General features: G+C 65.6%; 99 protein-coding genes (1 of these 99 only partly in view). 57 read left to right on the forward strand and 42 right to left on the reverse strand.

Going from position 1 to position 113919, the window contains the following annotated elements; genetic code table 11:
* Positions 1–155: 155 nt before the first annotated feature.
* Positions 156–701 (reverse strand): TIGR00645 family protein, encoded by a 546-nt coding sequence (locus ASD87_RS06360; protein ID WP_056318843.1) that lies wholly within the window; start codon positions 699–701, stop codon positions 156–158.
* 258 nt (positions 702–959) lie between these two features.
* On the opposite strand from ASD87_RS06360, the gene ASD87_RS06365 reads away from it, so the two are divergent.
* The 5 genes from ASD87_RS06365 (at position 960) to lon (ending at position 7958) form a co-directional block, all read left to right on the forward strand.
* Positions 960–1715: a M48 family metallopeptidase gene (locus tag ASD87_RS06365; protein ID WP_056318844.1), complete on the forward strand. Its 756-nt coding sequence runs from the start codon at positions 960–962 to the stop codon at positions 1713–1715.
* Positions 1716–1879: 164 nt separating this feature from the next.
* Positions 1880–3190 carry a trigger factor gene (tig, locus tag ASD87_RS06370; protein ID WP_056318847.1) on the forward strand — a complete coding sequence of 437 codons (1311 nt, stop codon included), beginning with the start codon at positions 1880–1882 and terminating at the stop codon, positions 3188–3190.
* Positions 3191–3194: 4 nt separating this feature from the next.
* Complete coding sequence (gene clpP, locus ASD87_RS06375; RefSeq protein WP_056318852.1) at positions 3195–3848, forward strand: ATP-dependent Clp endopeptidase proteolytic subunit ClpP; 654 nt, start codon at positions 3195–3197, stop codon at positions 3846–3848.
* Between the two features lie 102 nt (positions 3849–3950).
* Entirely contained in the window at positions 3951–5249 is a 1299-nt protein-coding gene (clpX, locus tag ASD87_RS06380; protein ID WP_056318854.1) for an ATP-dependent Clp protease ATP-binding subunit ClpX, read from the forward strand.
* Positions 5250–5507: 258 nt separating this feature from the next.
* The gene (lon, locus tag ASD87_RS06385; protein WP_056318855.1) at positions 5508–7958 is read left to right on the forward strand and encodes an endopeptidase La; all 2451 of its coding nucleotides are present in this window, start codon (positions 5508–5510) and stop codon (positions 7956–7958) included.
* Positions 7959–8142: 184 nt separating this feature from the next.
* On the opposite strand, the gene lexA is transcribed toward lon, so the two are convergent.
* On the reverse strand, positions 8143–8793 hold the full coding sequence (gene lexA / locus ASD87_RS06390) for a transcriptional repressor LexA (RefSeq protein ID WP_056318858.1): 651 nt from the start codon (positions 8791–8793) through the stop codon (positions 8143–8145).
* Between the two features lie 146 nt (positions 8794–8939).
* Positions 8940–10139 carry an amino acid aminotransferase gene (locus ASD87_RS06395; protein ID WP_056318860.1) on the reverse strand — a complete coding sequence of 400 codons (1200 nt, stop codon included), beginning with the start codon at positions 10137–10139 and terminating at the stop codon, positions 8940–8942.
* Positions 10140–10214: 75 nt separating this feature from the next.
* Here ASD87_RS06395 and uvrB point away from each other — a divergent pair, with 75 nt between their 5' ends.
* The 11 genes from uvrB to ASD87_RS06450 all read left to right on the forward strand — a co-directional run bounded on the left by uvrB (position 10215) and on the right by ASD87_RS06450 (position 19799).
* Positions 10215–12281, forward strand: coding sequence for an excinuclease ABC subunit UvrB (uvrB, locus tag ASD87_RS06400; RefSeq protein ID WP_056318862.1), 2067 nt, complete (start codon positions 10215–10217; stop codon positions 12279–12281).
* A gap of 251 nt (positions 12282–12532) precedes the next feature.
* Entirely contained in the window at positions 12533–13024 is a 492-nt protein-coding gene (locus tag ASD87_RS06405) for a low molecular weight protein-tyrosine-phosphatase (RefSeq protein WP_006386176.1), read from the forward strand.
* Positions 13025–13216: 192 nt separating this feature from the next.
* A complete protein-coding gene (gene iscR, locus ASD87_RS06410) occupies positions 13217–13756 on the forward strand; it encodes a Fe-S cluster assembly transcriptional regulator IscR (protein ID WP_056318865.1) in 540 nt (179 codons plus the stop codon).
* Positions 13757–13777: 21 nt separating this feature from the next.
* A complete protein-coding gene (locus tag ASD87_RS06415) occupies positions 13778–14989 on the forward strand; it encodes an IscS subfamily cysteine desulfurase (RefSeq protein WP_056318868.1) in 1212 nt (403 codons plus the stop codon).
* Between the two features lie 33 nt (positions 14990–15022).
* Complete coding sequence (iscU, locus tag ASD87_RS06420; protein WP_056318871.1) at positions 15023–15427, forward strand: Fe-S cluster assembly scaffold IscU; 405 nt, start codon at positions 15023–15025, stop codon at positions 15425–15427.
* Positions 15428–15429: 2 nt separating this feature from the next.
* Positions 15430–15753, forward strand: coding sequence for an iron-sulfur cluster assembly protein IscA (gene iscA / locus ASD87_RS06425; RefSeq protein WP_056318874.1), 324 nt, complete (start codon positions 15430–15432; stop codon positions 15751–15753).
* A gap of 3 nt (positions 15754–15756) precedes the next feature.
* Positions 15757–16269 (forward strand): Fe-S protein assembly co-chaperone HscB, encoded by a 513-nt coding sequence (hscB, locus tag ASD87_RS06430; protein WP_056318876.1) that lies wholly within the window; start codon positions 15757–15759, stop codon positions 16267–16269.
* A gap of 71 nt (positions 16270–16340) precedes the next feature.
* Positions 16341–18203 (forward strand): Fe-S protein assembly chaperone HscA, encoded by a 1863-nt coding sequence (gene hscA / locus ASD87_RS06435; protein ID WP_056318879.1) that lies wholly within the window; start codon positions 16341–16343, stop codon positions 18201–18203.
* 9 nt (positions 18204–18212) lie between these two features.
* On the forward strand, positions 18213–18554 hold the full coding sequence (gene fdx / locus ASD87_RS06440) for an ISC system 2Fe-2S type ferredoxin (protein ID WP_056318881.1): 342 nt from the start codon (positions 18213–18215) through the stop codon (positions 18552–18554).
* Complete coding sequence (gene iscX, locus ASD87_RS06445; RefSeq protein WP_056318884.1) at positions 18554–18748, forward strand: Fe-S cluster assembly protein IscX; 195 nt, start codon at positions 18554–18556, stop codon at positions 18746–18748. Before fdx ends, iscX begins: the two co-directional genes overlap by 1 nt.
* Before the next feature lie 166 nt (positions 18749–18914).
* The gene (locus tag ASD87_RS06450; RefSeq protein WP_056318885.1) at positions 18915–19799 is read left to right on the forward strand and encodes a methylglyoxal synthase; all 885 of its coding nucleotides are present in this window, start codon (positions 18915–18917) and stop codon (positions 19797–19799) included.
* 3 nt (positions 19800–19802) lie between these two features.
* Here the strand turns inward: ASD87_RS06450 and ASD87_RS06455 are convergent, their stop codons facing one another.
* Positions 19803–20744: a LysR family transcriptional regulator gene (locus tag ASD87_RS06455; RefSeq protein WP_056318888.1), complete on the reverse strand. Its 942-nt coding sequence runs from the start codon at positions 20742–20744 to the stop codon at positions 19803–19805.
* 126 nt (positions 20745–20870) lie between these two features.
* Here ASD87_RS06455 and ASD87_RS06460 point away from each other — a divergent pair, with 126 nt between their 5' ends.
* From ASD87_RS06460 to ASD87_RS06470, 3 genes are read left to right on the forward strand one after another with little or no spacing between them, the layout of a single operon-like run.
* Positions 20871–21845, forward strand: a complete 975-nt coding sequence (locus tag ASD87_RS06460) for a tripartite tricarboxylate transporter substrate binding protein (RefSeq protein WP_056318892.1) — start codon at positions 20871–20873, stop codon at positions 21843–21845.
* 20 nt (positions 21846–21865) lie between these two features.
* Positions 21866–23077, forward strand: coding sequence for a CaiB/BaiF CoA-transferase family protein (locus tag ASD87_RS06465; RefSeq protein WP_056319220.1), 1212 nt, complete (start codon positions 21866–21868; stop codon positions 23075–23077).
* A complete protein-coding gene (locus ASD87_RS06470; RefSeq protein WP_056318895.1) occupies positions 23074–23859 on the forward strand; it encodes an enoyl-CoA hydratase/isomerase family protein in 786 nt (261 codons plus the stop codon). Before ASD87_RS06465 ends, ASD87_RS06470 begins: the two co-directional genes overlap by 4 nt.
* A 2-nt stretch (positions 23860–23861) precedes the next feature.
* Here the strand turns inward: ASD87_RS06470 and ASD87_RS06475 are convergent, their stop codons facing one another.
* The gene (locus ASD87_RS06475) at positions 23862–24665 is read right to left on the reverse strand and encodes an enoyl-CoA hydratase/isomerase family protein (protein ID WP_056318897.1); all 804 of its coding nucleotides are present in this window, start codon (positions 24663–24665) and stop codon (positions 23862–23864) included.
* Positions 24666–24918: 253 nt separating this feature from the next.
* Here ASD87_RS06475 and ASD87_RS06480 point away from each other — a divergent pair, with 253 nt between their 5' ends.
* From ASD87_RS06480 to ASD87_RS06515, 8 genes are read left to right on the forward strand one after another with little or no spacing between them, the layout of a single operon-like run.
* On the forward strand, positions 24919–25743 hold the full coding sequence (locus ASD87_RS06480; protein ID WP_056318900.1) for an ABC transporter ATP-binding protein: 825 nt from the start codon (positions 24919–24921) through the stop codon (positions 25741–25743).
* A complete protein-coding gene (locus ASD87_RS06485; RefSeq protein ID WP_056318903.1) occupies positions 25743–26621 on the forward strand; it encodes a branched-chain amino acid ABC transporter permease in 879 nt (292 codons plus the stop codon). Before ASD87_RS06480 ends, ASD87_RS06485 begins: the two co-directional genes overlap by 1 nt.
* A gap of 3 nt (positions 26622–26624) precedes the next feature.
* Positions 26625–27662, forward strand: coding sequence for a branched-chain amino acid ABC transporter permease (locus ASD87_RS06490; RefSeq protein WP_056318906.1), 1038 nt, complete (start codon positions 26625–26627; stop codon positions 27660–27662).
* Positions 27663–27714: 52 nt separating this feature from the next.
* Entirely contained in the window at positions 27715–28896 is a 1182-nt protein-coding gene (locus ASD87_RS06495; protein WP_056318909.1) for an ABC transporter substrate-binding protein, read from the forward strand.
* A 52-nt stretch (positions 28897–28948) separates the two neighbouring features.
* Positions 28949–29770, forward strand: a complete 822-nt coding sequence (locus tag ASD87_RS06500) for an ABC transporter ATP-binding protein (RefSeq protein ID WP_056318911.1) — start codon at positions 28949–28951, stop codon at positions 29768–29770.
* Positions 29767–31611, forward strand: a complete 1845-nt coding sequence (locus ASD87_RS06505; RefSeq protein ID WP_056318913.1) for a long-chain fatty acid--CoA ligase — start codon at positions 29767–29769, stop codon at positions 31609–31611. The genes ASD87_RS06500 and ASD87_RS06505 overlap by 4 nt, the downstream gene beginning before the upstream one ends.
* Complete coding sequence (locus tag ASD87_RS06510) at positions 31608–32762, forward strand: thiolase family protein (RefSeq protein ID WP_056318916.1); 1155 nt, start codon at positions 31608–31610, stop codon at positions 32760–32762. The genes ASD87_RS06505 and ASD87_RS06510 overlap by 4 nt, the downstream gene beginning before the upstream one ends.
* A 5-nt stretch (positions 32763–32767) precedes the next feature.
* Positions 32768–33418: a TetR/AcrR family transcriptional regulator gene (locus tag ASD87_RS06515; protein WP_056318918.1), complete on the forward strand. Its 651-nt coding sequence runs from the start codon at positions 32768–32770 to the stop codon at positions 33416–33418.
* Here ASD87_RS06515 and ASD87_RS06520 read toward each other — a convergent pair.
* The 4 genes from ASD87_RS06520 to prfB all read right to left on the reverse strand — a co-directional run bounded on the left by ASD87_RS06520 (position 33402) and on the right by prfB (position 37175).
* A complete protein-coding gene (locus ASD87_RS06520) occupies positions 33402–33722 on the reverse strand; it encodes a hypothetical protein (RefSeq protein WP_056318920.1) in 321 nt (106 codons plus the stop codon). The two genes, ASD87_RS06515 and ASD87_RS06520, sit on opposite strands and share 17 nt — an antisense overlap.
* A gap of 15 nt (positions 33723–33737) precedes the next feature.
* Entirely contained in the window at positions 33738–35261 is a 1524-nt protein-coding gene (lysS, locus tag ASD87_RS06525) for a lysine--tRNA ligase (RefSeq protein WP_056318923.1), read from the reverse strand.
* A gap of 10 nt (positions 35262–35271) precedes the next feature.
* On the reverse strand, positions 35272–36027 hold the full coding sequence (locus ASD87_RS06530) for an SDR family oxidoreductase (protein WP_056318924.1): 756 nt from the start codon (positions 36025–36027) through the stop codon (positions 35272–35274).
* A 43-nt stretch (positions 36028–36070) separates the two neighbouring features.
* Positions 36071–37175 (reverse strand): peptide chain release factor 2 gene (prfB, locus tag ASD87_RS06535; RefSeq protein ID WP_108696343.1). Its coding sequence is split into 2 segments (ribosomal slippage): positions 36071–37093 and positions 37095–37175, totalling 1104 coding nucleotides; the frame shifts between segments, so codons are not numbered across the junction.
* 255 nt (positions 37176–37430) lie between these two features.
* On the opposite strand from prfB, the gene ASD87_RS06540 reads away from it, so the two are divergent.
* Positions 37431–38741 (forward strand): MFS transporter, encoded by a 1311-nt coding sequence (locus ASD87_RS06540; protein WP_056318927.1) that lies wholly within the window; start codon positions 37431–37433, stop codon positions 38739–38741.
* 62 nt (positions 38742–38803) lie between these two features.
* Here ASD87_RS06540 and recJ read toward each other — a convergent pair whose 3' ends face one another.
* Positions 38804–40504, reverse strand: coding sequence for a single-stranded-DNA-specific exonuclease RecJ (gene recJ, locus ASD87_RS06545; RefSeq protein ID WP_056318931.1), 1701 nt, complete (start codon positions 40502–40504; stop codon positions 38804–38806).
* Positions 40486–41436 (reverse strand): hypothetical protein, encoded by a 951-nt coding sequence (locus tag ASD87_RS06550; RefSeq protein ID WP_056318933.1) that lies wholly within the window; start codon positions 41434–41436, stop codon positions 40486–40488. Before ASD87_RS06550 ends, recJ begins: the two co-directional genes overlap by 19 nt.
* A gap of 130 nt (positions 41437–41566) precedes the next feature.
* Here ASD87_RS06550 and ASD87_RS06555 point away from each other — a divergent pair, with 130 nt between their 5' ends.
* The 3 genes from ASD87_RS06555 to ASD87_RS06565 all read left to right on the forward strand — a co-directional run bounded on the left by ASD87_RS06555 (position 41567) and on the right by ASD87_RS06565 (position 44452).
* Complete coding sequence (locus tag ASD87_RS06555) at positions 41567–42847, forward strand: lipoprotein-releasing ABC transporter permease subunit (RefSeq protein ID WP_056318935.1); 1281 nt, start codon at positions 41567–41569, stop codon at positions 42845–42847.
* A complete protein-coding gene (locus ASD87_RS06560; protein WP_056318936.1) occupies positions 42840–43553 on the forward strand; it encodes an ABC transporter ATP-binding protein in 714 nt (237 codons plus the stop codon). The genes ASD87_RS06555 and ASD87_RS06560 overlap by 8 nt, the downstream gene beginning before the upstream one ends.
* An 80-nt stretch (positions 43554–43633) precedes the next feature.
* Complete coding sequence (locus ASD87_RS06565) at positions 43634–44452, forward strand: TatD family hydrolase (RefSeq protein ID WP_056318939.1); 819 nt, start codon at positions 43634–43636, stop codon at positions 44450–44452.
* Between the two features lie 37 nt (positions 44453–44489).
* Here the strand turns inward: ASD87_RS06565 and ASD87_RS06570 are convergent, their stop codons facing one another.
* Entirely contained in the window at positions 44490–45893 is a 1404-nt protein-coding gene (locus tag ASD87_RS06570; protein ID WP_056318943.1) for an ATP-binding protein, read from the reverse strand.
* Positions 45893–46606 (reverse strand): response regulator transcription factor, encoded by a 714-nt coding sequence (locus ASD87_RS06575; protein WP_056318945.1) that lies wholly within the window; start codon positions 46604–46606, stop codon positions 45893–45895. The genes ASD87_RS06570 and ASD87_RS06575 overlap by 1 nt, the downstream gene beginning before the upstream one ends.
* A 211-nt stretch (positions 46607–46817) precedes the next feature.
* On the opposite strand from ASD87_RS06575, the gene ASD87_RS06580 reads away from it, so the two are divergent.
* The 5 genes from ASD87_RS06580 (at position 46818) to ASD87_RS06600 (ending at position 52584) form a co-directional block, all read left to right on the forward strand.
* Positions 46818–48839: a ligand-gated channel protein gene (locus ASD87_RS06580; protein WP_056318948.1), complete on the forward strand. Its 2022-nt coding sequence runs from the start codon at positions 46818–46820 to the stop codon at positions 48837–48839.
* Between the two features lie 42 nt (positions 48840–48881).
* Positions 48882–49832, forward strand: coding sequence for a siderophore ABC transporter substrate-binding protein (locus ASD87_RS06585; protein WP_082586212.1), 951 nt, complete (start codon positions 48882–48884; stop codon positions 49830–49832).
* 28 nt (positions 49833–49860) lie between these two features.
* Positions 49861–50853 carry an ABC transporter permease gene (locus ASD87_RS06590; protein WP_056318951.1) on the forward strand — a complete coding sequence of 331 codons (993 nt, stop codon included), beginning with the start codon at positions 49861–49863 and terminating at the stop codon, positions 50851–50853.
* A gap of 91 nt (positions 50854–50944) precedes the next feature.
* The gene (locus tag ASD87_RS06595) at positions 50945–51829 is read left to right on the forward strand and encodes an iron chelate uptake ABC transporter family permease subunit (RefSeq protein WP_056319228.1); all 885 of its coding nucleotides are present in this window, start codon (positions 50945–50947) and stop codon (positions 51827–51829) included.
* Entirely contained in the window at positions 51826–52584 is a 759-nt protein-coding gene (locus ASD87_RS06600; RefSeq protein WP_056318953.1) for an ABC transporter ATP-binding protein, read from the forward strand. The genes ASD87_RS06595 and ASD87_RS06600 overlap by 4 nt, the downstream gene beginning before the upstream one ends.
* A 13-nt stretch (positions 52585–52597) precedes the next feature.
* Here ASD87_RS06600 and ASD87_RS06605 read toward each other — a convergent pair whose 3' ends face one another.
* From ASD87_RS06605 to ASD87_RS06615, 3 genes are all read right to left on the reverse strand, one after another.
* Positions 52598–54718 carry a 5'-nucleotidase C-terminal domain-containing protein gene (locus ASD87_RS06605; protein ID WP_056318956.1) on the reverse strand — a complete coding sequence of 707 codons (2121 nt, stop codon included), beginning with the start codon at positions 54716–54718 and terminating at the stop codon, positions 52598–52600.
* A 74-nt stretch (positions 54719–54792) separates the two neighbouring features.
* On the reverse strand, positions 54793–55608 hold the full coding sequence (gene thiM / locus ASD87_RS06610) for a hydroxyethylthiazole kinase (RefSeq protein WP_056318960.1): 816 nt from the start codon (positions 55606–55608) through the stop codon (positions 54793–54795).
* A 128-nt stretch (positions 55609–55736) separates the two neighbouring features.
* The gene (locus tag ASD87_RS06615) at positions 55737–56216 is read right to left on the reverse strand and encodes a DUF2846 domain-containing protein (RefSeq protein WP_235512634.1); all 480 of its coding nucleotides are present in this window, start codon (positions 56214–56216) and stop codon (positions 55737–55739) included.
* A 249-nt stretch (positions 56217–56465) separates the two neighbouring features.
* On the opposite strand from ASD87_RS06615, the gene ASD87_RS06620 reads away from it, so the two are divergent.
* Entirely contained in the window at positions 56466–57101 is a 636-nt protein-coding gene (locus tag ASD87_RS06620) for a glycoside hydrolase family 19 protein (protein WP_056318966.1), read from the forward strand.
* An 84-nt stretch (positions 57102–57185) separates the two neighbouring features.
* On the opposite strand, the gene ASD87_RS06625 is transcribed toward ASD87_RS06620, so the two are convergent.
* The 5 genes from ASD87_RS06625 to ASD87_RS06645 all read right to left on the reverse strand — a co-directional run bounded on the left by ASD87_RS06625 (position 57186) and on the right by ASD87_RS06645 (position 62169).
* A complete protein-coding gene (locus ASD87_RS06625) occupies positions 57186–57635 on the reverse strand; it encodes a PA2169 family four-helix-bundle protein (protein WP_056318969.1) in 450 nt (149 codons plus the stop codon).
* 119 nt (positions 57636–57754) lie between these two features.
* Positions 57755–59044, reverse strand: a complete 1290-nt coding sequence (locus ASD87_RS06630; RefSeq protein ID WP_056318972.1) for a M28 family peptidase — start codon at positions 59042–59044, stop codon at positions 57755–57757.
* A gap of 46 nt (positions 59045–59090) precedes the next feature.
* Complete coding sequence (locus tag ASD87_RS06635; protein ID WP_056318974.1) at positions 59091–60068, reverse strand: tripartite tricarboxylate transporter substrate binding protein; 978 nt, start codon at positions 60066–60068, stop codon at positions 59091–59093.
* Positions 60069–60206: 138 nt separating this feature from the next.
* Complete coding sequence (locus ASD87_RS06640; RefSeq protein WP_056318978.1) at positions 60207–61130, reverse strand: LysR substrate-binding domain-containing protein; 924 nt, start codon at positions 61128–61130, stop codon at positions 60207–60209.
* 94 nt (positions 61131–61224) lie between these two features.
* Complete coding sequence (locus ASD87_RS06645; RefSeq protein ID WP_056318979.1) at positions 61225–62169, reverse strand: AraC family transcriptional regulator; 945 nt, start codon at positions 62167–62169, stop codon at positions 61225–61227.
* Positions 62170–62297: 128 nt separating this feature from the next.
* Here ASD87_RS06645 and ASD87_RS06650 point away from each other — a divergent pair, with 128 nt between their 5' ends.
* Positions 62298–62828 (forward strand): carboxymuconolactone decarboxylase family protein, encoded by a 531-nt coding sequence (locus tag ASD87_RS06650; RefSeq protein WP_056318980.1) that lies wholly within the window; start codon positions 62298–62300, stop codon positions 62826–62828.
* 49 nt (positions 62829–62877) lie between these two features.
* Here ASD87_RS06650 and ASD87_RS06655 read toward each other — a convergent pair whose 3' ends face one another.
* Complete coding sequence (locus tag ASD87_RS06655) at positions 62878–63837, reverse strand: GlxA family transcriptional regulator (protein ID WP_367646669.1); 960 nt, start codon at positions 63835–63837, stop codon at positions 62878–62880.
* A gap of 227 nt (positions 63838–64064) precedes the next feature.
* On the opposite strand from ASD87_RS06655, the gene ASD87_RS06660 reads away from it, so the two are divergent.
* From ASD87_RS06660 to ASD87_RS06670, 3 genes are all read left to right on the forward strand, one after another.
* Positions 64065–64850 carry an SDR family oxidoreductase gene (locus ASD87_RS06660; protein WP_056318983.1) on the forward strand — a complete coding sequence of 262 codons (786 nt, stop codon included), beginning with the start codon at positions 64065–64067 and terminating at the stop codon, positions 64848–64850.
* 51 nt (positions 64851–64901) lie between these two features.
* On the forward strand, positions 64902–65666 hold the full coding sequence (locus ASD87_RS06665; protein WP_056318986.1) for an SDR family oxidoreductase: 765 nt from the start codon (positions 64902–64904) through the stop codon (positions 65664–65666).
* Positions 65667–65932: 266 nt separating this feature from the next.
* Positions 65933–68314, forward strand: a complete 2382-nt coding sequence (locus ASD87_RS06670) for a DNA internalization-related competence protein ComEC/Rec2 (protein WP_082586215.1) — start codon at positions 65933–65935, stop codon at positions 68312–68314.
* 34 nt (positions 68315–68348) lie between these two features.
* On the opposite strand, the gene ASD87_RS06675 is transcribed toward ASD87_RS06670, so the two are convergent.
* From ASD87_RS06675 to ASD87_RS06695, 5 genes are all read right to left on the reverse strand, one after another.
* Complete coding sequence (locus ASD87_RS06675) at positions 68349–69728, reverse strand: four-carbon acid sugar kinase family protein (protein WP_056318994.1); 1380 nt, start codon at positions 69726–69728, stop codon at positions 68349–68351.
* The gene (locus tag ASD87_RS06680; RefSeq protein WP_056318996.1) at positions 69725–71002 is read right to left on the reverse strand and encodes a ribulose-bisphosphate carboxylase large subunit family protein; all 1278 of its coding nucleotides are present in this window, start codon (positions 71000–71002) and stop codon (positions 69725–69727) included. The genes ASD87_RS06675 and ASD87_RS06680 overlap by 4 nt, the downstream gene beginning before the upstream one ends.
* A 25-nt stretch (positions 71003–71027) precedes the next feature.
* Positions 71028–71567, reverse strand: a complete 540-nt coding sequence (locus tag ASD87_RS06685) for a VOC family protein (protein WP_056318999.1) — start codon at positions 71565–71567, stop codon at positions 71028–71030.
* Between the two features lie 67 nt (positions 71568–71634).
* On the reverse strand, positions 71635–73515 hold the full coding sequence (locus ASD87_RS06690) for a TRAP transporter large permease subunit (RefSeq protein ID WP_056319000.1): 1881 nt from the start codon (positions 73513–73515) through the stop codon (positions 71635–71637).
* A gap of 11 nt (positions 73516–73526) precedes the next feature.
* The gene (locus tag ASD87_RS06695; protein WP_056319004.1) at positions 73527–74549 is read right to left on the reverse strand and encodes a TRAP transporter substrate-binding protein; all 1023 of its coding nucleotides are present in this window, start codon (positions 74547–74549) and stop codon (positions 73527–73529) included.
* A gap of 112 nt (positions 74550–74661) precedes the next feature.
* On the opposite strand from ASD87_RS06695, the gene ASD87_RS06700 reads away from it, so the two are divergent.
* Positions 74662–75723 carry a LacI family DNA-binding transcriptional regulator gene (locus ASD87_RS06700; RefSeq protein ID WP_056319007.1) on the forward strand — a complete coding sequence of 354 codons (1062 nt, stop codon included), beginning with the start codon at positions 74662–74664 and terminating at the stop codon, positions 75721–75723.
* Positions 75724–76061: 338 nt separating this feature from the next.
* On the opposite strand, the gene ASD87_RS06705 is transcribed toward ASD87_RS06700, so the two are convergent.
* The gene (locus tag ASD87_RS06705) at positions 76062–76910 is read right to left on the reverse strand and encodes a class I SAM-dependent methyltransferase (protein WP_056319008.1); all 849 of its coding nucleotides are present in this window, start codon (positions 76908–76910) and stop codon (positions 76062–76064) included.
* A 161-nt stretch (positions 76911–77071) separates the two neighbouring features.
* Here ASD87_RS06705 and ASD87_RS06710 point away from each other — a divergent pair, with 161 nt between their 5' ends.
* The 5 genes from ASD87_RS06710 (at position 77072) to ASD87_RS06730 (ending at position 84073) form a co-directional block, all read left to right on the forward strand.
* On the forward strand, positions 77072–79162 hold the full coding sequence (locus tag ASD87_RS06710; protein WP_235512635.1) for a transcriptional regulator: 2091 nt from the start codon (positions 77072–77074) through the stop codon (positions 79160–79162).
* Positions 79163–79277: 115 nt separating this feature from the next.
* Entirely contained in the window at positions 79278–79733 is a 456-nt protein-coding gene (locus ASD87_RS06715) for a MarR family winged helix-turn-helix transcriptional regulator (protein WP_056319013.1), read from the forward strand.
* Positions 79734–79812: 79 nt separating this feature from the next.
* A complete protein-coding gene (locus ASD87_RS06720; protein WP_056319016.1) occupies positions 79813–81321 on the forward strand; it encodes an efflux transporter outer membrane subunit in 1509 nt (502 codons plus the stop codon).
* A 44-nt stretch (positions 81322–81365) separates the two neighbouring features.
* Positions 81366–82535, forward strand: coding sequence for an efflux RND transporter periplasmic adaptor subunit (locus ASD87_RS06725; protein WP_056319019.1), 1170 nt, complete (start codon positions 81366–81368; stop codon positions 82533–82535).
* Positions 82536–82546: 11 nt separating this feature from the next.
* Positions 82547–84073: an MFS transporter gene (locus tag ASD87_RS06730; RefSeq protein WP_056319022.1), complete on the forward strand. Its 1527-nt coding sequence runs from the start codon at positions 82547–82549 to the stop codon at positions 84071–84073.
* 54 nt (positions 84074–84127) lie between these two features.
* Here ASD87_RS06730 and ASD87_RS06735 read toward each other — a convergent pair whose 3' ends face one another.
* From ASD87_RS06735 to ASD87_RS06765, 8 genes are all read right to left on the reverse strand, one after another.
* Positions 84128–85390, reverse strand: coding sequence for a nitrate- and nitrite sensing domain-containing protein (locus tag ASD87_RS06735; RefSeq protein WP_056319025.1), 1263 nt, complete (start codon positions 85388–85390; stop codon positions 84128–84130).
* Between the two features lie 44 nt (positions 85391–85434).
* Positions 85435–86211 (reverse strand): uroporphyrinogen-III C-methyltransferase, encoded by a 777-nt coding sequence (cobA, locus tag ASD87_RS06740; RefSeq protein ID WP_056319027.1) that lies wholly within the window; start codon positions 86209–86211, stop codon positions 85435–85437.
* Between the two features lie 12 nt (positions 86212–86223).
* Positions 86224–87969: a bifunctional protein-serine/threonine kinase/phosphatase gene (locus ASD87_RS06745; RefSeq protein ID WP_056319030.1), complete on the reverse strand. Its 1746-nt coding sequence runs from the start codon at positions 87967–87969 to the stop codon at positions 86224–86226.
* Between the two features lie 12 nt (positions 87970–87981).
* Entirely contained in the window at positions 87982–88794 is an 813-nt protein-coding gene (locus ASD87_RS06750) for a formate/nitrite transporter family protein (RefSeq protein WP_056319032.1), read from the reverse strand.
* Between the two features lie 66 nt (positions 88795–88860).
* Positions 88861–89211: a nitrite reductase small subunit NirD gene (nirD, locus tag ASD87_RS06755; protein ID WP_056319035.1), complete on the reverse strand. Its 351-nt coding sequence runs from the start codon at positions 89209–89211 to the stop codon at positions 88861–88863.
* The gene (gene nirB, locus ASD87_RS06760; RefSeq protein ID WP_056319038.1) at positions 89211–91772 is read right to left on the reverse strand and encodes a nitrite reductase large subunit NirB; all 2562 of its coding nucleotides are present in this window, start codon (positions 91770–91772) and stop codon (positions 89211–89213) included. The genes nirD and nirB overlap by 1 nt, the downstream gene beginning before the upstream one ends.
* A 125-nt stretch (positions 91773–91897) precedes the next feature.
* On the reverse strand, positions 91898–92029 hold the full coding sequence (locus ASD87_RS27485) for a hypothetical protein (RefSeq protein WP_255357245.1): 132 nt from the start codon (positions 92027–92029) through the stop codon (positions 91898–91900).
* A gap of 103 nt (positions 92030–92132) precedes the next feature.
* A complete protein-coding gene (locus ASD87_RS06765) occupies positions 92133–93008 on the reverse strand; it encodes a LysR family transcriptional regulator (RefSeq protein WP_056319041.1) in 876 nt (291 codons plus the stop codon).
* 221 nt (positions 93009–93229) lie between these two features.
* Here ASD87_RS06765 and ASD87_RS06770 point away from each other — a divergent pair, with 221 nt between their 5' ends.
* Positions 93230–94846, forward strand: a complete 1617-nt coding sequence (locus ASD87_RS06770; RefSeq protein ID WP_056319044.1) for a GMC family oxidoreductase — start codon at positions 93230–93232, stop codon at positions 94844–94846.
* 69 nt (positions 94847–94915) lie between these two features.
* Here ASD87_RS06770 and cfa read toward each other — a convergent pair whose 3' ends face one another.
* On the reverse strand, positions 94916–96109 hold the full coding sequence (gene cfa / locus ASD87_RS06775; RefSeq protein ID WP_174245446.1) for a cyclopropane fatty acyl phospholipid synthase: 1194 nt from the start codon (positions 96107–96109) through the stop codon (positions 94916–94918).
* Positions 96110–96461: 352 nt separating this feature from the next.
* Here cfa and ASD87_RS06780 point away from each other — a divergent pair, with 352 nt between their 5' ends.
* From ASD87_RS06780 to greB, 3 genes are all read left to right on the forward strand, one after another.
* Positions 96462–97328, forward strand: a complete 867-nt coding sequence (locus tag ASD87_RS06780; RefSeq protein WP_235512640.1) for an alpha/beta fold hydrolase — start codon at positions 96462–96464, stop codon at positions 97326–97328.
* Between the two features lie 69 nt (positions 97329–97397).
* On the forward strand, positions 97398–98243 hold the full coding sequence (locus ASD87_RS06785; protein ID WP_056319050.1) for a 3',5'-nucleoside bisphosphate phosphatase: 846 nt from the start codon (positions 97398–97400) through the stop codon (positions 98241–98243).
* A 68-nt stretch (positions 98244–98311) separates the two neighbouring features.
* Entirely contained in the window at positions 98312–98863 is a 552-nt protein-coding gene (gene greB, locus ASD87_RS06790; protein WP_056319052.1) for a transcription elongation factor GreB, read from the forward strand.
* Between the two features lie 141 nt (positions 98864–99004).
* On the opposite strand, the gene ASD87_RS06795 is transcribed toward greB, so the two are convergent.
* The 3 genes from ASD87_RS06795 to ASD87_RS06805 form a co-directional block, all read right to left on the reverse strand.
* Positions 99005–100033 carry a DctP family TRAP transporter solute-binding subunit gene (locus ASD87_RS06795; RefSeq protein ID WP_056319053.1) on the reverse strand — a complete coding sequence of 343 codons (1029 nt, stop codon included), beginning with the start codon at positions 100031–100033 and terminating at the stop codon, positions 99005–99007.
* Between the two features lie 84 nt (positions 100034–100117).
* Positions 100118–101416, reverse strand: coding sequence for a TRAP transporter large permease (locus tag ASD87_RS06800; protein ID WP_056319056.1), 1299 nt, complete (start codon positions 101414–101416; stop codon positions 100118–100120).
* Positions 101413–101955 carry a TRAP transporter small permease gene (locus ASD87_RS06805; protein WP_056319059.1) on the reverse strand — a complete coding sequence of 181 codons (543 nt, stop codon included), beginning with the start codon at positions 101953–101955 and terminating at the stop codon, positions 101413–101415. Before ASD87_RS06805 ends, ASD87_RS06800 begins: the two co-directional genes overlap by 4 nt.
* A gap of 361 nt (positions 101956–102316) precedes the next feature.
* On the opposite strand from ASD87_RS06805, the gene purL reads away from it, so the two are divergent.
* Together purL and ASD87_RS06815 are read left to right on the forward strand one after the other, a co-directional pair.
* Positions 102317–106366, forward strand: coding sequence for a phosphoribosylformylglycinamidine synthase (gene purL, locus ASD87_RS06810; RefSeq protein WP_056319234.1), 4050 nt, complete (start codon positions 102317–102319; stop codon positions 106364–106366).
* A 191-nt stretch (positions 106367–106557) separates the two neighbouring features.
* Positions 106558–108189 carry a methyl-accepting chemotaxis protein gene (locus ASD87_RS06815; RefSeq protein WP_056319062.1) on the forward strand — a complete coding sequence of 544 codons (1632 nt, stop codon included), beginning with the start codon at positions 106558–106560 and terminating at the stop codon, positions 108187–108189.
* A gap of 109 nt (positions 108190–108298) precedes the next feature.
* On the opposite strand, the gene ASD87_RS06820 is transcribed toward ASD87_RS06815, so the two are convergent.
* Both ASD87_RS06820 and ASD87_RS06825 read right to left on the reverse strand, forming a co-directional pair.
* Positions 108299–109282: a tripartite tricarboxylate transporter substrate binding protein gene (locus ASD87_RS06820; protein ID WP_056319064.1), complete on the reverse strand. Its 984-nt coding sequence runs from the start codon at positions 109280–109282 to the stop codon at positions 108299–108301.
* A 19-nt stretch (positions 109283–109301) separates the two neighbouring features.
* The gene (locus tag ASD87_RS06825) at positions 109302–110258 is read right to left on the reverse strand and encodes an alpha/beta fold hydrolase (RefSeq protein ID WP_056319067.1); all 957 of its coding nucleotides are present in this window, start codon (positions 110256–110258) and stop codon (positions 109302–109304) included.
* Between the two features lie 164 nt (positions 110259–110422).
* Here ASD87_RS06825 and ASD87_RS06830 point away from each other — a divergent pair, with 164 nt between their 5' ends.
* The 4 genes from ASD87_RS06830 to ASD87_RS06845 form a co-directional block, all read left to right on the forward strand.
* On the forward strand, positions 110423–111340 hold the full coding sequence (locus ASD87_RS06830) for a LysR family transcriptional regulator (protein WP_056319070.1): 918 nt from the start codon (positions 110423–110425) through the stop codon (positions 111338–111340).
* A gap of 82 nt (positions 111341–111422) precedes the next feature.
* Entirely contained in the window at positions 111423–112895 is a 1473-nt protein-coding gene (locus tag ASD87_RS06835) for a M20 family metallopeptidase (protein ID WP_056319073.1), read from the forward strand.
* A 69-nt stretch (positions 112896–112964) separates the two neighbouring features.
* Positions 112965–113522 carry a DUF1415 domain-containing protein gene (locus ASD87_RS06840; protein ID WP_056319076.1) on the forward strand — a complete coding sequence of 186 codons (558 nt, stop codon included), beginning with the start codon at positions 112965–112967 and terminating at the stop codon, positions 113520–113522.
* Positions 113523–113710: 188 nt separating this feature from the next.
* Positions 113711–113919, forward strand: the start of a protein-coding gene (locus ASD87_RS06845; RefSeq protein ID WP_056319078.1) for a tripartite tricarboxylate transporter substrate binding protein. 781 nt of this gene lie beyond the right edge of the window; only the first 209 of its 990 coding nucleotides appear in the window; the start codon lies at positions 113711–113713; the stop codon falls past the right edge of the window.

The following is a 113919-nucleotide window of genomic DNA, read 5'->3' on the forward strand; positions in this document are numbered from 1 at the left end:
AGCCAGACTGTAGTCCCGCTGGGTTCGCTTGATCCTTGATTCCAATTGACTCTCCTTTTTTCTCTCAAAAAGGTGTCAACCAATTCCAGGACGGGTCACTATCCATAAAAAAACCCCCACGTTTGTCGCGTGGGGGCTTTTTTTTGCGCGGACGCTCAGTGCTTGGCGTTGCTGCCGGTCGAGAGCTTGTCCACCAGTGCGATCCCCAGCGCCGAAAGAATGAAGATGGCGTGGATGATGGTCTGCCACATCACGCCGGCTTCGGTGAAGCGCGCATTCGGCGTGCCGATCGTGCCTGCTTCGATGAAGGTGCGCAGCAGGTGGATCGAGGAGATGCCGATGATGGCCATGGCCAGCTTCACTTTCAGCACGCTGGCGTTGACGTGGCTCAGCCATTCCGGTTGGTCGGGATGGTTCTGAAGGCGCAGGCGCGACACGAACGTCTCGTAGCCGCCAACGATCACCATCACCAGCAGGTTGGAGATCATGACCACGTCGATCAGGCCCAGCACGATCAGCATGATCTCCATTTCGCCGAAGCTGGTGGCGTGGGTGACGAGGTGCCACAGTTCCTTGAGGAACAGCATGACGTATACGCCCTGCGCGACGATAAGCCCCAGGTAAAGCGGAAGCTGCAGCCAGCGCGAACTGAAGATGAGACTGGGCAACAGCCCGAGGCGGGGAGGGGGATTCGGGATCATGATGGGTGCGAGCCGTTGTGGTTTTGCGAAAAAATGCGCGGCGGCAATTCTATCAACGCCATGAGACAGCGGACATCTCTTTCAACCGGCGGCTTGCCGCTGACCGGATGCTTAGCATGGCGTCCTTCGAAGCGCTCGGCTTTTTGGTAAGCGAAATTCGCATTTGCGAAACTCTGTGCCGAAATACGTCGAAAGCTGGAGGCGTATATAGAATTGCCGCCTCGTTTGCATAGAACAAGTCAATAGGAGTTTGTTCCCATGAAGATCCGCTACACCGTCGCCGCGTTGGCCATTGCGCTCGCCCCTTACTCGGCCGCACATGCGTTGGATATCGGTGGGCTCGTCGGCGCCGGCGCCAAGGTCGTCCAGGCGGCCACGCTGAGCGATGCCGAGATCAAGACCCTGTCGGACAAGGCATGCGCACAGAGCGATTCGCAGGAAAAGATCGCCGCGCCGGGCAGCAAATACGACGCTCGTCTGCAGAAGATCGCCAAGTCGCTGGGCAGCACGGTCAATGGCCAGAAAGCCAGCTACAAGGTCTATGTCACCAAGGACGTGAACGCCTGGGCAATGGCCAACGGCTGCATCCGCGTCTATAGCGGCCTCATGGACATGATGACGGACGACGAAGTGATGGGCGTGGTCGGCCACGAAATCGGTCACGTGGCGCTGGGCCACACCAAGAAGGCAATGCAGACCGCCTACACGGTGTCGGCTGCGCGTGACGCGGCTGGCGCGGCGGGCGGCGCGACCGTCTCCCAGCTGAGCTCCTCGCAACTGGGCGACCTGACCGAGAAGTTCATCAATGCGCAGTTCTCGCAATCGCAGGAAAGCGCGGCGGACGATTATTCGTTCGACCTGCTGCAGTCCAAGAAGCAGAATACGCGTGGCCTTGTGACCGCGTTCCAGAAGCTGGCCGAGCTGGATGGCGGCAAGAGCGATATGATGAGCTCCCACCCGTCCTCGACCAAGCGCGCGCAGCACATCGAAGACCGCATCGCCAAGGCCAAGTAACCTCTGAGCCAGGCGTCGATCCTCGCTTTCTGGGCGATAAACGGGGCGCGAGCATCCGGGCAAATCCGGGGCTCGCGCCCCTTTGCGTCAGGGTTCCGGAAGTTTCCGGTAAAATGCCGCGTTTATCCGCCCGTAATCTCATCTCTCGGAAAATAGGTCTTTTAATGCAGCCTGTGGTTGAAACCCTCTCCGGCCTGGAGCGCCGTGTTGATCTGGCCGTCTCGGTGGCCGACGTCGAAAAGGAAGTCCAGGCGCAATTGAAGCGCGTGGCTCGGACCGCCAAGGTCCCCGGCTTCCGTCCGGGCAAGGCGCCGCTCGCCATGCTCGAGCGCAGCCATGGTCCCAGCATCCGCTACGACGTGATCAATAGCCAAGTTGGCCGTGCCTTTGAACAAGCCATCGACGGCGCCAAGCTGCGCGTCGCCGGCGCCCCGAACCTCGAGCCCAAGACGGAAGGCGTTTCCGACGACACGCTGGCGTTCACCGCCACGTTCGAGGTCTACCCGGAAGTCGCCGTGCCGGACCTGTCCGCCTTGGCCGTCACCCGTTACGAAACCGCCGTCACCGACGCTGAAGTTCAGCAGACGCTGGACGTGCTGCGCAAGCAACGCGCCACGTTCGAAGCCCGTGAAGGCCGCGCCAGCGCCGACGGCGATCGCGTGACGCTGGACTTTGCCGGCACCATCGACGGCGTGCCGTTCGAAGGCGGCAAAGCCGAAGACTTCCCGTTCGTGCTCGGCCAAGGCCGCATGCTGCCGGAATTCGAAGAAGCCGCGCGTGGCCTGAAGGCTGGCGAAACCAAGGTTTTCCAGCTCAAGTTCCCCGATGACTACCAAGGCGTGGAAGTTGCCGGCAAGACCGCCGAATTCACCATCACCATCAAGGAAGTGGCTGAAGGCGTCCTGCCCGAACTGAACAGCGAATTCGCCAAGTCGCTCGGCCAAGCCGAAGGCGACGTCGAAAAGCTCAAGGCCGACATCCGCAGCAACATCGAGCGCGAAGTGAAGGTCCGTTCGCAAGGCCGCACCAAGTCCAGCGTCATGGACGCCCTGGTCGAAGCCGGCAAGTTCGACGTGCCGAAGGCCCTGGTCGACAACGACGTGCAAGGCCGTATCTCTGCTGCCCGCGAAGAACTGAAGCAGCGCGGCGTGCCCAATGCCGAATCCGTGCCGATCCCGGCCGAAGCCTTCTCGACCGAATCCGAGCGCCGTGTCCGCCTGGGCCTGCTGGTCTCCGAACTGGTCAAGCAAGCTCAGCTGCAAGCCAAGCCGGAACAGGTCCGCGCGCGCATCGAAGAATTCGCCCAGAACTACGAACAACCCGCCCAGGTTGTCAGCTATTACCTGGCAGACCGCCAGCGTCGTGCTGAAATCGAGGCTATCGTGCTGGAAGACAACGTCGTCGCGCACGTGTTGGAAAAGGCCAAGGTCACCGACGAAAAGGTGCCTTTCGATCAGTTGATGGGGATGGCGTAACACTATGCAGAGATTCACCGATTTCTATGCGGCAATGAATGGCGGGTCTTCGGTGACCCCCACCGGCCTGGGCTACATTCCCATGGTGATCGAGCAGTCGGGGCGCGGCGAGCGCGCCTACGACATCTATTCGCGTCTGCTCCGCGAACGGCTCATTTTCCTGGTGGGGCCGGTGAACGACGCCACGGCCAACCTGGTCGTGGCTCAGTTGCTGTTCCTGGAATCGGAGAATCCTGACAAGGACATTTCCCTGTACATCAACTCGCCTGGCGGGTCGGTGTACGCGGGAATGGCCATTTTTGACACCATGCAGTTCGTCAAGCCGGACGTGTCCACCCTGTGCACCGGCCTTGCGGCCAGCATGGGCGCGTTCCTCTTGGCGGCTGGCAAGAAGGGCAAGCGTTTCACCCTGCCCAACTCGCGCATCATGATCCACCAGCCCTCGGGCGGCGCCCAAGGGCAGGCCTCCGACATCCAGATCCAGGCTCGCGAAATCCTGGACCTGCGCGAGCGCTTGAACCGCATCCTGGCCCACAACACTGGGCAGAGCATGGAGCGCATCGAGCTGGATACGGAACGTGACAACTTCATGTCGGCCGAAGATGCGGTATCGTATGGACTGGTGGACAAGGTCATGGCCTCCCGGTCCGAAGGCTGACTTCCCGGTTGATCCAGACCCGCTGCCATCATGTTTGAGTAAGCGCATGCGCTAGGCCATGTACCCGGCCTGGCGCATCTTTACCTGAGATACGAAAGAAATATGCCTGAAAAAAAGGGATCGGCAGACGCTAAGGTGCTGCATTGCTCGTTTTGCAATAAAAGCCAGCACGAAGTCCGCAAGCTGATCGCGGGTCCGTCGGTATTCATCTGCGATGAATGCATCGACTTGTGCAACGACATCATCCGCGAAGAAGCGCAGGCAACCGCGCGCGCGGCGATTCGTTCCGAGCTGCCCACTCCGGCTGAAATCAAGACTTTCCTCGACCAGTACGTTATTGGGCAAACGTCGCCCAAGCGCATGCTGGCCGTGGCCGTCTACAACCACTACAAGCGCATTCGCCACGGCGAGATCAAGGGCGACGAAGTCGAGCTCTCCAAGAGCAACATCATGCTGATCGGGCCCACCGGCTCCGGCAAGACGCTCCTGGCCCAGACGCTGGCTCGCATGCTGAACGTGCCTTTCGTCATGGCCGACGCCACCACGCTGACCGAAGCGGGCTACGTGGGTGAAGACGTCGAAAACATCATTCAGAAGTTGCTGCAGAACTGCAACTATGAAGTCGAAAAGGCCCAGCGCGCCATCATCTACATCGACGAGATCGACAAGATCTCGCGCAAGTCCGACAACCCGTCCATCACGCGCGACGTGTCGGGCGAGGGCGTGCAACAGGCCCTGCTCAAGCTGATCGAAGGCACGGTGGCGTCGGTTCCCCCGCAGGGCGGCCGCAAGCATCCGAACCAGGACTTCGTCCAGGTCGACACCACCAACATCCTGTTCATCGTCGGCGGGGCCTTCGACGGGCTGGAAAAGGTCATCCGTGACCGTACTGAAAAGTCGGGTATCGGCTTTTCGGCGTCGGTACGTGCCAAGTCTGAACGCGGCGTGGGCGAACTCTTCTCCGAAGTGGAGCCCGAAGACCTCATCAAGTTCGGTCTCATTCCCGAACTGGTCGGTCGTCTGCCCGTGGTCGCGACGCTGGACGAGCTGGACGAAGCCGCACTGGTCCAGATCCTGACCGAACCCAAGAACGCCTTGCTCAAGCAGTTCCAAAAGCTGTTCGCCATGGAAGGCGCCGAGCTCGACGTGCGCCCGGCTGCGCTCAAGGCCATCGCCCGCAAGGCGCTGCGCCGCAAGACGGGGGCCCGCGGCCTGCGTTCCATCATCGAACAGGCACTGCTCGACACCATGTATGACCTGCCTTCCCAGGGCAACGTCAAGCGCGTGGTCCTCGACGAAAACGCCATCGAAGGCGAGGGCAAGCCCCTGCTGATCTACGCGGATGAAAATGCCGCGCCAGAGAAGCCGGAGCGCGGAGAAGTCCGCGACGCCGCCGCCTGATATTTCAAAAAAGCCCGTTCTCGTAACGGGTTTTTTTACCTAGGGCGCGCCTACATCCCCGATCGCACTTTTCAGCCGCCCGTCATGGCCGCATACTGAAGGCGGTTCCAGGGCCTTTTTGGGGCCTTTTGGTGATCCAGGCGGCCGAGATCTTGAATTTTCGGCTATTGTTCCCATAACAGACGTAATTGACGAGTTTGCTCGGGTATTACCCGGGTGCCCCGTCCCCATACGCCGAGTCATACCGAGGAACCTCATATGTCTGCCAGCCAGACCCTGCCTTCCGACCCGATCGACCTTCCCCTGCTGCCGCTGCGCGATGTCGTAGTGTTCCCGCACATGGTCATCCCGCTGTTCGTCGGCCGACCGCGCTCCATCCGCGCGCTCGAGGTCGCGATGGAAGCGGGCAAAAGCATCATGCTGGTGGCCCAAAAGTCCGCCGGCAAAGATGACCCCACGCCTGAAGACGTCTACGAGATCGGCTGCGTCGCCGGCATCCTGCAGATGCTCAAGCTGCCTGACGGCACCGTAAAGGTGCTGGTCGAGGGTACGCAGCGCGCCCGCATCAACTCCATCGAAGACGCCGATTCGCACTTCACCTGCCAGGTGTCGCCAATCGAACCGGACGCCATGCAGGGCTCCGAAACCGAAGCCTTGCGCCGCGCCATCGTTGCGCAGTTCGAGCAATACGTAAAACTCAACAAGAAGATCCCGCCCGAGATCCTCACCTCGCTGGCTGGCATCGACGATGCTGGCCGCCTGGCTGACACGATCGCCGCGCATCTTCCCCTGAAGCTCGAGCAGAAGCAGAAGATGCTCGAGATCACGGGCACCTCCGAGCGCCTCGAAGGTCTGCTCACGCAACTCGAAACCGAAATCGACATCCTCCAGGTCGAGAAGCGGATTCGCGGCCGCGTGAAGAAGCAGATGGAAAAGAGCCAGCGCGACTACTACCTGAATGAGCAGGTCAAGGCCATTCAGAAAGAGCTGGGCGAAGGCGAAGAGGGCGCGGACATCGAAGAGCTTGAAAAGAAGATCATCGCTGCCCACATGCCCAAAGAGGCGCGCAAGAAGGCCGATGCCGAGCTCAAGAAGCTCAAGCTCATGTCGCCCATGTCGGCCGAAGCCACGGTGGTGCGCAACTACATCGATACGCTCATCAATCTCCCCTGGAGAAAGAAGAGCAAGATCAACAACTCGATCAGCAACGCCGAAACGGTGCTGGACAACGACCACTACGGTCTCGAAAAGGTCAAGGAACGGATCCTCGAGTATCTTGCCGTGCAACAGCGCGTGGACAAGGTGAAGGCGCCGATCCTGTGCCTGGTCGGCCCTCCGGGCGTCGGCAAGACCTCGCTGGGTCAGTCGATCGCCAAGGCCACGAACCGCAAGTTCGTGCGCATGGCCCTGGGCGGCGTCCGTGACGAGGCCGAGATCCGCGGCCACCGCCGTACGTATATCGGTTCCATGCCCGGCAAGATCGTGCAGAACATGTCGAAGGTCGGCGTGCGCAATCCCCTGTTCCTGCTTGATGAAATCGACAAGCTGGGCATGGATTTCCGCGGCGATCCCTCGTCGGCCTTGCTCGAAGTGCTGGATCCGGAACAGAACCATACGTTCCAGGACCACTACATCGAGGTCGATTTCGATCTGTCGGACGTCATGTTCGTGGCGACCAGCAACACGCTGAACATTCCGCCGGCGCTGCTGGACCGCATGGAAGTGATCCGCCTGTCGGGTTACACCGAGGAAGAAAAGATCCACATTGCCCGCGACCATCTGCTGCCCAAGCTGATGAAGAACAACGGCGTGAAGGATACCGAGCTGACCGTGGACGACAGCGCGCTGCGCGATATCGTGCGCTACTACACCCGCGAAGCCGGTGTCCGTGCACTCGAACGCGAAGTCGGCAAGATCTGCCGCAAGGTCATCAAGCAATTGCTGACCCAAAGCGATCGCGCCAAGGCCGAGGGCAAGACGCCGGAGGTCAAGGCGGTCAACGTCACGGCCGACAACCTCAGCGACTACCTGGGCGTGCGCCGCTACGCGTTCGGCATGGCCGAAAAGGAAAACCAGATCGGCCAGGTGACCGGCCTGGCGTGGACAGAAGTCGGCGGCGACCTGCTGACGATCGAAGTCGCGGACATGCCCGGCAAGGGCGTCATCCAGCGCACGGGCTCGCTCGGCGATGTGATGAAAGAGTCGGTCGAGGCGGCGCGCACGGTTGTGCGTTCGCGGGCTCGCCGTCTGGGCTTTGCCGATAGCGTCTTCGAAAAGCACGATATGCACGTGCACGTGCCGGAAGGCGCGACGCCCAAGGACGGTCCGTCCGCGGGTATTGCGATCACCACCGCCATGGTCTCGGCGCTGTCGCGCATCCCGGTGCGCGCCGACGTCGCCATGACGGGCGAGATCACGCTGCGTGGTGAAGTCCTGCCGATCGGCGGCCTGAAGGAAAAGCTGCTGGCGGCCCACCGCGGCGGTATCAAGACGGTTCTGATCCCGGAAGAAAACGTCAAGGACTTGGCGGAAATCCCGGATAACGTCAAGAACCACCTTGAGATCGTGCCGGTCCGCTGGATCGACAAGGTGCTGGAACTGGCCTTGGAGCGTCTGCCGGAGCCCCTGGCCGAGGAAGAAGCCGTAAAGGAGCCGTTGGTTGCCAAACCTGCGGAACCTGGCTCGACCGACCCGGTGATGAAGCACTGATGGCGTCCTGAACGCCGGGGCGCCCTCGAAAGAGGGTGCCCGAAGCCGAAAGGCGTCACCAGGCCTTGTTGACGCCCGAAAGCAAAAAACCCCGCTCTCATGAGCGGGGTTTTCTTTTTGGTGGGCTTGCCTGCCAGTTTGGCCGGGTGGGGTGGGGGGGGGGCGCCCGCCAGAGGACTGCAGCCTAGTGCAGCGGTTGAGTGCGGATGAGACCCACCGCAATGCCTTCCAGCGCAAATTCCTGATCGGCGTTAACCACGATCGTCTCGAAGTCGGGGTTTTCAGGCAGCAGTTCGATATGGCCGTTCTGGCGTTGGAGGCGCTTGACCGTGACGTCGTCGCCCAGACGGGCCACCACGATTTGGCCATTGCGCGCTTCAGACGCCTTCTTGACGGCCAGCAGATCGCCTTCGAGGATGCCCGCGTCGCGCATGCTCATGCCGCGCACCTTGAGCAGGTAGTCGGGGGCTTGGGCGAAAAGGCTGGGATCCACGCCAACTTCGCGCTCGACGTGCTCGGCTGCAAGGATGGGGCTGCCAGCTGCCACGCGGCCGACCAGTGGCAGGAGAAGCTGGGCGAGGGCGGGGATGGGAAGCGACGATTGCACCGGCGCGGCGGCAGCATCTTTGAGCCGGATGCCGCGTGAGGCACCAGCCGTGAGTTCGATGGCCCCCTTGCGTGCCAAAGCCTTGAGGTGGTCTTCTGCGGCGTTGGGAGAGCGAAAACCCAAGGCCTGGGCAATTTCGGCGCGGGTCGGCGGAAAGCCGGTGCGCGCGACCGTTTGCCTGATGAGGTCCAGGATTTGTTGTTGGCGATCCGTGAGTTTGCTGGCCATGGCGATGATCCGGTGTGAGCGGACTGTACATATATACAGCGCCATTCTGGGGGACGTAGCGCAAAAAAGCAAGCGGGGCACGATGCCAACAAAAACGGGACCCGAAGGTCCCGTTTTGACTGCTGACGGCGTACCGCCGACGTGATTCACAGCACGGCTGCGATGCCGGCTGCCACCTTGTCGATGTTGCCGCTGTTCAGCGCGGCCACGCAGATGCGGCCGCTGGACACGGCGTAGACGCCGTGTTCTTCGCGCAGGCGGTCCACTTGGGCGGCGGACAGGCCCGAGTACGAGAACATGCCGCGTTGCTTGAGCACGAAGCTGAAGTCCTGCTTGCCGCCGTGTTCCTTGATCTTGTCGACCAGTTGAGCACGCATCAGGCGGATGCGATCACGCATGCCGGCCAGTTCTTCTTCCCACAGGGCAAACAGCTCGGGCGTGTTCAGCACCGTCGAGACGACCGTGCCGCCGTGCGTGGGCGGGTTGGAGTAGTTGGTGCGGATGACGCGCTTGAGCTGGCTCAGCACGCGCGTGGCTTCGTCCTTGCTGCCGGCGACAACGGTCAGCGCGCCGACGCGCTCGCCGTACAGCGAGAACGACTTCGAGAACGATGAGCTGATGAACATGGTCATGTCCATGTCGGCGAACAGGCGCACGACTGCAGCGTCTTCCTTGAGGCCGTCGCCGAACCCTTGGTAGGCGATGTCCAGGAACGGGACCAGGTTGTTTTCCTTCACGACGGCGGCGATCTGCTTCCACTGGTCGGCGGTGGGGTCAGCGCCGGTGGGGTTGTGGCAGCATGCGTGCAGCACGACGATGGTCTTGGCGGGCGCGGCCTTCAGGTCGGCCAGCATGGCTTCGAAGTTCAGGCCACGGGTGGCGGCGTCGTAGTAGGCGTACGTGCCGACTTCAAAGCCGGCGCGTTCGAACAGCGCGCGGTGGTTTTCCCAGCTGGGATCGCTGATCAGCACCTTCGAGCCCGGCAACAGCTGGCGCAGGAAGTCGGCGCCGATCTTCAGGGCGCCGGTGCCGCCCAGGGCTTGCGTGGTCAGCACGCGGCCGGCGGCGGCCAGCGCGGAGTCCTTGCCCAGGAGCAGGGCCTGCGCACCGGCGTTATAGCCGGCAATGCCTTCGATCGGCAGATAACCGCGGGCGGCAGCGGCTTCGATGCGGGCGGTTTCGGCCTTGCGCACTGCGCCCAGGAGCGGGATCCGTCCCTGATCATCGTAATACACGCCCACGCCCAGGTTCACTTTACCGGGGCGGGTATCCGCGTTGTATTGTTCGTTCAGACCAAGAATGGGGTCGCGCGGCGCGAGCTCGACGGAATCGAAAAGGGTGCTCATGGGACTCTGATGAGGTGGGTGGACGCAGTACGAGGTGCTGTGGATAATGGGGGGTTTACCCTGGAACAGTCTAGCATGCCTAAGAGCGCAATAGACCCAAGCGCGGGGGCTCCCGCCGCAGGTCCGGGATTCGTCGATTTCCCTGACAGCCCGTTTCATCTCTACCAACCCTATCCGCCGGCGGGAGACCAGCCCACGGCCATCGCAGGGCTGACCCAGGGTGTCGAAGACGGCCTCATGTACCAGACGCTTTTGGGGGTGACCGGGTCGGGCAAGACGTACACCATGGCCAACGTCATTGCTCGCATGGGCCGTCCGGCGCTGGTGCTTGCGCCCAACAAGACGCTGGCCGCGCAGCTCTACGCCGAAATGCGCGAGTTCTTCCCGAAGAACGCGGTCGAGTACTTCGTTTCTTACTACGACTACTATCAGCCCGAGGCCTACGTGCCGACGCGCGACCTGTTCATTGAGAAGGATTCGTCCATCAACGAACACATTGAGCAGATGCGGCTGTCGGCCACCAAGAGCCTGCTAGAGCGCCGCGACACGATCATCGTGGGCACCGTGTCCTGCATCTACGGTATCGGTAACCCCGGCGACTATCACGCGATGGTGCTGATCCTGCGTGCGGGGGACCAGATCGCCCGGCGCGAGATCCTCGCGCGCCTGGTCGCCATGCAGTACACCCGCAACGACGCGGAGTTCACGCGCGGGGTGTTTCGCGTGCGGGGCGAAACCATCGATATCTTCCCGGCGGAAAGCGCCGAGCTCGCGTTGCGCGTGACGCTGTTCGACGACGAAATCGAAAGTCTGGAATTGTTTGACCCGCTGACTGGCCGTATCCGCCAGAAACTGCCGCGCTTCACTGTCTATCCCGGTTCGCACTATGTGACGCCGCGCGACACCGTGCTGCGCGCCATCGAAACCATCAAGGAAGAACTGCGCGAACGCGTCAAGCGCTTCGTTGACGACGGCCATCTGGTCGAGGCGCAGCGTCTCGAGCAGCGTACCCGCTTCGATCTGGAGATGCTGCAGGAGCTGGGATTCTGCAAGGGCATCGAGAACTACTCGCGCCATCTGTCCGGCGCCGCGCCGGGCGAGCCGCCGCCGACCCTGATCGACTACCTGCCGTCCGACGCGCTGATGTTCATCGACGAAAGCCACGTGACCATCGGCCAGCTTAGCGCCATGTATCGCGGAGACCGGTCGCGCAAGGAGACGTTGGTGCAGTACGGTTTTCGTCTGCCGTCCGCGTTGGACAACCGCCCGCTCAAGCTCGAAGAGTTCGAAGCGCGGATGCGCCAATGCGTGTTCGTTTCGGCAACGCCGGCCGCGTACGAACAAGAACATGCGGACAACGTCGTGGAGCAGGTGGTGCGCCCCACGGGGCTGGTCGATCCGCTCGTGCAGGTGCTGCCCGCCCGCACGCAGGTTGACGATCTGCTCGGGCAGATCAAGGCGCGTGTCACGCAAGGAGATCGCGTGCTGGTCACGACGCTCACCAAGCGCATGGCCGAAGACCTGACCGACTTTCTGAGCGAGCATGGCGTGAAGGTGCGCTACCTGCACTCGGACATTGATACGGTCGAGCGTGTCGAGATCCTGCGCGACTTGCGCCTGGGCACGTTCGACGTGCTGGTGGGCATCAACCTGCTGCGCGAAGGGCTGGACATTCCCGAAGTGTCGCTCGTCGCCATTCTGGACGCCGACAAGGAAGGCTTCCTGCGTTCGGAGCGCAGCCTGATCCAGACCATCGGCCGCGCGGCGCGCAACCTCAATGGTCACGCGATCCTCTATGCCGACCGGATCACGGACTCGATGAAGCGCGCCATGGATGAAACCGCCCGCCGGCGCGCCAAACAGCTGCAATTCAACCTCGACAACGGCATCACCGCTCGCGGTGTGCAGAAGGCCGTGCGCGAGTTGATCGACGGCATCGTGGCGCCCGCCCAGCATGACACGCTGGAGGCCGCAGTGCCCGCCGAACTGCTGAAGGACGAAAAGGCGCTGGCCCGCGAGATCAAGCGCCTGGAAAAGCTGATGATGGACCACGCGCGCAACCTCGAATTCGAGCAGGCGGCCGCGGCTCGGGATTCGCTCAATGCGCTCAAGCAGCGGGTGCTGCTCGACGGGGCGGTGTAGCGGGCTATGGATGTTTCAATTCATGTCTGCACGCTTACTGTTTCCTGAATGGCTGCAAAAAGTGGTGCGTTGCAATCATGGTGTAACCATTCGGGAATTTTGCGGGGTTTACATCTCAGTGGTTACCTGAATATAAGCTTGCAAGCCCATGATTTTGTTGTGGTTATGCCGGCCCCTGATTTGCGCTGCGTCAATTGCGCGGGCGCAAAAAAAGCTTGCCTTATCTCGGGTTTTCCCGCACACTTGCTTCCATGATGACCAAGGTACTTTTCGTTTGCATGGGCAATATCTGTCGCTCGCCGAGCGCAGAGGGCGTGTTTCGCCATTTGGTGAATGACGCGGGTTTGGGCGATGTCGTTCGCATCGACTCCGCGGGTACGCACGCGTTTCACATTGGCGAGGCGCCTGATGCCCGGGCGCAGGCTGCAGCTCGCAAGCGCGGCTACGAGATCACTCACTGCGAGGCGCGTCAGGTCACCGCGGAAGACTTCCGTGACTTCGATCTGATCCTCGCCATGGACTGGGACAATCTGTCCGCCATGCAGCAGCAATGCCCCAAGGCATACCAGCACAAGCTGATGCTGTTGATGCGCTTCGCCAATGAATTCGAAGAAGCCACCGTGCCCGATCCTTACTACGGCGGCGCCGACGGCTTCGGCAAGGTTCTGGATTACCTGGAAGATGCCTGTCAGGGCGTCCTCGAATTGGTCCGCAAGCGCGCTACCCAGTACCAGGCTGCCTGATTGCATGGTCGTGGATCCGCTCGCAGAGCGGCTCTTCAGGTATAAGGCAGTGAAAAACCGCGCAGATGCGCGGTTTTTTGTAGCCCGGAGCCATACCAAATTAGTCGGGAATAGGCTATACTTGAGCCAATTACTCGGGTATTGACCGCTGGATTCGCTGGCGGCCACTGCCGGAATCACAGGGAATTCACCATGCGGCTAACTACCAAAGGGCGTTTCGCCGTGACTGCCATGATCGACCTGGCTATGCGGCAGCATAGCGGTCCGGTCACTCTTGCGGCCATCAGCCAGCGTCAGAACATTTCGCTTTCGTATCTTGAACAGCTTTTCGGCAAGCTCCGCCGTCACGAGCTCGTGGACAGTGTCCGCGGCCCGGGCGGCGGTTATTCGCTTGCGCGTCTGGCGCGCAACGTGACGGTCGCGGACATCATCTTCGCCGTCGACGAACCGCTGGATGCGACCAGCTGTGGTGGCAAGCGGGACTGTACGAGCGGCAACGACGGCAAGCCGGGCAAGTGCATGACGCACGAACTCTGGGCGACGTTGAATCGCAAGATGGTGGATTACCTGGATTCGGTGTCCCTGCAGGATCTCGTTGATCAGCAGCGTGTGCGCCAACTGCAGGAAGCCACCAATCAAGCGCAGGCCTGCGCAGTGCGTGTGAACCGGGTGGGAGGCGCTACCGCCGCCAACGCCCCGACCACGACTGTGGCTGCCAACGCCACCGTATAAGAAGCATCAGGAGTTGTAGAAATGACCACCCGTCCGATCTATCTGGATTATTCGGCCACGACGCCTGTCGACCCCCGTGTCGTCGACGCCATGGTGCCCTGGCTGTACGAGAACTTTGGCAACCCGGCCTCGCGCAGCCACGCGTTTGGTTGGGAATCCGAAGAGGCCGTCGAACGCGCCCGCGAAGAAGTCGCCAAGCTGGTCAATGCCGACCCGCGCGAAATCGTCTGGACCTCCGGCGCCACCGAATCCGACAACCTGGCCATCAAGGGCGCTGCCAATTTCTACGCCGAACGCGGCAAGCACATCATCACGGTCAAGACCGAGCACAAGGCTGTGCTCGACACCTGTCGTGAACTGGAACGCCAAGGTTTCGAAGTCACGTACCTGAACGTCAAGGACAATGGCCTGATCGACCTGGATGTCTTCAAGGCTGCGCTGCGTCCCGACACCGTGCTGGTGTCGGTGATGATGGTGAACAACGAAATCGGCGTGATCCAGGACGTGGAAACGCTGGGCGAAATCTGCCGCGAAAAGGGCATCATCTTCCATGTGGACGCCGCTCAGGCGACCGGCAAGGTGGAAATCGATCTGCAAAAGCTGAAGGTCGACCTGATGTCGTTCTCGGCCCACAAGACTTACGGCCCGAAGGGCATCGGTGCGCTGTATGTGCGCCGCAAGCCGCGTATCCGCATCGAAGCGCAGATGCACGGCGGTGGCCATGAGCGCGGTTTCCGCTCGGGCACGCTGGCCACGCATCAGATCGTCGGCATGGGCGAAGCGTTCCGTCTGGCCCGCGAAGAAATGGGCACCGAGAACGAGCGCATCCGCATGCTGCGCGACCGCCTCTGGAAGGGGTTGTCCGAAATCGAAGAGGTCTACCTCAACGGCGACATGGACCAGCGCGTGCCGCACAACCTGAACGTCAGCTTCAATTACGTCGAAGGCGAGTCCCTGATCATGGCGATCAAGGAACTGGCAGTGTCCAGCGGTTCGGCTTGCACGTCCGCCAGCCTGGAGCCCTCGTACGTGCTGCGCGCCCTGGGCCGCAACGATGAGTTGGCGCACAGCTCGATCCGCTTCACGCTGGGTCGATTCACGACCGAAAAGGAAGTGGACTTTGCGGTCGAACTGATCAAGAGCCGGGTTGGCAAGCTGCGCGATATGTCGCCGCTGTGGGAAATGGCCAAGGAAGGCATCGACTTGAACACCGTGCAGTGGGCCGCGCACTAAGCGCCCGCGCCTCGAAATACGTGGAGAATTAACATGTCTTACAGCACCAAAGTTCTGGATCACTACGAAAATCCCCGCAACGTCGGTTCGTTCGACAAGTCGGACGAGTCGGTGGGTACCGGCATGGTCGGCGCGCCGGCCTGTGGCGACGTCATGAAGCTGCAGATCAAGGTGAACGAAGCCGGCGTGATCGAAGACGCGCGCTTCAAGACCTACGGCTGTGGCTCGGCCATCGCTTCCAGCTCGCTCGTGACCGAGTGGGTCAAGGGCAAGACGCTGGATCAAGCGATGAGCATCCGCAACACGCAGATCGCCGAAGAGCTGGCCCTGCCGCCGGTGAAGGTGCACTGTTCCATCCTGGCCGAAGACGCGATCAAGGCCGCGGTGCAGAACTACAAAGAAAAGCATTCGGCCACTGCCGAAGCTGTGGCGGGCTGATCATGTCCGTTACCCTGACCCAACAGGCTGCCACCCATATCGGCCGCTACTTGCAGAAGCGCGGAAAGGGTATCGGCTTGCGGCTCGGCGTTAGGACGACGGGCTGTTCCGGCATGGCCTACAAGTTGGAGTATGTCGACGAGGTCGAGGCGGAAGATGTCGTCTTCGAGAGTTTTGGCGTGAAGGTCTTCATTGACCCCAAGAGCCTTTCTTATCTCGATGGCACGGAGCTGGACTACGCCCGCGAGGGCCTGAACGAAGGCTTCAAGTTCCGCAACCCCAACGAGAAGGCGACCTGCGGCTGCGGCGAGTCGTTCACGGTGTAAGTCTTGGCTGGTGACGATCACTTCAGCCTGTTTGGCTTGCCGGCACAATTCGACCTGGACGGCCAGGCGCTTGAACACGCCTGGCGCAGCGTCGCCGCGAAGGTTCACCCCGACCGGTTCGCGACGGCCAGCCCTGCCGAGCGCCGCGTGGCGATGCAGTGGGCCGCCCGCGCCAACGAGGCATATCGCGAATTGAAGGATCCGCTGCTGCGGGCGCGCTACCTGTGCGAGCAGGCGGGCGTGGATCTTCAGACGGAAAGCAACACGTCCATGGACGCGGCCTTTCTGATGCAGCAGATGACCTGGCGCGAGATGCTGGACGATGCGCGCGATGACGCCGGCGTGCTGGACACGCTGCAAGCCGAGCTGGAAGCGGCGCGCGCCGAGATGCGAGCCACGCTGACGCGCCTCCTGGATGAGGAACGCGATTACGCGGCTGCCGGGCGCAAGGTGCGGGAATGGATGTTCGTGGAAAAGCTGGCGCAGGAGCTGGCCAACGTGCAGCCCGCGGGATAGCCAACGGCGCGCTGGGGCGTGCCCGACACGGGCGCCTGCACGGCGCGGCCAACTGACCAGAAAAAAGAATCATGGCCTTATTGCAGATATCCGAGCCCGGCGAATCGCCCGCGCCGCACCAGCGCAAGCTGGCGGTCGGGATTGACCTGGGCACCACCAATTCGCTGGTTGCTGCCGTGCGCAGCAGCGTTGCCGAAGTGCTGCCCGACGCGCAAGGCCATGCCTTGCTGCCGTCGGCAGTGCGTTATTTTCCCGGCGGCAAGGTCACGACCGGCCGTGAGCCCCTGGCCCAGCAAGCCGAGGATCCGCTGAACACGGTCGTGTCCGTGAAGCGTTTCATGGGCCGGTCGCTGGAAGAGGCGCGCGCGACGCGTGCGCCGTATGAATTCGTGGATGCCCCCGGCATGGTGCGAATCCGCACGGCGCAGGGCGATCTGAGCCCGGTCGAGGTGTCCGCGCAGATCCTGGCGGTGCTGCGCCAGCGCGCCGAAGACGTGCTCGGCGACGAACTGGTGGGTGCGGTCATTACCGTGCCCGCGTATTTTGATGACGCACAGCGCCAGGCCACGCGCGACGCCGCGCGCTTGGCGGGCCTGAACGTTCTGCGCCTCTTGAATGAGCCGACCGCGGCCGCGATTGCCTACGGCCTGGACAATGCTGCCGAGGGTGTTTACGCGGTTTATGACCTGGGCGGCGGCACATTCGATATCTCCATCCTGCGCCTGACGCAGGGTGTGTTTGAGGTGATCTCCACGGGCGGCGATACGGCGCTTGGCGGCGACGATTTCGATGTCCTGATCGCGGACCACGCCGTGGCGAAGCTGGGCTTGGGCGAGCTGTCGCCCGCCGAGCGCCGGGGCCTGCTGATGGCCGCGCGCGCCGCGCGTGAAACGCTGTCGGATTCCGACGTGACGACCTTGCAGCTGACGCTGTCGGGCGGACGCGATGTCGCGCTGACGCTGACCCGTGAAGAATTCGAAGCCCTGGCCCAGCCGCTGATCGAGCGCACGCTGGACACGGCGCGCCGCGCGCTGCGCGATGCTGCGCTCAAGCCCGCCGACGTGCGCGGCGTGGTGATGGTGGGCGGCGCCACGCGCATGCCCGTCGTGCGCGCTGCCGTGGCCAAGGTGTTTGGCACGGAGCCGCTGACCGATCTGGATCCCGACCAAGTGGTGGCACTGGGTGCCGCGCTGCAGGCCAATCTGCTGGCGGGCAACCGCGCGCCGGGCGAGGACTGGCTGCTGCTGGATGTGATCCCGCTGTCGCTGGGTCTGGAAACGATGGGCGGCCTGGTCGAACGCATCATCCCGCGCAACAGCACCATTCCGGTCGCGCGCGCGCAGGAATTCACGACCTTCAAGGATGGCCAGACGGCCATGAGCATCCACGTGGTGCAGGGCGAGCGCGACCTGGTGTCGGATTCCCGTTCGTTGGCGCGCTTTGAACTGCGAGGCATTCCGCCCATGGTGGCCGGCGCGGCGCGTATCCGTGTGACCTTCCAGGTGGACGCGGACGGCCTGCTGAGCGTCACTGCGCGCGAGCAAAGCCAGGGCGTCGAGGCGATGGTGTCGGTCAAACCGTCGTACGGCTTGTCCGATGACGAGATCGCCAAGATGCTGGCCGACAGCGTGGCGCAGGCCGACACCGATGCGAAGGCGCGCATGTTGCGCGAGCAGCAGGTGGATGCGCGTCAGCTGGTGGAATCGGTGCAGGCCGCGCTGGCCGTCGACGGCGACCTGCTGGACCCGGACGAACGCAAGCGCGTGGATGAATGCCTGCAAGGGGCCATCGCTGCGCAGCAGGCGCAGGACGTGGACACCGTGACGCAAGCCGTGCAGGCCCTGTCGGCCGCGACGGATGAGTTCGCCGCACGCCGCATGGACCGCAGTATCCGCGCCGCGCTTGCCGGCCGCAAACTTGACGAAATCGCCTGATAAGAAGTTATGCCGAAACTGACTGTATTGCCTCATCCCGACTACTGTCCCGAAGGCGCGGTGATCGAAGACGCGCCCAAGGGTGTGTCGATTTGCCGTGTGCTGCTGGATAACCACATCGATATCGAGCACGCGTGCGAATTGTCGTGCGCCTGCACGACCTGTCATGTGGTGGTCAAGCAAGGGTATTCGTCGCTGGAAGACGCAACGGACGACGAGGAAGACCTGCTGGACAAGGCCTGGGGCCTGACCCCGACCTCGCGGCTGTCGTGCCAGGCGCTGGTAAGCGACGCCGACCTGACGGTCGAGATTCCGAAGTACACGATCAATCACGCCAAAGAGGGCCATTGATGAAGTGGACCGACACCTACGAGATTGCCGCCGCGCTGTACGACGCGCATCCTGACGTCGACCCCAAGGCGCTGCGCTTCACGCAGCTGCGCGACTGGGTCATGGCATTGCCGGGCTTTTCCGACGATCCCGCGCACTGCGGCGAGAAGATCCTGGAGGCCATCCAGATGGCCTGGATCGACGAAGCCGACTGAACGTGATTTGCCTAGAACGCTCCCTTTCCGGGAGCGTTTTTTTTGGGCGTGGCCGCGCCGTGCCGTTGGCCGGCGATGGTCTGCCGCCGTGTTTGACATGCCGGCGTCGCGCAGGCCACGGTATCATCGGGGATCCGTTTGTTGTCCTTTCCAGCCGAGTCTACCGATGCCCGCTGCCCAACTGCGTTTTGGCCTGGCCGCCAATCGTTTGCACCACGAAACCCCCGATGCCGCCTTGTTCACCTGGCTGCGTTCGTGCTCGTCCACCATCCGCGAGCTGGGCGTGCAGTTGCACACGGTGGGGCGCACCCATGATGCGATCGTGCGCGAGGGCATGCTGCAGGGTTACTCCGGCCTGATCCGCTACCCGTACGGCCGCGAGGGCGGTCTGATGAAACTGGTGGCGCGCGTGACCGAAGGCCGCGATGGCCAGGCGCCGTTCGACGGCGCGATCTACCTGATCGATCCCGTGGATCCGTCCTCGATTTTTCCGGAAGCGCTTGCGCTCAAGCGGCAGTGCATCACGCATGGCCGGCCTTTCATTTCGACTCTGGCCGGCGCCATCGAATGGATGGAGGTCGAACGCATCCATGCGGGTCTGGCGCCGGACGCGTCCGTGTCGCGCCATTTCAATTTCTCGGGCCAGACGCTGGCGATGATCGCCCACGATGCGCTCAAGGACGAAATGGTGGCCTTTGCCAGCGAGCACTTCGATGTGCTGTCCCGGTTTGCGCGGCGCGTGGCCACGGGCACGACGGGCGGCCGCCTGAACGAGCTGGCCTGGTCGCGCGGCTGGCCCAAGGATACGCCGTGGGTTCACCGTTACCTCAGCGGCCCGCTGGGCGGCGATGCGCAGATTGCCGAATTGGTGCTGGAGCACCAATGCCAGCGCGTCATCTTCTTCGAAGACCCCCACGTCGCGCGCCAGCACGAGGCCGACATCCAGTTGCTGGAACGCGCGGTGCGCGTGGTGACCGAGTCCGCCACCTGCGCCACGTCTCCCACCGTCGCGCGCCGCTGGGCGCAAGCCGTCGAAAAGCGCGGCATCTGACCGCTACGCGCGCGTCGCGGCCGGGCCAGCGCCGGTGATGATGCGAGCGACGCGGTCCGCGACGGCCGCTGCCGCCATCGACAGCGGCAAGACATCCGAACGGCACAGAAAGACCGGGCGCGTCAGCCTGGGCTTGGCGATCCGGCGCAGCACGACCAGGCCGCGCGCGGCTTCCTGGCGGACGGCCTCGTAGGACAGGATCGTACTGGCAACGCCGGCCTGCGCCAGCTCGATGAGCTGCGGAATGGCGTTGGCCTCGGCAATGATGCGAAATTGCACCTGTTCGCGCTGCTGGTATTGGTCGAGCAGCCGGCGCAGGCTATGCGGATTGCCTGGCAACACCAGCGGCAGCGCCGACAACGCGCGCAGGGTGATGGACGGTAGCCCAGCGAGGTCCGATGCCGCGCGCTTGCTGGGCTTTGCCGCGGGCGGCGACACCACCACCAGCTCTTCGTCGATCAGATGCTGAAATCGAAGGTCGACCGACGCCTCGTCGCTGAACGTGAGCCCCAGGTCGGCGTGCCCCGAGCTGACAAAGCCGGGAATGTAGCCGGTGCTGGATTCAATGATCTTCAGATAGACGCCCGGCCACTGGGCGAGGGAAAAGCGCAGGAGCGGCACGGTCAGCAGCTTGGCCATCGACATCGACATTGCCAGCGATACCGTTCCGCGCGGGGCGTTGATGTCTTCGCGCACGTCCGCGCGCGCCGCGTCGATGCGGCCAAGGATCTCGCGCGCATGCGCCAGCAGCCGTGAACCAGCGGCGGTGGGTGTGACGCCACGCGCGCTGCGATGCAGCAGCACCACGCCCAGATCTTCCTCGAGGTTGCGGATCTGCAGGCTGAGCGCCGGTTGGGCCACGTGCAGCGCGGCGGCCGCACGGCTGATCGAACCCGTTGAAACCACGGCGACAAAGCACTGCATCGCACGGATGGACATGGACATGAGATGGCTCCGGACGGTGCGGGCCATCACTTTTTTATTATGGCCTGCATATTTAAACGGTATTTCTAATATATCAATCCGCTTTCCATAATGAGCGTCATCCAAGAAAAAATCACAGGAGACAACATGATGCTCAACAAACTATTCGCTGCCTGCCTCGCTTCGGCGGCGCTGTCGGCCCCCGCGTTTGCGGATGCCTGGCCCGCCAAGCCCATCACGCTGGTCGTGCCGTTTTCCGCGGGCGGGCCGACCGATTTCATCGCACGCCTGGTGGCCGAGCCGCTGGCACGCGAGCTGGGGCAGCAGGTCATCGTGCAGAACAAGCCGGGCGCGAGCGGAAACGTGGGCTATCAAAGCGTGCTCAATGGCCCGGCCGACGGCTACACGCTCATGCACAACACGGTGGCCATGCAGGCCATCAATCCGTTGATGTATCCCAGCGCAAAGATGCACCCGGCCAAGGATTTCGTGCCCGTTGGCACGACGGGCGCCATGCCGAACCTGCTGGTCGTCAACCCCGAGCGCACGCCCGTCAAGACGCTGGCTGAACTGGTGGAGCGCGGGCGCAGCGCACCGCAGGGCTTGAGCTACGCCACGTTTGGCCCGGGCAGCTCGCCGCACGTGTATGGCGCCTCGCTGCAGAAGCTGGCCAATTTTCAGGCCGTGGGCGTGGCTTACAAGGGCAGCGCCAACGCCGTGACGGACGTGATCGGCGGTCAGGTCGACTTTCTGTTCGACAGCATGTCCACCAGCATCGGCCAGGTGCAAGGCGGCCGGCTCAAGGCGTTGGCGATCACGTCGGCGGCGCGTTCGCCGCTGTTGCCGGACGTGCCGACGCTGAAGGAGGCAGGCTATCCCGCCCTGGATCTGAAATTCTGGTTCGCGCTGCAGACGCCCGCCGGCACGCCGGATGACGTGGTGCAGAAACTGCGGGCCGCGGTCGCGAAGGTGGTGGCCAGCGACACTTACCGCCAGGCCATGCAGGAGCGGGGCGCGGAGGCCTTTCAGGTGGCGCCGGTCAAGCTGGACGAGTTCTTCAAGCAGGAAACCGCGCAATGGACGCAGGCGGCGAAGACGATCGGGTTGAAGGCGGAGCAGTGAACATGGAAGGCGGGCATCGCATGACCCCACTGAAGAACATCACGGTCCTGGATCTGAGCAAGGTGCTGGCAGGCCCGTTGTGCGGGCAGTATCTGGGCGAACTGGGCGCGCGCGTGATCAAGGTCGAGCCGGTGGGCACCGGCGACGACACGCGCGCGTGGCTGCCGCAGGAGGCCGGTGAGTCCGCGACGTTCCTGGCGGTCAATCACAACAAGCGCAGTCTCGCGGTGGACCTGAAGACCGAAGCGGGGCGGGCGGTGGTCCATCGCCTGGCCGGCCAGGCCGATGTTGTGCTGCAGGGGTTTGGCGGCAAGACCGCGGCGCGCCTGGGCGTCGATTACGAGACGCTGAGCCGCCTCAATCCGCGTCTCGTGTACTGCGAGATCTCGGGCTACGGCCGTGAAGGGCCGATGGGCGACGAGCCGGGCTACGACGTCATGCTGCAGGCCTTCAGCGGCATGATCAGCACGATGGGCGAGCCGGATGGCAATTTTGCGCGCGCCAGCTTTTCGCCGGTGGATCTGGGCACGGGTTCGTTTGCGCTGAGCGGCATTCTGGCGGCGCTGCTCGAGCGCGGGCAGACGGGCAAGGGGCAATACCTGGATGTGTCGCTGCTGGATACGTCGCTGGGGCTGATGTCTTACATGGCGCAGAATTATTGGCGCACGGGGAAAGTGCCGCGCCGGATGGGCACGGGCCATCCGGCGATGTGTCCGTACCAGGCGTTTCGTGCGTCCGATGGCGACCTTATGCTGGGTGTGGGCAATGACGCGCAGTGGCAGCGCTTCTGTGCGGCGGCGGGGTTGCAGGAATATGTGAACGATCCGGCGTTTGCGACCAATGCCGAGCGAGTCCGCAACTTTGACGCGACCGTCGCCCTGGTGCAGTCGCGCATCGAAACGCGGTCGGTGGCGCAATGGCTGGCGTTGCTCAAACCAAAGGGAATCGCGTGTTCGGCGATCCATACGCTGGACCAGGCGTTGGCGCATCCGCAGGTCGCGGCGCGCGAACTGATCGCGACGACCGAGCATCCGGCGCTTGGCGAAGTGCGCAATATAGGCCTGCCCGTGCGTTTTGGGCGGCAGCCGCGCAAGGCCGCGCGGCCCGCGCCGATGTTGGGCGAGCACAGCCGTGAAATCCTGGCGGAGCTGGGCTTTGAGGCAAGCGAGATTGCCGCGATGCTGGTTAGTGGCAGCGTGCAGCAGCACCCCTTCGATAAAGGAACGACATGAATCCGGTGCGTTACGAAGTCCGCGATGGCATCGCCGAAATCCATCTATGCCATGCGCCCGTCAACGCGCTGGACGTGGGTGTGCTGGACGCGCTGATTGGTGCGCTGGAAAAGGCGAATGCGGATGCGGGCGTGCGGGCGGTGCTGCTGGCCAGCAGCCTGCCCGGGCGATTCTGCGCCGGGCTGGACATGAAGCAGTTGCTGCAAAGCACGCCCGCGCGTGTGCGGGAGTTGCTGACCCGGCTCTACATCAAGCTGTATGACGCGCAGTTCAACCTGACCAAACCATCGATTTCGGTGGTGTCTGGCGCCGTGCGCGGCGGCGGCATGACGGTGGCGATTTCCAGCGACATGATCGTGGCCGCCGACAGCGCGACGTTTGGCTACCCGGAGATCGACGTGGGCGTGCTGCCCGCCCTTCATTACGTGCATCTGCCGGCGGTGGTGGGCAAGCATCGGGCGTTCGATCTGCTCTTTACCGGCCGCACGTTCAGTGCAGACGAGGCGCAGGCGATGGGGCTGGTGTCGCGTGTCGCCGCCGAGGCCGAACTGCTGGACGAGGCGCGCACGCTGGCTCGGTCGCTGGCGCAGAAGCCGCCGGAGGTCCTGGCGATGGGCCGGCGCGCGTTCGTGTACAGCAACGACAACGAGTATCGGCGCCGGGTGGCCACGGCGGTGGAAGTGTTCTGCAACGCCGCGGCCACGCCCGAGGCGCGCGAAGGCTTGAGCGCCTTCGTGCAGAAGCGGGCGCCCGACTGGGCAAGCGTCGGCGAAACGCGCTAACGCTATTGGCCGGTAAAACGGGGCGGCCGCTTTTCGCGGAACGCCGCCACGCCTTCGGCGAAATCGGCGTGTGCGGCCGACTGCAGGAAGCGCGCCGTTTCCTCGGCCAACTGGGCTTCCAGCGGCGCGTGCGCGGCGCTGCGCAGCAATGCCTTGGCGCCCGCAATGCCGTGCGGCGCGTGGCGGGCGATGTCCTGGGCATAAGCTTGCCCCGCGGCAGCAAGTTCGCTGGCAGGCGCGGTGCGCGTGATGATGCCCCAGGCCTGCGCCTCGTCGGCCGTGAAGGCGTCATGACGCAAGAGGAGATCGAGTGCGCGCTTGGGGCCGGCGGCGCGCATGAGGCCGTGCGTCATGCCGGCGTCGGGCGTCGCGCCTAGCTTCAGGTAGGCCGTCATGAAGCGCGCGCCCGCATCGGCGATGGCGAGGTCGCAGGCCAGGACGAGCGACAGGCCGGCGCCCGCTGCCACGCCGTGAACCTGCGCGAGCCACACCTTGTCCATGCGCGGGATGCGCGCAATGAACGCATTCAGTGGCGTGAACAGGTCCGACAGCGTGGCGCGCACCTTGTCGGGCTCTCCGGTGAACATGCCGATGTCTCCCCCCGCGCAGAATGCCTTGCCCGTGCCGCGCAGCAGCACGACTCGCACCGCGTCGCACGTTTCGATCCACTGCGCGGCGCGCAACAGGTCGCACGCCATGGCCACGTCGATGGCGTTGAGCGCGTCCGCGCGATTGAGGGTGAGCGTGGCGACGGGGCCGTCGGTCTCGAGCAACAGCGTCTGGAACTTCGGTGGTTCCTGGGTCATGGCGAGTCTCCGTTGTCGGGTAAATACCAACTGTCGATCAAAAAACCGCGATGCTATGTTTTGAACCAAGCGCTTGCTTGGTTGGGTTTTGAGCACGCTTAGCGTAACGCATAGAACGATTTTCCGGCGCTGTACTGGCGAAGGTAAAGACAGGTTCGTTGCATCTCCTGCCTCGCAGGGCCGCCAGGTTCACCGTCGTAAAAAATGTCCGCCCCAGGCGGCAAAATAACTTCGCATCAAAGCGGGGAGACAAATGGTGGATCAGTCCGACAGGCCTGCCTTGTTGCAGGCCGATGGGGTGACGCTGGCGTTTGGCGGCGTCAAGGCGCTTACCGATGTGGGCTTTCGCGTGGAGCAGGGCTCCATCACCACGGTCATCGGTCCGAATGGCGCCGGCAAGACCTCGCTGTTCAACACGATCTCCGGTTTCTACAAGCCCGCGGCGGGACGGATCCACTTCGAGGGCCGCGACATCACACGCATGCACGCGCCCGATCGCGCCAAGCTGGGTCTGGCGCGCAGCTTCCAGAACATTGCGCTGTTTCGCGGCATGACGGTGCTGGACAACATCAAGCTGGGCCGCCACGCGCACCTGCGCACCAATGTGCTGGATGCGCTTTTTTACCTGGGCCGCGCGCGCCGCGAGGAGATGGCGCTGCGGGCGGACATCGAAGAACGCATCATCGATTTCCTGGAGATCGACCACATCCGCCACGCGCCGGTTGCGGCGCTGTCGTATGGGCTGCAGAAGCGGGTGGAGCTGGCGCGGGCGCTGGCGATGCAGCCCAAGGTACTGATGCTGGACGAGCCCGTGGCGGGCATGAACCGTGAAGAGACCGACGACATGGCGCGCTTCATCCTGGATGCGCGCGCCGAGTGGGGCGTGACGGTGCTGATGGTCGAGCACGACATGGGCATGGTGATGGACCTGTCCGATCACGTTGTGGTGCTTAACTTCGGGCAGGTGATTGCCCACGGCACGCCGGCGCAGGTGCAGTCCAATCCGGAAGTCATCAAGGCGTATCTGGGCGCGGGCGACGTGGGCGATCTGCGGCGGCGGCTGCGGGAGGCGGCCTGATGGACTGGCTGTTCTTCCTGGAGGTGTCGCTGGCGGGACTGGGCAGCGGCGGCGTGTATGCGCTGGCCGCGCTGGCGTTCGTGATCGTCTACAAGGCGACCCGCGTGGTGAACATTGCGATTGGTGAATTTCTGATGCTGGGCGCGTACGTGTTCTATGCATTCGCATCGGGGATGGAGTGGCCGATCTGGCTGGCCATCGCGGGCGCGGTCGTGGTGTCGGGCGCGCTGGGCGCCGTCGTCGAGCGGCTGACCATACGCCCGATGCTGGGCGAATCGCCGATCTCTGTCTTCATGATTACCGTGGGTCTGGCGTCGATATTGGTGGGCGCGGTTGAGCTTATCTGGACGGCGGACCAGCGGCGCCTGCCGGAATTCATGCCGCGCGCGCCAGTCATGGTGGGCGAGGCGTTCGTGGCACCCAAGGTGTTCTACGGCTTCTGGGTGGCGGTGGTGCTGGCGCTTTTGGTGCTGGTGGTGTTTCGCTACTGGCGCGGCGGCGTGGCGCTGCGTGCGACGGCGTCGGACCAGGGCGCGGCCTATGCAATGGGCATCAATGTGCCGCGCGTGTTTTCGCTGGCGTGGGTGACGGCGGGCGCCATCGCCGCGGTGTCCGGCGTGATCGTCGGCGCGATCGGCGGGATCTCGTCGTCGATGGGCGTGTTCGGGTTGTCGGTGCTGGTGGTGGTGATCGTGGGCGGGTTGGACAGCGTCGCGGGCGCGCTGGTCGGCGGCATTTTCATCGGCCTGCTGGAGGCCTGGGCGGGCGCCTATCTGGGCGGCGAGTACAAGCTGCTGGCCACGTTCGTCGTGCTGGTCGTCGTGCTGATGGCCAGGCCCTACGGCCTGTTCGGCACCCGTGAAATCGAGAGGCTCTGATCCATGCGTATCGCGACCGCCAAACAGACCTACCTGGCCGACGAGGCGCTTTTCGACACGCGCACGCAGCACCTGTGGCTGGCGCTGCTGGCGGCCTCGCTGGTGCTGTTTCCCTTCATGGCGAATGCCTATTGGCTTTATCTTGCGTGCCTGGTCGCGATCAACATCGCCAGCGCTACGGGGCTGAACATCCTGACCGGCTACACCGGATTGGTCAGCCTGGGGCAGGCGGCGTTCATGGGCCTTGGCGCGTACACGGTCGCAGTCATGGAGCTGCACCTGGGCACGCCGGTCCTGGTGAATCTGCTGGCGGGCGGCGTGGTGGCGATGTTGGGTGGGCTGCTGGTGGGTATTCCCTCGCTGCGGGTGAAGGGACTGTACCTGGCGATCTCGACGATTGCCGCGTCGTTCATCGCGCACTTCATCTTCGCGAACTGGCAGTTCACGGGCGGTACCTCAGGGTTGCAGGTGCCGCCGGCGCGCATCCTGGGGCTGGACCTGGATACGTCCTTCAAGATCTATTGGCTGATCGTGCCCGTGACCGTGCTGATGGTGCTGGGCGCGGCGAATCTTTTTCGCACGCGCATCGGCCGCGCGTTCATCGCGATCCGCGACCGCGACATTTCCGCCGAGGTGCTGGGCATCCGCCTGCTGCGCTACAAGCTGCTGTCGTTCGGGCTGTCCTCGTTCTATGCCGGCGTGGCGGGCGGTCTGTGGGCGTATTTTTTCCGGGTGGTCACGCCCGAGAGCTTTCCGCTCATCATGTCGATCTTCTTTCTGGCGGCGATCATCGTGGGCGGCATGGGCTCGATCCTGGGATCCATCCTGGGCGCGCTTTTCATGACGATGGTGCCGGAGTTTCTGAAGCTTGTTGTCGGCTGGCTGCCCGTGGGCGGCGATGCGCTGCGGCTGATCTCACCGGTGCGCACCATCGTTTTCGGCCTGCTGATCGTGGGCTTTCTGATCTTCGAGCCGCACGGGCTCGCGGAAATCTGGCGGCGCGTGCGCCGATTCTTTCACCTCTGGCCTTTCCGTACGTAACGCGATGCGTGCGGCGTGACGGCGGCCACCCATAAGACCCAGGAGACAAACCATGAAGCGCATCCGGATAGGCAGCGGTTTATCGAGGTTGTTGGCCCCGTTGGGCCTGGCGGCGGCATTGGCGGCGGCGCCCGCGGCGCAGGCGGCCGAGGACCTGGTGCTGGGCGGCTCGATTCCCTTGAGTGGCGTGTTTGCCTTTGCCGGGCAGGGCATCCACGCCGGGATCACGGACTACGTGAAGATCATCAACGACCAGGGCGGCATCAAGGGCCGCAAGCTGCGCTACGTGCCCGAGGACACGGCCTACAAGGTGGATGCGTCGGTGGCGGCGTTCAAGAAGATCACCAGCCAGAACAAGGTCAATTTCTACTACGGCGATTCGACCGGCTTTTCCAAGACCATCAATGCCGAGCTGAACCGCACGGGCGACATCCTGATGACGGGCGCGTCCTTCGCGACCGAGCTGAACGATCCGGCCAAGTATCCCGCGCAGTTCATGCTGGGCCCCGACTACACCGAGATGTTCGGCATCCTGCTGCGCTACATCGCCAAGGAGCAGCCGGGCGCCAAGGTGGCGTTCGTGTATTCGGACACGGAGTTCGGACGCGATCCGATCGCCAGTTCGCGTGCGGTGGCCGAAAAGCTGGGCCTGAAGGTGGCTACCGAGATCATGACGCCGCCGGGCAGCGTGGACGTGTCGACCGAGGTCATCAAGCTGCGCCGCGCCGACCCTGACTTCACCATCTTCCATGGCTACGTGCTGGCGCCAATTCCCGAGTTTGTGGGGCAGGGCAAGCGCATGGGCCTGAAGACGCGCTACATGGGTACGTTCTGGACGATGGACAACTCGACCGTGATGCAGATGGGCGAGGACGCCGAAGGCTTCATGGGCGTGATGCCGTACCGCTACTACTACGATCAGGCCGCCGACGCGCCGATGCTCAAGAAGATCCGCGAAATGCGGCCGCAGTACCAGAGCACGGGCTACATGCAGGGATTCCTGGCCGCCATGCTGTTCTCGGAAGTCGCCAAGCGCACGCTGGACGCGGGCAAGGAGCTGACCGCCGCCAACATGAAGGCCTCTCTGGATGGCATCAAGGATTTCGATACGGGCGGGCTGATCGGCGTGCCGATCACCATCAAGGGCAACTCCATCCCGGTGGGCCGGATCTATCGCGCGGACGTCAAGCAAAAGCAGATGGTGCCGGCGTCCGACTGGATCGTGCTCAAGTGAGGCTGCCGTGAACCAGGGACAGGACGTGGCAGGACAGGGCGTTCGTTCAGGCATGAACGCCGCCGCGCCGCCCAAGGCGGTGCTCGACATCAACAACATCGAGGTCGTCTACAACAAGGCGGTGCAGGTGCTGCGCGGCTTGTCCCTGTCGGTGCCGGCCGGCAGCATCGTCGCGCTGCTGGGCAGCAACGGGGCTGGCAAATCCACCACGCTCAAGGCGGTATCCGGTCTGCTGGACCTGGAGGACGGGGAACTGGTGCGCGGCCAGATCGTGTTCGCTGGCGGCGACACGGCGGGCATCAAGCCGCAGAACCTGGTGCGGTCGGGCCTGGCGCACGTGATGGAAGGGCGCCGCGTGTTCGAAGACCTGACCGTCGAAGAGAACCTGGTGGCGGCGACCTATGCGCTGACCGGAAGGCCCGCCGCACGCGCGGACTTCGATCTGGTCTACGGCTACTTTCCGCGGCTTTTCGAGCGGCGGCGCGGGCTGGCCGGTTATCTGTCCGGCGGGGAACAGCAGATGCTGGCCATCGGGCGCGCGCTGATTGCGCAGCCGACGCTGATGCTACTGGACGAGCCATCGCTGGGCCTGTCGCCCATGCTGGTCGAGAGCATTTTTTCGATCATCGCGCGCATCAATATCGAACAGGGGGTGTCGATGCTGCTGGTGGAGCAGAACGCTTCGGTTGCCCTGGCGGTGGCGCATTACGGCTACATCATGGAGACCGGCAAGGTGGTGATCGACGGTTCGGCCGACAAGCTGGCGGCGGACCCCGACGTGCGCGAGTTCTATCTGGGCGTGGGCGGAACGGGCGAGGCCAGGGGCTTTCGCGACATCAAGCACTACAAGCGCCGCAAGCGCTGGCTGTCATGATGGACGCGCACAGGGATCCGGGCGCCTGGCCTGAACTGACGCTGCCGCAGATGCTGCGCGAGCAGGCGCGCCGCCAGCCATCGGCGGTTGCCATCCGGCAAAAGGACTTTGGCATCTGGAAGCCGCTGACCTGGGACCAGTACTGGCAGCGCGCATGCCGCGTGGGGCTGGGACTGCGCGCGCTGGGGCTCAGCGCGGGCGGCCGGGTTGCGATCGTCTCGGACAACAGGGTGGAGTGGCTGCTGACGCAGATGGGGGCGTGCGCGGCCGGCGGCGTGGCGGTGGGCGTCTATTCCACAAGCCCGGCCGAAGAAATGGGCTACGTGCTGGCGCACGCGGACGTCGAACTGGTGGTTTGCGAAGACCAGGAGCAGACCGACAAGGTGCTGCACGTGGCGGACCGGCTGCCGAATTTGCGCCGCATCGTGGTCATTGAAACGAAGGGTCTGCGCGCGTATGGCGCGGCGGATCGGGCGCGCATCGTGACCTTTGCCGAAGTCGAGGCCGATGGCGGCCAGCGCGAAGGCGTGGAGCTGGCCGCGCTGAACACGATGCTGGACGGGCAGCGCCTGGACGACACCGGGCTGATGATCTACACGTCGGGTTCCACCGGCAAGCCCAAGGGCGCGATGCTGAGCTACCGCAACATGCGCGGCGTGGCGCCGGGCATCGCCGATCGCCTGTCGATGGATGCGTCCAGCGTGCACCTGTCGTACCTGCCGCTGTGTCACGTTGCCGAGCAGATGCTGTCCACGTTCGTGCCCATCTACCTGGGCACGCAGGTGAATTTTGGCGAGTCGCTGCGCACCGTGCAGGAGGACCTGCGCGAAGTCGCGCCGACGATTTTCCTGGGCGTGCCCCGCATCTGGGAAAAACTGCACGCCGCGATCTCGATCAAGATGCAGGAGGCCGGCCGGTTGCAGCAGTGGCTGTACCGCAAGGCGCTGGCACAGTGCGCGCCGTTTCTGGAGAAGTCCCCCGCGCAGTATCGCGTGGGCGAGCGGCTGACGCATTGGCTGTGGTACTGGCTGGTGCTGCGCGCGCAGCAGAATTTCATTGGCCTGCGTCGTGTGCGGGTGGCAATGACAGGCGCCGCGCCGATTCCGCCGGACGTGGTGCGCTACTTTCGCACGCTGGGCGTGCCGCTGATCGAGGTGTATGGCCTGACGGAGTCGGCTGGCATGATCTTTGGACAGCATCCGGACCGCGTGAAGGTGGGCACGGTGGGCGAGGCGATCCTGGGCGTGGAATGGCGCATCGGCGAATCCGGCGAACTGCTGGTGCGTGGCGACATGGTGTTCCAGGGCTACTACAAGAACCCGGAGGCGACCGCGGACACCGTGCGTGACGGCTGGCTGCACACGGGCGACGTCGTGGCGCAGGAAGACGGGCGCGTGCGCATCGTGGACCGGCTCAAGGACATCATGATCACGGCGGGGGGCAAGAACCTGACGCCGTCCGAGATCGAGAACGCGGTCAAGGGCAGTCCGTACGTGAAAGAGTGCATCGTCATTGCCGACGGCAGGAAGTACGTGACGGCATTGATCCAGCTGGAATTCGACACCGCGGGCAAATGGGCCGAATCGCGGCGCATCGCGTTCACGCATTTCCGGTCGCTGGCGGAATGCCCGCAGGTGCGCGAATTGGTCCAGCAGGAGGTCACGCGCGCCAACGCCGGGCTGGCGCCCGTCTCGCAGATCAAGCGTTTCCATCTGCTGACCAAGGAACTGGACCACGACGATGGCGAAGTGACTGCAACGATGAAGGTGCGGCGCGCCAGCATCTACCGCGCCTACGCCAACGAAATCGAATCGCTCTATGTTGAGGAGACGACGGCATGAACCAAGCCGTGATCCTGGAAGCCGTGCGCACGCCGTTCGGGCGTCGCGGGGGATGGTGGGCCGAGACCCGGCCCGACTCGCTGCTGGCGGACACCGTGCAAGCGCTGCTGGCGCGCGCGGGCCTGCCGGGCGACAAGGTTGAGGACCTGATCGCCGGCTGCGTCAGCCAGGCGGGCGAGCAGGGCGCCAACATCGGCAGGCTGGCCGCGATGCTGGCTGGGCTGCCCGAGAGTGTGCCGGGGGTGGCGCTGAACCGCATGTGCGGGTCCAGCCAGCAGGCCGTGCATTTTGGCGCGCAGGCCATCGCCGCAGGCGACATGCGTTATGTGGTCGCCGGCGGCGTCGAGAGCATGAGCCGCGTGCCGATGTTCCTGGACGTGACGCTGGGCCAAAGCGAATTCCGGGGATTCGAATCGCTGACCCCGGCGTTGCTGGCGCGTTATCCGCTGATTCACCAGATCGAGAGCGCCGAGCGCATCGCCAGCCAATGGGGGCTGTCGCAGGCCGACATGGACGCGTGGGCGCGCGCGAGTCACGCGCGCGCGTGGGTGGCAGCCAGCGCGGGGCTGCATGCCGAGCTGCTGCCGGGCCCGGCGCAAGCCGCGCGCCGCGACGAAGGCATCCGCGAAACGACGGACGCCGCCCGGATGGCGGCTATGGCGCCCGCAATGCGCGCGCCGGGCGAGGGCGGTGTGACGGCGGCCAACGCCAGCCAGCTCGCGGATGGCGCGGCGGCGGTGCTGCTGGGCGACAAGGACGCGGCGCTGGCCGATGGCTTGCGGCCCCGGGCGCGCTTCCTGGCGCGTGTGGTGGTGGGTTCGGACCCCGTGATGCAGCTGACGGGCGTGATCCCCGCGGCGCAGCAGGCGTTGGCGCGCGCGGGCCTGGCGCTGGAGGACATCGACTGGATCGAGATCAACGAGGCCTTTGCAAGCGTGGTGCTGGCCTGGCAGCGCGAACTGGGCGCGGACCTGACGCGCGTGAATCCGTGGGGCGGCGCGATTGCGCACGGCCATCCGCTGGGCGCCACGGGCGCGGGCCTGATGGCCAAGATGCTGGCGGGGCTGGAGGCGACCGAAGGCGAGCTGGGCATGCAGCTCATGTGCATCGGCCACGGCATGGCGACCGCGACCATCATCCAGAGGGTTTGACCTGCATGGACAAGACCGGGACGGCTGCGTCGCGGGACGAGGGCGCGGAGACGCAACGGCGCCGGGAACTGATCCTGGCGGCGGGCCGGCTCTTCAGCAAGCGCGGTTATGAGCGCACGACGGTGCGTGAGCTGGCCAAGGCGGTGGGATTGCAGTCGGGCAGCCTGTTCCACCATTTCCGCAGCAAGGAAGAGATTCTGGTCGCCGTGATGAACAACGGTATCCAGGAGGTGATCGACCTGGGCGAGAAGGCGCTGGACTGCTATGCCGTGCCGGCAGACCGGCTGGCGGCGCTGTTTCGCGTGCATATGTGGAGCATGCTGCACGGCGCGGGCGGGGATGCGATGAACGCGCTGGTGTACGAATGGCGCAGCCTGTCGGCGCCGAGCCAGGCGTCGGTCAAGGTGCTGAGCGACCGCTACGAGGCGATGTGGCAGTCCGTGGTGGCGGGGGCGGTGCAGGCGGGTTTGCTGCGGGGGGATGCGCGCGTCATCAAGCGATGCGTGCTGGGCGCGATGAATTTGACGGTGCAATGGTACAAGCCGGGCGGGCGGCTGGCCCCCGCCGCGTTCATCGACGCCATGTTGCAGGCGGCGTTGCCGGCGCTGCCCGCGGGGGCGGGCAGGTGGCCCGTGGAGCCTAGCCGCGCCGCTTGATGAAGGCGCCCACGGCGCAGGCGACCGACAGCGCCAGCAGCGAGGCCGCGACGGGCAAGAGGAAATCGGCTTCGCCGTGATAACCGCCGCCCGTGACGCCGCCAGCCACGCCGCCCATCCAGAGCAAGGCGGTCAGGATCGCGGCGATGAGCGAGATGGCGGTGACCACGCACAGGGCAATGAATGCCGGCCGCCGCACGGGGGCGGACCGGTAGGGCGTGCCCGGCTGGACGCGGCGGGGTTGCTTGATCCAGTAGACCAGCCCCGCCACGACCAGCAGCAGCATCAGGATCTTGAAGATCATGACGCGCGCCGACGATCAGTCTTCACGGCGCAGGTGCGGGAAGAGGATGACGTCGCGGATGCTGGGGCTGTCGGTCAGCAGCATGACCAGGCGGTCGATGCCGATGCCGCAGCCGCCCGTCGGGGGCATCCCGTATTCGAGGGCGCGGATGTAGTCCGCGTCGTAGAACATGGCTTCCTCGTCGCCGGCGTCCTTGGCTTCGACCTGCGAGCGGAAGCGCTCGGCCTGGTCTTCGGGATCGTTCAGCTCGGAGAAGCCGTTGGCGATCTCGCGGCCGGTCATGAAGAGCTCGAAGCGCTCGGTGATGCCTTCGCGGGTGTCGGAGGCGCGCGCCAGCGGCGAGACTTCGACCGGGTAGTCGATGATGTAGGTGGGGTTCCAGAGCTTGGCTTCGGCGGTCTCTTCGAAGAGCGCCAGTTGCAGCGCGCCCAGGCCGGCGCGCGACAGCACGGGGCCGTCTGCGTCGGCGCCCAGCTTTTTCAGTTCGGCGCGCACGAAGGCCGGATCGTCGAGCTGGGCCTGGGTGTAGCCGTCGGTGTACTTGAGGATGGCTTCGCAGATGGTCAGGCGGTCGAAGGGCTTGGACAGGTCCAGCTCGCGCTCCTGGTAGGTCAGGACGGCGCTGCCGGTGGCCGAGATGGCGGCCTGGCGGATCAGCTCTTCGGTGAAGTCCATGAGCCAGCGGTAGTCCGCGAAGGCTGCGTAGAACTCCATCATCGTGAATTCGGGGTTGTGCCGCGGGCTCACGCCTTCGTTGCGGAAGTTGCGGTTGACTTCGAACACGCGTTCGAAGCCGCCGACGATCAGGCGCTTGAGGTAGAGCTCGGGCGCGATGCGCAGGAACATTTCCATGTCCAGCGCGTTGTGGTGCGTGACGAAGGGCTTGGCCGCCGCACCGCCCGGGATCGGGTGCAGCATGGGCGTTTCGACTTCAAGGAAGCCCGCGTTCAGCATGAACTGGCGGATGCTGCCCACGGCCTTGCTGCGCGCCTCGAAGGTGCGGCGCGTGGCGTCGGTCATGATGAGGTCGACATAGCGCTGGCGGTAGCGCAGTTCCTGATCGGCGACGCCGTGGAACTTGTCGGGCAGGGGGCGCAGCGACTTGGACAAGAGGCGCGCCGAGGCGGCGTGCACCGACAGTTCGCCCTTGTTGGTCTTGAAGACCGACCCTTCGATCGCGATGATGTCGCCGATGTCCCACTGCTTGAACGCGGCGTAGACATCTTCGCCGAGCGTGCCGCGGTCCAGGTAGATCTGGATGCGGCCGGTGCTGTCCTGCAGCGTGGCGAAGCTGGCCTTGCCCATGACGCGCTTGAGCATCATGCGGCCGGCGACCTTGACGTTGACCGCGGCGGCGGCCAGGGCTTCCTGCTCCTGGCCGTCGTACTTGTCATGCAGGGCCGCGGCGCGGGCGTCCGGGACGAAATCATTGGGGTACGCGACCCCGGCTTCGCGCAGTTTGGCCAACTTGGCGCGCCGTTCGGCGATCAAGCGGTTTTCATCCTGGGCGGGTGCCGGAGTGGTCGAGTGGTCGGTCATGGTCGGGGGATCAGTCGTAATTGCGGATGTCGTCGATTTCGGTCGTGCCGAAATCTTCGCGATCCAGGTAGGCGAGGATGCGGGAGGCTACGTTGGCGGGCGAGGACAGCTTGCCGGTGGCATGGAAGTCCTGGAACTTGGCCAGCGCGGGGAAGCTTTCGGGGTCGCTTGCGCGGATGGCGGCCTGCATGTCGGTGTCGACGATGCCGGGGGCCAGCGCGACGATGCGGGCGCCGTCGGCGCCTTGTTCCTGCTTGACGACGCGGGCGTGCATGTCGAGCGCGGCCTTGGTGGCGCAGTACACGCCCCAGCCGGCGTTGGGATTGCGGCCCGCGCCGGAGGAGATGTTCAGGATGCGGCGGTCGGCCTTGATGTCAGCGACGGCGGCGAGGAACCGCCCCGTGAGCAGCATGACGGCCGTGACGTTCAGGTTGAAGGCGGCGGTGATGGCCGCGCCGTCGGTGAGTTCGTCGGTGCGCGCCACCGGATGCACCGTGCCCGCGTTGTTGATCAGCAGATAGCGTTTGGCGTCGCGCGGCAGCGCGGCGCAGATGCGTTCGGCTGCGGATTCGGCCGCTTTCAGGTCCGAGAGGTCCACGGACAGTTGTTCCAGCTGCACATCCTGCGAGCGCGCGTGGGCGGCGAGGTCGGGGTCTTCGCGGCGCGCCAGGGTAATCAGGCGGGTGCCGGGTTTGACCAGGCCGCGCGCCATGGCGGCGCCGATGCCGCGCGAAGCGCCGGTGAGAATAGCAATGGTGTCGGACATTCGTGGACCTCTGGGTGCGTGAAAGCGGGAAGAATCGCGGAACTTAGACGTTTTGCTTCAGGCTGGCCTGGATGAAGGGATCCAGGTCGCCGTCCAGCACTTTCTGCGTGTTGGAGATTTCGACGTTCGTGCGCAGGTCCTTGATCCGGCTCTGGTCCAGCACGTACGAACGGATCTGGTGGCCCCAGCCCACGTCGGTCTTGGAGTCTTCCAGCTTCTGCTGCTCGGCCATGCGGTTGCGCATTTCCAGTTCGTAGAGCTTGGACTTCAGCATCTGCATGGCTTCGGCGCGGTTGCGGTGCTGCGAACGGTCGTTCTGGCACTGCACGACGATGCCCGTCGGGATGTGCGTCAGGCGCACGGCCGAGTCGGTCTTGTTGATGTGCTGACCGCCCGCGCCCGAGGCACGGTAGGTGTCCACGCGCAGGTCGGCGGGGTTCACTTCGACCTCGAAGGAATCGTCGACTTCCGGATACACGAAGACGCTGGCGAACGACGTGTGACGGCCGCCCGACGAGTCGAAGGGGCTTTTGCGGACCAGGCGGTGCACGCCGGTTTCGGTGCGCAGGTAGCCAAAGGCGTAGTCGCCCTCGATCTTGATCGTGGCCGACTTGATGCCCGCGACTTCGCCGTCGGATTCTTCAAGGATCTCGGCCTTGAAGCCCTTGCGTTCGGCGTACTTGAGGTACTGGCGCAGCAGCATCGACGCCCAGTCCTGCGCTTCCGTGCCGCCCGCGCCGGCCTGGATGTCCAGGAAGCAGTTCAGGGGATCGGCCGGGTTGGAGAACATGCGGCGGAATTCCAGGGCTTCGAGCTTTTCCTGGAAGGCGTCGGCGTCCTGTTCGATCGCTTCGAGGGTGTCGCCGTCATCGTCGGCGGCGGCCATTTCGAAGAGTTCCTGGGAATCGGCCACGCCGGCGCCCAGGCTCGTGAGCGTTTCCACCACGTCCTCGAGCGATTTCTTTTCACGGCCCAGGTCCTGGGCGTGCTTGGGGTCGTTCCAGACGGCCGGGTCTTCGAGTTCGGCGTTTACGACCTGGAGGCGTTCAGCTTTGGCATCGTAGTCAAAGATACCTCCGTAGAGCCTGTTCGCGCTCCGCGTAGTCGGCGAGGCGGGCTGCGAGCTGGTTCTGACGTTCGGCTTCCATGATGATCCTGTCCTGATGACTTTGTGCGAAACCTGGCATTTTACCGTGGATGGAGCCTGTTCGCGGGCGTGCGTCGCGGGCACGGGCGGCGGGTCCTGTTTCCCGGGTGGCGCGGGGGCAAGTCCAGTTGTTCAGTTTTTTGTCAACCCGACGGCTCTAGCCTTGGCTGGTGGCCGCGATGTCCCCGTTTGGGATGCGGACCGCGACAACGCCGGCCCCGCGCCGGCCTATCCCGCCAGAGGAATGGAGACAGTGATGGAAAACACGATGCCCCCCGGGGTCTCGCCGGCGCTCGGCGCCAGCGAAGAGGACCGGATCTACCGCAAGGTGGGCTGGCGGCTGGTGCCGCTGCTGGTGGTCTGCTATGTGGTGGCGTACCTGGACCGCGTGAACGTGGGGTTCGCCAAGCTGCAGATGCTGCAGGAACTGCAATTCAGCGAGACGGTGTATGGACTGGGCGCCGGTATTTTCTTCATCGGCTACTTTCTCTTCGAGATTCCCAGCAACATCATCCTGCACAAAGTGGGGGCGCGGATCTGGATCGCCCGGATCATGATCACGTGGGGCATCATCTCGGCGTGCATGATGTTCGTGACCAGCGTGCATATGTTCTACCTGCTGCGATTCCTGCTGGGCGCGGCCGAGGCGGGCTTCTTCCCGGGCATCATCCTGTACCTGACCTATTGGTACCCGGCCGCCCGGCGCGGGCGCATCACGACGTTCTTCATGACCGCCGTGCCCATGTCCGGCCTCATCGGCGGCCCGATTTCCGGATGGATCATGGCGAGCTTCCACGGCGACCACGGCCTGTCGGGCTGGCAGTGGCTGTTCCTGCTGGAAGGGATTCCGTCGGTGGTGATCGGCGTGCTGGTGCTGATCTATCTGGATGACCGCATCAACAAGGCCAAGTGGCTGACGGCCAATGAAAAGGCCGTGCTGATCCGCAACATTGCGGCCGAGGAACAGCAAAAGGAAGATCCGCCGATCCGCGCCGCGCTGACCAAGCCGCGGGTGTGGGCGATGGCGCTGATCTACTTTTCGTTCGTGATGGGGCTGTATGGGGTGGGCTTCTGGATGCCCAGCCTCATCAAGAACACGGGCGTGCAGAGCCCGCTGGCCATCGGCCTGCTGACGGCGGTGCCCAACCTGTTCGCCGTGATCGGCATGATCCTGATTTCGCGCAATTCGGACCGGCAGCGCGAGCGGCGCTGGCACGTGGCGTTGCCGGCGCTGTTTGGCGCGGTGGGGCTGTTCCTGTCGGCGGTGTGGAGCGGCAATACGGCGCTGGCGATTCTGGCGCTGACGGTGGCCAATATCGGTATCTGCACGGTCCTGCCGCTGTTCTGGAGCCTGCCGACGGCGCTGCTGGGCGGCACGGCGGCCGCTGCGGGCATTGCGCTGATCAACTCGGTGGGCAATCTGGCCGGCTTTGTCAGCCCGTATCTGGTGGGCTGGTTGAAGGACATGACCGGCACCACGAATACGGGGCTGTACATGCTGGCCGGCTGCCTGGTGGTGGGAGCATTGGTGGCGCTGGCGCAGCCGGCGAAGCTGGTGAATAAGTAGCGCCGCTGGGAGGCGGTGTCTGACACCCAGGGAAGAGGCGCGGTGCGAGACACCGCCGCGCACTACCCGGCGTGTTCGATCACCAGTTGCACCGACACCATCCCATTCCACACGTTCTGTTCCAGACGGTACGCCGCCTGGATATGTTCCGGCAGCGACTGGTCGTGGCCGAACCAGATGGCGTCAAAGCGTTGGTGGCCGCGTTCCAGGGACAGCTTCAGGTGCTTCTCGCCGACCAGCCGCTGGTTGCGCACGACGAATTCGTCCAGGAACAGGGGTGCGGCAAAGCCGGCACCCCACACCTGCTGTTGCAGCATGCCGGCCACGTCGGCGTTGGCGTAGCCGGTTTCCAGCGACCCGTCAGTTTCGATGATGGGTTCGAAGGTGTCGCGTCCGGTGAGTTCGCGCACCGCCGCGTCGAAGGCGGGGGCGAAGGCCGGGAAATCGGCCTTGCCCAGCGTTAATCCGGCTGCCATCGCGTGGCCGCCGAACTTGCGGATCAGGTTGGGATGGCGCTTGGACACCAGATCCAGCGCGTCGCGCAGGTGCACGTCGGGGATCGACCGGCCGGAGCCGCGGATCTCGTCGTCGCCCGCGGGCGCGAAGGCGAGGGTGGGACGCCAGAATTTTTCCTTCAGGCGCGAGGCGACCAGCCCCACGACGCCCTGGTGCCAACCCGGGTCGAACACGCAGACGGTCGCGCCTGCGGCGGCGTCGGGCGCTTCCATGGCGGCCAGCGCCTGCTCGCGCATCTCGGCTTCAATCGTGCGGCGTTCGCGGTTGATGTTGTCCAATTCACGCGCCATTTCCAGGGCCTGCGCCTCGTCGTCCGTGGTCAGGCAAGCGATGCCCAGGCTCATGTCGGCCAGGCGGCCCGCGGCGTTGATGCGCGGACCCAGCGCGAAACCCAGGTCGAAGCCGTTGGCGCTACGCGGCTCGCGTCCGGCGACGGCGAAGAGCGCGCGCAGCCCCGGCTGCAGGCGGCCGCTGCGCATGCGCTGCAGGCCTTGCGTGACCAGCAGGCGGTTGTTGGCATCGAGCTTGACCACGTCGGCCACGGTGCCCAGCGCAACCAGGTCGGACAGCGCATCCAGGCGCGGGCCGCCGTCGGGGGCGTACACGCCGCGGCGGCGCAGTTCGGCGCGCAGCGCCAGCATCATGTAGAAGATGACGCCCACGCCGGCCAGGTTCTTGGACGGAAAGCCGCAGCCCGGCTGGTTGGGATTCACGATGGCCAGCGCGTCGGGCAGGGTGTCGCCCGGCAGGTGGTGATCGGTGATGACGACGCCGATGCCGGCGGCATTGGCGGCGGCCACGCCGTCGACGCTGGCGATACCGTTGTCCACGGTGATGATGATGTCGGGCTTGCCGGCGCGGTGGCGGCAGGCCAGCTCGACCACGGCCGGCGACAAGCCGTAGCCGGTTTCGAACCGGTTGGGCACCAGGAAGTCGACATCCGCGCCCATGGCCGACAGCGCGCGCAGGCCGACCGCGCAGGCGGTGGCGCCGTCGCAATCGTAGTCGGCCACGATCAGCAGCTTCTTTCCCGCCTGGATGGCGTCGGCCAGGACGGCGGCGGCGTGCGCCGAGTGCGTCAGACCCGCCGGCGGCAGCAGGGACGGCCAGGCGAGGCGGGTCTGGTCGGGATGGGTCACGCCGCGCGCGGCCCACAGGCGGGCCAGCAGCGGATGGATGCCGGAGGATTCGAGGATTTGACAGGCGGCCAGGTCGGCCGGACGGATCGTTAAGCGGGGTGAGACCACCAGGCGCTCCAGTTCTTCTTGGGCGCGGGCAGCAAGCCAAGCAGGCCCCCGCGCGGTTTCAGGTCAAGGGCGGCCTGACGGTCATCGCCCAGCAGCAACAGTTCGATGGGCGTGGCGGGCAGGCCTTTGGCGGCCGCCAGCGGGCGCAGGTGGCGCGCGTCCAGGTCAGCCAGCGCATCGAGCCAGGCGGCCCAGTCGCCGGCGCGTTGCGGCGCGTCCAGTTCCGTCAGCACCTGGGCCGGACTGGCGGGCGCCGCCGTCCAGGGCGTGCCGCCGCCATACAGCCACAGGGCGTTCACGGGCGGCAGGCCGCGCGCGGCCCGGTCATCGTTGACGGGGTGTTCGTGCCACGCCATCTGGATCTCATTGAGCAGGCGCCGCCACGGACGCGCTTCTGCATCCTGGCGCCACCAATCGTTAAGGCGCTTTCCGGCCACGGCCGCCGGGCTGGCCGTCTGGGGGCGCAGGTCCGCCGGCAGGCGCAGCCGCCACCGCTGCGGCGAAAGCGGCTCGACCGAGAAGCCGGTGCCGTCAAATAGGGGGCGCGCGGTCTCCAGCAGGGCGGCCGTTTCGGATTCCGTGAGGTCCATCAACGCGGGATCCAGCAACGAGGCCTGGTCCGCGCCCAGGGCAAGATGAACCAGTTCGCAGAGCCAGACGGGCTCTTGCGGCGAGGCACTGGACCGTTCTGCGGCCAGCAGCGGGCCGAGGCCTGCGCTTTGCAGCAGGCCGGGCTCGGCGGCGTACCCCGCGCGTGCAAGCTGCCAGGATTCGAAGGCCGTGCAGCCGTGGGCGCGCAGGTCGTAGGCCTGCGGACGGGCGGTTGCGGCCTGCAGCCAGCCGTGCAGGGTGGGCGCGCGCTCGGGCAGGAGCTTGGCCAGTTCGGCGGCGACGGGAAGGGCGGGCAACGCGCCCGGAATGACGATCAGCATGGCCGCGATTGTAGTCCGCGGCGGCATGGGGAACTTCACGCCGTCCGGAACTGCCATACGTTGTCACGGCTGGTCTAGGATCCGCACATCCGCGCGGCGATTTGCGGACGGTTAATGCAATAATGCGCACGTGCTGAAAATACCCTACGAACTCTGGATCGGCGCCCGCTATGCGGGTCTTGCCCGTATCCGCCAGCGACGCGGCCGCCGCGATCGCTTCATCTCCTTCATCGCCGCCAGCTCCATGGCGGGCATCGCGCTGGGCGTCGCCGCCCTGATCGTGGTGCTGTCCGTGATGAACGGCTTTCAGAAAGAAGTGCGCGACCGCATGCTTTCGGTGCTGCCGCACATCGAACTCTACCTTCCCGGCGCGTCGCCCGAACGGGTGCTGGAGCAGTGGCAACAGTTTGCCACCGCCGCCGAGCGCAACCCCGAGGTCAAGGCGGGCGCGCCCTTCGTCGCGGCGCAGGGCATGCTGGTCAGGGGCCAGGCGCTACGCGGCGTTCAGGTGCGCGGCATCGATCCGGCCACCGAGGGCAATGTGTCGGACCTGCCCCGGCAAATGGTGTCGGGCAAGCTGACAGACCTGAAACCCGGCGGCTTCGGCGTGGTGCTGGGCAATGAACTGGCCGACGGCATGGGCGTCAAGGTGGGCGACACGCTGCTGATGATGGCGCCCCAGGGCTCGATCAGCCCGGCCGGTTTCGCGCCGCGCATGCGTCAGTTCACCGTGGTGGGCGTGTTCTCGTCCGGCCACTATGAATACGATTCCTCGCTGGCTTTCGTCGACAACGAAGACGCCGCCCGCGTTTTCCGCGAAAGCGGTACCGCCGGCGTGCGCCTGCGCATCGCCGACATGCAGAAGGCGCCCGAGGTGGCGGCCGAGCTGCGCAACGTCCTGCCGCCCTATGTCATGGCCAGCGACTGGTCGCGCAACAACCGCACCTGGTTTGCCGCGGTCCAGACCGAAAAGCGGATGATGTTCCTGATCCTGGCGCTGATCGTGGCCGTGGCCGCGTTCAACCTGCTGTCCTCGCTGGTCATGGCCGTCAAGGACAAGCAATCGGACATCGCCATCCTGCGCACGCTGGGCGCGGGGCCCGGCGAAGTGGCCCGCATCTTCCTGGTGCAAGGCGCGCTGATCGGCGTGATCGGCACCTTGCTGGGCGTGGCCGGCGGCATTGCCATCGCCTACAACGTCGATGTGATCGTGCCGTTCATCGAGCGCATGCTGGGCGTGCACTTCCTGCCGCGCGAGATCTATTTCATCAGCGCGCTGCCGTCCGATCCCCAGGTGGGCGACATCGTCACCATCGGCGTGACCTCGCTGGTGCTGTCCCTGCTGGCGACCTTGTATCCGAGCTGGCGCGCCTCGCGTCTGCAACCCGCACAGGTGCTGCGCCATGATTGATTCCCCGACGCACACGCCCCAGGCCGGCGCCACCCCGGCGCTGCAGGCCGAGAACATCGTCAAGGTCTACGACGAAGGCCCCGCCCGCATCGAAGTGCTCAGCAACGTCAGCCTGTCCGTCGCGCGCGGCGAGATGGTCGCCATCGTGGGCGCTTCGGGATCCGGCAAGAGCACCTTGCTGCATATCCTTGGACTGCTCGACGTGCCCACCAGCGGTTCGATCACCGTTGATGGCCAACTGGGCATCGGGCTGTCCGAATCGCGGAAAAGCGCGGTTCGCAACCGCAGCCTGGGCTTTGTCTACCAATTCCACCATCTGCTGGCGGAGTTTTCGGCGCTGGACAACGTGGCGATGCCGCTGATCGTGCGCCGCGAGAACCGCGACAAGGCGCGCGAGGCCGCGCGCGAGGTCCTGGGCCTGGTGGGCCTGTCGGCCCGCGAAGGCCACTTTCCGGGGCAGTTGTCGGGCGGCGAACGCCAGCGCGTGGCGCTGGCGCGTGCCCTGGTGACGCGACCGGTGTGCGTGCTGGCCGACGAGCCCACGGGCAACCTGGACCGCCACACCGCCCACAACATGTTCGAATTGCTGACCCGGGTGAACCAGGAGTCGGGCACGGCATTTGCGATCGTGACGCACGATCCCGAACTTGCCGCCCGTGCCGACCGTCAGTTGCTGATGGAAAACGGCCGCCTGGTGTCCGGCTAGCCCGGTCCGCAGCGAAAGCCGCCGGTCGCTGGTCCGCGCGGCGGCCGCGGGCGGATAATCCGCATTCGGAGGACACGCCCATGCTCATCGACACGCATTGCCATCTGGACGCCGCTGAATTCGACGCCGACCGCACCGAGGTCGCGGACCACGCCGCCCGCGCGGACGTCCAGGCCATCGTGATCCCGGCTATCGAACGGGCCAACTTCGACATCGTGCGTGACCTGGCCGCCAGCATCGCCGGCGGCGCTTACGCGCTGGGCATTCATCCCTTGTACGTCCAACGCGCCGACGACGCCGATCTGGACGCGTTGCGCGAGACGATCAAGGCATCGCTTGGCGATCCGCGCTTTGTCGCCATTGGCGAAATCGGACTGGATTTCTTCGTGCCGGAAATATCGTCCGGCGAGCCGCGCGAGCGCCAGGAGCGCTTCTACGCCGCGCAGCTGGACATGGCCGTCGAATTTGGCCTGCCGGTGCTGCTGCACGTGCGCAAATCCCAGGACATCCTGCTGAAATACCTGCGCCGCCATCCGCGCATCGGCGGCATTGCGCACGCGTTCAATGGCAGCGCCCAGCAGGCGCAGGCCTTCATCGATCATGGATTTGCGCTGGGGATGGGCGGCGCGATGACGTTCGAGCGCGCGCTGCAGATTCGCCGGCACGCGGTGGACGTCGGACTGGAGCATCTGGTGCTTGAGACCGACGCGCCCGACATTCCGCCTGCCTGGCTGCACGAGCCCAACCGCCGCAATCGTCCCGGCGAACTGGCACGTATTGCCGAGGTGCTGGCGGAGCTGCGCGGCATCACGCCGGGGCAGGTGGCGCACGCGACGACCGCGAATGCCATGCGGGTGTTGCCCAGGCTGCCCGCAGCCATCCTGGCCGACGCGGACTGACCGCCACGTCCTCGACCCGGGCGCCGTGCCCGCCGTCTTACGCTGGCGTAGTCAGCAGCGGCAGGTCCATGCGCACGCTCAGGCCCTGCGGCGCCACGTTGCGGGCCGATATCGTTCCCTTGTGCGCGGCGATCGCGGCTTGCGCGATCGACAGGCCCAGCCCCGCGCCGCCGCCTGGCGTGTGGGCGGCGGCGGCCGATCCCGCGCGATAGAAGGGCTCGAACAACGACGCGAGTTCCTGCGTGGCGACGCCCGGACCGCGGTCTTCGATTTCAAGGCTGGCCTCGGTGGCGCTGGTCAGCAAGCGCACGCGGATGACGCTTTCGGCGGGCGCGTAGCGCAGGGCGTTGCGCAGCACGTTCTCGATCGCGCTGGCCAGGCTGGCGCGGTCGCCGGCGATCAGGATGGGCGCCGGCGTTTCCCAATCGATGCGCAGTCGCCGGCCCTCGGCCTCGTAGCGCGCGTCGTCCACCACGCCCGATACGACTTCGGACAGATCCAGCGGTTCGGTGGGCACGGGTAGCGCGCCCACGCGGGCAAGCCGCAATGTGTTGCCCACCAGCGCGTCCAGGCGTTCGCATTCGCGTTCGATGCGGTCCAGCTGCAGATCGCGCCGTTCGTCGTTGCGCCGCGCCAGTTCCGAGGCCAGGCGCAAGCGCGCAAGCGGCGACCGGAGTTCGTGCGCGACGTTGTGCAGGAGCTGCTCGCGCGTATCGACCAGCGCCTTCAGGCGCACGGCCATGGCGTCGAAGTCGCGCGCCAAGAGGCCGAGTTCGTCCTTGCGCGTGGCGAGCTTGGCCGGGGTGTGCGTGTCCAGGCGTCCCGCGGCCAGGGCATGCGTGGCCTGGCGCAGTTGCGCGAGCGGCGCGGTGATGTGGCGGGTCAGCGCCCAGCAAAAGGGAGCGGTGACCGCCAGCGCGAACAGCAGCAGCGCGAGCGCGACGGGCGACAACGCCAGCACCTCCCAGCGCGACGAGTCAAAGGGCAGGAACAGCATCAGCATTTCCGAGCCGTCCGGCAGCATCAGCGTCTGGGGTTCCCACCAGGAGACGCGCTCGCCGGCGGGATCGGCCGGCGCGTAGTCGGACTGCGTCGCCCGGTCGGGTCCCGCGCGGTACGCGACCAGCCAGTCATGCAGCCGCGTGGGCAGGCGCCTGCCCAGGATGTCCCGGTCCTCTGCATCCATGATGTAGATCTTCAGCGCCGAGTAGTTGTCGTCCATGGCGCGGACCCAGCGCGCCAGGCCTCCTTCGCCCTGCGTGCGCGCCACCTGCGCGGCGTCGCGCGTGAGGTTGCCCGGGTTCAGGCCATCCAGCGAATTGAAGCGGTACCAGGCCACGCTGGCCGTCAGCACCATGCCGCAGACCAGGATGACCGCCATGGCGCCCCAGAACGTCAGGAATGCGCGCCAGAAAAGCGAGCGGGCGGGCAGCAGCGTCATCACGCGGCGCCCGCCAGCACGTAGCCCAGCCCGCGCAGATTCCGGATGGACAGCATGTCTGCATGTTGATCCAGGCGCAGCTTCTTGCGCAGGCTGCTGATGTGCGTGTCGATGCTGCGGTCGTACCGGTCTGGGGCGCGGCCCAGCGCATACAGGCCGATCTGGTCGCGTGCGATCACCTGGCCGGGCGCGCGCATGAGAATTTCCAGGATGCGCTGTTCGGCGCCGGTCAGCATGACCTCGTCCGCGCCCAGGCGCGCGCGACCCGTCGCCGGATCCAGCGAGAGCGCGCCCAGGCTGAGGGACGGGCTGGCGGGGGCGGGGGCGTGCTCGAAGCGGCGCAGCACGGCCGTGATGCGCGCCTTCAGTTCGCGTGGGCTGAACGGCTTGGCCAGGTAATCGTCGGCGCCGAATTCCAGCCCCAATACGCGGTCGGTCTCGCCGCCGTGCGCCGTGAACATGATGACGGGGCGGCGTGAGCGCTGGCGGTAGTGCTTGAGCAGGTCAAGACCATTGCCGTCGGGCAGCATGAGATCCAGCAGCACGAGGTCAAAGTCGTCCTGCGCCAGCAGGGTCTGGCCTTGCGAGCGGGTGTGCGCCAGCGTGAGCTGGCACTGATTCGGTTCCAGGTATTCACGCAGCATCTGCGCCAGCTCGACGTCGTCGTCGATGAGCAGGATGCGGCGCGCCACCGCTGAATGATTCAAGAGCATGCGTGTTGGGCGTCGTGCATCCGGCAGTTTGGCCGAAGGGTGCACGGCGAAGTGTCAAGAAGTGCAAAGAAGATAAAAGTTGCGGAAAGCGTGTTGCCGCGTGCTGCAAGCCCCAATTCTAATATGAGAATGGTTTTCATTAATAAGTGGGAGCCGGCGTAACGCCGCGCGTGGGGTGCGGTGCAAACCGGGGACGGGAGAAGTTGGAATCATGAGCAGGAAAGAAGTGGCCACGGGCCAGCGCATCGCCGCGTCGCGCACGCAACTGGCCGCCGCCTTGTGCGCCGCGGGTTTTGGCATTGCGCCGCAAGCGGTCTGGGCCCAGGCCGCGGACGCCACCACGACGATGGACACGGTGGTCGTGACCGCCAGCGGTTTTGAGCAGCGCATCCAGGATGCGCCCGCCTCGATCAGCGTCATCACGCGCGAAGACCTGGACAAGAAGTTCTACCGCGACCTGAACGACGCGCTGGTGGAAGTGCCCGGCGTCATCGTCACGGGCGGCGGCGACCGCCAGGACATCAGCCTGCGCGGCATGGGACCGAAGTACACCCTGATCCTGATCGACGGCAAGCGCCAGAACTCGCGCGAAACCCGCACCAATTCGGATTCGACGGGCGTCGAAGGCGGCTGGACGCCGCCGCTATCGGCCATCGAGCGCATTGAAGTCGTGCGCGGGCCGATGTCGTCGCTGTACGGCTCGGACGCGATGGGCGGGGTGATCAACATCATCACGCGCAAGGTGCCTGAAGAATGGCATGGCGAAATCCGCATGGATACGACCATCCAGGAAAGCAGCAATTCGGGCGACATTTACCAGGGCAATTTCTACCTGGCCGGTCCGATCAAGAACGACCTGCTGGGCCTGCAGATCTACGGCCAGGCCACCCAGCGCGACGAAGACGACATCTACAACGGTTACCGCAAGCGCAATGCCGAAAGCGTGACCGCCAAGCTGGCGCTCACGCCCAACCGCGATCACGACATCGTGCTGGAAGCGACCACGATGCGCCAGAAGTTCCAGGACACCCTGGGCAAGACGGTCGAGCCGCTGCCGCCCGGCACCGCGTGTCCGCGAACGGGCTGCCCGGCGTCCTCGGAAACCGATTACCGCAGCAGCAAGTGGGCGCTGTCGCACACTGGCCGCTGGGGCTGGGGCGTGTCCGACAGCTACGTGCAGCAGGAAGAGTTCGACAACCGCTCGCGCCAGATGAAGATCAAGAACCTGGACCTGCAGACCAGCTGGTCGCTGCCGCTGGGTTCGCACATGCTGACGTTGGGCGGCAGCTACCTGAACCAGCGCCTGAACGATCAGACGGGCAACCAGCTTGCCGGCGGCCCGAGCAAGGTCGAACGGTATCAATGGGCATTGTTCGCCGAGGACGAATGGCGCCTGACCGAAAGCTTCGCCGTCACGACCGGCCTGCGCATGGACCAGGACGAGAACTTCGGCAGCCATTTCAGCCCGCGTCTGTACGGCGTGTGGCACATGGCCGAACGCTGGACCCTGAAGGGCGGCGTCTCCACGGGTTTTCGCGCGCCCGACCTGCGCCAGACCGTGGCCGGCTGGGGCCAGACGAGCCGTGGCGGCAACATGTACGGCAACCCGGACCTGACGCCCGAAAAGTCCGTGACCCAGGAAATCGGCCTGCTGTATGACGATGGCCAAGGCGTGAGCGCCGGCGTCACGCTGTTCAACAACGACTTCAAGGACAAGATCACCCGGGTGGCTTGCCCCTTGACGCAGTGCACGGACGGCCCCAACCAGTTCGGCTCGAATCCCACCACCTACATGAACGTGGACAAGGCCGTGTCGCGCGGCGTCGAAGCCAGCCTCAAGTTGCCGCTGGCGGCCGATTGGTCGATGACCAGCAGCTACACCTTCACGAAGTCCGAGCAGAAGTCGGGCCAATACAAGGGCGAGCCGCTGAACCAGTTGCCCAAGCACCTGTTCACCACCACGGTGAACTGGCAGCCGTCCGACGCGCTGCAGGCCTGGGCCCGCGTGAACTTCCGCGGCCGCGAGAGCCAGCCGGTGACCGGCCCGTCTTCGGACGCGCTGGTGGCCCCGTCCTACACCTTCGTGGACCTGGGCGGTTCGTACGCCGTGAACAAGACCGTGTCGGTCTACGCCGGCATCTACAACCTGTTCGACAAAGAGGTCGCCTACGACGACTTCGGCTATGTCGAGGACGGCCGCCGCTACTGGCTGGGCGTGGGCGTGAAGTTCTGAGTTTGACGGGGCGCGAGAGCGCCCCATGACAGAGAGGTTTGCATGAACAATGGAAAACAAGCGGGCGCTGCCCGCCGCTGGGCAACGCGCACCGGCATGGCCTTGGCGCTGAGCGCCGCGGCAGCGGTTTGCGCCGCGCAGTCCACCACGCCGGTCAAGCATGCGCGTGGCGTGACCGCGGTGCCGTCGAACCCAACCAAGGCCATCGTGCTGGATCTGGCCGTGCTCGATACCCTGCACACGCTGGGCGTAGACCCCGTGGGCGTGCCCAGCGCCGCCAAGCTGCCGCCGCACCTGAGCCAGTTTGCGGACAAGCGTTACCTCAAGGCGGGCACGATGTTCGAGCCCAACTACGAGGTCATCCACGCCGCCGCGCCGCAGGTCATCTTCGTGGCGGGCCGCTCGGCGCCCAAGTACGACGAGCTCTCCAGGATTGCGCCCACGGTCGACCTGACGGTTGACGCCAAGGATATGGTCGGCAGCGTCAAGCGCAACACCGAAATGCTGGCCGCGCTGTATGGCAAACAAGACGAGGCGAAGACAAAGCTGGCGGCGCTGGACGCGTCCATTGCATCGCTGAAGGGCAAGGCGGCCAACGCCGGCACGGCGCTGATCGTGCTGACCACCGGCGGCAAGATGAGCGCCTACGGCCCGGGCTCGCGGTTTGGCGTGATCCACGACGCCTTCGGCGTCAAGCCTGCCGCGACGGGTCTGAACGTGTCGAACCACGGCCAGGCGATCTCGTTCGAGTTCATCGCCCAGACCGATCCGGACTGGCTGTTCGTCATCGACCGCGACGCCGCCATCGGCCGCGAGGGCGTGTCGGCCGAGCGCATGCTGGACAACGAACTGGTGCGTCCGACCAAGGCCTGGAAGAACCAGCGCGTGGTGTACCTGAACGGCTTTAACTGGTACCTGCTGGGCAGCGCGGGCCTGACCGCGATGCAGCAGAACGTGGACCAGATCGCGGCGGCGTTGACGCAGGGAAAGTAAGCAGCATGCAAGACGGGAAGGGCGGCTGGTGAACTGGCGGCGCGCAATCGGCGGGTGGGGCGGCCTGGCCGCCGTGGTGGTGGTATTGCTGCTGTTGTGCGTGGCCAGCGTCAGCGTGGGCGCGGGCCAGATGCCGTGGACCGCGCTGTGGGACGGCGGCGAGGCGGGCGAGCGCGCGTGGCGCCTGCTGATGGTCAGCCGCATTCCGCGCACGCTTGCGCTGCTGCTGGCGGGCATGGCGCTGGCCGTGGCCGGCCTTATCATGCAGATGCTCGTGCGCAACCGCTTCGTCGAGCCCACGACGGCCGGCACCGTCGAGTCCGCCACCCTTGGCATTCTGGTCATCACGCTGCTGGCGCCCGATACGCCCGTCATCGGCAAGATGCTGACGGCCACGGGCTTCGCGCTGGCGGGCACCTTGCTGTTCTTGGCCCTCTTGCGACGCGTGCCGCTGCGCACGCCGTTCATCGTGCCGCTGATCGGGCTGATCCTGGGCGGCGTGATCCAGGCGGTCACAACCTTTGTGGCGTACCGCTTCGATCTGCTGCAATCCCTGCATGCGTGGACGACCGGCGACTTCTCCGGCGTGCTGCGCGGCCGCTACGAACTGCTGTGGATCGGCTTTGCGCTGGCCTGCGCGGCCTATGCCGCCGCCGACCGCTACACGGTTGCCGGCATGGGCCGCGAGTTCGCGTCCAACCTGGGACTGAATCATGCAAGGCTGACGCTGGTGGGCCTGTTGATCGTTTCCGCCATTTCAGCGGTGGTGGTTGTGACGGCCGGCAGCATCCCATTCCTGGGCCTCATCGTGCCCAATGCCGTCAGTCTGGTGCTGGGCGACAACATGCGCCGGGCCATTCCGTGGGTGGCGCTGCTGGGCGGCGTGTTCGTGCTGGCCTGCGACATCATTGGCCGCCTGGTCATCCATCCCTACGAAATCCCGATCGGGACGGTGGTGGGCGTGCTGGGCAGCATTCTGTTCTTGTGGCTGCTGCGCACGCGGAGGAATCGCGTTGGCTGATATCTCGATAACGCCCTTTGCCGCGCGCGCGCCGCAGACGTGGCGCCTTGCGGCGCTGGGGGCTTTTGCGCTGCTCTGCATCGTGGCCTTCATGACGCTGGGCGCCAATGGCCAGTGGTCATTCGTCATTCCTTTTCGCGGCGGCAAGCTGCTGGCGATGTTGCTGGTGGCCTATGCGGTGGCCGTGTCTTCGGTGCTGTTCCAGACGATCACCCACAACCGCATCCTGACGCCCGCCATCATGGGCTTCGATGCGATGTACCTGCTGATCCAGGCGGTTGTGGTGTTTGGCTTTGGGCAGGCGGCGGCCACCGCCAGTCATCCGGTCGAAGCCTTTCTCCTGGAAGTGTGCGCGATGACGGCGTTCGCGTGCCTGCTGTTCCGCTGGCTGTTCTCCGATGCCGTGCGCAGCCTGCATCTGATGATGCTGGTTGGCATCGTCTTCGGACTGCTGTTTCGCAGCCTGTCCAGTTTCGTCGTCCGGCTGATCGATCCGAATGAATTCCTGGTTCTGCAGGACCGCATGTTCGCCAGCTTCAATTCGGTGCGCATCGAGTTGCTGCCGATCGCGCTGGCGGCCGTCTGCGCGGCTTCGGTCCTTATCTGGCGCATGCGCCGGCGCTACGACGTGCTGGCGCTGGGGCGCGATATTGCCTTGAACCTGGGCGTGGACTATCGCCGCACGCTCATGCTGACATTGGCGGCCATTGCCGTGCTGGTGTCCGTGTCGACGGCGCTGGTCGGGCCCGTCACGTTCTTCGGCCTGCTGGTCAGCAACCTTGCGTATCACGCCATGGCGTCGGACCGGCACCGGCACACCGTGCCGGCCGCGATGCTGCTGAGCGTCATATTCCTGGTCGGCGGCCAGACGCTGCTGGAGCGTGTGCTGGGGCTGAACACCACCGTCAGCGTGGTGATTGAATTCGTGGGCGGCGTGATGTTTCTCGTCCTGATCCTGCGCAGGGGGCGCCGATGATAGAAATCCAGAAGGTCAGCAAGCAATACGGCGACACCGTCGTCATCGACGATGTCAGCCTGGATCTGCCGGCTGGCGGCGTCACCGCCATCATCGGGCCCAACGGCGCGGGCAAGTCCACCTTGCTGTCCATGGTGAGCCGGCTGTTGCCGATGAGCGCGGGGCGGGTGCTGGTCGAAGGCCTGGACGTGACGCGCGCCGACAGCCGTGAACTGGCCCGGCGCCTGGCCATCCTGCGTCAGGACAACCACCTGCCGCTGCGGTTGACGGTCAGGGATCTGGTGGCGTTTGGCCGCTACCCGCACACGGGCGGGCGGCTGACGATGGATGATAAGGTCCATATCGACCAGGCCATCGCGTATCTGAATCTGGAGCCGCTGGCCGGCCGCTACCTGGACGAGATGTCCGGCGGCCAGCGCCAGCGCGCGTTCGTGGCCATGGTGCTGTGCCAGGACACGCGCTACGTGTTGCTGGACGAGCCCCTGAACAGCCTGGACATGAAGCACGCCGTCGCCATGATGGGCACGCTGCGCCGGGCAGCCGATGAACTGGGCAAGACGGTGGTGCTGGTGCTGCACGACATCAATTTCGCATCCAGCTACGCGGACCGCATCGTGGCGATGCGTCAGGGGCGGATCGCCCGGCACGGCACGCCGGCCGAACTGATCCGGCCTGACGTGCTGAGCGATCTGTACGAGCTGCCGATTGACGTGCACGAAATCGGCGGCAAGCGCATCTGCGTGTACTACCGGTAAGGCGGCGGGCCGCTTACTGGGTCAGATCAAGCGCATAACGCGACAGCTGCGTCACCGGGTCCGGCGTCGCGTCGTACACCGAGACGTTGGTCACGCCGTGCGCCGTGGCCATCGCCAGCGTGCCCGGCACCGACGAAAACACCACCGGTCCGGCAAGCCCGCTCACCTGCCTGAAGCGCCAGCTGCGATCCAGCCCGAAGGTGGCCAGGTCGAGCGTCGGGTTCTTCTTGATGTAGGCGATCAGCACGTCGCGGCTGGCATCCGGCGCTTGCAGCACGATGTCGCCCTTGCCGCCGGCCAAACCGGGGAAATCGCCGCCACCGCTGGCGCGGTAATTGTTGGTCACCACCAGGAACTGCGCGGTCAGGTCCAGCGGCGCGCCGTTGTACGTCAGCGCCGTGATGCGCGAGCCCTTCGGCTGCGTCACGTCGATTTCATACCGCAGCGCGTTGCCCGCCGCATACAGCACGTCGAAGTTGAACGTGGGAAAGCCGGTGTCGATCAGGTCCTGCGGCGCGACCTGTGCGGGGTCGATCTGCTTGAACTGCTCGGCCGTCTTCTCCAGCCACTGGCGCACGATGTCGCCGCTGACTCGCACCACTTGCAGCGTGTTCGGGTACAGGTACAGATCGGCCGCGTTGTTGATGGCGACGTTGCCTTGCTTCACATACGTGAAGTCGCCAGGACCGTTGCGGCCGCCCTTGAACGGCGCTGCGGCCGACAGGATCGGCAGGCCCGCGTACGAAGGACTGTTCTTGGCGATGTAGTCGGACAGGTAGTCGATCTGCGCCATGTTCACGATCTGCAGCGCGGACACGTCGCCTGCCAGCGCGTAGTACGTGGCCATGTCGAACTGGCTTTGGCCGATCGGCGTTTTCACGTAGTCGATGGTCGCGGCGTGCTCGGCCTGCACCAGCTGCTGCGCGGCCGAGTCAGGCGCGACGTAGGTCGCGGGCGTGGATCCGCTTTGCGCGGTCAGCCTTGTCGAGATGCGTTGCACCTGCGTGGCATCCTTCTGCACCTTCCAGCCTTGGTCATAGGCCAGCTTGAGCGTGATCTGACCCAGGTTGTTGCCCCATTGGCCGGCTTGCACGGTAGGCACGCCGTTGATCAACCCCTTTTCCAGTTCGACGCCCGGCTGCCCGGCAAACTGCGATTTGGCGTTCGTGTCGGGAAAGAGCAGATGCTGGTGGCCCGTGATGAGCGCATCGATGCCCGCCACCTGACTGAGATAGCCCGCGCCGTTTTCCATGTCGGGGCTGTAGGCCGTGGCCAGGTCGATGCCGCCGTGCGCCAGCGCCACCACCAGGTCCGCGCCGGCGGCCTTCATCTCCGGCACGTAGCGCGCCGCGGTTTCCTTCCAGCCCGTGACTTCCACGTGGCCTTCCAGATTGGCCTTGTCCCATTGCATGATGGGCGGCGGCGCGAAGCCGATCACGCCCACCTTGAGGGGCACGTCGATGGACTTGCCGGTGGTGTCGGTCGCCTTGAAGGTCTTTTCCAGCAGCACGTACGGCTTGAAGATCGGCTGCTTGGAGGCGGCCGAGACAACGTTGGCCGACACGAACGGAAATGCCGGGGCGGCGCAATCCTTGGCGCCCGCCGGGTTCGTCTGCGCCGTGCCCTTGCCGATGCCGGCCAGCCCGAAGTCCACATTGGTGATCTGCGACAGATAGGGCAGGCCGTAGTTGAACTCGTGGTTGCCCATCGTGGCCGCGTCGTACGACAGCAGCTTCATCTGCTTGTAGATCGCGATCATGTCGGAACACTGCACCGGCGACACCAGCGCCTGATAGTCCGACAGCGCCGTGCCCTGCACCGTGTCGCCGTTGTCGAACAGCAGCGTGTTCGGGTGCTGCTTGCGCGCATTGGCGATCAGCGCGGCCGTGCGGTCCATGCCGTAGCTCTTGTCTTCGGCAAGCTTGTAATAGTCATAACCGAGCACGTTCGCATGCAGGTCCGTGGTGCCCAGAATCGCGACATCCAGCGTGGCGCCTTGCGGCACGCTGGCCTGCGGCGGCGTCTCGGGCGCGGTGGTGTCGTCATCATCGTCATCGCCGCCGCAGGCGGACAGACCGGCTACCAGCGCAAAGCTGGCGGTGACTGCATAGATCTTGCGTAGGTGTGGCTTCACCGTCTTTCCTCCGTGTTGAAGGAAAGAATTTTGGGGACGGTGTGTGACCTACCCGTGACATGCACGGGGCCAAATCAACGCAGGGGAGACTCGCGCGTCAGGCAATCCGCTTCCAGCGCGGCCAGCGCATCCAGGAACCGCCATGCGAACGATCCCGGTCCGTCGGCATGCAAAGCGGCGCGCTGGCCCGCAATGCCGAAGCACGACAGCGCGGCCACGGCCGCGGCAAACGCATCGTTGCGCGATACCGCGGCAAACGCCCCGACCACCGCGCTAAGCGCGCACCCGGTGGCGGTCACGCGCGGCATCAGCGGCGAGCCGCCCGTGATGTGTACGGCGCGTGCGCCGTCCGTCACGTAGTCGGTTTCGCCCGTCACTGCCACCACCGTCTGGCGCTGCGTGGCGATGTCCCGGGCAGACTGCTCGGCATGCGCCACGGCGTCGCGCGCATCCACGCCTTTGCCCGAGCTGAGGCCGCCGGCCAGCGCAATGATCTCGGATGCGTTGCCGCGGATGATGGCGGGCTTGAGGTCCAGCAGCCGCTGGATGGCGTCACGGCGAAAGGCGGTGGCGTGGTGTGCGACCGGATCAAGCACCCAGGGAGTACCCGCGTGCGCGGCGGCCTTGGCCGTCAGCAGCATGCTTTGCAGCCAGGGCGAGGAAAGCGTGCCGATATTGATGACAACCGCGCCGGCGAATCCGGCGAACTCGGGGGCCTCTTCTTCGGCGTGGACCATGGCGGGCGACGCCCCGATCGCCAGCACGGCGTTGGCCGCGTAGTTCATGGACACGAAGTTGGTCAGGCACTGCACCAGCGGCGCGTCACGGCGGACGGCGGACAGCAGGTCCTGGGCGTGATGAGCGAGGGGAGTCAGAAGGGAATGGGGCATGCCGGGCGGATGTTGCGCGGGGACGCGCTCCCCGGGTTGATGGCGTATGTTCCCGGGGGCAGGGGGAAGGTGTCAAGCTCCCGCGTGGGACGCGAAGGACTCGGTCCTGGCGCGGGAGGCCGCACTGCCTAGCCGCATTGTCCTTCGACGGCCAGCTTCACTTCGGGCTTGGAGATCACGCGTTTGCCTTCCTCTTCGGACACCTGTTCGACGCCAGCCCCGCCCACAAACACGCCTAGCTTGATGAACTGACGGACAAAATAGTTTTTGCCGGATTCCATGGTCAGCAGCAGATCGTTTGGCGAGAATTCCGATTCGGTCGACACCTTATGCTGTTTGTCGCCTTCGACCTGGGTGTAGAAGAAAACCCGGTCGGCAGTTTCGCCCAGGCAGTTGCCATTGATATACACGTCTTTCTTCAATGCCTTGCCCGCATAACTGTCGCGATAAACAAACAGTCCGGATTTTCCGGCGTCCGGCGCCGCAAAGGTTTTGGCCTTTTGATTATCTTCTGCGGAAGCCAGCGGAACTTTCGCGCATCCGGTTGCCGCCATTACGGCGGCGCAGGCAACAGCGATTTTCAGCATATTCTTGGTCGATCGATTCATGGTCGTGGTGTCGGTTGATTGACGAGAAGGTGAGAATGTATCCAAAAATATCTGAGTGTGTCATAAATTGTTTCCCGCGTCCACGGCAAGGCTGTGCAAGCTCGGGGCGGCGCGTGTACGCAATTTGAGGTATGGACGATTTTCCGGGCAGGCTCACAATCATTGACCGGCCCCGGGTCGTCGTGAAAATCGGGCACGCGACGTTATCGCCCGGGCGGCACGAACATCTAAGCAAGTAGAGGAACCGCCATGCTGAGTTCCGAACAACTTCAACGCGTGTTTCCCAACTGCAGAGCCCCCGCCGAGTGGGCGCAAGCGTTGGCGCCCGCGTTTCAGAAATACGAAATTGAAACTCCTGACCGCATGGCGAGTTTTCTGGCGCAGACAGGCTATGAATCCAGCCAATACAACCGGATCGAGGAAAACCTTAATTACTCAACCGCCGCGCGGTTGACCAAGGTGTGGCCCAAACGATTTCCGGATGAAGCGTCCGCGATGCCTTACGTGAATAATCCGCAGGGACTCGCAAATCTGGTTTACGCAAACCGGATGGGCAATGGCGATGCGCTAAGCAACGATGGTTACCGATATCGCGGACGAGGCATCATCCAGCTGACGGGACGCAGCAATTACGATTCGGCAGGCGATGCGATGGGCGTGGACCTGGTCAACGCGCCCGAGTTGCTGGCCGACCCGAAATGGGCGGCGCTGAGCGCGGGTTGGTATTGGCAGTCGCGCGGGTTGAATGAATTGGCCGATGACCGGACCCATGACGACGATCTGGAAGACTTTGCCCGGATTACGCGGCGCATCAACGGGGGACTGACAGGTCTGAAGGAACGCTTCGCGTTGTTCAAGCGCGTCTATGCCGAACTGATGCGATAGCCCGGCGACAACGCGCCGCCTGCCCGGCGCATTTTGCATCGGGCAGGCGGCGGTTCACGTGCTGCTTGGTTCGCAGCGCGACGCTTACGTCGTGGCGCGGTAGCGGTTACGCAGGTCGCGGATCTGGTCGTGGTTGTGCAGCACGCCCTGGTATTGGCGTTCGACGATGGCGCGCACATTTTCCGGCAGCGTTTCCTTCAGCGCCTTGTCGTAGTCGGCCTTGGCCACGTCTTCGCCGCGTTCGCATTCTTCCAGCAGCGTCAGGTCGGTGCGGCTGGAAACCGCTGCCTTGATGTTGGTCCAGCCACGGTGCATGGCGCCGGCCACCGTGCCGCTGTCTTCGGGCTCGCCGCCCATCTGCGCCACGATCGCTTGCAATTCCGCGGCGCCGGCGGCGCAATCGCGGGAGCGGTTGCGAAAGAGTTCCTGCAACTCGGGAGCCTTCGCGTCCTCGGCCGCCGAAGCGAAGCCCTTCTCGCCGTTCTTCGACGTTTCGATGAGGTTGTTCAGCACCTTGATCACATGATCGGCCATATCGGTCTCCTTGGTTTGGAAGGATCAGGCAGCGGGGTGCTGCCTGTGGAACCGGATATTCAGCAAGCGGCGTGCCCGGCCCGCATCGCGGCCGGGCAATCGAGGTCGCCGAGGTTGCGCTAGACGCGCGGGCAAGTGGAACCGGCTTTTAGCGCATCCAGTTCCGGATCGGTCATCTCCAGCGCCAGCGACGCCATCGCGCAGGTAACGGCCAAGGCATTGCGCAGTTCGTCTTCCCGGATGATGTCCGGCAAATCGCTGCGCGACAGGATGTGGCGCACGCGGGATTCGGGCTTCTCGAAGCCCGCAACCAGACGCAGGGCAGGAATGCCTTGCTTGGCAAAATTGGCGTGGTCGGAGTTCGGCATGAAAGGCAGCCAGTGCGACACGGGCACCCCGGCGCGCGCGGCGGTGTCCTGGACCACGTCCGCCAGCGCCGGATAGTCGCTGATCAGCGCGCAGAGCGTGTCGTCGCCCGCAACGGTGTCCAGGTTGATGTCGAACTTCAGCCGTTGACGCTCGGCGGCCGGCATGTCGGCCAGGTAGCGGGCAGACCCGGCCAGCGCCCATTCTTCAGCGGTGAAGAAGCAGATGCGCAGTCCGGGCGTGCCGGGCCCCAGCCGTTTAGCCAGCAACCGCGCGGCAGCCAGCGCGACGGCAACGCCCGTGGCATTGTCCAGTGCGCTCTGGCCGAGGTCGTGGCCGTCCATGTGGGCGCTGATCACGATCCGGCTGTCCCGGCCGCCGGGCAGATCCAGAACGCCCGCGCAGGCCATCGAATCGCGCAACTCTTCGCCCTGGATCTGCAAGCGGACACGGGCGCCGGGCCGGGCGGTCAATGCGGATGCGGCTTCGTGGCCAATATAGGCCGCGGGAATGCCCGCGCCGTCGCGGGGGCGGCCGGAGGAGCCGGACAAGGGGCCCGCGCCGGGCAGCGTGTTGGCAATGAGGAAAGCGGCGGCGCCCTGAGCGACCGCCATGTCGTATTTGCGGCGGCGGTGCACGTGCGTTTGCGAGAACGGATATTCATGGCGCACCAGCACGATCCGGCCGCGCACGGCATCGCCGGCACGCTCGAAGTCCTCTGGGCGGCCCGCGCCGACATCCAGCACTTCGCCTTCCAGGCCTTGCGCGGACGTGGAGGCCGAGCGCAGCAGGGGCACGCACTCCAGATCCTCGGGCGCGTCGCCCAGCAGGGTCAGGCGGCTGGACAGGCAGCGCCAGCCATCGTAGGGCACCGGCACGCGCCGCACGTCGGGTCCGATTTCCCGGAGCCGGTTCAGCGCCCAGTCCATGGCCGCATCGTCCTGCCCGGTGCCGGACAGGCGTCCGCCAAAACTGCAAAGGGTTTGAAAATCGTGCATCAAGGCCGCGTCGTCGGCGGCCTGCTGTTGCCAGCTTGTCGTCATCAATGTCTCCGGCGCCGCGCGCATGCCGCGCGGCGCTGCGTGCGTGTTATTCGAAGGTGATATTGGCGCGCTGGACCAGATCGGCCCAGCGGGCGAAGTCCTGCGTCAGCAACGCCTTGAGGGCTGCGGCGCTGGTGTCGGGCGGCAGGTTCATGCCCACGCTGGCGAGCCGCTGCTTGACGGGCTCGGACTGCATGACCTTGGCCATCGCTTCCGACAGTTTTTTCTGGACGGGCTCAGGCGTGCCGGCCGGCGCGACCAGTCCCCACCAGCTCTGCACGGTCAGGCCCGGGTAGCCCAGTTCCTGGAAAGTCGGCACGTCCGGCGTGCCGGCCTGACGGGCGGGCGAGGACACGCCAATCGGCTTGATCTTGCCGCTCTGGAACAGGGCAACGGCCGAGGCCATTGTCGTAAAGCTGGCGTCGATCTGGCGGCCGGCCAGGTCATTGACCGAAGCCGACGCGCCTTTGTAGGGGATATGTGCGAGCTTGGTGCCGGTGTTCTGCATGAACAGTTCGGCCATCAGATGGGTCAGCGAGCCGTTGCCGCCCGAACCGATGGAGACGGTGTCCGGCTTGGCCGAAGCGATCTTGACCAGCGACGGCACGTCCTGCGCCTCGAACCCGGGATTCACGAACAGGTACATGGGCGACAAGCCCAACAGCGTGATCGGCGCGAAATCCTTTTTCGCGTCGTATTTCACCCGGTCCTTGTACAGCGCCGGGACGATGGTGAACGGCACGTCAGCCAGCAACAGCGTGTAGCCATCGGGCGCTTCGGTCGCCACGTAGGCGGTGCCCAGCATCGATCCCGCACCGGCGCGGTTTTCCACCACGACGGATTGCCCAAGCTCGGCACTCAATTGATCGCTGATCGCCCGCGCCACCACGTCCGAGCTGCCGCCCGCCGAATACGGCACGACGATCTTGACGGGTTTATCGGGATAGGCGGCCGAGGCGGATTGCACGCTTGCGAAGCACGCGGGAACGGCCATGGCGGCCAGCAGTTTTTTCCACTTGAACATGATTTTTATGGTGATCCATGAATTATTCACGTCATTGTGGTGCGCGCGCTGGCCCCCCGCAAAGGAAGTATGCGCATAGGATATTCCAAACTGGAATAGGTGCTTTTGCGGGGCCGGCGGCCTGAAAACAGTCAGGTTCTAGGCGATGCCCGCGTATTGCCGCGTTTGCCTATTCAGCGCCTGGCCCTGGGCGATGACCCACTCGCAGAACGCTTCGCAGTAGGGGCCGCCGACGTTGGGACGGGGCTGCATCAGGTGATAGCCGTAGCGGCCTTCGATGGCCTCGCCGAAGGGCCGCACCAGGCGTCCCGACTCCAGATGCTCCAGCACCATGCACAGCGGCATGATGCCCGCGCCCAAGCCATTGAGCACCGCCGGCAGCAGGATCGAAAAGCCTTCGTATTCCGCCGCGGTGGCGGCGGGACCGGACCACAGCGGGGCGACGTCGGCCCGCCACTCGTCCCAGCCATAGCCGCGCTGGGCGCGCTTGAGCAAGGGCAATCGGGCGATGTCGTCCACGCACTTGACGGGATGGCGTTTGATCACCGAGGGCGCGGCCACCAGCGCCATTTCGCGGCCGCACAAATACTGCGCGCTCATGCCCGACACATATCCCGTGTGAAGCTGGATTTCCGCGTCGAACCGTTCAGAGCGGTCGCGGCCATGCAGCAGGCGAGGGCGGATATTGACGCGGATCTCGGGATGCAATTCAAAGAACTCGGCCAGCCTGGGCAGCAGGAAGAACTGCGCAAACGACGGCGAGACCGCCACGTTCAGGGCGACGCGCGACGCGGGGTTGGCCACCAGCGCATCGGCCTCGTCGATGAGCCGCACCGCCGCGCTGATGCGTTCCAGGTAGAGGGCGCCCGCGTACGTCAGCCGCAGCCCCGCGGGCATGCGCTTGAAGAGCGCGGTACCCAATCGGCCCTCCAACGCCGCCACGTGTTTGCTGACCGCGCTTTGCGTCAGGCTAAGCGCCTCGGCCGCGCGGCTGAAGTTCAGCGTTTCGGCGGCGGTGAGGAAAATGCGCAGCGAAGACAGGGAGTTGCGGGAGCCTTTCATGGGAAGCGGGGCTTGATGGTTGGGTGGCGCTACTGTACTGCGTGCGCCCGGACGGTACATCGCCTGCGGGCACGTCACACAAAGTCATGGGTAATCAATTCGCCAGACCGGCTCGAGGTGATTTTCTCCATTGCGCGGGAGTCACGCCAAGATGCTGCTTGAACACGCGTTGAAACGCCGCGTCCGACTGATAACCCACGCGCTCGGCGATGCCGCCGATGGATTCGCCACTTTCGCGCAAGAGTTGTGCAGCCTTTGACATGCGTATGTCCGTCAAATACTCCGTTGCTGAACAATCCAGCGCTTCCTGGAAATGCCTGACAAAAGTGGCGCGAGACATATTGCAAAGGGCAGCCAGGTCTGGGAGTGTCCAGGCTTGTCCCGGCGCTTGAAACATCTGATTCAAAGCCGGCGCCAAGCGCGGGTTGTTGGTTAAAGCAAGCAATCCAGATGCGGCTTGTTCGGCTTTTGCCGCATGTCTCAATGCGACCGCCATCAGAGCAGTGGACAAGGCGTTAAGTATGGCGAGACCGCCTAGCTGCTCATTCATTGACTCATTGCGGATTAAACCAATCAGGTTATTGAGCTCGGTGCTCCGGCCGGCCTGATTATCCGGATTGGTGTTAACGATCAGAGCAGGAGGCAGATGCTTGCGCATGAGTCTGTCATAGGGTTGTTTCAGCATGAAGCGTCCACACAACATGTCCATCTTGGCACCGGGCCCTTGATTTTCGCCGACCGTGATGTTGGCGAGACTGCGCTTGTTGATCGGCAGGGGCGCCTTGCCACTTCCGTCATGCAGGACATGCGGGCCACCGTCAACCGCCATGAAGATCGTCCCTGCCTCAAGAAGCTGCGGCGGCTGATCTGGAAGTTCAAGCACGGCACTGCCGCTCAGTATCACGTGATAGGGAATCTCGTCGGCAGGCGCCTGTTCAAACGATTCACGCCACGGGGCACCAAACAAGCAGCGCACCTCCAGGCGTCCTCTCACTGTCACGATATCCAGCAGGTTGCTTAGCCAGTCAGTATTGGTCATGTTCGCGAATTCTGCGCTTTCAGGTGTGTGAGACGAATGAGCATATTGTTGAGCCTCGCTCGTCTTCAGCAACGTCGTTTAGATAACTACAGTGACTACTCCCATCTTTGCTCCCAAAGGAGTTAGTCATGTCCCGAATCGTTACCCCTCCGGTTGAGTCTGCCTCTGGAGCCACTGCAGAACTCTTTTCCCAGATCAGCAAGGCGGCTGGTCGCGTCCCGAATGCCTACGCGGCCATCGGCGCACACAACCCTGCCGCCCTGAAAGCCATCCTGCAGGCGGACAGTGTGCCCGGCACCTTGAGCAGACAGGAAAAGGAAGTCATCAAGCTGGCCGTCAGTTCGGCATCGGGTTGCGATTACTGCCAAGCCGCGCACTTTCTGGTTGGCAAGCTGGCAGGCGTTCCGCAAGAGACGTTGAAGCAGGTCATTGCAGATCAATCTACCGGAAACGTGCGTTTCGATGCGCTTACCCGCTTTGTTCGCAAGCTTGCAAGCAACCCTGGCACGCTTGCCGACGAGGCCTTTACCGATATCAAGTCCGCCGGATTCAGCGATGCCGAAATTGTTGAAATTGGCTTGGTCGTCTCTGTGATCACATTCACCAATATCTTCAATCGCGTGAACGATACGGCAATCGATTTTCCACAAATTCCGTAATCGCGGCGCGCGGAAAACACGCCGGGAAAATTTTTCCGGCGTGTTGGAATCAGTTGATATAAACGTTGTCGCGCTTGCTGCGGGCCTGCAAGACCAAGGCCTTCGGCGTGACGCCATGCGACCGCATGAATGCGCGACGCATGCGCTCTTCATCGCCAAATCCCGTCAGCGAGGCAATACGGCTTACTGATGCATGGCCTTGATCAATGAGCGTCTCGGCAGCCTCGATTCTTAGCTTTTCAATCGCCTTCGCGGGCGCCATGCCTGTTTGCATTTGAAAAATCCGGCTGAAATGACGGGGACTCCAATGCACGTGTTCCGCCAGCTCCTCGACGCTCAGATCCTTGCTCAGGTTCTCCTTCGCAAATCTTAGGGCTTCCTTGACTCGATCAGAGCTAGGCTCCATTTCCGCCATCGCTGAGAACTGCGACTGCCCACCCGTGCGGCGGTGGTAGACGACCATGAGGCGCGATATGGTCTTGGCGATTTCCACGCCTAGGTCAGCCTCGACCAGCGCCAACGACAAGTCGATGCATGCCGTCACACCGGCCGATGACCACATGTCGCCATCCTTGACGAAGATCTTGTCCTCATCAACCTTAATTTCGGGATTTTGCTCCTGCAGAAGTCTTCCGAAGTACCAGTGCGTAGTGGCCCGTTTCCCGTTCAGCAGGCCAGTCTGGGCCAGGATGAAGGCACCTGTACAGATGCTTGCCACGCGCCGGGTTGCTCCGGCTGCGTGCCGAATTTTATCGATCAGGTCAGGTGTCGCATTTGGAATGCTTGTAGCACCTGCGATGAGCAGCGTGTCATAGCTTCCCCAACCTATCGCCTCGGTGCCGACAACGACGCCGGTCGAACTTTCGATGAGTCCGCCCGAGACCGATAAGGCAGCGAATTCGTACACCACGTCTTTCTGCAAGCCGTTTGCAAATTCGAAAACGGTGAGGGCAGCCAAATCCAAAGCTTGGAAGCCCGGATAGACGACCAGTCCGATGCGCTTGATCATGGAAGTCCCTAAATGCGTTTTTTTGATTGTTTAAGACATTGCCATCGAAGCTCTGCAATGTCAATTGTTCCTTATTAAACAGCGACTTGCGGTTCTGGTCTTTAGGTCTCGTCGTCAGTGATGGCAGAAATTGCGTGTTTGTTGTCTGAAATGTCTTTTCAGCTGAAAGCACAATGGCTTCATCGCATCAACAACGCAACGCGGCACATCAACTAAGGAGCTTGACCATGACTGACAAAACCGCACTTATCACTGGCGCGTCTTCCGGAATCGGCGCCGTCTATGCCGAACGACTGGCTCGTCGGGGGTTCGACCTGATCCTGGTGGCCCGCAACCAGGATCGCCTGAGCGCGGTCGCAGAGAGGGTCTCGACCGCCACCGGACGCAACGTGCAAACCGTCAAGGCTGATCTGGGCAGCAACGAGGGAGTGGCGCGAGTCGAAACCATTCTGGCCAGTGGCGGCATTGACCTGCTGCTCAACAACGCCGGCTTCGGCGCGGTGACGCCGCTTGCGCAGAGCGAGATTGGCGAGATGGTCAAGATGATCGACCTCAACGTCACAGCCCTGACTCGCCTGACCTATGCCGCCGCGCCCGTCTTCATCAAGCAAGGTGGCGGCACCATCATCAACATCGCTTCCATCGCAGCCATCGGCCCGGAAATCCTGAACGGCGTGTACGGCGGCACCAAGGCGTACGTCCTGGCGCTTACGCAATCCCTGCATCATGAATTGGCAGCCAAGGGCTTGCGCATTCAGGCCGTATTGCCAGGCGCCACCGCGACTGAATTCTGGGACGTGGCAGGACTGCCGCACAGCAACCTTCCGGGCGAGATCGTCATGCGCACGGAGGACATGGTCGACGCCGCTCTGGCCGGCCTCGATATCGGGGAGGTCGTGACCATTCCCCCCCTGCAAGACGGCGCGGATTGGGACGACTTCGAGGCCGCTCGCAAGCAACTTTCCAGCCGCTTTGGCCACTCGTCGCCGGGCGCACGTTACTTGGTCAAGTGATTCCGCCTCGCTGCAGAACCCGTTATCTCACTTGTTGTTAAAGGACTCATCATGAACATGACCGGAAATACGATATTCATCACTGGCGGCACCTCAGGCATTGGTCGCGCTATTGCGGAGGCCTTTCACAGGCTGGGCAACCAAGTCATCATCAGTGGCCGTCGCAAGGCTTTGCTGGATGAAGTGACCCGCGCCAATCCGGGTATGCAAGGCATCGAGCTGGATGTCCAGGACCCGACTCAGATCAAGGCGGTGGCAGCAAAACTGGTTGCCGACTATCCGAAGCTGAATGTGCTTTTCAACAATGCCGGCATCATGCCCTTTGACGACGCCGCCGGCGATGTCGACGAGGCCAGCATTCTTGCAACGGTGAATACCAATCTGCTCGGCCCGGTCCGCATGACCGCCGCATTGCTGCCCCATCTTAAGCAGCAAGCCAATGCCGTTGTGATTCATAACTCGTCGGTGCTGGCGTTCGTCCCGATCGCCACCAACGCTTTCTATTCGGCTACCAAGTCAGCGATGCATTCCTACACGCTGTCGCAACGCTTTTCCCTGCGTCAGAGCGGAGTGAAGGTCATCGAGGTTGCGCCGCCCTGGGTGGATACTGACCTGATTTTCAAGAGTGGGGATGCACGCGCCATGCCGCTGGCCGACTTTGTGGCGGACACCATGAAAGGCTTGGCGAGTGGCAAGGACGAAGTGTATGTCGATGCCATTCAAGCCCTGCGAGACAACCCGGGCTCCAGCGAGCATGAACTCGTCAACGCCTTCAACCAGTCGATCGCCGACAATCCGATTCCGGTCGGCAATTAACCTCAACTTTGAAGAGCCCCAGGCCGTGTGCTGCCGCTCAAGCAATGGCGTGCACATGGTCTGACGGGGAGCCAGACTCAATCCACTTCTTCGTTTGGCGTACTGCATTGACGCCCGGACGATGTCGGTTGGCCGAGGGGGATCGATTCGTTCACTTGCCGCTAATCCCATTCTTGCCGTGACCTACTCTCTTCGGTTTCAGGGAGAAAGCCATCACGGGCCGCTCGTTCTGTATTGCGTTTGTCGCGGGCGCGGCGCTGGTGCAGATGCTGCCGTCTCTGCCGGGTTCGATTGGGCTGTGGCTGGCGGCCGCCGGGGGCGCCGTGTCCTGCGCCATGTGGGGTCGCGTCGGGAATTTTCAATGGCGGGTACTGGCGGCGCTGGCGTTGGGACTGTCGGCCGGCTTCTTGAATGCGGCCCTGCAAGCGCAGCAACGGTTGGACGATGGGCTTGCCGACGCGCATCAGGATCAGGTGTCGCGGCTGGTGCTGCGCGTGGCCGCATTGCCAGATGGCGACGCGAAGCGTCAGCGCTTCCTGGCCGAAGTGATGCCGCCCGCTCGTCCCGGCATTCCCTCGCACGTTCAGGTCACCTGGCAGGCGGGTGCGGGCTCCAACCAGGCCGTGCCGCTGGTGCTGCCCGGGCAAGTGTGGCGGATGGCGCTGGTGCTGCGGCGGCCGCACGGATTGCTCAATCCCGCGGGGCCGGATGTGGAGGGGCGCATGTTTGCCAACGGCATTCGCGCCACGGGAACCGTGCGCGGGCAGCCCGTCCTGCTGGACGATCGGCCGTGGGCCACGCCCGGCATTGCCATCGAACGCGCCCGGCATCTCGTGCGCGAGGGCATGCGCGCGGCGTTGGGCGAGCATCGTTACGCGCCTGTGCTGATTGCGTTGGCGATTGGGGATCAGGCTGGCGTGGCGCGCGACGACTGGCGGATCTTCAATCGCAGCGGCATCACGCATCTGGTGTCAATCAGCGGCATGCACGTGACATCGATTGCCGGTATCGCGGGCTTGCTGGCGTCTTCGCTTTGGCGGCGCGTGCGGTGGCGGGGCGTGGGCCTTGCCGAGCGGATGCCTGCGCGCGTTGCCGGCGGCGCGGTAGCGGCGGTGGTTGCGTTGCTGTATTGCCTGCTGGCGGGCTGGGGCGTGCCCGCACGCCGCACGTTTTTCATGCTGCTGGTGGTGTTGGGGGCGGCGTTGTCGCGGCTGCCCTTGTCGGGTGATCGGGTCCTGGCCTGCGCGGCGGCCGCCGTGGTGGCGCTGGACCCGTGGGCCCCGATGTCTGCGGGCTTCTGGTTGTCGTTTGGCGCGGTGGCGGTGCTGTTGCGCATCGTGGCCGCGCCGATCGATGTGGATGCCAGCTGGCGCGCGCGATGCGCGGCCCGGCTGGGGCAGGCCGCGCACGTGCAACTGATGGTCACGGTAGGGCTGATGCCGTTGCTGGCCTTTCTGGTGCATCAGGTGTCGCTGGGTTCGCCGTTTGCCAATGCCGTCGCCATTCCGTCGGTGACGTTCATCGTGACGCCGCTGGCGCTGCTGTGCGCGGCGCTGTCGTCCGTGCCCGGCGCCGAGGCGCTGGCGGCGTTGGCCGGGCAAGCCGGGCTGGCCGCGTTCGACCTGACCATGACGCCGGTTGCCTGGGTCGGCAATGCAAGCTGGTCGAGCGTGCCGATTGCCGCGGCCGGCTGGCCCTGGCTGCTGCTGGCGGTGGCGGGCATGATCTGGGCCCTGCAGGCGAAGGGCTGGCCAGGACGGCACCTTGGATGGTTCTGCATGCTGCCGTTGCTGTTCTGGCGGCCCGACAAGCCTGAGCCGGGCCATTGGCGCATGAGCGCGATGGACGTGGGGCAGGGCAGCGCCATCCTGGTGGAAACGGCGACGCAATCGTTGTTGTTTGACGCGGGGCCGCGCAGCTACGGCGGCAGCGATGCGGGCGAACGGGTCGTCGCGCCTTTTCTGCAGGCGCGGGGAATCGGGCGGCTGGATGTGCTGGTGCTGTCGCATGCCGACATGGATCATGTGGGCGGCACGCGCGCGGTGCTGGGGGCGGTACCGGTGGGGCGAAGTTATACGTCGTTCGATTTGCCCGCCTATCTACGGCGCGACGCAAGGTTGTGGCCCGACGTCGGCAATGCCGAACCGGTGTTGCCCGATACGATGGCGCGGTGCGAACGTGGACTGGGGTGGGAAGCGGACGGGGTGGTGTTCACATTCCTGCACCCGGGGCCGTCAGAACGCAGCGCGAAGGCAGATGACCGCAATGCCGACAGTTGCGTGCTGCGCGTGGAGGGGGCAAGCCATTCCCTGTTGCTGACAGGGGATGTCGGCGTGGCGCAGGAGCGGGACATGGTGGCGCAGGGGCTTGCCAGTGCCGATGTGGTGGTGGCGCCGCATCACGGGTCTGGGTCGTCGTCGGGGCATGACCTGGTGAACGCGACGCAAGCCGTCCATGCCATTGCGCAGGCTGGGCACCTGAACCGGTTCCGTCACCCGGCACGGGCGGTGGAGCTGCGTTGGAGTCGGGCGGGCGCCAGCTTCTGGCGTAGCGACCGGGACGGCGCCGTGATGGCGGCGTCTTGGCCGGATGTGTTGGAAGTGTGGGGACAGCGCGAGCGTGCGAGACGGTATTGGCATGGTCGTTAGCCGCCCCGGCACGTCAGAGCGCGTGGCCCGGAGGTCAGACCTTGCCGGCCGCCAACTCGTCAAACAGCCGATCCCCACCCATCTGCCCGCCCTTGAGCATCAGCTCAATCCCGTCTGTCACCGGATCGTCGCTGCGTGCAACGCTGACGGTCACGCCCGGCGCCAGCACGCAGCGAAACGCCAAGCCCCACAATCCCACGGCAAGCGTTGCCTGGCTGGACGTGTCGCCACCGGCAATCCCAATGCGGTTCAGCCGGTGACCGGCCTGGGCGCTGGCGCGCACGATGTCGGCAACCAGCCTGGCGGTGGCGCGGGCGGTGGCGGTGGTCAGGTCTGCGTTGACGGCGCCGGCAGGTTTGTCAGTATGCACCAGCACGTTGCGGCCTTGGGCCAGCGTGGCGGCGGCCAACGCGACCTGTTGCGCGGCGTAGTCATCATCCGCCAGCAGCCGTTCGACGTGCAACGCTTGGCGCGTATAGGTTTCGCATGCGGCGATCTGCCGGGCGGTGACGGGCGACAGGCTGCCCGCGACGACCAGCACCGGGCTATTGGCAGGGCCGAGTGGTGTCGCCGGTGCTGCGTCGGCGTACCCCTCGGGCCGAGCCCGGGCCAGCGCCTGTTGCACGCTGCTGGGGCCGACGGCCAAAAGGGGCGCGCGGGAAGCCGCGCGTTGAATCAAACGGCCGATCACCGGGAGCTGCGATTCGTCCACCAGATCCAGCAGCAGCGGACCGTCGGTGCTTTCGATGACCTGATCGATCCAGGCATCAAGCGCGGCTGAGTGCGCGGCGGTGTACTCAGCTGTGGCTGCAGCCGCCTTCGCACCCGGTTCCAAGGCCGAAGGGTAGGCCGTGTGCGGCACCGAGCGGATGCCCGCCAAACCCTGCGCCTCCAGGTGCAATCGCAAATCCGCCTCGTGCATGGGTGTTACGGGATGCACGCTCATCACGGGATGGCGATCAATGCGGTGAACCTCCGGCGCGGAACCTGCACGCGCGAATAGATTGGCAAAGCTGCAATACCGGCCGATGCTGGGCTGCCCACCCACGATCGGCACGATGGGATTCGCAAAATGCTGACGCAATTCGCGCACCGCCACCCCAATGCTGCCGACGTGCGGCGCGCTGTCAAAGGTGGAACAGCACTTGTAGTGCAGCACGCGCGCGCCTGTGCCTGCCATGAATGCACCGACCGCGCGCAGCTCGTCCGTCATCTCCGCTGGCGCCATGCCGCGGGCCGCGCCCGCGATGCCGATGGCATCCAATGGCCCGGCACGTTCCAGTTGCGCGGCAGAAGGCACGCTCAGAAAAAGCAGGCTGCGCAGTCCGGCGCGAGCGACCTCGGCCAACGTGTCGGTGGCGCCGGTGAAGTCGTCGCCATACCAGCACACCTGCGGCGCGGTGCCGCCAATCATGCGCGGCTTCCGAAAAATTCCAGCGCGCGCTGCAGTTCGGGTGCGTTGCGGGCGTAGTCTTGCAGGGTCTGGTTGTCGCGCACTGCGTGCCAGGCCTGGCGGATGCTTTGCACGCCGGCGGCGGGGCCGTCGGGGTGGGCCAGGATGCCGCCGCCCGACATGAAGAGCAGGTCGTCGCTGCTCACGGCGGCCCAGGTGGCGGGCACGGTGCCGGCCCATTGACCTGACGAGAAGGCGGGCATGACGGCGTCGTCGATGCCCGGGGTCAGCGACGCCAGGCAGTCACGCGCGGACTCGACAACTTCGCTGTCTTCCTGCGAGAACTTGCCTTGCAGGCCGTGCACGTGCATGTGGTCCACGCCCGCCAGCCGCCACAGCGTCTGGTAGGCCTGAAACCCGATGCCCAGCAGCGGATGGCGCGACAGCGCGCCGAAACCGTTGCGGTGGCCGTGCAGCGCCAGCGGCGTACTGCGGCGCAGGGTCTGGATGGCCGAATAGCCGCACCAGTTCAGGCTGGCCATGACGCAGGTGCCGCCTTCGCGTTCGATCAGGTCGGCGTGGCGGCGCATGGCGTCGGTTTCGTCGGTGATATTGAAAGCCACCATCACGTTGCGGCCGGTGCGTTCGCGGTGCGCGCGCACGACGGCCATCACGGCCGCGACGCGTTGGGCGAGCGGGGCGTGGGCCGGGTTGGCGCACACCTCGTCGTCCTTGATGAAGTCCACGCCAGCCGCGCAAAGCTGGGCCACCAGATGCGCGGTCTGCTCGGGCGAAAGGCCGACGTTGGGCTTGATGATGGTGCCGACCAGCGGGCCCTTGTCCACGCCGGTCAGCGCGCGCGTGCCAGCGATGCCCACCTGCGGCAGGTCGAATTGTGCGCGGTAGTTGGCGGGCAGTTCCATGCTTTCGAGCCGCAAGCCGGTGACCTCGCCCAGGTCGTACAGATTGCCGCCGACGGTGGCCGCCAGCGTGGGCAGGTTGGCGCCCACGTTGGCGACGGGAAACGCGATGCGAATCCGCGCGCGCTGGAATTTGTCGGGCATGCCGCCGGACTGGCGCGCCAGATAGGCGTTGGGCAGGCTGGGCGCGTCGACGGTTTCCAGCGTTTCGATGGATTCGATGCGGGCACGCGCGCGGGCGCGCAGCTCGTCCGTTTCGCCCTGAACGCGCGTGAAGGTGCCGCAGGACTGCTCGCCGGCCATGACTTCCGCGACCTTGGCGGGGTCGACGGGGGTTTCAATCAGGTAGGTGGCGGTAAACGATTGGGAATTCATGGTGGCGGTGTGCGGCAGGGGCGTATCAGAGGCGGCTCAGGTCGGGGAAGGCGCGGACGGGGTCCTTGCCGTCCCAGTTCACCGAGCTTTCGCGGATCAGGTCGAAGAGGCGGCCCTTGGGGCCGGCGACTTCGGAAAGCTCGATGACGGTGCCGGGGTGGTATTCGGTGTCGAAATAGATGAAGCGGCCCTTTTCGCCGACTTCGCCGCTCATTTTGGGTTTGAAGCCCTGCGCCAGCAGGCGCTCCAGATCGGCGTCGTAGCTTTCGGTCCAGTAGGCGACGTGTTGCAGCCCGGTGCGGCCGGCCTGCAGGAAGTCGCGGTACATGGACGGCACGTCGTTGCGGGTCTGGATCAGTTCGACCTGCACATAGCCGGAGTTGGCCAAGGCGACGGAATTGTGAGGCTCGTGCCGTTGGCCGTCGTATTCATAGTTCACGATCGGCACGCGGGGGTTGTAGTACCAGGGGCCCACGCCGAGCTTGGTGCTCCAGTAGTCCATGGCGGCTTCGATGTCGTGCACGACATAACCGAGTTGGCGGATCTCGCCCAGGAAACGACTCATGATGGATCTTTTTAAAAGGGGTGGCTGAGGGACGGGAAGGGCGCGGCCCGGGAGGGGCCGCGTCGCGTCACAGGAAACCGATGGAGAACCAGGGGAAGGCGGCCACGACGATCAGGCCGATCAGCAGCGCGCCGATGTAGCCCCAAATCGGGCGGATGCCTTCGTTGGGATCGACGCGGCTGATGGCGCAGGCGCCGTAGTAGCCGACACCGAAGGGCGGGGCGAACAGGCCAATGCCCATCGCAAAGATCACGACCATCGCGTAGTGGACCTCGTGCACGCCGGCCTGCACCGCGATCGGGAACAGCAGGGGACCGAACAGCACGATGGCGGGGATGCCTTCCAGCACGCTGCCCAGGATGATGAAGGCCACGATGGACACCGCCAGGAAGCCGTAGCTGCCGCCGGGCATGCCCGCCATCAGCTTGGCCAGGTCGCCCGAGAAACCCGACTGCGTCAGCGCCCACGCCATGGCGGTCGCGCAGCCCACGATCAGCATGATGGCGCCGGATAGGGACGCGGTCTCGATCAGCATGGGCTTGACACGCGCCCAGTCGAAGCAGCGGTAGATCAACAGGCCCACGACGGCGGAGTACACGATGCCGATGGTGGAGACCTCGGTGGCGGTCGCCACGCCTTCGACGACGGCGGCGCGGATCACGAAGGGCAGGGCCACTGCGGGCAGCGCGATCATGAAGAAGCGGCCGATCTCCTTGAAGGTGAAGCGCTGCACAAGGCTCAGGTCTTCCTTGCGGTAGCGCCACCAGACCACGGTGCACAGGGCCAGGCCCAGCACCACGGCGGGCAGCAGACCGCCCGTGAACAGCGCGGCAATCGACACGCCCGTCACCGAACCGATGGTGATGAGCACGATGGACGGCGGAATCGTTTCGGTCTGCGCGCCGGTGGCCGACAGCAGGGCGACCAGGTCGCCGGGCTTGGCGCCACGCTTCTTCATTTCGGGGAACAGCACGGGCGCGATCGCCGCCATGTCGGCGATCTTGGAACCCGAGATGCCGGACACCAGGTACATGGCGCCGATCAGCACGTAGGACAGCCCGCCGCGCACGTGGCCAAGCAGGCTGGCCAGGAACTGGATCATGGCGCGCGCCATGCCCGTCATTTCGATGAGCGAACCCAGGAAGATGAAGAGCGGCACCGCCAGCAGCATCAGGTGCGACATCCCTTCGTCCAGCCGGCCCACCATGACGACCATCGGCGTGCTTGTGGTCAGCGCCAGATACGAGAACGTGGCAAGCGCGAAGGAGAACGCGATCGGCACGCCCGAAAACACGGTGGCGGCGACGATGCCGACGAAGAAGATCACCAGGTTCAGCTTGCCCAGACCCGAGAACAACGGCTGCGCCATCCAGAAGATGCCAACGACGGCGGCCACGCCGGCCAGCGCCATCGCGACCTGCGGCAGCGGCTGCGTGCGCAACAGGCGCAGCAGCGCGATGATGCCCATCAGGCCCATGCCGACCGGGATGGCGGCGGCGCGCCAGGCGTTGCTCAGCTCCAGCGCGGGGGTGATGATGAAATGCTCTTCATGCGCATATTCGATGGCGGGCGCCAGGATCAGCACCAGAAAGGCCAGCGATGCCGCCAGCGCCGCGGTTTCCAGCTGCGCCCGGCGTGCCGGGCTGACGTTGTTCACCAGCGCCGTCATGCGCATGTGTTCGCCGCGCCGCAGGGCCACGACGGCACCCAGCATGGACAGCCAGAGGAACAGGATGGAGGCAAGTTCATCGGACCAGACCAGCGGGCTATGGAACAAGTAGCGCGACACCACGCCAGCAAACAGGACGATGATCTCGACCAGCACGATGGCTGCGGCAACGTGTTCGACCACGGTGCCCAGCACGGTGTCGAGCGCGCCGGCCGCCCGGCGCAGGGGATTGGCCGGCAGCGCGGGCGCCGCGGCGTGGGGAGCGGACAGGGAGGCCATGACGCGCGACCTCAGGCCAGCTTGCCGACGGACTGCTCCAGGAGGCCCCAGGCCTCATTGCCGAAGCGGCCCTGCCATTCCTTGTAGAAGCCCGCGGTGCGCAGTTGCTCGCGGAAGCTGTCGGCCGACGGCTGGTTGAACACCAGGCCCTTGGCTTCCAGGTCCGCCTGCACCGAGGCGTTGAGCTTCTTGATGTCTTCGCGCTGCGCGAGGCCCGCTTCATTGATGCCGCGCGCGACGACCGTCTTCAGGTCGGCGGGCAGGCCTTCCCACATGCGGCCGTTGGCGATGAACCAGTAGCCGTCCCAGATGTGCTTGGTCAGCGAGCAGTACTTCTGCACTTCGTACAGCTTGGCGACCTGGATGATCGGCAGCGGGTTTTCCTGCGCGTCCACCACCTTGGTCTGCAGCGACGAATAGACCTCGCTGAATTGCAGGCTGGCAGGCGCGGCGCCCAGGCCCTTGAACATGGAGATCGGCAGCGAGCTCACGGGCACGCGGATCTTCAGGCCGTCCATGTCGGCGGCGGTATTGACCGGGCCCTTGCTGCTGGTGGTCTGGCGAAAGCCGTTGTCCCACATCTTTTCAAAGGCATAGAGCTTGCGCTGCGCGATGGCGGCGCGCACGTGGGCGCCCAGCGCGCCGTCCATGGCGTTCCAGACCTGGTCGTAGTCCTTGAACGCGAAGCCGACCGCATTGATGGCGGCCACCGGCACCAGCGTGGCGATCACCAGGGCGGACGGCGTGAAGAAGTCGATGCCGCCGGAACGCACCTGGGCCAGCATGTCGGTGTCGCCGCCAAGCTGATTGTTCGGGAAGATCTTGATGTCGACGCGGCCGTTGCTTTCCTTGAGGATGCGTTCGGCCGCTTCCTGCGCGCGGATGTTCAGCGGATGCGTCACCGGCAGGTTGTTGCCGTACTTGAGCGAGTAATCGGCGGCGCGGGCGATCAGCGGAAAGCCGGTGCCGGCGACGGCAAGGGCGGGGACCGCGCAAAGGCGGCGCAGGGCACTGCGGCGTGTAAGCAGCTTCATGGTTGTCTCCGTTGTCGTGCTTATGATGTTTTTTGATGTGCCACAAAACCGCCTAAGCCGTGCGGCAGAATGGACAATAGTGAATAGGCGGTATCATCGTCAAATCTTATTCATGATGGTTTTTGATGTGAATAAAAACGCCTCCTCCCGTGGACTCGCCCGCCTGGCCGATGTTGCCGCCCGCGCCGGCGTGTCCACCGCCACCGCCGATCGCGTGCTCAATCGCCGCCCGGGCGTGCGCCCGGCCACCGCGCAAAAGGTCTTCAAGGCGGCCATCGATCTGGACTACCTGCCGGACGAAGCCGCGTATGCGGCGGCCGCGCCCGAGCCGATGCGGCTGGTGTTCCTGCTGCCGCGCGGCAGCAACCGTTACTTGCGCATGCTGGGCGACACCGTCAACTTTGCGCACGAGCACTTTGCGCCGCTGAACGCCAAGTGCCACGTCGAATACGTGGAGAGCTTCAATCCGGACGCACTGGCGCAGGCGCTGGCCAAGCACGGCAAGCGCGCCGACGGGATCGCATTCATGGCGCTGGAACACCCGGTGGTGCGTGAGGCCGTCAACGCGCTGGCGCAGCAGGGCGTGCCCACGGTGACGCTGATTTCCGACATCGCCAACAGCGCCCGCACGGCGTACGTGGGGTTGGACAACCGCGCGGCGGGGCGCACGGCCGGCTACCTGATCGCGCGCTTCATCGGCCTGCGCGCGGCGCACGTCGCGCTGATCGCGGGATCGCGGCACTACCGCGCCCATGAAGAGCGCGAGAGCGGATTTCTGCAGTTGTATGCCGAACAGTTTCAGGCGATGCAGGTGGTGGACCTGCGTGAAGGCTATGACGATGCGCAGCGCAACTACGAGCAGACGCGCCAGTTGCTGGAGCAGTATCCGCAGCTCGCCGGCATCTACAACATCGGCGGCGCGTCGGACGGCGTGGCCCGGGCGTTGAAAGAGGCAGGGCAGCAGCACCGCGTGGTTTTCATCGGGCACGGGTTGACGCCCGACACGCGTGCGCTCCTGATCGACGGCACGATGGACGCCGTCATCACGCAAAGCCCCATGGAAGCGCTGATGAGCTGCGTGCGCATTTTCAGCAATTTGCGGGATAAACGCAGTGCGATGAACGGGGTGGAATTGGCGCGCAGCCAGGTGATATTTCGGGAAAACTTGCCGTAGGGGCTGCTGCGCCGGTGGGCCGGTGTCTGACACCCTTGGGGCACATCCGTGGTGCGGCGACCGTCTCGCCAGGGTGTCAGACACCTAGTCTTTACACGTCAGATTCACGCGCGCCTGCATTTGCGCCGATCGGCGAGTCGCGGGCGTATGATTTCGGCTATGGGCTCGCACCCAGTGCGGCAACGGCGGGGCATGCCGCTGCCTACTTCAACGGAAGGTTCCTCTACAACGGTTGCCCGGCGCCCGCCGGACGACAGCCGGGAGGGCGCTGCGCCATGGACCACACAGCCGGCCGCCAGGAAGCTCCCGCCTCTTGCGAGGCGGGGTTTGCCATGCGCTTACCGGCGGGTAATCACAATTTCCATGTATTCGCTGGGCACCACCACCGCCGAATCGCCGGACCGGTTGAAGCGGTCGATCTGCGCGGTGATGTCGGCCGTCAGCGCCGTCTGCGCCGCGGGGTCCAGCGCGCCGAACGCCTTGAGCAACGGGCCGTAGTAGGTCTTGAAGACCTGCATCCAGTGCTCGGGCGAGCGGTAGCGGAACACGAAGTGACGCGCCTCGCACGTGATCGATGCGGCCTGCGGCCCGAACATTTCTTCGATGCGCGCCTTGGTTCCCCACAACGCGGGGGATTTGACGCCGGCGGGCGGGGGCAGGTGCTTGCCGATGGTCTTGAAGATCTGGCCGATGAAGCCGTCGGGCGTCCAGTTTGCGAGGCCGATCTTGCCGCCGTGCTTGCACACGCGCATCAGCTCGGCGGCGGCCTTGTCCTGGTCGGGCGTGAACATGACGCCGAAGGTCGACATCACGACATCGAACGACGCGTCCGGGAATGGCAGCGCCTCGGCGTCGGCCTCCTGGAATTCGACCTTCAGGCGCTCCGCGGCGGCGCGTTCGCGGCCCCGGCTCAGCAGCGCGGGCACATAGTCGGTCGAGGTCACGTCGCACCAGCGGCGGGCGGCGGCCAGTGTCGCATTGCCGTTGCCGGCGGCGACGTCCAGCACTTTCTGGCCGGCGCGGACATCAAGGGCTTCGCAAAGCTGTTCTCCTACGATCTGCAGCGTGGTGCCGACGACGGCGTAGTCCCCGGAGGACCAGGTGCCTTGCTGGCGGGTCTTCAAGGCAGCCAGGTCGGGCTGTGCGGTTTCGCGCACGTCACTGGTGGCAAGGGAGGAAATGGACATGGTGAGTCTCCGTTAGTGCGTGGGGTGCGCGACGGCATCCGTGGCCAGCGCGCCGGGGTGATGCAACCAGCGCCGCGACGATGTTCGCGTGCCGTGCGCCCCGGAAACAACGATAGGAACGGGACGTGGAGGCGGGCGTGGTAGCGGGCGTGGAATCAGGCGTGGATTCGTCCGGCGCGGGCATCCACGTGCACATGCTGGGGCCGATGCGCATCAGCCGGGGCGGCGTCCCGCTTGCGCTGCCGCCGTCGCGCAAGCTGCGGGCGCTGATCGCGTACCTGGCGCTGGCCCCGAACGCCGTGATGCGCTCGCACCTGTGCGAACTGCTGTGGGACATTCCGAACGATCCGCGCGGCGAACTGCGCTGGTGCCTGAGCAAGGCGCGGGGCCTGCTGGACGAGCCCGGTCGTCGCCGGGTCGAGACGATGCAGGACGCCGTGCGCCTGGACCTGTCCGACTGCCGTGTGGACGTCATCGACATCGGGGCGGCCATGCAGGCGGGTATACGCAAGGCCAGCCCGGAGCGTCTGCGCGCGCTTGCGGCCATGTTCGCGGGGGACTTCCTGGAAGGGTTGGAAATTGGCCGCAGCCCGTTCTTTCACAGCTGGCTGACCGCGCAGCGGCGGCGGCTGCGGGCCTGCCACACGGCCGTGCTGGCGCATCAGGCCGTTCTCCTGCCCGAGGGGTCGGAGGAACGGTTTGCCTGCCTGGACACGTGGCTCGCGCTCGTGCCGTTCGATCCGCAAGCCCACGAACTGAAGCTGGACGCCTTGGGACTGCGCGGGCAATGGCGTGAAGGCGAGGAGCATCTGGCCGCGGCCGTGCGCGCCTTTGAGGCCGAGGGGCTGGATGGGCGGCCGCTGCGCGAGGCGTGGCGCGATGTGCGCGCCCGGCGGGCAGGCGGCGGCCCGTCATCGGTTCCAGCGTTGAGTCCGGCCCCGGCAGGCGCCGCAGCGCCGATGAAACCTGCCCCATTGCCGGAAGCGTTCGCGGCCCGGATCGCGCCGCAGGACGTGGCCGACACGGATTTGCCAACGCGTCCGGCCGACGCGCTGCCGTACCGGCGTGGACGGGCATCGATCGCCGTCATGCCGTTCGTGGACCGGTCGGCGCAAGCGGGCGTCCGGGGCGGGCTGGCGGACGGGCTGGCGTTTGACGTCATCGCGCGGCTGGCAAAGCTGCGCAGTCTGTTCGTCATCGCGCAGGGCACCGTGTTTGCGCTGGACCAACGCAGCGTGGGACCGGAGGAGGCCGGGCGCACGCTCAACGTGGACTACGTGGTCAGCGGCTCGCTGCGGCGCCAAGGGCACCGCCTGGCGGTGGACGTGCAGCTCGTCGAATCCCGCACCGCGCGTATCGTCTGGGCGGACGTGCTTGACCATCCGTTCGACGACGCCTTGCTGGCGCTGGACGAGATCGGCAACCGGATCGTGGCATCGGTCGACATCGAGATCGAGGCCGCCGAGCGCAACCGCGCCATCCTGACGCCGCCCAATTCGCTGGACGCCTGGCAGGCGCATCATCGCGGCCTGTGGCATATGTACCGGTTCAATCGCACCGACAACGAACAGGCGCGGCACTTCTTCGAGATGGCGGTGCGGCTGGACCCGACGTTCTCGCGCGCGTACGCGGGCTTGTCCTTCACGCATTGGCAGACGGCATTCCAGCGCTGGGGCGAGCAGGAGGCGGCCATCGATCAGGCATTCGAGTCCGCCGGGCAAAGCCTGATCGCCGATGACCGGGATCCGGCGGCGCATTGGGCGATGGGGCGTGCGCTGTGGCTGCGCGGCAGCCAGGACCAGTCGGTGAGCGAGTTGCGGATCGCCGTGGACCTGAGTCCGAATTTCGCGCTGGCGCATTACACGTTGGGTTTTGTCGATTGCCAGATGGGCGATGCCGAAGCGGCCATCGGCGCCTCAGACCATTCGCGTCACCTCAGCCCCTTCGATCCGCTGCTCTTCGGCATGCTGGCCGTGCGTGCGCTGGCGTTGGTGCGGCTGGGCCGGATCGACGAGGCGGCGGGGTGGGCGGTCAAGGCGGCCGCCCGGCCCAACGCGCACGTGCACATCCTGGCAATAGCGGCGTGCTGCCTGGCGCTGGCTGGCAGGACGGACGAGGCGCTGGGATTTCTGCCGGCGATCCGCAAGGCGCAGCCGTCCTACCGCGTAGAAGACTTTCTGGCCTCGTTCCGGCTGGAGCCCGACACGCAGGCTCTTTTCCGCGAGGGCGCGCGGCGGATCGGCATCGGGTAACGCCGGATCCCGCGTTCCGAATTCACCACGCCTCAAAAGATTCCCCTTGCTATTTAACTGCCTAGGCAGCTAATATCCCGTTCATTGATTTCAACCGCGACGCGCCAGACCCATCATGAGCAACGCAACGCCTTCCGTGCTGGACGAACTGTGCACCGGCGAACTGGGTTTCCTGGTGACCTCCGTGCGCAACGGCATTCTGGATGCGCTGGACCGCGAATTGGCGCCGCTGCAGATCACGGTTCAGCAGTACGTCGTGCTCAATTGCATCGTCAAAGGGTGGGGCCGCACGCTCAGCGACTTCTGCCGCGTGCTGTCGTATGACTCGGGCGCGATGACCCGGCTGCTGGATCGGATCGTGGCCAAGGGCTTTATCCGCCGCGTCGAAAACGAAGCCGACCGCCGCAGCTCGCTGATCGAGCTGACTGAGCAGGGCAAGGCGGCGTTTCCGCAGGCGCGCCAGGCCACCGAAATCGCGTTTCGCCAGTTGCTGGATGGTTTTTCGGAAGCCGAAGCGCAGGTGCTGCACAAGCTGCTGTCTCGCATCCTGATCAACACGCGGGCGGAGTAGGTTTTCCGCCGGCGATTTTTTTTATCCATTTATCTGCCTAGGCATATACAGCCTGGGCATATTAAAAGCTCTCTCGACCATGCAAGCGCCCATCTCGTCTATCCATTGCCTCCCGCGCCTGTGGCGCAGTGCGGGCCTCGTCCTGGCTGTGTCTGTTCTGGCCGGATGTGCAAGCACGGGCGGTCTGCATACCCAATCGTCGATCGGCAGCGCGAGCGGGCTGGCAGTCAGCGAGTCTCTGCAAGGATCGCCCGTCTCGCCGGCCGCGTGGCCAACGCAGGCGTGGTGGGAGACCTTCGGCGACGCGCAGTTGAACCAGCTTGTGCAGGCTGCGCTGGCCGAACAGCCCAGCCTGCGGGCGGCGGCGGCGCGGGTGCGGCATGCCGACGCGTTGGCCAGCGTCGCGGGGGCGCCGCTGTCGCCGCAAGGAAACTTGAGCGGCCGCGCGACGCGCCAACGTTTCAGCGAGCACAGCACCACGCCGCAGCCGCTGGCCGGCGCGTGGGATTGGACGGCCGACCTGCAGGCGGGCGTGGCCTACGAGATCGATTTCTGGGGCAAGAACCGGGCGGCGCTGGACGCGGCGCTGCAACGCGCGCAGGCCGCCGAGGTGGACCTGCATGCCGCCGAGCTGATGCTCACGACCTCGCTGGTCCGCGCGTATCTGAAACTGGATGCCGCCTACCAGCTGCGCGATCTGGCCGAAGAGACGCTGCGTCAACGCGAGACCACGCTGGCGTTGACGCAGCGCCGCGTCGACGCGCAGCTGGATTCACGCCTGGACATGACGCAGGCCGAAGCCGCGCTGCCCGCCACGCGCGAGCGCATTGCCGCGTTGAACGAACAGATCGCGCTGACGCGCAATCAGGTCGCCGCCTTGGTGGGCCGGGGCCCCGACACGGGCATCCAGCTGGGGCGGCCAGCGCTGCGCGGGCGTTTTGCCGAGGCGATCCCGACGACGGTGCCGGCGGAATTGATCGGCCGCCGGCCCGACGTGGTGGCGCAGCGCTGGCGCGCCGAAGCAGCCGGCGCCGAGATCAAGGCCGCTCGCGCGCAGTTCTATCCCAACGTCAGCCTGACCGCGTTTGCCGGCTTGCAGAGCCTGGGGCTATCGGACCTGTTAAACGCCGGCAGCCGCGTGTTGGGAATTGGCCCGGCGGTGTCGCTGCCGGTCTTCGATGGCGGCCGGCTGCGCGGCAACCTGGGCGCGCGCCAGGCGGAATACGACGCGGCGGTCGAACAGTACAACGGCACGCTGGTCGCGGCGCTGCATGACGTGGTGGATCAGCTGGTGTCGCTGCGGTGGCAGGCTGAACGCTCGGCCCAGCAGCGCGAGGCGTTGCGCCTGACGCAGCAGGCCTACGACATGGCGTCCGCGCGCTACCGGAGCGGCGTCGGCAGCTATCTGCAGGTGCTGTCCGCCGAAGGCCAGGTGCTGCAGCAAAAGCAGCTGCTGATCGAACTGGACACGCGCAACCGCACGCTGCATTTGGAACTCATCCGCGCGCTGGGCGGCGGCTATCTGCCCGGCGCATCCGGGACGCCCGCGACGGCCGATTCCGGCGCTGCGACGCAAACCCGGTCATAAGCCGCCATCCCGCCCGATCATCCTTCTCTCAACACTTGCAAGCCATGAACACCGAAGCCGCCCCAAATTCTCCATCCCCCTCATCCCGGCCGCGCAACGCCTTCGCCCGCAAGGTGGCTGCCGGCGGCGCGGCAATCCTGGCGGTCGCGGTGCTGGCCGGCGCGTATGCCTCGCATGCAGACGGCCGCTGGGTGTCGACGGAAGACGCTTATGTCGAAGGCAACGTCGTGCAGGTGACGCCGCAGGTGGGCGGGGTGGTGACGGCGATCCGCGCGGACAACACCGACAGGGTCGAACCGGGGGCGGTGCTGATCGAGCTGAACGGGGTGGACGCGCAACTGTCGCTGGACGCGGCGCGCGCCAATCTGGCGCGCAGCGTGCGGCAGGTGCGCGGCCAGTTCGCGATGGCCGGGCAGGACGGCGCCACCGTGGCGCTGCGCAAGGTGGACCTGGCCCGCGCCGAGGAAGACGTGGCGCGCCGGTCGGCGCTGGCCAGGATCGGCGCCATTCCGGGAGAGGAACTGGTGCACGCGCAGCAGGCCGTGCGCACCGCGCGCGCCGCGCTGGCGGTCGCCAGCGAACAGCTCAAGCGCAATCATGCGCTGATCGACGGCACCACGGTCGAATCGCACCCGGACGTGCAGGCCGCCGCCGTGCAGTTGCGCAACGCCAGCGTGGCCCTTGCGCGCACGAAAGTCGTCGCGCCGGTGGGCGGGGTGGTGACCAAGCGTGGCGTGCAGGTCGGGCAGCGCGTGGCTGCTGGCGCGCCGCTGATGTCGGTGGTGCCGCTGGACCACCTGTGGGTCACGGCCAACCTGAAGGAATCGCAACTGCGCAATGTGCGTATTGGCCAGCCTGTCCGGCTGACGACCGACCTGTATGGCGATGGCGTGGTCTATCACGGCCGCGTGCTCGGCCAGGACGCCGGCACCGGCAGCGCCTTCTCGCTGCTGCCCGCGCAAAATGCCACCGGCAACTGGATCAAGGTGGTGCAGCGCGTGCCGGTGCGGATCGCGCTGGACCCGGCGGAGGTGGCGGCGCAACCGCTGCAACTGGGGCTGTCGATGCGGGTCGTGGTGGACACCGAGACGCGCGACGGCAAACGGCTGGTAGCGGCGCAAGGACAGCCGCAGGTCTACACGACGGCGGTGTACGCCGACGAACTGGCCCAGGCCGACGCGCAGGTGCGCGCCATCATCGACGCCAACCGCTGAGCCCGCGCATCATGTCCCCACCGAAACCCCCGGTCGCGCTGCTGCTGGTCATCGGCGCCCTGACGTTCATCGATTTCCTGCAGAACGGCATGGCGACGTTTGGCGCGGCGCCCATCATGGGCGAAATCGGCGCCAGTCCCGAGGAATACACGCATATCGCGCTCATCTACGCCTGCGTGGCGGTGATGATGATTGCCTTACAGGGGTGGCTCACGCATCGGCTGGGCCTGCGCGCCTACCTGCTCGCGTCATTGGCCGCCGCCGGCGTGGGGGCGGCGGTGTGCGCGCTATCGCAGGATCCGGGGCAATTTCTGCTGGGCCGCGTCCTGATGGCGGCGGGCTGCGCGGCGATGCTCACGTCGTCGCGGCTGACGGTCAACCTGATTCCACCCAGTCCGGCTCGATTCCTGGGCATCAAGGCCCTGGCGACCGGGCTGTGCGTGGGCACGGCGCTGGCGCCCTGGCTGGCCGCGATGGCGGTCGAGCACGACGGCTGGCCGTTGATGTTCTGGCTGATCGCGGCGCTGTCGTTGCTGGCGATGGCACCTGTGATGCTGGTCATGCCGGGCCGCGAGGCGGGGTCGGTGCTGTCCGGTAACGTGCGCCTCGCGCCGATCGCCGCGCTGGGCGCGGGCAGTTTCCTGGTGCTGCATGCCTTGCAGCGCGCCTACTACGACTTCTTCAGCGAGTTCGCGTGGTTGGCGCTGTCCGCCGCGGCGGGCGTGGCCGCGCTGGGCTACTTCGTATGGTCCGAAACGCGCAACGGCGCGCCGCTGCGGCGGCTGGGCGGCATGAAAGAAGTGCGCTTCCTTTGCGGGCTGGGCCTGTTCATGGCCTGCTATGTGATGCTGGGCGCCAATGGCTATCTGGTGCCGCTGATGCTGCAACGCGGGCTGGGTCAGACGTGGATGACGGCGGGCGAGTTCTTTGCGATGGGACTGGGGGCGGGGGTCATGACCTGGGCCGTGATGTCGCAATTGCTGCCGCGCTGGCCGTCGCCGCGCAAGTTCTTCGTGACCGGCTTTCTGGCGCTGGCGGCGTTCGGCGTGTTGATGTCGCGCCTGACTCCCACTGCCAACCTGTGGACCGATGTGCTGCCGGCGCTGGCCTGCTATGGCGTCTTCATCATGATGCTCATGCCCACGACCGCGATGCAGACCTTTACCGGCTTGACGGGCGATCCCGCGGTGTTCGCCCATGCCCAGCAGGTCAAGAACATGCTGGCGCAGGTTGGCCAGGCGCTGGGCATCATGTTGGCCACCGTCGGCCAGCAGTGGTTCACGTCGCGGCACTACACGGTGCTTCAGACGGGCATCGCGGCCGGCAACGCGCATTTCGAAGCGGTGATGGCGCAGCTATCCACCCACTTTGCGGCGGTGGCGGGGCCGGGGCAGGCCCAGCAGCTTGCAACGGCGCGGATCGCGCAGTTGCTGAACGAGCAGGCGGCGCTGCTGGCCAGCCTGGACCATTTCCGGGTGGTGGCGGGCGTGGCGCTGGCGGCAGCGGGCGTCAGCCTGGTGCAGCGGGTGTTCCGCTAGCGTGTGTTCCGTTGGTCGCATTCAGCAGGGTCGGCTGCCGCAAACCGCGAAGATTCAGTTGCCCCCGAGCTGGGCGATGATCTGCCGCGCCACGTCCGCCAGCGACAGGCCGCCGTCCATTGCCGCGCGTTGCAGGCGTTCGTGCGCGGCTTGCTCGGTCAGGCCGTAGCGGCTGATCAGAAGCAGCTTGGCGCGGTCGATGCGCTTTCTTTCGTCCAGCGCGCCGCGCACGCTGCTAAGCGCGTCGTCGGCGCGCTGCATGCGCAGGGTCTGCTCGCGCATCATGTCCAGGATCGAGCGTTCCATTTCGTTGCCCACGCCGTCTTCGGGGGGCACGTCCAGGATGCGGCTTTGCACGCTAAACACCATGCTGGGCGCGCGGCCGCTGGCGTGATCCGTGTACCGGCTTAGCAGCAGGCGGCGGTCGTCCAGTTCCTGGCGGGTGTCGGCGATGCGGCGCGCGCACTGTTGCGCCAGTTCCTGCGCCAGTTGCGTCTCGACCGTGCGCATGGCGTCGATGCGTGCGGTGCACAGGTCGAACCACAGTTCGGCCAGACCGGTGTCCACGCGCTGCGCGTCGCTGGTGTGTTGCGCCATGTCGCGCATGCGTTGCACCGGCTGCGCCTGTTGCTGAACCTGATCCCACGCCTGTAGCGGCGCGCTTTGCGCGTACTGCGTGAAGACACCGAAGCTGCGCGCCTGGTTCGCCGCCAGACCCAGCATCCGCGCCTTGCGCGCGTCGTCGAACCAGCCGGCGGTAAAGCCCATGACGCCGCAGGCGCGCTCCTGGCCGCTCAGTTCCTTGCCCTGCATGAAATTCAACAGCGCCACCAGTAGGCGCGTCACACCTGGGTCGAGCGATGCGTCGGCGGCCTCGAAGACCACCGCCAGCAGGCTGCCGATCACCTGGGTAAACCGGGCGTCGGCGTCTTCGACCGGCACGCGCCGGTCGCGGACCTCGCGGCGCAAGGCTGGCAGTTCGTCCAGCCGGAATAGGGAATACGCGATGCAATTGAGCAGGCGCGCCCGGCCGCTGGCGCCTGCCGGGTCGGCTTCCAGGCCGTCCAGAAAGGCGCGCACGTCGGTCTCAACCGCCTGCGCATCGCTGGACAGGCCCGCCAGCGCCGGCTCAAGCCGGTCGGCGGGGCTGCACAGGGTCAGGTTGGAATAGCCGCGCTCCTTTTGCAGCGCGTGCACCAGCGCGCTGATGCGCAGCACCAGATCGCAGGTGGCGGCCAGGGCTTCGAGGCCCTGGAGCTCGCTGCGGCGGGCGGCGAGCAGAAAGCGCAGCGGCGGCGGCATGTGGCGTTCGGCCATCGGAATCTCTATGCGTTATCAATGCGCGGGGCACCGCGCAAACCTCAGGCCATGCGGCGTTGCGGGATCGTCGCGCCGGCCGAGTCGTCCAGCACACCGAACATCCGGCAAGCCGCAACGTCGCCAATGACCAGCACGGCCGGGCTGCGCAACCGGAAGGCCTGGGCGTCGGCCGCCATGGCGGTCAGCGTCGAGGCGCAGACCCGCTGGCCGGGCAGCGATGCGCGCTCGATCATCGCGACGGGCGTGTCCGGGGCCATGCCGGCAGCCAGCAACTGGCTGCGCATGTCGTGCACCTTGGCCACGCCCATGTAGACGACCAGCGTCGTGCCGCTGCGCGCCAAACCAGACCAATCGGGCGTCGCGCCGTCCTGCGAATGCGCGGTGATGAGTGTAACGCCCTGGGCCATGCCGCGCTGCGTGAGCGGAATGCCGGCGGACGTGGCCGCGGCCAGCCCGGCCGTGATGCCGTTGACGATGTCACAGGCGACGCCGTGGTCGCTGAGCCACTGCGCTTCTTCGCCGCCGCGGCCGAAGATGCAGGGGTCACCGCCTTTCAGGCGCGCCACGCGCAGGCCTTGGCGGGCGTAGCGCAGCATCAGGCGCTGGATGAACTCCTGCGGCGTCGAGCGGCAGCCCCCGCGCTTGCCCACGTGCACGATGCGGGCGCGCGGGCAGTGCTGCAGGACTTCGGGATTGACCAGGTCATCGACCAGGACCACGTCCGCGCGGCCCAGGGCCTTGACGGCCTTGAGCGTCAGCAGCTCGGGATCGCCAGGGCCGGCGCCGATCAGGGATACGGTGGGGAGGTGGGCGGACATGGTGGCCTCGGTTCAACGGTTGAAGGCAAGTATCGCGATCACGATGGCCAGGATCAGGCAGAGGCCCTTCCAGAAGGCGACCGGATTGCGTTCCAGCAGGGGCAGGCGCTCGGCGCCGCGCATGTCGCCCGGGTGGCGCAGCGCGTGCGTGAATTCGGACAGCTCGGGCGTGCGGTGCTGCGGATCGGGGTGCAGGGCGCGGCTGAGCACCCCGTCGACCCATGCGGGAATCTCGCGCTCGCGGTCCAGCACGGACACATACGTCAGGCGCAATTGCGCGGCGCGGCTGCGCGAGCGCGCGACCTCGGCGCCGTAGGGCAGCCGTCCCGACAGCATCTGGTACAGGATCGCCGCCAGCGAATAGATGTCGGACCGCGCGGTGCCGGCTTCGCCCAAAAAATACTCGGGCGCGGCGTACTGGGCGGTGCCCAGCACGGGCATGGCGTCGTCGCCATCGGCGCCGAGCTCTTGAATGCCGGCCGTGCGCGCCGAGCCCAGGTCGATGATCTTTGCCGTGCCGTCCGGCGTGATGATGATGTTGTCCGGCCGCAGGTCCTGATGCACGATCTCCAGCCGGTGAAAGGCCTGCAGGCCGCGCGCGACCTGCTCGATGATGGCGATTGCCGGTTCCAGTTCGGGGCGCGGGTTGGCCGCCATCCACTGTGTCAGCGTGCGGCCTTCGAGGTATTCGCTGACGGTGTAGAGCGAACGGCGCTGGCGCGTGCGCGGCCAGGCTCGCACGACGTGTCGGCTGTCGATGCGGCGCGCCAGCCATTCCTCGGTCAGCAGGCGCTCCAGGTAGGCCGGGTCATGGCGCAGGTCCAGCGACGGGATTTTGATGACCACCGTGTCGCCGCTGTCCAGGTCTTGGGCCAGGTAGACGTGGCTGCGGCTGCTGGCGCGCAATTCGTCCGTGATGCGAAAGCCTTCGAAGGTCTGGCCGACCTCCAGAAGCGGGGGACAGGGCAGGCTGCCCGAGTACTGGGCGATCTCGCCCGCCTGGCGCGCGGGCAGGGCGTCCACGCGCACGATCTGCACGGTCAGGTTGTCGTCGCTGCCGCGCGCAAGCGCCTGGCCGACCAGCCCTCGGGCGGCGTCGTCCAGATTGTCCGCGTGCGCCGCGACGGCGTGGCGCAGGTCGTCGTCCGTCACGTGTTCGTAGACGCCGTCGGTGGCCAGCACGAACACGTCGCCCGGCTCGACGGCTTGCGTGTGATAGTCGATCTCAAGGTGGGGCGCCAGGCCCAGCGCGCGGCCCAGATAGCTTTTGTCGTGCGCGACCCAGACGCGATGGTCTTCGGTCAGCTGCTCCACCGCGCCGTCCCGCAGGCGATAGATGCGCGCGTCGCCAATGTGCAGGATGTGCGCGGTGGCGCCCTTGAGCACCATCACGGTCAGCGTGCAGACATAGCCGCTGTCCTGGTCCTGCCCGTGGCGCTGGCGGCTCTGCGCGTGCAGCCACGCATTGGCCGCGCTCAGCACCTTCTGTGCGGACTTTTTCACCGACCAGGTTTCGGAGGTGCAGTAATAGTCTTCCAGGAAGCTTGCCACGGCCGTTTCGCTGGCAATGTGGCTGACGTTGCTGCTGCTGATGCCGTCGGCCAGCGCGATGGCGATGCCCTTGGCGCCCAGCAGCGGTTCGTCCGGCACGCACAGCCCGTGAAAGTCCTGGTTGACGGACTTGACGCCGGGATCGGTGTGCTGGCCCACCGCCACCTTGAGCGAGGCGGCGGGCGCGCCGGGCGTGTAGCTGTCCATGCTTGGCGGCAATCAGCTGAAGCGGCGCTTGGGCGCGGTCTTCATGTGGGTGGTGTAGAGGGTCAGGCCCGTCAGCGAGATGCCGCCGATCAGATTGCCCAGCACCACGGGGATTTCGTTCCAGATCATGTAGTCCATGATCGAGAAATTGCCGCCCATGATCATCGCCGACGGGAACAGGAACATGTTGACGATGGAGTGTTCAAAGCCCATTGCAAAGAACAGCATGACCGGCATCCACATGGCGATGACCTTGCCGCTGACGGTGGTCGAGATCATGGCGCCCACGACGCCCAGCGACACCATCCAGTTGCACAGCACGCCGCGGATGAAGATGGTCAGCATGCCCCCCGCGCCGTATTCCTTGTAGCCCAGCGTGCGGTTTTCGCCGATGTGCGAGATGACCTGGCCGACCTTGTTGGGCGGCACCGAAAAGCCGTACGTGAAGACGATGGCCATCAGCACGGCCACCGTCAGCGCGCCGAGGAAGTTGCCGATGAACACCAGGCCCCAGTGCTTGAGAATGCCGCCCATCGTGACGCCCGGCCGTTTGTCAAAGAGCGCCAGCGGCGTCAGCACGAACACGCCGGTCAAGAGGTCGAAGCCCATCAGGTACAGGATGCAGAATCCCACCGGAAAGAGCGCGGCGCCCAGGATGGGCGAGTCGGTCTGCACCGTGACGGTGACGGCAAAGACTGCGGCAATCGCCAGGATGGCGCCGGCCATGAAGGCGCGGATGAGGACGTCGCGCGTCGCCATGTAGAGCTTGGATTCGCCCGCGTCCACCATCTTGGTGACGAACTCGGAAGGAGCTAGGTAGGACATGATGTTTCCTGTTGCTTTGCTGAAGGTATGAATGAATTCGGGTGGGAATGAATCCGGCGGCGCCCGTCAGGCGATTTCCACCGCGTCGCCGTTAAAGCGCGCCTGCCAGGTCTGCAGGCGTTGTTCCGGGAATTGCACGCAGCTGCCATCCGCCAGCCGGAAGTGCTGCTTGTAGAGCGGAGAGGCCACCACCAGGTCGCCAGCCAGCTGGCCGACGATGCCTCGGCCAATCACGTTGGCGCCCGATTTCGGGTCGCGGTTCGACACGGCGTACAGCGTCTGGCCGCCGGCGTCGGGCAGGTAGAACAGCGCCACTTGCGCGCCGTCCACCAGCGCCACGACGCCGGAATTGGCCACGAGGTCGCGGCGGTCGCAGGCGTGGCGCCAGACAGGGTGTTGAGCAGGTTGGGCCGCCATCAGACGATCTCCTCGGCAATGGGAATGACGCGTTGCGCGGCGGGCGCCGGCGCGGGCCGGGGCTGGCCGCGTTCCTGCACGAACTTGATGTCGGGATCGCCCTGGCTGTCGTTGACGAAGGTGCGAAAGCGCTTGAGCTTTTCGGGATCGCCGAGCGCGTTGGCCCATTCGCATTCATAACGGTCCACCACCAGCTGCATCTGCGCTTCCAGCTCGGCGGCGAGGCCCAGGCTGTCCTCGATGACGACCTGCTTCAGATAGTCCAGCCCGCCTTCCAGCGATTCGCGCCACACGGACGTGCGCTGCAGCTTGTCGGCCGTGCGGATGTAGAACATGAGCAGGCGGTCGATGTAGCGGATAAGGGTGGCGTCGTCCAGGTCGGTCGCAAACAGTTCCGCGTGGCGCGGACGCATGCCGCCGTTGCCGCACACATACAGGTTCCAGCCGTTTTCGGTGGCGATCACGCCGATGTCCTTGCTCTGCGCCTCGGCGCATTCGCGGGTGCATCCGGACACGGCGAACTTCAGCTTGTGCGGGGCGCGCAGGCCTTTGTAGCGGTGCTCGATGTCCAGCGCCATCTTCACGCTGTCCTGCACGCCGAAACGGCACCAGGTGCTGCCCACGCAGGACTTCACCGTGCGCGTGGACTTGCCGTAGGCGTGTCCCGTCTCGAAGCCGGCGGCGATCAGTTCCGACCAGATGCCGGGCAGCTCGTGCAGTTGCGCGCCGAACAGATCGATGCGCTGGCCGCCCGTCACCTTGACGTACAGGTTGTATTTCTTGGCGACGGCGCCGACGGCGATCAGGCCGTCGGGCGTGACCTCGCCGGCGGGCATGCGCGGCACCACGGAGTAGGTGCCGTTCTTCTGCATGTTCGCCATGAAGGTGTCGTTGGTGTCCTGCAGCGGCACCAGGTGCGGGTCCTGGATGGGGCGGTTCCAGCAGGATGCCAGGATCGAGCCCACCGCGGGCTTGCAGATCTCGCAACCGACGTGGCCGCGGCCGTGGCTGGCCAGCAGTTCGTCGAAGGTCTCGATGCCGTTCACTCGCACGATCGCGTACAGCTCCTGGCGGGTGTAGGCAAAGTGCTCGCACAGGCTCTTGTCGACCACAACGCCGCGGCTGGCCAGTTCGTGCTCGACCACCTGCTTGAGCAGGCCCGCGCAGCCGCCGCAGCCCGAGGCCGCCTTGGTGCAGGCCTTGACGCCGGCCAGGTCCGTACAGCCGCCGTCGATGGCGTCGCAGATCGCGCCCTTGTTGACGTTGTGGCACGAGCAGATCGTGGCGGTGGCGGGCAGGGCGTCCACACCCAGCAGGGGTGCGGCCTGGCCTTGCGGCAGGATCAGGCTGGACGGATCCGCGGGCGGCGCGATGCCGTTCTGCGCGTATTGCAGCAAGGTGTCGTAGTAGCTGTTGTCGCCCACCAGGACGGCGCCCAGCACGCGCTTGCCGTCGGCGGACACGACCAGGCGCCGGTAGCTGGCGCCCGCTTCGTCGATGTACCGGTAGCTGCGCGAACCCGGCGTGGCGCCGTGGGCATCGCCGATCGAGCCCACGTCCACGCCCAGGAGCTTGAGCTTGGTGGACATGTCGGCGCCCGAAAAGGCCGCTTCGGGCGCGCCGCACAGTTCGGCGGCAACGATGCGCGCCATCTGGTAGCCGGGCGCCACCAAGCCGAAGACCGTGCCGTTCCAGGACGCGCATTCGCCGATCGCGTAGATGTGTTCGTCGCTGCTGCGGCAGTGGTCGTCGATGGCGACGCCGCCGCGCTCGGCCAGCGCCAGTCCGGCCTTGCGCGCCAGGAACACCTGCGGACGGATGCCGGCCGAAAACACGATCAGGTCGGTTTCCAGCGGCGCGCCTTCGGCAAAGCGCATGCGGTAGCGGTACTGCGTGCCGGGCTTGATGTCCTGCGTGGCGCGTGACAAGTGCACGCCCACGCCCAGCGCCTCGATGCGCGCCTTGAGCGCGGCGCCGCCGGCCTCGTCCAGCTGCACCGGCATCAGGCGCGGCGCGAACTCGACGACGTGGGCTTCCAGATTCAGCGACTTCAGCGCATTGGCCGCTTCCAGGCCCAGCAGGCCGCCGCCCACCACGACGCCGCGCCGCGCGCCGCTGGCCGCCTCGCGGATCAGGTCCAGGTCGTCGATGCTGCGGTACACCAGCCGCGAATGGCCTTCGGCGCCCGCGATGGGCGGCACGAAGGGATAGGAGCCAGTTGCCAGCACCAGCTTGTCGTAGGCGAAGCGGCCATTGGCGGTGACGACTTCCCGGGCGCGGCGGTCGATATCCACCACGGGCTCGCCCAGGCGCAGGGTCACGCCTTCCTGCGCATAAAGCGCGGCGTCGCCCAGCGCCATGGACTCGGCGTCGCGGCCGTTCAGGTATTCGGACAGATGGACGCGGTCGTAGGCGCGGCGGGTTTCCTCGCCGAAGATGGTGATGCGATAACGCTTAAGGGCGCCGCGGGCGATCAATTGCTCGACGCAATGATGGCCCACCATGCCGTTGCCGATGACAACCAGCGTCTGCAAGGAATTGGATTTGGCCGCTGCATTCATGGGATTTCCCCAGGCTTGGATATTCGGATTTCAAAAGACAAACGGCGCCCTGGACCTTTCGGTCGGGGCGCCATTGCCGGTAATGCTCACGTTGTCTTGCCGGGTTTGCACCCGCACAAGAGCTATCACGCAAAGTCCATGCCAGGTATGTTGAATGCCGTGCAGACGGCGGGAATTTCCTTGCGGCTCATAGGGAAAGCGGGCGCGCCGGCGGCCTCGCGGAGGAAGGCGCGGCTGTTGCGGTCGTGGGCGGGCATGCCTCGGATCGGTGCATATCCGTGTGCGGTCTGCACTTGTTTGGCGCAGCGCAACATGACGTGCTGGCGCTTGATCGAGATTAAGGCCGCGGCGCGGCCGGTGTCAGGCGAACGCCGCTTGCACCGCGGCAAAGGCAGCCGCGACCAGGGGATCGTCGCGCCGCGCCGTCTGTGTAATGAACGACAGCTCGGCCTGGATCGACAAGCCTTTGACCAGTTGCAGGCCGCTGGACTGCGATTCGCGCAGGGCGATCGAATCGCGGGCGAGCGACAGCCCCACGCCCGAGCGAACCAGATCCAGCATCGAGGCCTCCTGGTCCACTTCGGCCACCGCGTGGGGCGTGATGCCCAACGCGTCGAACTTGTCGGACAGCAGCCGGTGATGGACGGAATCCGGCGGGGTCCAGATCCAGGGCAGCGCTGCGATCTCGGCCCAGCCCCGGCCGGCGACCTGCGCGCTCCAGCCCTTGGGTGCGACGACGTAATAGGAAAACGAAGCGAGCGGTTGGGCATGCAGGCCGGCTGGGTGCGGGGGGCCCAGGTAGAAGCCCACATCCAGGTCGCCTGCGCGCACCTGCCGGCCGACCGATCCCGACATGCCGTGCCGCAGGGTGGGGCGGATCTTCGGGTAATGCTCGACCAGGTATTGCAGCGTGGCGCCCAGGCGCAGGAACTCCGGATCCAGGATCGTGCCGATCCGCAGTTCGCCCTGGACGGTGTCGCGCAACGCGCCGATGGCGCGCTGGAAGTCGTCCAGCGCATCCAGCACGCGCTGCGCCGGCGCCAGCAGCGCCCGGCCGTCTGCATTCGGCGCGAGCCCTTGCGCGGTGCGGGTGAAAAGCGTCAGGTCCAGCGATTCCTGGAAGTTCTTGAGCTGCAGGCTCAGCGCGGGCTGCGTCAGGTGCAGATGCTCGGCCGCCCGGGTCAGATTGCCCTCCCGCGCGACGGCGGCGAAAGTGCGGATGTGCTTCAGATCCATGAATGCTTCCAGAAGATGTGGGGGCGTCTGACCCCTGATTCGCCGTGAAACTGCCGAGCATTATTAGAGACACTAATAAAGCCCTTTTCAACATTTCATTGGACAGCCGCCTCGCCGTGCGCCAGAGTCTCGGCAGATTCCCGGCGCGCGCACCGCGTCGCAGCCGGGGCGGCTCACCGTGCCGGCGTCCGCATCGGGCCCGGACTTGATAAGAAGAGCTTATGGAGACTTACGACTACATCATCGTGGGCGCGGGTTCGGCGGGCTGCGTGCTGGCCAACCGCCTGAGCCGCGACCCTGCCGTGCAGGTCCTGCTGCTGGAGGCCGGCGGGCGCGACAACTATCACTGGATTCACATCCCGGTCGGATACCTGCACTGCATCGGCAACCCGCGCACCGACTGGATGTACCGCACGGCCGAGGAACCCGGTTTGGGCGGGCGTTCGCTCATCTATCCCCGCGGCCGCGTGCTGGGCGGCTGCTCGTCGATCAACGGCATGATCTACATGCGCGGCCAGAGACAGGACTATGAGGACTGGGCCACGCTGTCCGGCGACGCAGCCTGGAGTTGGGATCAGGTGCTGCCGGTCTTCAAGCGGAGCGAGGACTACCACCGGGGCGCCGACGAATTTCATGGCGCGGGCGGCGAGTGGCGCGTCGAGCAGCAGCGGCTGCGCTGGGACATTCTGGAAGCCTTTGCCACCGCAGCCGAACAGGAAGGCATTCCGCGGGTGCAGGACTTCAACCGCGGCGACAACTTCGGCAGCGGCTATTTCGAGGTCAATCAGCGTAGCGGCTGGCGCTGGAACACGTCCAAGGCATTCCTGCGCCCCGTGCAGAAACGCCCGAATCTGCACGTGATGACGGGTGCGCTGGCCGAGCAGCTTGAATTCGACGCGAAGCGTTGCGTGGGCGCGCGCGTCAACCGCGCCGGGCGCGCGATGTCGCTGCGGGCGCGGCGGGAGGTCGTGCTGGCCGCGGGCGCCGTGAACTCGCCGCATCTGCTGGAAGTCTCGGGCATCGGCGAGCCCGCGCGCCTGCGCGAAAGCGGCATCACGCTGCGTCATGCCTTGCCGGGCGTGGGCGAGAACCTGCAGGACCATCTGCAACTGCGGGTCATCATCAAGGTGAACGGCGTCAAGACATTGAACCGGATCGCCTCCACGTGGCTGGGCCGCGCGGGCATCGGGCTGGAATACCTGATGAGCCGCAGCGGGCCGATGAGCATGGCGCCCTCGCAGTTGGGGGCGTTTGCAAAATCCGATCCCGGCCAGGACCGCGCCAACGTCGAGTTTCACGTGCAGCCGCTGTCGCTGGGCGCCTTCGGCGAACCCCTGCATGGCTTCGACGCCTTCACCGCCAGCGTCTGCAATCTTCGCCCCACGTCGCGCGGCAGCGTGCATGCGCAAGGCCCGGCGGGGCAGAAGGGCAGCGAGGCCCCTGTCATCCGCCCCAACTACCTCAGCACCGAAGAAGACCTGCAAGTCGCCGCCGATTCGATCCGCCTCGTGCGCCGCATCGCCGCCGCCCCCGCCCTGCAGCGTTACCAGCCGGAGGAATGGTTGCCGGGTCCGGCCTTCCAGACCGAGGACGAACTGCGCCAGGCCGCTGGCAAAATTGGCACCACGATCTTCCATCCGGTGGGCACCTGCGCGATGGGCCGCAACGCCGACCAAGGCGCGGTGGTCGACGCGCGGCTGCGCGTGCATGGTCTGCAAGGGCTGCGCATCGCGGATGCATCCATCATGCCGCGCATCACGTCGGGCAACACCAATTCGCCGACGATCATGATCGCGGAACGCGCGGCGGACATGATTCGGGAAGAAGCGGGCGCATAGCAGCGCGCCATTGACAACAAGCCGCCCGGTACGGGGCGGCTTGCCGATGCAAGTGGGGCCGCGCCGGCTTCAGCGCAGCGACCGGTAGGTGTCCTGCCGCTGCGGATGCGTCAGGATCACCTGCCAAAGCTGGCCCTCGCGCGACCGGAAAAAGCCCGCGCAACACATCAGGTAGTACTTCCACATCCGGTAGAACCGGGTGCCGTAGCGCGACTCCAGCGTCGGCCAGGCGCGCTCGAAGCGTTCCCACCAGGCCATCAGCGTGCGGTCATAGTCGGCGCCAAAGTTGTGCCAGTCCTCGATGATGAAGCGGCCCTCGACGGCGGTGGCGATCTCGCGCGCCGACGGCAGCTTGCCGTTGGGGAACACGTAACGGTCGATCCACGGATCGGTGCTCTGGCTGGTCGCGGCGATGCCGATCGTGTGCAGCAGGAAAATGCCTTCCGGGGCCATCAGCCGCTGCACGTTGGTGAAGTAGGTGTCGTAGTTCTTGGGGCCGACGTGCTCGAACATGCCGACCGAGACGACCTTGTCGAAGCGGCCCTGCAAGTCGCGGTAGTCCTGCAGCAGCAGCTCGACCGGCAGGCCCTTTACCCGTTCCTGCGCCAGCGCAAGTTGCTCCTTGGACACCGTCACGCCCGTGACCTTGACGCCATAGCGCTCGGCCGCGAACTTGGCCAGCCCGCCCCAGCCGCAGCCGATGTCCAGCAAGGTCTCGCCTTCCTTCAGTTGCAGCTTGCGGCAGATCATGTCCAGCTTGGCGACCTGCGCCTCCTCCAGCGTCTGCGCGTGTTCCCAATAGGCGCAGGAGTAGATCATCCGGCTGTCGAGCATGGCCTCGAACACGTCGTTGCCCGCATCGTAGTGCTGCTCGCCGACCTCGAATGCGCGGTGCTTGGATTGCAGGTTGAACAGCTTGTGGCGCAGGTGCTCGGCGATCAGCTTGATGCGGGCCACGCCCAGCGCCGCGGATCCCATGTCGGCGCGCAGCAGGCGGGTGAAGAGTTCGTCCAGTTGCTCGCAGTCCCATTCGCCGTCCATGTACGACTCGCCCAGCCCCAACGACCAGCTGGCGAACACCCGCTCGTACATGTGCTTGTCGTGCACCTGCATGTCCCAGGGGCGCGACCCATTGATCTGCACGTCGGCGCGGGCCATCAGGTCCTGCAGGATCTTCGGGGGGGCGGGGGGAGGGGAGACGACGACGCCGGTTTGAACGGCGGGCTGTTCGGTCAGCGGGGGGACGGGACTGCTTTGCTGCATACGGACTCCATATCAATTTTGGGAAGACTGATCTGGCAATGCCTGAAGCTTTTTACTGTGCGCCTTGAAAGGTGTGCAACTCCAATTTAATGAATGCATCGTGCCGATAGCCATCGGCAATGTCGGACGGGCGCCGGGCGGCAGCGGTGGTTCGGAGATGCAGGGATCGTAGCCACGAAGTCCGCGATAGTCCAGAGCCGGCCGCACCGGCCTTTCATAACCGATAAGATAGCGGCCAAAGCGGCGCCGCCGTGCCGGCCGCGCGCAACCCGTGGAGCGTACCGAAGTGCAAGCCAGCCTGGAACCCCGTTTGGAATTCGTCACCTGCGCCAGCCCGGCGGGTTTGCACCGCATGGCCTATTGGGAGTGGGGCGATCCCGCCAATGACCGGGTGCTGCTCTGCGTGCACGGCCTGACCCGCAGCGGGCGTGACTTCGATGTGCTGGCGCGCCGGCTGGCCGGCCACTATCGGGTGGTCTGCCCCGACGTCGTGGGGCGCGGCCGCTCGGATTGGCTGGTCAATCCGGCGTTCTACACGGTGCCGCAGTACGTGTCCGACATGGTGACGCTGATCGCGCGCCTGCGCCCGGCCAGCCTGTCGTGGGTCGGCACGTCCATGGGCGGGTTGATCGGCATGGCGCTGTCGGGCGCCGCCGCTTTCGCCAAGGCCATGGCCGCGATGCGCCCGCATGCCGGGATGTTGCCGCCTGCCCAGGGACTGCGTCTGGACAGAATGGTGCTCAACGACGTGGGGCCGCGTCTGGAGAACGGCGCCCTGTCGCGCATCGGCCAGTACGTGGGCGCGCCCGGCGAATTCGCCACATTCGAAGAGGCCGTGGCGACGATGCGCGCCAATTCGGAAACCTTCGGTCCGCACACCGACGCGCAGTGGGCGGAGCTGGCCAAATACCTGTATCCGGAACAGGGCGGCAAGTGGGTCAAGCACTACGACCTGGCGATTGCCCAGGCTTTGGGGGCCCAGACGCCCGAGGAACTGGCGGCGGGCGAACAGATCCTGTGGCGATCGTATGACGCGATCGATTGCCCGGTCCTGATCGTGCGCGGCGAACTGTCCGACCTGCTGACCCGCGCCACGGTAGACGAAATGCGCAAGCGCAATCCGCGTGCGCGGGCGCTTGAAGTGCCCGGCGTGGGCCATGCCCCCACGCTTATCGTGGACGACCAGGTCGATCCGGTGGCGGACTTCCTCTTGGCCTGAACGGGCGGGCGGCTTTGTGGGGACAGGGCGGCGCTAGGCGCGCCGCCGGGCCTTCTCTACAATAGCCCCATGAAATCGCCCACGCTGAACATCGACCTGCATTGCCATTCCACCGTCTCGGACGGCGCGCTCGCGCCCCGCGACGTGGCGCAGCGCGCGTTCGCCAATGGCGTTGATGTCTGGGCGCTGACCGACCACGACGAAGTGGGCGGCATCGCCGAAGCCTCGGCGGCGGCCCAAGAACTGGGTATGCGGTTTGCCACCGGCGTCGAGATCTCGGTCACCTGGGCCGGCCTTACGGTGCACATCGTCGGCCTGCGGTTTGATCCCAACAACCGGGATTTGATCGAAGGCCTGCGCAAGACCCGCTCGGGACGCGCCGCCCGTGCCAAGCGCATCGGCGACCGTCTGGCGGACATGGGCATGCCCGGCGCGTATGAAGGCGCGCTGCCGTTTGCCGGCAATCCCGAACTGATCAGCCGCACGCACTTTGCGCGTTATCTGGTGCAGGCCGGCTATTGTCCGGATGTGCAGACCGTGTTCAACAAGCACCTGGGCGACGACTGCCCCGGTCACGTGCCCATGCAGTGGGCCACGCTGGCCGACGCGGTGGGCTGGATCCGCGGCGCGGGCGGTCAGGCCGTCATTGCGCATCCGGGCCGCTACAAGTACACCCCGCTTCAGTTCGCCGCGCTGTTCGACGAATTCCTGCAACTGGGCGGCGTGGGCATCGAGGTCAACACGGGCAGCCATACCGTGGAAGAAGCGCGCCAGTACGCCGAGGTGGCGCGCCGCTACGGCTTTCTGGCCTCGCGCGGCTCGGACTTTCACAGTCCCAAGGAAAGCCGGATGGACCTGGGCCAACTGCCGCCGCTGCCTCCCGACCTGAAGCCGGTCTGGCACGACTGGTTCTGACGCGGGCGGCCCGCGCCGCCCATTTTCACAAGCTTCGACAGTGATCGCGCCATCGCGATGCAACCGCCATGAACAAAGCCTTTGTTAAAGAGTCCGACCACGAGGACGACGACGACCTGCCGCAGGCCCAGGCGCTGCCAGCCGGCACCAAGAACTACATGACGCCCGAGGGCTACGAACGCCTGCGCGGCGAGCTCACGCAGCTCATGAACGTGGAACGACCGGCCGTCGTGCAGGTCGTGTCGTGGGCCGCGTCCAACGGCGACCGTTCGGAAAACGGCGACTACCTCTACGGCAAGAAGCGTCTGCGCGAGATCGACCGGCGCATGCGCTTTCTGACCAAGCGGCTGGACATCGCCGAAGTCGTCGACCCCAAGGCCCAACCCAATCGCGATCAGGCTTTCTTCGGCGCAACGGTCGTCTACGTGGATAAGGCGGGCGAAGAACACACCGTCACGATCGTGGGCGTGGATGAAGCCGAACCCCTGGCTGGCAAGATCAGCTGGATTTCGCCGGTGGCCCGCGCTTTGATCAAGGCGCGGGAAGGCGACACGGTCGTGCTGCGCACACCGGCCGGCATCGATGAGCTGGATATCCTGGAAGTCAGCTACCCGGAATAGGGCGGGTGTCTGCCACCAAAAAAATAACGGGCGCCGGTTTGTGGCCGGCGCCCGTCTGGTGGGCGGGATTCTAGCGTCCCTGCCTCGGTTGGCGGCTTGCGCCGCCGGTTCCCCTGGGGCTTGCTGCGAAACTTTCGCGGGTTACTTCTTGCGCTCAGCGATCGATTTTTCGGCCTTGTTGACCAGGTCCTCGCCGATCTGCTTCTTCCACTTTTCGTAGACCGGCTTGGTGGCCTTCACGAAGGCGTCGTGGTCGGCTTGCGACAGGGTGGTCACGGTGACGCCGTGACCGGCGATTTCCTTGAGCAGCGACGGGTCTTCAGGCGTCACACCCTTGCGCGCGATGACAATCTGCTGCTTGCCGGCGTCCAGCGCGGCCTGGCGCACGATGTCGCGGTCCTTTTCCGACCAGGAATTCCAGACTTCGCGGTTGACCACGAAGATCAGCGGATCGGCCACGTAGTTCCAGAGCGTCAGGTACTTCTGGCCCACGGTGTAGAGCTTGGAGCCGGTGTAGATCGACAGCGGGTTCTCCTGCCCGTCGACCGCGCCGCTGGCCAGCGCAGGCTGCGCATCGGCCCAGCTCATCTGCGTGGGGTTGGCGCCCAGCGCGGTGAAGGTGTCGATGTAGAGCGGCGACCCCACCACGCGCAGCTTCATGCCCTTCATGTCCTCGGGGCGCTTGATCTCGCGCTTGGAGTTGCTGACCTGGCGGTAGCCGTTCTCGCCCCAGGCAAGCGGCACCACGCCCGCCTTTTCGATGAGCTTGAACATGTCCTTGCCCACGTCGCCTTGCACCAGCGCGTCGATGGCGGCGTAGTCGGGCATCAGGAAGGGCAGCGAGAACAGGTTCAGCTGCTTGACCTGCGGCGACCAGTTGATGGTCGACCCGACGGCCATGTCGATCACGCCCTGGCGGATGGCGGTGAACTCGCGGGTCTGGTCGCCCTGGACCAGCGAGGTGCCGGGGTAGACCTTGATGTTGATGCGGCCTTCGGTGCGCTCGCGCACCAGGTTCGACCAGATCTCGGCGCCCTGGCCCCACGGGAAGGTGGTGCCCACGACGATGGAGAGCTTGTACTCGGGCTTGTAGTTCTGCGCATGCGCGGGCGCCATGCCCACCACGGCCGCCGCGCACAGCGCCACGCCGATCAGGTTGCGGAATTTCATGTTGCGTCTCCTCTCTATGCGAGTCTTTCTGTTGTTGTCATCCATGGCCGGGCACCCAGTCGGGCCGGCCCCGTCCAGCCTCTCTCAATAACCCAGCTTGCGCGGCAGCCACAGCGCCAGTTCGGGAAACACCAGCACCGCGACCAGCACCAGGAACATCGCGCCCAGCAGCCACACCACCCAGCGCACGGTCGACTCCATCGGCACGCGCGCGATGCGGCACGACACCATCAGATTCACGGCCAGCGGCGGGGTGAACTGGCCCAGCGCCACCTTCAAGGTCAGGATCACGCCGAACCACACCGGATCCCAGCCGTAGGCATTGGCGATTGGCATGAGCAGCGGCACGAAGATCAGGAAGATCGAGATGCCGTCCAGGAACATGCCCACGGTCATCAGCAGCAGGATCAGCAGCGCCAGCACGCCCCATTCGCCCAAGCCCGAATTGACGATGGCGTGGGTGATCGGGTCGATCACGCTGAGCGTGGACAGCGCCCACGCAAAGATCCCGGCCAGCGTCACCACCAGCATGATCACGGCGGACAGCTCGGCGGCTTCGCGCAGGATCGTGTACAGGTCCCGGAACTTGATGGTGCGATGGATGAAGCCGCCCACGAAAAGGCCATAGAACACGGCAACGACCGCCGCCTCGGTGGGCGTGAACCACCCCAACCGCATGCCGCCCAGGATCAGCACCGGCGCGGCCAGGCCCCAGGACGCCTCGCGCAGGCTCTTCCAGAAGGGCGGGCGGGGCAAGTGCGCTTCCAGCGCGCCCATCTTGTATTTACGCGACAGCCACACGGCCGGAATGATCAGCGCGAAACCGGCCAGGATGCCCGGGATCATGCCGGCGGCAAACAGCGCGGGCACCGAGGCGCCCGGCACCAGCACGGAGTAGATGATGAAGGCCACGGAGGGCGGGATCAGGATGTCGGTGGCCGCGCCGGCGGCCACCACGGATGCCGAGAACGACCCCGGATAGCCTGCGCGCGACATCGCGGTAATCATCACCGCGCCCACGGCCGCCGCGCAGGCCGGCCCCGAACCCGAAATGCCGCCCAGGAACATCGCCACCGCGATCGACACCAGCGGCAGCATGCCGGGACCGCGTCCGACGATGGCGATCGCAAAGTCCACCAGCCGCTTGGCCACGCCCGACCGGTCAAAGATCGACCCCACCAGCACGAACATCGGAATCGCCAGTAGCGGGTACTTGGCCAGGCCGGCGTAGAAATTCTGCGGAACGGTCAGAAGGCCGTACCACGGCGTGTCCAGGTTGGTCAGCACGATCGCGACCGTGCCGCCGATGCCCAGCGCCACGCCGACCGGCACGCCGATCACCATCAGGACGATGAAGACGGTAAAGAGGATGACGGCGATCATCGCTGGGCATCCTGGACCGGGGCGCGCGCCAGACGGCGCAGGGTGCCCAGCGTGCGCAGCGAAATGGCCGCGGCCATGACCGGCAGCCAGATCGAATACCACCACGTCGGCACGCCGATGGCCGGGGACGTTTCCTCGTAGATGAGTTCGTCGTACACCAGCTTCACCGACAGCACGGTCAGCAAGACGAAGAACGCCAGCACGCAGCTGTTCGCAATCAGCGCCATGATGCGCTGGCGGCGCGGCGAACCCGAGTCCGCCAGGATCTCGATCCGGATGTGATGGTTGCGCACGAAGGCCACACTGCCGCCCGCCATCGTCAGCACGATCAGCAGGAACACGGAAATTTCTTCCGTCCACGCAAACGACTGATCGGTGAAATAGCGCACCAGCACATTCAGGAAAGTGATGATGGCCAGGGTCGCCAGCAGGATCACGGCCAGCCCGTCCTCGACGGCCAGCGGCACCTTGACGGCGGGATCTGCTTCTACGGGGATGATCGGTTCTACAGGCTCGGCGGGGGCGTCGGGGCGGGACATGTGAGGCAACGGCCAGCGGGCGTGGGGCGCCGCTTTTCTTGTTGGATAGGGTCGCTGCATCCTACCGTCGCACCGCGGGCGAGGGTGTTCGTGTTTTCCCGCAATGCGGGGCGGCTGCAACATGCTGCATTGCGCAAAGCGTCGGCAGGCGGGCAGGGCCCGCGAGGGGAAAACCGCCATTGCCCCCAGCGGTGGCGGACCGATATTGCTGTGCACCATCCACGCCAGACACCACGCGGAATTCTTTTGTAACAATGGCCGGATGAGTGCGGCAGAACCTCCATTGAACTTCGGCTCCGGGAAAACCCCTTAAACGGGTAAAATCCCTCCTTTGCACCCCTCTTTATACGGCGCCCGCATCGTGTCCCTAGTTCAGCATCTGCCTGGTTCCTCCGTCCTGTCCTCCTTTCGACGTGATCGCCTTCTGGCGCAATTGAAGGAAGCCGGCCTGCCGGTGGCCGACATATCCGCCCGCTACGAGCACTTCGTCAGCACCGACGCCGCCTTGACGGCCGAACAGCAGCAGCAGCTTACCCAGCTGCTGGACTACGGCACGCCCAGCACCGCCGACGCGCCCGCCAAGAGCGTGTCCCTGCTGGTGATCCCGCGCCTGGGCACGATTTCCCCCTGGGCCAGCAAGGCCACCGACATCGCCCACAACTGCGGCCTGTCGTCGGTGCATCGCATCGAACGCGGCGTGCGCTACGTCATCACGCCCGAACGCGGCCTGCTCGGCGCCAAGTCGCTGGACGAAGCCATGCTCGCGCGCGCGGCCGACTGCCTGCACGACCGCATGACCGAAACCGTGGTGGACGCCAGCTTCGACGGCCAGGCGTTGTTCCAGCCGCTGGCGGGCAAGCCCATGCGCACGGTCGACGTCCAGACGCGCGGCGCCGATGCCCTGGTCGAAGCCAACACCACGCTGGGCCTGGCCCTGTCCGACGACGAGATCGAATACCTGGCCAAGTCCTTCACCGACCTGGGCCGCGATCCCACCGACGTCGAACTGATGATGTTCGCGCAGGCCAACAGCGAACACTGCCGCCACAAGATCTTCAACGCCGAATGGGTCATCGACGGCCAGTCGCAGCCCAACACGCTGTTCGGCATGATCCGCGCCACGCACAAGGCGCAGCCGCAAGGCACCGTCGTCGCTTACTCGGACAACGCCGCCATCATGGAAGGCGGCCCCGCGCAGCGCTTCCAGGCTGGCGTGCCGGGGCTGGCGGGCGAGGGCGCCGCCAGCGCCAAGTACATCCGCCGCGACACCACCGTGCACACGCTGATGAAGGTGGAAACGCACAACCACCCGACCGCGATCGCGCCGTTCCCCGGCGCCTCCACCGGCAACGGCGGTGAAATCCGCGACGAAGGCGCCACCGGCCGCGGCTCCAAGCCCAAGGCGGGCCTCACGGGCTTCACCGTGTCGCACCTGCGCTTTGACGACGCGCTGCAACCCTGGGAAGCCGACCACCATGGTCTGCCCGATCGCATCGCCTCGCCGCTGTCTATCATGATCGACGGCCCCATCGGGGGCGCGGCGTTCAACAACGAATTCGGCCGTCCCAACCTGCTGGGTTACTTCCGTTCGTTCGAGCAGACCGCCGGCGGCACGCGCTGGGGCTACCACAAGCCCATCATGATCGCGGGCGGCCTGGGCAGCATCGACGCCGGCCTCACCCACAAGGAAGTCATTCCTCCTGGCGCGCTGCTGATTCAATTGGGCGGCCCCGGTTTCCGCATCGGCATGGGCGGCGGAGCCGCCTCCAGCATCAGCATGGGCAGCAACTCGGCTGAGCTGGACTTCGACTCCGTCCAGCGCGGCAACCCCGAAATCGAACGCCGCGCGCAAGAGGTTATCGACCGCTGCTGGCAGCAGGCCGAGAACAACCCCATCATCGCGATCCACGACGTGGGCGCGGGCGGCCTGTCCAACGCATTCCCGGAGCTGGTCAACGACGCCGGCCGCGGCGCGATCTTCGATCTGAAGCGCGTGCCCCTCGAAGAATCGGGCCTGTCGCCCGCCGAAATCTGGAGCAACGAATCGCAGGAACGCTACGTCCTGTCGATCCTGCCGCAGGACCTGGAACGCTTTGACGCCATCGCCCGCCGCGAACGCTGCCCGTACGCGGTGGTGGGCGTGGCCACCGAAGAGCGCCAGCTGCGCGTGGTGGATGGCGAGGGCCTTCCCGGCCTGGACACGATCCGTCCGCAAGGCGACGCCGAAGTGCGCCCCGTGGACGTGCCCATCGACGTCATCCTGGGCAAGCCGCCGCGCATGACGCGCGACGTCACCCGCCTGCCCGGCGTGTCCGAGCCGCTGGACCTGGCCGGCATCGACCTGACCGAAGCCGCCTACCGCGTGCTGCGCCACCCCACGGTGGCCAACAAGTCGTTCCTCATCACCATTGGCGACCGCACCGTCGGCGGCCTCTCCAGCCGCGACCAGATGGTCGGTCCGTGGCAGGTGCCGGTGGCCGACTGCGCCGTCACGCTGGCCGACTACGAAGGTTTCCGCGGTGAAGCCATGTCGATGGGCGAGCGCACCCCCATCGCCATGCTGGACGCCCCGGCCTCGGGCCGCATGGCCGTTGCCGAAGCCCTGACCAACCTGGCCGCCGCCGACGTGGCGCGCCTTGAAGACATCAAGCTGTCGGCCAACTGGATGGCCGCCTGCGGCGTGGCCGGGCAAGACGCCGCGCTGTACGACACCGTGTCCGCCGTCAGCGAACTGTGCCAGGCCACCGGCCTGTCCATTCCGGTCGGCAAGGACTCCCTGTCCATGAAGACCTCCTGGGATCAGGACGGCGAGCAACGCCAGGTCGTCGCGCCGGTGTCCTTGATCATTACCGCGTTTGCGCCGGTCGCCGATGTGCGCGCCAGCCTGACGCCGCAGCTGCGCACCGACGCGGGCGACAGCGTCCTGATCCTGATCGACCTGGGCCGCGGCCGCCATCGCATGGGCGGCTCGATCCTGGCGCAGACGTATAACCAGGTCGGCCAGACCGTGCCGGACATCGATTCGCCGCAAGACCTGCGCGCGTTCTTTGTCACCATCCGCACGCTGGCCGAAGCCGGCACCATCCTGTCCTACCACGACCGCTCCGATGGCGGCCTGTTCGCCACGCTGGTCGAAATGGCCTTCGCCGGCCGCACCGGCATCTCGGTGAACCTGGACATGCTGACCTTCGATCCGCAATCGGCGGATTGGGGCGATTACAAGATCCGTCCGGAACAGGTCGCCGTGCAGCGCGACGAACTGACCCTGAAGGCCCTGTTCTCGGAAGAAGCGGGCGCCGTCATCCAGGTGCCGGCCTCGCAACGCGACGCCGTGATGCAGGTGCTGCGCGGCGCGGGCCTGTCGGCGCACTCGCATGTCATCGGCGGCCTGAATGCCGCCGACGAGGTCGAGTTCTACCGCGACGGCCGCAAGGTCTGGGGCCAGCCGCGCGCCGACCTCGGCCGCGCCTGGTCCGAAGTCTCGCACCGCATCATGGCGCGCCGCGACAACCCCGCGTGCGCCCAGGCGGAACTGGACGTCTGGAACGACACCAAGGACCCGGGCATGAGCCCGAACGTGGCCTTCGACCCGCAAGAGAACGTGGCCGCGCCGTTCATCAACACCGGCAAGCGTCCGCGCGTGGCCATCCTGCGCGAGCAAGGCTGCAACAGTCAGGTCGAAATGGCCTGGGCCTTCGACACCTCGGGCTTCGAGGCCATCGACGTCCACATGACCGACCTCCTGTCCGGCCGCCTGGACCTGGCGGAAATGCAGGGCCTGGTCGCGGTGGGCGGCTTCAGCTACGGCGACGTGCTGGGCGCCGGCGAAGGCTGGGCGCGCACCATCCGCTTCAACAGCAAGCTGTCGGACCAGTTCGCCGCGTACTTTGCGCGTCCCGACACCTTTGCGCTGGGCGTGTGCAACGGCTGCCAGATGATGGCTGCGCTGGCGCCGATGATCCCGGGCGCCGAGCACTGGCCGCGCTTCACGCGCAACCAGTCCGAAAAGTACGAAGCCCGCCTGTCGATGGTGGAAGTGGCCAAGTCGCCGTCCATCTTCTTTGCCGGCATGGAAGGGGCCCGCGTCCCGGTCGCCGTGGCCCACGGCGAAGGCTTTGCCGACTTCTCCCAGCAGGGCGACGCCGGTCGCGTGCTGGCCGCCGCGCGCTTTATCGACAACTACGGCCAAGCCACGGAAGCCTATCCGTTCAACCCGAACGGCAGCCCCGGCGGCCTGACCTCGGTGACCACTGCCGACGGCCGTTTCACGGTCATGATGCCGCACCCGGAACGCGTGACCCGCAACGTCATGATGTCGTGGGCGCCCGAAAAGTGGGGCACCGCCGATTCGGGCGGCGCGTTCAGCCCGTGGATGCGCATCTTCCGCAACGCGCGCGCCTGGCTGAAGTAAGCGTCCGGGGGTGAACCCCCGAACCGTAGCCTCATAAACCGCCGCGGCACGTCCGCGGCGGTTTTGCGTTGCGCGCTTGCGTGAGGCCCGGGTCCGGGCGCCGCCCGCATGTAACCCAATGAGATATTTAACTTTTCATTGCATTGCGCCGTTAAGGGGAGAGCGTTACGCAACCCCCGGAGTGGCTTTCAATGTTCAAGAATTTAAGTATCCGCGCAATCCTGACGACCGCCCTGGCCGTCTTCTTTGCCCTTTTCCTGGTGACCGGCATCGCGGTCTACCAGCAACTGACGTCCAACCGCACCTCGATCGAGGTGATGCTGGACACCAACCTGGTCCGCGCCAATTCGCTGGACGACGCGGCATCGGACCTGCTGCGCGCCCGCGTGGTGCTGCTGGCCGCGCATAGCGCGCTGCTGGAAGGCAAAAGCCTGGACACCGCCGCCAGCAACATGCAGCGCATGGACAGCTACGTCGCCAAGGCCACCAGCCAGATCGAGACCGCACGCAAGCTGCCCGAAACCTCGCCGCAGGGCAAACCCCTGTTCGAAGCTGCGCTGGCCGCCTACGACGTCTATGTGCGCGAAGCCATCTTTCCCCTGATCGCCGCGATCCGCGCCGGCGACGCCAAGGAGGCCGGCCGCATCAACCAGGAGAAGGTTAGCCCGCTGGGCACCAAGTTCACCCAGGCCAACCAGCAGTACGTGGACTTTGCCGACGAAATCGGCCAGCGCGTGGCCCACGATTCAGCCGCGCGCATCAATACCGCCATCGTGTTTCTGATCTGTCTGCTGGTCGTCGTGGCGGCGCTGGTCGTGGGGCTGTATGTGGTCTTCGGCCGGGCGGTCTTCCGTCCGCTGCATGAAGCCGGACGCCTGTTCGACCGCATCGCCAGTGGCGACCTGACCAACCGCATCGAGCAGCGCGGCAACAACGAAATCGGCGTGCTGTACGCCGCCGTCAAGCGCATGCAGGACAGCCTGGCGCGCACCGTGTCGGCCGTGCGCCTGGGGGTTGAAGAGATCCACACCGGCTCGCGCGAGATTGCCGCAGGCAACATCGACCTGTCCTCGCGCACCGAGCAGCAGGCCGCTTCGCTGGAGGAGACGGCCGCCAGCATGGACGAGCTGTCCTCCACCGTGAAGAACAACGCCGACAGCTCACGCAGCGCGGCGCAATTGGCGATGGCCGCGTCCGAAGTGGCCACGCGCGGCGGCCAGGCCGTGGGCGACGTGGTGGGCACGATGCGCGGCATCGCCGACAGCTCGCACCGCATCTCCGATATCGTCGGCGTGATCGACGGCATTGCCTTCCAGACCAACATCCTGGCGCTGAACGCCGCGGTGGAAGCCGCCCGCGCGGGTGAGCAGGGCAAGGGCTTTGCCGTGGTCGCAAGCGAAGTGCGCGCGCTGGCGCAGCGCAGCGCGGCGGCCGCCAAGGAGATCAAGGGCCTGATCGACGATTCCGTGCAGAAGGTGTCGGTGGGCTCCGACCAAGTGGAGGCCGCCGGCGCCACCATGCAGGAGATCGTCACGTCGGTGCGCCGCGTGGCGGACATCATCAACGAGATCTCCAGCGCTTCCGAGGAACAGTCGCAGGGCATCGAGCAGGTGAACCAGGCCGTGTCGCAGATGGACAGCGTGACGCAGCAGAACGCCGCGCTGGTCGAAGAGGCGGCGGCTTCGGCGGCATCGCTGGAAACACAGGCCCAGCGCCTGCGCGAAGCGGTGGCGGTGTTCAAGCTGCAATCCGGCCGGGTGATCGAGGCCGATGCGCCGGCGCTGGACAGCCGCGGCGGCGAGCCGGCGCTCATCGGCGCCTGATCCCGCCCTGCAACGTTAAGCGCCAACAAAAAGCCGGCTCTGAAGGCCGGCTTGCAAGCTTCCTGCAAAGACCCCGCCGCGCAACGCGCCGGGGTCTTTTGTTTGGCGCTTACTGGTCGAGCTGGATCTTGGCGTCGTTGGCGACGTTCTTCCACTTCTTCACGTCGCTGGCGATCACTTGCTGGAAGGCGTCCGACGAACCGGCCACCACGGTGCCGCCCAGGCTGGCCATCTTGGCCTTCACTTCGGGCGTGTTCAGCGCCTTGACCGAGGCGTCGTGCAGCTTCGTCTTCACGGCTTCCGGCAGGTTCTTCGGGGCCAGCAGGCCGTTCCACGCATTCGCTTCGTAACGCGCCAGGCCGGCTTCCTTGAAGGTCGGCGTGTCGGGCAGTTCCGGCGAGCGCGCGTCGGCGGCGATGGCGATCGGGCGGATCTGGCCGCTCTTGATGTAGGGCAGCGAGGCCGGCACGGGTTCCCAGATCATCGACACCTGGCCGCTGATCACGTCGGTGAAGGCGGGACCCGCGCCGCGGTAGGCGATGTGCATCAGATGCGCGCCCGTCATCGACTTCATTAGCTCCATCGCCAGGTTGCCCAGGCCGCCCGCGCCGGACGAAGCGTAGGTGTACTTGTCCGGATTGGCCTTGGATTGCGCGATCAGCGCGTTCAGGTCGGCCGCCGGGAAGTCCTTGGTGACGCTCAGCACGCCGGGCACGGTGACCAGTTGCGTGATGGCCGTGAAGTCCTGCGACGCATCGTAGGTCAGGTTCTTGTAGACGGCCGGGTTGGTGCCGTGGGTGCTGGAGGAAGCCAGGAGGATCGTGTAGCCGTCAGGCGCGGCGTCGGCGACGTAGCGCGTGCCGATCGAGCCGCCCGCGCCGGCCTTGTTCTCGACCACCACCGTCACGCCGAGCTCGGTGCCCAGTTGCGCGGCGAAGACGCGGCCGATGATGTCGGCGGTGCCGCCCGGGGCGAACGGCACGATCATGCGGATGGGCTTGCTCGGGTAATCGGACTGCTGGGCCGACGCGCCGGCTGCCAGCGTGGCGCCGGTCAGGAGCGCCAGGGCAATGGTGGTTTTCTTCAGGGTCATCGGTGTCTCCACGAGAAGGTTAGTCGAGGCTGCGGTCGAGCCAATCGACGATCAATCCGGCAATGTGGTCGCTGTTGCGATCCAGCATGCAGAAGTGCGAGTTGCCGGCAATGCCGGCAGCGGGCAGGTCCAGCACGTCGGCGCGTTGGCCGGCCGCGCGCAGGGCGTTCCAGTAGGCGTCCGTCTGGGCGCGGTAGCGCTGCCAGGTGTCGTCCGCGTTGAAGTGATCGCCCCAGATCAATAGCTGCGGGGGCAATTGGCAGCTGGCCTGGGCCGGGGTGCCGGTAGGCTCGACCGCCACGACGGCGCGCACGGTCGCCGCGTATTCCTGGGCCAGTTGCGTGGCAAAGCCGCCGCCCTGGCTGTGGCCGATCACGATGCACGGGCCCGCCAGGTCCAGCAGCGCGCGGTACGCGTCCAGCGCCATGTCGCCGTGTGTCAGCCAGCGCGGCACGAACTGCTTGGAAAAGGTGTCGAACGCGTCGACGGGAAATTGCTGTTCGGGATACGCCTGCCGCGGCTCGCCCGCGCGCGCATAGCCCGAGGCCGGGCCAATGCGAAACAGCCGCCATGCTTCTTCCTTCGAGCGGAAGATCGGGGCCGAGTCGTAGATCTCGGGAAACATCGCCCAGGAAGCGCGGCCACGTTCCGGCGCGTCGGACACGAAGACGTCGTAGCCGGCCTGCAGCAGCCGCCACAGCCAGCCATCGCGCCCGTCCGGCGTGCTTTCCCACTGCGCGCCCGTCATGCCGCCGCCGTGCCACAGCAGCACGGGGTAGGGGCGGGTCGGCTGGGCCAGCCGGTACTCCTGCACATACAGTTGACCGACGCTGTAGCCGCCATTCATGTCGATCAGCCGGGGCGACGCGTTGCCGACCACTTTTTGCTGCTGCATCGGCAGTCCGCCGGCCACCACTTCGGCGCCGCCAACGTAATGGCTGCGGATGGACTTGAGCAGGACGGGGGAGTCGGGCATAGGGTTTTCCAGGAGTGGTCGAAGGGATGTTAGTTGCAAGGTGTTTCTGTCTTGTGCAAAATGCGCAAGCGTTGTGCCGGATCGGCACAGCTGCTGAGCCGCTGTAAAACACACGCCCAGCCCCGGGCAGACATGGGGCGGGCAGGGGATGGAGGAGAGGACACATGGACATCAAATGGCTCGAGGACTTCGTCGCGTTGTCGAAGTCACGCAACCTGTTTCAGGCCGCCGAGTCGCGCAACGTGACGCACCCGGCCTTTGGGCGCCGCATCAAGGCGCTGGAGGAATGGGCGGGCGTGCCGCTCATCGAGCGCGGCCACCAGGTGTCCACGCTGAACGCCGCCGGCCGCAGCGTGCTGGCCGCAGCCATCGACGTGCTGGACATCCTGCAAGAGACGCGCGAGGCCCTGCAAAAGCCGGAGCAGGAACGCGCCCGCAAGATCACGATTGCGTCCGGCAAGACGCTGGCGCATTCCGTCCTGCCCGGGCTGATGGCGGGCGTGCAGCGCAGCCTGCCGGCCTTTCAACTGAAGGTGATCACGACAACGCTGAATTACGGCGTGGACATGCTGGAGGACGGCGAGGTCGATTTCCTGCTATGCCATGCCCACGAACCGCTGTACGCCAAGATCGACAATCCCAATTACCGCTGCCGCCGCGTGGGCGCGGACAAGCTGGTGGCGGTCAGCGCGCCGGTCGCGCCGAGCGGCCGCCATCCCCGCCATGCCGTGCCCAAGCTGGCCTCGGACCCGCCCGTGCCGTTTCTGGCCTACGCCGACAGCATGTCGCTGGGTCGCATCCTGCACGACAAGCTGCGCGGCCTGTGCGAGGTGCCGCTCTTGCAGACCACGTACGAGTCAGACCTGGCCGACGCGCTGCACGCGATGGCGCGCCAGGGCTTCGGCCTGGCCTGGCTGCCGCACACGCTGGTCGAACCCGACCTGCGTAACGGCAGCCTCGTGCGGGCCGACGGCGCCCGCAATGACATCCACATGGAAATCCGCCTGTACCAGTCGGTCGGCAACGCCAAACCCCTGGCCCGCGAGGTCTGGAGCCGGATCGAGGCCTACGCAGCCAAGTAGCGCCCCATGAAAATCAGCCGGCGATCGCGCGCAGGCATAAAATAGCGGTTTGCCCCTTTTCCGCACACAGGAAGCCAGCGCCATGAACGCACGCATCCCCGAAGACGCATTGCCGCCCACCCTTGATCCCAAAGCCCTTCAGGACTTTGTGGACGACAAGTGGGACAACGAGATCATCCCCGCGCTGACCGATTACATCGCCATTCCCGCCAAGAGCCCGGCCTTCGATGCCGACTGGGAAAAGAACGCGTTCATCGAGCGTGTGGTGCGCGACGCGGCGCAGTGGGTCGAAGCGCAGAAGGTTTCCGGCCTGAAGCTGGAAGTGGTGCGCCTGCCGGGCCGCACGCCCGTCATCTTCTTTGACGCGCCCGCCACCCGCAGCGACAACGGCGACACCGTGCTGCTGTACGGCCACCTGGACAAGCAACCCGAATTCTCGGGCTGGCGCGCCGGCCTCGGCCCGTGGACGCCCAAATACGAAGACGGCAAGCTCTACGGCCGCGGCGGCGCCGACGACGGCTACGCGGTGTACGCGTCGCTCACCGCCATCATGGCGCTGGACAAGCAAGGCATTCCGCGTCCGCGCTGCGTGGGCATCGTCGAAACCTGTGAAGAATCGGGCAGCTATGACCTCTTGCCGTACGTGGACGCGCTGCGCGACCGCCTGGGCAACGTGGCGCTGGTGGTGTGCCTGGACTCGGGCGCGGGCAACTACGATCAGCTCTGGATGACCACGTCGCTGCGCGGCATGGTGTCCGGCACGCTGGAAGTCCAGGTCCTCGACGAAGGCGTCCATTCGGGCGACTCCAGCGGCGTCGTGCCGTCCTCGTTCCGCATCCTGCGTCATCTGCTGGACCGCCTGGAAGACAGCGGCACCGGCCGCCTGCTGCCGCAAAGCCTGCACTGCGAAATCCCCGCCGAACGCATCGAACAGGTTTCCGCCACCGCCCGCATCCTGGGCGACGAGGTGTGGCGCCGTTTCCCCTGGAGCTGCGGCGCTGACGTCGGCTTCGTGCTGCCCATGACCACCGAACCCGAGCAGGCGCTGCTGAACCGCACCTGGCGTCCGACGCTGTCGGTCACGGGCGCGGAAGGCTTGCCGCCGCTGTCCAGCGCCGGCAACGTGCTGCGTCCGCGCACCGCGTTCAAGCTGTCGCTGCGCCTGCCGCCGCTGGTCGACGCCGTGGCCGCCTCCCAGGAAATCAAGGAACTGCTGGAAGCCGATGCGCCCTACAACGCCAAGGTGATCTTCAAGGCCAACGAAGGCGCCGCCACCGGCTGGAACGCGCCCGCCACGGTGCCCTGGCTGACGCAGGCGCTGGACGCGGCGTCGCAGCAGTACTACGGCGCACCTTGCGGCTATATCGGGCAGGGCGGCACCATTCCGCTGATGAGCATCCTGCAAAAGGGGTTCCCGCAGGCGCAATTCATGGTCTGCGGCGTGCTGGGTCCCAAGTCCAACGCGCACGGTCCCAACGAATTCCTGCACGTGCCGTACGGCAAGAAGCTGACCGCCGCCGTGGCCCAGACCATGGCCGCCATGCCGGCCGCCTGATACACACGCGTGCCATGCAGAGCGCGGGGCCCGGGGCCTTGCGCTCTTTCTTTTTTCAGGACTGACTCCATGATTTCCACTTCCGACGCCTACGCCAATGTGGTCGCAGAAACCCGCCATTGGCTGAACCAGGCCGTGATCGGCCTGAACCTCTGTCCCTTCGCCAAGGCGGTGCAGGTCAAGGACCAGATCCGCTTTGCCGTCAGCGACGCCACCGACGCCGAGGGCGTCCTGACCGATCTGCAGGACGAACTGGCGCTGCTGGCCGACACCGATCCCGACAAGATCGACACGACGCTGCTGATCCTTCCCGATGCGCTGGACGACTTCCTGGAGTTCAACGAATTCGAAGACCTGTCGGACCGTCTGCTCAAGCGCATGCGTCTGGTGGGAGAGCTGCAGGTTGCCACTTTCCACCCGCAGTTCCAGTTTGCCGACACGCAGCCGGACGATATCGAGAACTACACCAACCGCTCGCCGTATCCCATCCTGCACCTGCTGCGCGAAGACAGCATCGACCGCGCCGTCGAATCGTTCCCGGACGCCGCCGAGATCTACGAAAAGAACATCGACACGATGAACAAGCTGGGTCTGGAAGGCTGGAAGAAATTGATGACCAAGCCCTGACCGGCGGGCCTTGGCGCCAACGCTTGCGGGATATCCCTAGATAGCCCGTCGGTTGTATTGCATACAACATACGATCATTGTGACCGTCGCCGTTCGGCGGCGGCCTGTACGTCCTTCCCCTTTTCATTGTCTTGCCTCGCGGCCCTTGTCGGCCGCGCGTTGGCCTTTGCCTTTGTCTGGAGAGCCGTATGCGATTCACCCGCCGTCATGCCCTGGGCGCGCTTGCCGCCTTGCCGTTGATCTCGCGCCCGGCCTGGGCCCAGCAGAACGCCTTTCCCACGCGGCCCGTGCGCCTCTTGGTAGGCTTTGCGCCCGGCGGCTTGACCGACATCGCCGCGCGCGCGCTGGCCGATCGCATGGGCAAGACGCTCAAGCAGAACGTCGTCGTCGAGAACCG

Source organism: Achromobacter sp. Root170, assembly GCF_001428165.1.
GTDB lineage: Bacteria > Pseudomonadota > Gammaproteobacteria > Burkholderiales > Burkholderiaceae_B > Achromobacter > Achromobacter mucicolens.

Coding starts and splice junctions, on each gene's coding strand:
- ASD87_RS06360 (WP_056318843.1), bottom strand. CDS start 701: ATGATCCCGAATCCCCCTCCCCGCCTCGGGCTGTTGCCCAGTCTCATC.
- ASD87_RS06365 (WP_056318844.1), top strand. CDS start 960: ATGAAGATCCGCTACACCGTCGCCGCGTTGGCCATTGCGCTCGCCCCT.
- tig (WP_056318847.1), top strand. CDS start 1,880: ATGCAGCCTGTGGTTGAAACCCTCTCCGGCCTGGAGCGCCGTGTTGAT.
- clpP (WP_056318852.1), top strand. CDS start 3,195: ATGCAGAGATTCACCGATTTCTATGCGGCAATGAATGGCGGGTCTTCG.
- clpX (WP_056318854.1), top strand. CDS start 3,951: ATGCCTGAAAAAAAGGGATCGGCAGACGCTAAGGTGCTGCATTGCTCG.
- lon (WP_056318855.1), top strand. CDS start 5,508: ATGTCTGCCAGCCAGACCCTGCCTTCCGACCCGATCGACCTTCCCCTG.
- lexA (WP_056318858.1), bottom strand. CDS start 8,793: ATGGCCAGCAAACTCACGGATCGCCAACAACAAATCCTGGACCTCATC.
- ASD87_RS06395 (WP_056318860.1), bottom strand. CDS start 10,139: ATGAGCACCCTTTTCGATTCCGTCGAGCTCGCGCCGCGCGACCCCATT.
- uvrB (WP_056318862.1), top strand. CDS start 10,215: ATGCCTAAGAGCGCAATAGACCCAAGCGCGGGGGCTCCCGCCGCAGGT.
- ASD87_RS06405 (WP_006386176.1), top strand. CDS start 12,533: ATGATGACCAAGGTACTTTTCGTTTGCATGGGCAATATCTGTCGCTCG.
- iscR (WP_056318865.1), top strand. CDS start 13,217: ATGCGGCTAACTACCAAAGGGCGTTTCGCCGTGACTGCCATGATCGAC.
- ASD87_RS06415 (WP_056318868.1), top strand. CDS start 13,778: ATGACCACCCGTCCGATCTATCTGGATTATTCGGCCACGACGCCTGTC.
- iscU (WP_056318871.1), top strand. CDS start 15,023: ATGTCTTACAGCACCAAAGTTCTGGATCACTACGAAAATCCCCGCAAC.
- iscA (WP_056318874.1), top strand. CDS start 15,430: ATGTCCGTTACCCTGACCCAACAGGCTGCCACCCATATCGGCCGCTAC.
- hscA (WP_056318879.1), top strand. CDS start 16,341: ATGGCCTTATTGCAGATATCCGAGCCCGGCGAATCGCCCGCGCCGCAC.
- fdx (WP_056318881.1), top strand. CDS start 18,213: ATGCCGAAACTGACTGTATTGCCTCATCCCGACTACTGTCCCGAAGGC.
- iscX (WP_056318884.1), top strand. CDS start 18,554: ATGAAGTGGACCGACACCTACGAGATTGCCGCCGCGCTGTACGACGCG.
- ASD87_RS06450 (WP_056318885.1), top strand. CDS start 18,915: ATGCCCGCTGCCCAACTGCGTTTTGGCCTGGCCGCCAATCGTTTGCAC.
- ASD87_RS06455 (WP_056318888.1), bottom strand. CDS start 20,744: ATGTCCATGTCCATCCGTGCGATGCAGTGCTTTGTCGCCGTGGTTTCA.
- ASD87_RS06460 (WP_056318892.1), top strand. CDS start 20,871: ATGATGCTCAACAAACTATTCGCTGCCTGCCTCGCTTCGGCGGCGCTG.
- ASD87_RS06465 (WP_056319220.1), top strand. CDS start 21,866: ATGACCCCACTGAAGAACATCACGGTCCTGGATCTGAGCAAGGTGCTG.
- ASD87_RS06470 (WP_056318895.1), top strand. CDS start 23,074: ATGAATCCGGTGCGTTACGAAGTCCGCGATGGCATCGCCGAAATCCAT.
- ASD87_RS06475 (WP_056318897.1), bottom strand. CDS start 24,665: ATGACCCAGGAACCACCGAAGTTCCAGACGCTGTTGCTCGAGACCGAC.
- ASD87_RS06480 (WP_056318900.1), top strand. CDS start 24,919: ATGGTGGATCAGTCCGACAGGCCTGCCTTGTTGCAGGCCGATGGGGTG.
- ASD87_RS06485 (WP_056318903.1), top strand. CDS start 25,743: ATGGACTGGCTGTTCTTCCTGGAGGTGTCGCTGGCGGGACTGGGCAGC.
- ASD87_RS06490 (WP_056318906.1), top strand. CDS start 26,625: ATGCGTATCGCGACCGCCAAACAGACCTACCTGGCCGACGAGGCGCTT.
- ASD87_RS06495 (WP_056318909.1), top strand. CDS start 27,715: ATGAAGCGCATCCGGATAGGCAGCGGTTTATCGAGGTTGTTGGCCCCG.
- ASD87_RS06500 (WP_056318911.1), top strand. CDS start 28,949: ATGAACGCCGCCGCGCCGCCCAAGGCGGTGCTCGACATCAACAACATC.
- ASD87_RS06505 (WP_056318913.1), top strand. CDS start 29,767: ATGATGGACGCGCACAGGGATCCGGGCGCCTGGCCTGAACTGACGCTG.
- ASD87_RS06510 (WP_056318916.1), top strand. CDS start 31,608: ATGAACCAAGCCGTGATCCTGGAAGCCGTGCGCACGCCGTTCGGGCGT.
- ASD87_RS06515 (WP_056318918.1), top strand. CDS start 32,768: ATGGACAAGACCGGGACGGCTGCGTCGCGGGACGAGGGCGCGGAGACG.
- ASD87_RS06520 (WP_056318920.1), bottom strand. CDS start 33,722: ATGATCTTCAAGATCCTGATGCTGCTGCTGGTCGTGGCGGGGCTGGTC.
- lysS (WP_056318923.1), bottom strand. CDS start 35,261: ATGACCGACCACTCGACCACTCCGGCACCCGCCCAGGATGAAAACCGC.
- ASD87_RS06530 (WP_056318924.1), bottom strand. CDS start 36,027: ATGTCCGACACCATTGCTATTCTCACCGGCGCTTCGCGCGGCATCGGC.
- ASD87_RS06540 (WP_056318927.1), top strand. CDS start 37,431: ATGGAAAACACGATGCCCCCCGGGGTCTCGCCGGCGCTCGGCGCCAGC.
- ASD87_RS06550 (WP_056318933.1), bottom strand. CDS start 41,436: ATGCTGATCGTCATTCCGGGCGCGTTGCCCGCCCTTCCCGTCGCCGCC.
- ASD87_RS06560 (WP_056318936.1), top strand. CDS start 42,840: ATGATTGATTCCCCGACGCACACGCCCCAGGCCGGCGCCACCCCGGCG.
- ASD87_RS06565 (WP_056318939.1), top strand. CDS start 43,634: ATGCTCATCGACACGCATTGCCATCTGGACGCCGCTGAATTCGACGCC.
- ASD87_RS06570 (WP_056318943.1), bottom strand. CDS start 45,893: ATGACGCTGCTGCCCGCCCGCTCGCTTTTCTGGCGCGCATTCCTGACG.
- ASD87_RS06575 (WP_056318945.1), bottom strand. CDS start 46,606: ATGCTCTTGAATCATTCAGCGGTGGCGCGCCGCATCCTGCTCATCGAC.
- ASD87_RS06580 (WP_056318948.1), top strand. CDS start 46,818: ATGAGCAGGAAAGAAGTGGCCACGGGCCAGCGCATCGCCGCGTCGCGC.
- ASD87_RS06585 (WP_082586212.1), top strand. CDS start 48,882: ATGAACAATGGAAAACAAGCGGGCGCTGCCCGCCGCTGGGCAACGCGC.
- ASD87_RS06595 (WP_056319228.1), top strand. CDS start 50,945: ATGACGCTGGGCGCCAATGGCCAGTGGTCATTCGTCATTCCTTTTCGC.
- ASD87_RS06600 (WP_056318953.1), top strand. CDS start 51,826: ATGATAGAAATCCAGAAGGTCAGCAAGCAATACGGCGACACCGTCGTC.
- thiM (WP_056318960.1), bottom strand. CDS start 55,608: ATGCCCCATTCCCTTCTGACTCCCCTCGCTCATCACGCCCAGGACCTG.
- ASD87_RS06615 (WP_235512634.1), bottom strand. CDS start 56,216: ATGAATCGATCGACCAAGAATATGCTGAAAATCGCTGTTGCCTGCGCC.
- ASD87_RS06620 (WP_056318966.1), top strand. CDS start 56,466: ATGCTGAGTTCCGAACAACTTCAACGCGTGTTTCCCAACTGCAGAGCC.
- ASD87_RS06625 (WP_056318969.1), bottom strand. CDS start 57,635: ATGGCCGATCATGTGATCAAGGTGCTGAACAACCTCATCGAAACGTCG.
- ASD87_RS06630 (WP_056318972.1), bottom strand. CDS start 59,044: ATGACGACAAGCTGGCAACAGCAGGCCGCCGACGACGCGGCCTTGATG.
- ASD87_RS06635 (WP_056318974.1), bottom strand. CDS start 60,068: ATGTTCAAGTGGAAAAAACTGCTGGCCGCCATGGCCGTTCCCGCGTGC.
- ASD87_RS06640 (WP_056318978.1), bottom strand. CDS start 61,130: ATGAAAGGCTCCCGCAACTCCCTGTCTTCGCTGCGCATTTTCCTCACC.
- ASD87_RS06645 (WP_056318979.1), bottom strand. CDS start 62,169: ATGACCAATACTGACTGGCTAAGCAACCTGCTGGATATCGTGACAGTG.
- ASD87_RS06650 (WP_056318980.1), top strand. CDS start 62,298: ATGTCCCGAATCGTTACCCCTCCGGTTGAGTCTGCCTCTGGAGCCACT.
- ASD87_RS06655 (WP_367646669.1), bottom strand. CDS start 63,837: ATGATCAAGCGCATCGGACTGGTCGTCTATCCGGGCTTCCAAGCTTTG.
- ASD87_RS06660 (WP_056318983.1), top strand. CDS start 64,065: ATGACTGACAAAACCGCACTTATCACTGGCGCGTCTTCCGGAATCGGC.
- ASD87_RS06665 (WP_056318986.1), top strand. CDS start 64,902: ATGAACATGACCGGAAATACGATATTCATCACTGGCGGCACCTCAGGC.
- ASD87_RS06670 (WP_082586215.1), top strand. CDS start 65,933: ATGCTGCCGTCTCTGCCGGGTTCGATTGGGCTGTGGCTGGCGGCCGCC.
- ASD87_RS06675 (WP_056318994.1), bottom strand. CDS start 69,728: ATGATTGGCGGCACCGCGCCGCAGGTGTGCTGGTATGGCGACGACTTC.
- ASD87_RS06680 (WP_056318996.1), bottom strand. CDS start 71,002: ATGAATTCCCAATCGTTTACCGCCACCTACCTGATTGAAACCCCCGTC.
- ASD87_RS06685 (WP_056318999.1), bottom strand. CDS start 71,567: ATGAGTCGTTTCCTGGGCGAGATCCGCCAACTCGGTTATGTCGTGCAC.
- ASD87_RS06690 (WP_056319000.1), bottom strand. CDS start 73,515: ATGGCCTCCCTGTCCGCTCCCCACGCCGCGGCGCCCGCGCTGCCGGCC.
- ASD87_RS06695 (WP_056319004.1), bottom strand. CDS start 74,549: ATGAAGCTGCTTACACGCCGCAGTGCCCTGCGCCGCCTTTGCGCGGTC.
- ASD87_RS06700 (WP_056319007.1), top strand. CDS start 74,662: ATGATGGTTTTTGATGTGAATAAAAACGCCTCCTCCCGTGGACTCGCC.
- ASD87_RS06705 (WP_056319008.1), bottom strand. CDS start 76,910: ATGTCCATTTCCTCCCTTGCCACCAGTGACGTGCGCGAAACCGCACAG.
- ASD87_RS06715 (WP_056319013.1), top strand. CDS start 79,278: ATGAGCAACGCAACGCCTTCCGTGCTGGACGAACTGTGCACCGGCGAA.
- ASD87_RS06720 (WP_056319016.1), top strand. CDS start 79,813: ATGCAAGCGCCCATCTCGTCTATCCATTGCCTCCCGCGCCTGTGGCGC.
- ASD87_RS06725 (WP_056319019.1), top strand. CDS start 81,366: ATGAACACCGAAGCCGCCCCAAATTCTCCATCCCCCTCATCCCGGCCG.
- ASD87_RS06730 (WP_056319022.1), top strand. CDS start 82,547: ATGTCCCCACCGAAACCCCCGGTCGCGCTGCTGCTGGTCATCGGCGCC.
- ASD87_RS06735 (WP_056319025.1), bottom strand. CDS start 85,390: ATGGCCGAACGCCACATGCCGCCGCCGCTGCGCTTTCTGCTCGCCGCC.
- cobA (WP_056319027.1), bottom strand. CDS start 86,211: ATGTCCGCCCACCTCCCCACCGTATCCCTGATCGGCGCCGGCCCTGGC.
- ASD87_RS06745 (WP_056319030.1), bottom strand. CDS start 87,969: ATGGACAGCTACACGCCCGGCGCGCCCGCCGCCTCGCTCAAGGTGGCG.
- ASD87_RS06750 (WP_056319032.1), bottom strand. CDS start 88,794: ATGTCCTACCTAGCTCCTTCCGAGTTCGTCACCAAGATGGTGGACGCG.
- nirD (WP_056319035.1), bottom strand. CDS start 89,211: ATGGCGGCCCAACCTGCTCAACACCCTGTCTGGCGCCACGCCTGCGAC.
- nirB (WP_056319038.1), bottom strand. CDS start 91,772: ATGAATGCAGCGGCCAAATCCAATTCCTTGCAGACGCTGGTTGTCATC.
- ASD87_RS27485 (WP_255357245.1), bottom strand. CDS start 92,029: ATGCCCGCCCACGACCGCAACAGCCGCGCCTTCCTCCGCGAGGCCGCC.
- ASD87_RS06765 (WP_056319041.1), bottom strand. CDS start 93,008: ATGGATCTGAAGCACATCCGCACTTTCGCCGCCGTCGCGCGGGAGGGC.
- ASD87_RS06770 (WP_056319044.1), top strand. CDS start 93,230: ATGGAGACTTACGACTACATCATCGTGGGCGCGGGTTCGGCGGGCTGC.
- cfa (WP_174245446.1), bottom strand. CDS start 96,109: ATGCAGCAAAGCAGTCCCGTCCCCCCGCTGACCGAACAGCCCGCCGTT.
- ASD87_RS06780 (WP_235512640.1), top strand. CDS start 96,462: ATGGCCTATTGGGAGTGGGGCGATCCCGCCAATGACCGGGTGCTGCTC.
- ASD87_RS06785 (WP_056319050.1), top strand. CDS start 97,398: ATGAAATCGCCCACGCTGAACATCGACCTGCATTGCCATTCCACCGTC.
- greB (WP_056319052.1), top strand. CDS start 98,312: ATGAACAAAGCCTTTGTTAAAGAGTCCGACCACGAGGACGACGACGAC.
- ASD87_RS06795 (WP_056319053.1), bottom strand. CDS start 100,033: ATGAAATTCCGCAACCTGATCGGCGTGGCGCTGTGCGCGGCGGCCGTG.
- ASD87_RS06800 (WP_056319056.1), bottom strand. CDS start 101,416: ATGATCGCCGTCATCCTCTTTACCGTCTTCATCGTCCTGATGGTGATC.
- ASD87_RS06805 (WP_056319059.1), bottom strand. CDS start 101,955: ATGTCCCGCCCCGACGCCCCCGCCGAGCCTGTAGAACCGATCATCCCC.
- ASD87_RS06815 (WP_056319062.1), top strand. CDS start 106,558: ATGTTCAAGAATTTAAGTATCCGCGCAATCCTGACGACCGCCCTGGCC.
- ASD87_RS06820 (WP_056319064.1), bottom strand. CDS start 109,282: ATGACCCTGAAGAAAACCACCATTGCCCTGGCGCTCCTGACCGGCGCC.
- ASD87_RS06825 (WP_056319067.1), bottom strand. CDS start 110,258: ATGCCCGACTCCCCCGTCCTGCTCAAGTCCATCCGCAGCCATTACGTT.
- ASD87_RS06830 (WP_056319070.1), top strand. CDS start 110,423: ATGGACATCAAATGGCTCGAGGACTTCGTCGCGTTGTCGAAGTCACGC.
- ASD87_RS06835 (WP_056319073.1), top strand. CDS start 111,423: ATGAACGCACGCATCCCCGAAGACGCATTGCCGCCCACCCTTGATCCC.
- ASD87_RS06840 (WP_056319076.1), top strand. CDS start 112,965: ATGATTTCCACTTCCGACGCCTACGCCAATGTGGTCGCAGAAACCCGC.